We start from the raw sequence: 115,343 nt of genomic DNA, 5'->3' as shown, positions 1-115,343 counted from the left end.
ACTGTCCTATTTGCGTAAAGACGCCGACCAAAACGAGCATCATGGTTAGATACAAATCTGGCATGACGAATTGATCACCAATCAAAAGAATCGATGCAGGCAGCGCCACTAATGGGAAGTAAAAGATGATGACAGAGCTGTCTTCTGTCTGGCTCAGCTTACGAACGATTACGTACGCAATGGAGCTACCAAACGCACCTAAGATAGCGATCATAACACTGAACATGGGTAATGCATGCTCCGCGTCTGGACCGGTTTCTGGTCTCACCATGACGTATACCCCAAGTAAACACAGGGCGATACAGATAAACGTCGAAGACTGGATACGCTCTTTAAGGAAGAAAACCGCAAGTAAGGCAGTAAATACAGGGTGGATGTACTGAAAAATGGTCGCTTCCGCGAGAGGTAGCGTTGTAACGGAATAGTACACACACATCAAAGCCATGGTTCCAACAGCACCGCGAGCAAAGAGCAATGGCTTATTATTACCCCAAACAGAAATGCCTTTACGTTTTACATCGAGATAGCTGATCACAAGCGAAACCAGTGCCCTTGCTGCTACGATTTCAAATACAGGAATGCCGTGTAAGCTAACGTGCTTTACGGTGGCAGACATCAGTGCAAAACCAAAAGCGGACAGCACCATAAAGCGCACGCCAATCGGAATCATTGAGTTGAGAGAGTTAGGCATCTTACCTGCTCGTTTATTGCGGGGGATCGCACTTTAGCACACTAAACTGGTAAAAAGATCAGCGCTTTGTGATTAGGGCTCCGAATCTTCATGAACCAAGGTAGACTGTGCCGTTCAGATATAAAAACAATAAATACATAAGGAGAAAGGGATGATTCCTATTCAAGCAACGCATGTGTCTGGTGTGGTGATTTCCGAATTCGACGGCATAAAGAAAATGCTGTTGTTAGAGCGAGTCAAAGGTGGCTATTGGTGCCATGTCGCTGGAGGTGTGGAAGAGGGCGAAACTGGCTGGCAAACCATCGTACGAGAGCTTAAGGAAGAAACACAAATCGAAGATGTAGAGCTTCATAGCGCAGATTTTCTAGAGCAGTTTTATGAGGCACACAAGAATCGAATCATGGTCATTCCTTGTTTTGTTTTGTTCTGTAAGCCGAATCAAACGGTAACGCTAAATCATGAGCACACCGATTACCGCTGGTGCACGTTGGAAGAAGCAAAACAGCTCGCGCCATTTGCCAATCAACATCAACTTTACGAGCATATATGGAAGCACTATGTTGAGAGCGAACTCACGCCATTCACTTTGATTAAGCAAAGTTAACTGCGGAACCACTATGTACCAAGGTTATGAACAACATCAGGCACTGCAAATTTCAGAGCGAATTTCCATTGAGCCTCTGCTGACTAAGCATGCCGCTATCTTACTCTCGGCGGTTAATGAGAGTCGGGAGAGTTTATCTCAATACCTACCTTGGACAGATTGGGTTACGAACCGCAGGGAAGCCGTTGCGTATATTTCCCAACGAATCAATTCCAATGCTCTCGATGCTTATTGGTTTGCGATAAACCTAAATCAAGAGTTTGTGGGAGTGCTGGGCATCAAAGGTATCGAAACACAAAGCAAAGTGACTGAGATTGGATATTGGTTGGCAGAGAAAGGTCGTGGTCATCAAATTATCGACCTGGTCTTGATGACGTTAGTGCCACTGATTCAAGAGAGAGGCAATGCTAACGTTATCCAGTTCCATTGTATGGAAGACAATATACCAAGCATCAAAATTGCAGAACGTGCTGGTGCGATATTAAAGGAATACGTTGAACATGATTTTGAAACCCTAGATTCTTCTCAACGACTGGGTATTTATGAGCTGGATCTGGCTACAATAAGTAATTGAAAATATTAGCTTAAAATTCGTTGCGGCGATATAAAGGGATAAGTGAGCTGGAAAGGAAAAGAGCAATGGAAATAAGCATTAATACCATTACGTGGCAAGATGCGATGCCAATTCGCCATCAAGTACTATGGGCAAATAAACCCATCGAACATTGCCAAGTAGAAGGCGACGAGGAAGCGGAGCATTTTGGCGCATTCGTCGACAACGTATTGGTGGGGGTGGCGTCGATATACCGAGATGACAATCAAGCTCGATTGCGCAAGTTTGCTGTCTTGCCTGAGTATCAAGGGCAGGGCATTGGTTCGTCCATGATTCGATGTGTGTTAGAAAGCTTTAAGTTTTCACCTGTTGAGTATTTCTGGTGCGATGCGAGAGAATCAGCACTAGCGTTTTACGAAAGGTTTGGGATGCAAGTTGAAGGTGAGCGCTTCTACAAATCTGACGTTCCTTATTACAAAATGAAGCTTGCGCTTTAACCAGAGCAAATCTGAGTTTGAACTCTAACTTCCTTATTGCGTTAATAGTCAGAATGTTGCCCTTGTGTTAACTTTGAATCGTACATAAGTGCGACATTGCCCTTGATTGGGTGCACAAGGAGAACATCATGAATGCGATCGTCGACGTTGAAGTTGGTCAACTGCTGCAACAAAAATTGGATAAGCTCAAAGCCGCATACAATGCCGAACCTTATCCGATCTTAGAGGTAAGAAAACAGAAGCTTAACCTTCTTAAGCAGACTATCTTGAATAACCAGCAAGCGCTGGTGGAAGCCTTAAGTGCCGACTTTGGTTACCGCTCTGAATTTGATACGGCAATGACGGATGTATTGCCGACGGTTGCCCAGATCAATTACACCCTCAAACGCCTCAATAAATGGTGTAAGCCAAGTCGTCGTCATGCAGGTTTGTTGCTTGCTCCTTCAAAAGTCACCGTTCAATACCAACCGGTTGGCGTAGTCGGCATCATCTCTCCATGGAACTTCCCAGTCATTCTAAGTTTATCGCCATTAGTGACTGCGCTTGCTGCGGGTAACCGAGTGATGATGAAACTCAGCGAATTCACCCCGATGACCAACAAAGTGATTTCTGAGATTTGCCGAGCGTTACCTGAAGATGTTGAAGTCGTAGAAGGCGAAGCGGAAGTTGCACAAGCGTTCAGCAAGTTGCCATTTGATCATCTTCTGTTTACCGGCTCAACCAATGTTGGTCGCGCGGTTGCTCGTGCTGCAGCGGAAAATTTAACCCCAATTACGTTGGAGCTCGGTGGTAAATCTCCAGTCATCGTGGCGGATGACGCTAACTTGAGTAAAGCGGTTGATGCGATACTGTTTGGTAAGTGCATCAATGCCGGACAAATCTGTGTTGCGCCAGATTATGCCTTTGTACCCGAGGGAAGAATCAACGAGTTTGTCGCACTGTTTCTACAACGTTTTGAAGCGCTGTACCTCAAAGGCCAAAACGACCAAGGCTTTACTCATATCATCAATCAACGTCAGTACGACCGCTTAAAGGCAGTATTGGAAGATGCCAAAGTCAAGGGAGCAGAAATACACACCGTGTCCGAGACGAGCGCAGAAGGCCGACTATTATATCCGCACCTAGTGACCAATGTTTCGCAAGAGATGACCATTATGCAGGAAGAGATTTTTGGTCCTCTTATGCCAATCAAGCCTTACCGTGATATCCAAGAGGTCATAAGTTACATCAATCAGAATCAACGCCCACTTGCGCTGTACATCATGTCAGAAGATAAGAGTGTTATTGAGCGAATTACCCGTAATACCCACAGTGGTGGGGTTGGGGTGAATGACACCATCTTGCACGTCGGCGCGGAAGACGCGCCATTTGGTGGTATTGGTGAATCTGGTATCGGTCACTACCATGGCGAAGAAGGCTTTAGAACCTTTAGTCACGCCAAAACTATTCTAAGTACACCAACGTGGTTACCGCGTGTAGGAATGTTGATGGAGCGTCGTGGCATGGCAATAAAAGCATTACAAAAGTTCTTTATGCGTTAACGCTACTGACATTGGAACACCCAAGAATAAGAAAACCGCCCAGTGAGGCGGTTTTTGTTTGTTGTTAATTCGTATTATTGAAACAGTGTTAATGGCTACCTAAACATCCGGTAGCCATTGAATGTATTACTCTACACAGTTCCAGCCTGTGGTATCAATCGAGTTAATCCAATCCGCAATTAACTGAACACCTTCATCGTGAACAACGTGTCTGCCTAGTTCTGGCATCATATTTCCGTTGTCGACATTGATGCGGTAGTGCAGCACAGAGTTTTCTGGATCACCTGGTACAATCACGTACGGAGATGGACCTTTGTGGAAGGTGATACCACGAGCACAAATGCCCATTTCACTGATACCTTCACGCCAGTATTCAAACTTGAATGGATTACTCGCCGCTTTGCCTTCGGTGCGGTGGCAGTGCGCACAGTTCACATCAAGGTACGCTTTGGCGTAATCCAGTAGCTCAGTATCCGTTAGATTACTTGCTCCCGCTTCGGTATCAAATACAGGGGTTTTAGGTAAGTTCTCTGGCGTATCTGGTAAAGCTTCTGTAAATAGCCCCAGCGTTTCCCAATGTACAATTTGGTTGACTGGCGAGCCATCAGAGACATCCTGGACACTGTTTAGGTTACGTGCTTTAGGACCAATAGGAGAGAAACCTTTTGGTTGTGTGTTACCAGTAGGATCGGAGACATCAGATTCTACTTTGTGACACAAGGTACACTCATTTCGGCTTGGTACTTCATAAGTTAAATTAAGCGTTTCGCCGTTATGTTCTAAGCTGCGCTCAAAGGGTACTGATACCGCAGTCAGGTAAGCGTCGGTTTTGTCTTCGTTCCAGACGTAAGGCAGGGCAATCCAACCGCCGTCACGACGAATCAATAGGCGAGTCTCAATGAGCTCTTCGTTTTCACCACGGGCATTCTCAGTGCTCGAAGGCAGCGCAAAGGTTTTAATCAACACGGTACCGACTGGGAAGTCGAACACCTCTTGCTCACGATAGCTTGCTGAAGCCTCGTTCGGCATCACTACAAAGCGGTATTTGCGTGCGTAGTCAGTAAAGAGTTCAACGTTCATCTCATACAAAGTACCTTTCGCAGATGCCGCTAGGTTGAGGTTTTGTGTTGGATCTTTCGCATCTTCAAACAGATTGTATTGCGACAAGCTCACACAGTTTTCACCGTATGTCGCGCTTTCACGAGTAATCGCATCCCAGTTAATACCCGTTACGTTATCTAGGGTACAGCTTGCGTTGCCGACGATACCGTTTGGTGTATCTGGATTATCAGGATCCGTCGCTCCGTCTTCGGTTTGATTGTAGCCATACACCACGCCATTAATTGTGACGGTATTGATGTCTAATGGCGCTTTAGAATCGCAACCTGCGGTAAGTAGCGTAGTTTGCTCGTTCTCGTATAAGAAATCTGCATTGGCTGGGTTTTCCGCATAACGACCAATTGCGGTTGGGTCCATGTTATCAACCAACACACCAACACTTGCGCCATTATTGACTAAGCAGTTGCTGTCTGCATCGGTAAACTCAGTAAGGTAATTCCAGTTGGTTGTTCCTGTCATACCGTTGAGCGCATCACGCAATGGTGCAAACATTTGTGAACGAATCAGTGACTCACCTGCACCATCGTAAAACAGAGCAGGGAAGGCTTGATGATTTAACGTATACGCTAAAATCATATCTTCAATCAGGGAACCATTTGGATTGGCACCTGTGTTGGTAATGGTGTTGTCGTGGAAATACATGTTGGTCGGAACAGGGTTCCAGCCCTGCATAACGGCATTGCCTTCAGATGTCCCATTGAGTGGGCTGTAAGCGTTGGGATCGCCGTTCACCAACAAGTAACTCGTCATAGCAAGTGCCATTGAGTCGTGGTTAGTAATCGTGTTGTTGAAGAACTCGCTATTACGTCCGGACAGAATAACGACACCAGTACCAGGAGGGACGATGCCTACCACACCACAGCCGCCAAGCCCATTTTGACAGGTGGTATCGACGTAGTTCTCTAAGTTGTTGTCACGAATGACGTTATCAAAGATGCGTACATCATCAATTAAGCGACCAATAGTGGTCGCGCCCGGTAGGTCAAATAGCAGCACACCGCCCGTGTTTCCGAGCGCTAAGTTGTTGTAGACATCCACATTCGAACTGTTTTCTATCTCTATACCGGCGATGTTCTTTTCCGCTACGTTGTCACGGATAACCGCACCGATGGTTTGACCCACATAGATACCCGCGTCGGCACTGCCGTAACTCCATGTATCTTCAATCAAGACGTTTTGAGATTTTACGGGATAGATGCCGTAGGTACCGCGTAGGTTACCATCTTCGTCACGTGCACGAGGCACTTCGAGCCAAACCGCCCCGACATCACGAATAATGATACCTTCAACCCCGTCAGCTTTAAGACCGTTCTTAGAGGCTTCTGCAATTTGGAGATCGGATACGGTGATATTTGAACCACCACTGATGGCAATACCATCTTTGCCGTCCACACCACTGAAGTCGAGGTAGGTTTGGTTGATACCTGCACCACGTAACACGAGGTTATTCTTCGAATCGACCGTCAATTGATTGTTCATTTTGAAACAACCGGCGGGCAGTGTTACCACGCTGTTGTCTTCGGCAAGTTCGACCAGGTTTTCAATCGCGGTGACTTGTTCCGCGCTCGCCCATTCCTGACCGTTGCCACATAATTCTGGTGTACCGTATTCAGATAATTCATAACCGCTAGAGGTTTGCGGTTCGTCATAATCGTCACTGTTACAACCCATCAAAAGACTGGAACTGATGAGTGCAGCGACAACCGTTTTGTTTATTCCGTGCATGATTTGCTTCCCTGTAATTAGTGTTATTGACTCAGTCAGGAATAATTAGAAAGAGTGGTTGTATTGGATTCCGTATATGTAGGCATCACCTTCGGAGCGATAGGCGATATCCACGCCCGGTAGAGCGTGAGGCTCAAGCGGTTCAGTGAACGTGACTTCTTCGGCATCAATAAAGGTGAATCCAAAGTCGATTCGGCTGTTTTGATTGAAGGAGTAGGTGGCACCAAAGCTGTAATTGATTCGGTCGGAATCTGGCAAGCTGATGCTCTTGTCGTTCACGTTAGGCGTTTCGTCGTAAGCAATACCAGCACGCAGTGTGAAGGATGGGTTGAGTTGGTAAGTTGCCCCAAACGCATATTTGAAGGAATTCTCGAAGTTCTCATCCTTTTGCAGAACTTCTTGTCCATCTACGGTGGCGCGGATTTCCTCAAACACATCCCAACCCGTCATCATCACACTGTAGTGAATAGCCAGTGGATCGGTAATCTGATGGAAACCAGAGAACTCAGTAATGCTCGGCAGGTTTAGGGTTAGGTCCCCCGTCACGGTTTGACCCGGCATCGAAATCGCACTTGGGATGTCTGAGTAATAATCGCCTTCGAAATCCACATCCACTTTAGAGCGATAGCTTAATCCGAAACGGTGCTTCTCGTTGACCTCCCAAAGTGCGCCGAGGTTAAAACCGTAACCCCAGCCATCACCATCGAGTGATTTTGCCACGTCGGTGCGTGCAAAATTTGCGCCCGTATCAGCATTAATCGCATCGGCAAGAATGCCCAGTGTGCGCGTGAGCTTGGCTTTACCATAAACAATGCTAGCACCAGCACCGACACTGAACTCGTCATTGATTCGGTAGGCGATGGTAGGGTTAAAATTAATGGTTTCTAAACTGGTTTCCCCACCAATCGGTCCGGCTAAATAGTCATCAGGGTATTCGGTTGCCAACCCAAAGTCAGTGAAGATACCAAGCCCCCAGGACCACGAGTCATTGATTGGGGCAGCGATATAAAATGATGGCACAACCACATTGTCAACGACGTCATTGTTGGTTAGCTGATTATTGAAGGATTCTGAAGGTCCGTTACCGGTTACGCGAACCTCTGGCATGATGTAAGCAGCACCTACGGACAATTGGTAAGAATCGAACATTGCAATGGCAGCAGGGTTATGGGCAACCACCGATGCGCTGTCTGCTATGGCGGCTTCGCCTGCATTGGCACGCCCTAGACCTGCGGCAGAATGTTCGGATAATTGAAACCCAGCTGCGTATAATTTAGGGGAGCTGAGCGCTATAGCTATTGCAAGCGCGAGTTTTGCATTCCTTGTCTTCATATCACTCTGAAACTCCATGTGTTTTTAGGATGCGTTTTAAATAAAAGTGCTTAATAACCTATACAGGGGGTGAGTAGGTTATTCATTAAACACTCAGCTCAAGCATAAAAACAATTAACATAGTTGTAACATTGAATTTCAAGATTTGTTATTTCCATCTCATATAACCAATGGTTTGTATTTGTGTTTATAACTATCTGTAAATGTTATAGTTAGGCTCGGTTTTTATATTGTGTATGTTTTACTAAATATCCTTATGATGTTTGATGTCCACTCAAAAAATGTGGCTTAAGTGTTATAGAATAGCGAATGGTAATAAATGCGTTTTGGTACAAATGTTTTAAACAGGTGTTTAATTGGTATTTGAGGCTTAGTGCTCTAATCGGTGAGAATCATACAATTTATCACTGGATCGAATGCTAAACTTTATGAGTAATTAGAGCTTTTACTTAAGGAATGGGAAGTCATATGGAGCTGTATTTCTTAGGAACGTCTTCTGGGGTTCCGACTAAATCCCGTAACGTTTCTGCGACTGCTTTGCTGGAGAGCAAGGGGAAAGGGTGGTTTCTGATTGACTGTGGAGAGGCGACTCAACACCAGTTGCTCCACACTCCGTTATCACTTAATTATTTACAAGCCATCTGTATTACTCATATTCATGGCGACCATTGCTATGGCTTACCGGGCTTGCTCGCCAGTGCAGGCATGAATAACCGCAAAGATCCTCTGACGATCATTGCACCAGAGGGGATTAAACAGTGGTTTGAAGCGACTCAATCGTTCACCAAACTCTATCTACCATTTGAACTTCACTTCATTGAAGTCGAGCAGTTTGATTCGATTGAAATTGGTCAGTTTACGATTACTGCTACCGCACTTTCTCATCGCGTTCCTAGCTTTGCTTACTGTTTTGAAGAGTCAACCATTCGAATGTATCCAGACATTGACAAGCTTGAGCAATCAAACATTCCGAGGGGACCAATCTGGGGAGAACTTGTCCGTGGCAATGATGTGGAGTACCAAGGTCAAACCCTAATGAGTAAGGCGTTTACTAAGCTTGCACATCCACCGAGAAAAGTGATTATTTGTGGTGATAACGACAAACCAGAAACGCTCGATAGTCTAATTGAAGGCGCGCACCTGTTGGTACACGAATCAACGTATTCAGAAGCGATGAAAGAGCGAGCGGGAGAAGTTGGTCACGCCTATTCCTCACAAGTCGCCAGTTATGCGCAGGCAAAACAAGTCCCGAGCTTGATTCTCACTCACTTTAGTCCTCGCTATCAATTTAGCCCTGAAGCGGAAGTGTCGATCGAGCAGATTCGGAAAGAAGCTCAAACAGCTTACTCTGGTCATCTCTTTCTTGCTCACGATCTCGCGCATTATCGAATTGACAGGGCGGGTTTGGTTGAGGAGATTAAAGACGCTGAAGATAAGAACGAATAAAGGCTCTTGTCGCGAAAGCAATTTAAAATGAAATCGTCACAACAAGAGCCAACATGTTCTAGATACCGCATTCATTGCAGCTTAAGACTAATGAAATACCTGACTACTAAAGCGTAGAAAACGACTTTCTCCCATCAGTTCACGGAACGCTTCTTTATCCAACTTAATCAAGGTTTCGTGATCGCCTGCTTCCAAATACACATGCTCTAAATTGGCGAGCATTTCATCGCAAATGGTTGCCATGTGATAAGCGCTACCCACTGGAGGTATCGCACCGTTATCGCAATCGGTAAACAAACGATAGACTTCTCTTTCTTTGATTAAATGGAAAGAGGCGTTGAGCTCGTCATTCAATCGAGACAAGCTGATTTTATTATTCGCAGGCAAGACAGCCATCATATGACGACCTTGGTGATCTTCCAAAATCACGCCTTTTGCCAAGTTATTGAGAGGGATGCCCGCTGCAACACCGCTTTGCAGCGAACTATTACTATGACTGTGGTTCACGGTTTGAAAGTGAATATGGTGCTCAGTCAAATAGTGGTCGAGCCGGGTTGACATGGTCATGTTAGCCTCCAGAGTGTTGAGACCCACATAAAGTATAGGTAAATCTCTATTCCCCTGACGCTTTACTTGAGCTGTTCTACGCTTACTGAAAGCCAACCACAGAGTATGGCATTGAAAAAGGGAAACAAAATGAGCAAACCAGTAATAGCGGATAACAAACCCATCAAAGTTGAGCTTGTGCAAGGACAAGAATATTACTTTTGTCGATGCGGGCGATCTAAGAACCAACCTTATTGTGATGGCTCCCACGCCGGAACCGATTTTAAACCCATGAGCTTTGTCGCCGAGAAGGATGAGGATGCGTATCTGTGTCAGTGTAAGCACACCGCAAATGCGCCTTTCTGCGATGGTACGCATAAGCAGTTTACCTCTGAGCAAGTGGGACAAGAAGGTCCGGGTATCCAGGCAGGAAATAACGAGATCCCGATTGCAGTGGCGACGCAAGAAGAACCCACGGTTGAGTTTATTCACCAACTGGCAAGAGAAGGGCTATCAAAGTTAGGGCACCATGGACCGATGACGGCGATGGGTGTGCCGAGAGACCAATTGCCACATTGGGATGACCTGCAAATGATGGTCGCACAAATGGCAACCAAACCTTTGATGGAGGATGTGCCAGTCAAAACCGAATTGGTAATTGGTCCAAAAGCGAAGAAGCCGCTGGTGCTAAAAATTCCGTTGTTTGTCTCTGACATGAGCTTTGGCGCGTTATCAGAAGAAGCCAAAATCTCACTCGCGAAAGGTGCGGAGTTAGCCGGAACCGGAATTTGCTCCGGAGAAGGTGGTATGCTGCCAGAAGAACAAGCGGCAAACTCCCGCTATTTCTATGAACTGGCGAGTGCGCAATTTGGTTACGACGAATCTAAGTTGCTCAATGTTCAAGCTTTCCACTTTAAAGGTGGGCAGGGAGCAAAAACAGGGACTGGTGGTCATCTTCCTGCCAATAAAAATGTGGGCAAAATATCGCAAGTGCGTGGCATTCCCGAAGGGCAATCTGCGATTTCACCACCGACGTTTAAAGATCTGCATACCGCAGAAGATTTCAAAAAGTTTGCAGATCGGGTACGTGAAGTGACAGGTGGTATCCCGATAGGCTTCAAGCTCAGTGCAAACCATATCGAAGAAGATATTCAGTTCGCACTTGATGCCAGCGCGGACTACATCATTTTGGATGGTCGTGGAGGAGGTACGGGCGCAGCGCCTGCTATGTTCCGTGATCACATCAGCGTGCCAACCATTCCCGCTCTCGCTAGAGCAAGACGCTACCTGGATGCCCAAGGTGTGAGTGACCGCGTCACGTTAATCGTTACGGGTGGACTGCGTGTTCCAATGGACTTTGTAAAAGCGATGGCGCTCGGGGCAGATGGCGTTGCGATTTCTAACAGTGCGATGCAGTCGATAGGTTGTGTAGCCGCGAGAATGTGCAATACCAACAATTGTCCAGCAGGCATTGCAACACAAAAGGCCGACTTAAGACAGCGGTTGAATGTGGATAAAGCGTCGGTTCAATTGAAGAACTTCTTTGAAGCCTCGGTTGAGTTGATGCAAGTGATGGCAAGGGCGTGTGGGCACGATGATCTTAGCAAGTTTAATCACCACGACCTCGCCACTTGGAGTCGCGATATGGCGTTGCTTTCTGGGGTGAAATACGCAGGCGTAGACAAGCCTTAACGTTTCTCTTGCTCTGATTAGCGCCTGTTTTACTGTGGCTGCAATTTGTGCGATTGATAATTGAGCTCATATGGACCATAATATTAAGACCACTTGGTCTATAGGAGCTCAGTATGGCAACGGCAACATTAAAAAGCTTTAAACCGAAGCTGCCTCATAAGGCAAACTTCTGGTTTATGCTGGGCATTGAAGATGCCGAAACCGGTCGTACCGATGCGGTTCATAAAGGCTTTGAGCCAAAGGTATACCGTAATATCGTCGAGCGTGTGAAGCTTTCTCAAAGCGAATTCCAACACGTCACATTGATCCCGGTGAGCACCATCAAACGTCGACTCAAAAACGAAGAGCGCTTCAACACGCAAGAGAGTGATGCCATCTATCGTTTAGCGATGCTACTTAAACTAGCAACAGAACTGTTTGATGATGAAGAACGCGCACTAGGTTGGATGCGAGAGAATGTTTATGGTTTGGGTGGAAAGCGCCCACTAGACATGGTGTCAACCACGGTTGATTTTGAAATCGTCAAAGATTTGATTGGACGACTAGAGCACGGGGTATTCTCGTAATATGAAGCTCTATCGACTGACTCAAAAGAAGTTCTCTGAGTCTCCATTTAGCCCAATCGGTGCCAAGCTATACGGCGGGCGATGGAACTCTAAAGGAACCGAAGCACTGTACTTTTCTCAATCCGAATCTCTCTGCTCGTTAGAAGTTTTTGTGCATGTAAACAACGATCCGGCGATCACCAAGCTTTACGATTTGTATCGTATCGAGATGCCGGAATACTTAATTGCCGCACTGGATGAAGAAGACTTACCGGTCACTTGGCGCTCCATTCCTGCTAGTGAATCCACACAATACATTGGTGACCAGTTTCTCAACGATCCGCACCCTGAGTTTGCTGCACTGCAAGTGCCCTCGACAATTTCTCCTCGTGACAACAACTACGTCGTCAATCCAAATCATCCCAAGATGAAAGACATCCTGAAGAAAGCAGAGAAGCTTGATTTTGCTTTCGACCCAAGAATCTTCAAATAAAAAGCTCAGAGACTAGGGTCTGTTGATTTTTTGCGGTTAAATTTTGTTCGAGATAGAATCGTTTTAGGCGCGGCAAGAAGTATGTAGCTTAGTCATTCTAAGTAAATGCTTCTTAACAAAGCATAAAACGATTCTAGCCGAACTCTTCGGGCAGCCTTTGTGCTTCATTTCTACTGCGTTATCGGCTTTTCATGTAGGCTAGCTACACTTCAAAGCCTCTGTCTTGTAGAAATTTCCCACAAAGTGCTGCAAAAATCAGCTCAAAAGATCAACAGACCCTAGATTAGCGCTGAGCTTTTCTTTCTCTCTTTTCCATTGGGTTAATACTGAGCAGTTAACTGTTGATTGCTCATTACTTCTTTCTGGTAGCTGCCTAATACGATCTCTGCGCCTTTGTAGGATAGGTGGTTCGCATCGGTGTACATGGCGTTGTTATCGCCTACCTTCATTGCACATTTGCCTTGCTGACAGATGTAACTTGTAAGGTCGACAAACTCCACATGTTCAAATTGCTCAAAATAGTGACCCAACCTAGCCACGCGATGTGGGTGTGATTGCCTTGGCGTGAAGTCACATTCATTGCCAGTGTTGTCTCCAAACAGTCGCGCTTTCCATAAACATTCACCAATGGCATGCGGTGCGGAAGGTGTTGGACCAAAGACCAGAACTTCTCGGTCTTCTAACTCGTTCAAAAGGCGAGTGAGCGAAGCTTGGTAGTCTTGTTTGGATAGCTCTTTATTGAAGTTAGAAGAAATCACTACGCGACGGATAGAAGGGGTATTCAAAATGGTTTCTATTGCATCAGTGAAGAAATTGCTGCAAGACAATTGGTTTGCACCTGAAACTTTATCGACATAGCCAACCGCGCAAGAGTCTTGCGTAAGCTGAACAACCCCTGTTGGTGTATCATTCGCGAGTTGCTGAACAAAGACCATGCTATGGCTGTTACCCAATACAGCGACAGTAGGCTGGGAAGATGAGGAGCAGGTGTCATTGATGCCGGTATTACCGTTACATGCGATGCCGTAGCCGTTGTTCACGCGCATGGCTTCGAAAAACGCGCTACGGTCGGGAAAGCCTCCGTTTTTATGGCCGACGACACCAAAAGCAAGCAGTGGCAGGGTAACTAATACAAGTGAGGTAGTAAGTGTGCTCATGCCGATTTTCTTGCGGCTACGGAAAGGCTTTTCAACAAAGCGCCAAGTTAGGTAAGAAAAAGCAAATAGAGCGACAAGATAAAACGCGAGACTGAACTCTTGTCCGGCAGTGAGTACGTATCGATAAAAGACCAGTAACGGAATATGCCATAGATAGAGGCTGTAGCTAATTAAACCGACAAAAACGACCGATTTGAGGCTTAGAGCTTTACCAAGCGTGTTGTCTTTGGATGAGAACAAGATGATAAGCGCGGTACCAATCACAGGGATTAACAGCATGAGCCCGGCGCCATCTTTTGATTTATCAAACAACAAGGCGGAGGCGAGAACTAGGGTTAAACCAATCATAGCTAAGGTGTTGTTGGGCTTGATGACGGTTTTACGCATCACTAGAGCAATCAGAGAGCCTGCCGCCAACTCCCAAGCCCGGGAGAAAATCATGTAAAAGGCGAAATCAGGATCACCACTGGCGTGCCAAATAGTCATCAAACTTAGTGCAAATACTGCGATGAAGAAGGTGAGATAAGACATGAGCTTGCCACGTGCCAGCAACATAAGCAAAAGAGGGATCACAATGTAATATTGCTCTTCGACACCTAAGCTCCAAGTATGAAAGAGTGGGTTGGCTTGCTCTTCCAGCCCAAAATAATTGTGGCCTTTGAGGTACAGCAACACATTAGAAGCGGACAGAATAGAAGACACAGAAAACTCACCAACTTCTTTATGAGCGTGGGGAAGGAACAACCACCAAGAGAGTAAATAACACACTGCAATAACGAGCAGCAGCAAGGGCAGGATCCTACGAACACGGCGCTCGTAGAAATCGGAAAGGCTGAATTGGCTCTTATCTAAATCGTTTATCACAATAGTGGTAATTAAATAGCCGCTGATAACGAAAAACACGTCTACGCCAATAAAGCCACCAGCAAAGGCCTGTATGTCTGCATGGAAAAAAATCACCAATAGGACCGCAATCGCTCTTAATCCATCAATCTCTGCTCTGTATGTCATTGCCTTTCTCCCTAGTCAACGACATACCTAACGCAAAATGCGCACCAAAATTCGGTCGTTGAAAATCAGAGTCTTAGAGGCGGTTATAAGGATGAGAACAGTTTTGCAGGGTGGCTTCTTATATTGATTTTCATTTTGAAAACAGAATGCTCTCTGTTTCTAGCAAAATGATGTGCTACGGATGTAAATCAAAGATCAGTTGAACGGAAGTTTTTATACTCGGAGCTAAGTGAACAAACTCAGAAACGAGGCTATGAGCCAAAACGACATTCAAGCTAAGATTGCCAGCTTTACTTGTATCGAAGAAGCTTTGGATTACTTCGATATTGGTTTTGATAGCCGCTTTATTGATAAACACAGAGTGGAGTTAGTGAAGCGCTTTAATGGCTATTTGATTCTGACTAAGCCTGAAGATTGGTTTTCGGCTCGCCGTGCATTAAAGAACGCATACTGCAAGGTGCAACGTAGTTTACTGGATAAAACTACACGCTCAGCTTGTCGTGGTTGCACTTCTTGTCAGCGTCGTTAGTACGCATTTCAACAGCGAACAATAATGTCAGTCAGCTCTGAGCGCTAAAAAACAAACCCCGCAGATGTACTCAAGCGCATCTGCGGGGTTTTTGTCTATTCAACTTGCCTATTAAAATAAGTGGGCTGAACTAGGCAAGCTCAACGGTTTAGTTTGTTTGGTAAGTTGGGTAATCCAACAGACCTTTTTCGTTACCACCAAACAGCGTCGCAGGATCGTGAGCTGCTAGCGGGTAATCGTTCTTGATACGGTTCGGTAGGTCAGGGTTTGCGATGAACGGACGACCAAAGCCAACCATATCTGCCAAGCCACTTTCTAGGGCTTGAGCCGCTTTATCTGTGTTGTAGCGACCAGCGTAAATGATGGTGCCCTTGTATGCTTCACGCACGGCTGTTTTGAACTCAGCAGGCGTGTCTGGTGCGTCATCCCAGTCTACTTCCGCAATGTGCATGTAAACGACGTTTAGCTTATTAAGCAGTACCGCAGCAGCTGTGTAAGTTTCTACCGGTGTTTTATCTACAGTACCGTTTAGTGATGTAAACGGAGCCAGACGAACACCAACGCGATCAGCACCAATCGCTTGAGACATCGCTGCAACCACTTCACCTAAGAAACGCAGACGGTTTTCAACCGAACCACCGTATTCATCTGTGCGGTTGTTTGCTTCAGAATCAATGAACTGGTTTACAAGATAACCGTTTGCAGCGTGCAGCTCGATGCCATCAAAGCCCGCTTCGATCGCATTCAATGCCGCTTGACGGTACTCTTCGATAACCACTTTGATGTCTTCTATCGTCATCTCACGCGGTTCTACCACGTCCACAAAACCAGGTTCATCCGTGCCGTTATCAATAAACACTTTCACGTTTTCTGCTTTTAGTGCAGAAGAAGAAATTGGCTGCTCGCCACCGATGTTGTCAGGGTGAGTCACACGGCCTACGTGCCAAAGTTGGGCGAAGATCGCACCGCCTTTTGCGTGTACTGCGTCAGTGACTTTTTTCCAGCCTGCGATTTGCTCTTGGCTGTAAATACCCGGAGTCCAAGCGTAGCCTTGACCCATAGGTGAAATCTGTGTGCCTTCTGCAACAATCAAACCCGCAGATGCGCGCTGTGCATAGTATTCAGCCATCATGTCGTTTGCGACATTACCAGGTTGGCTTGCACGAGAGCGAGTCATTGGCGGCATAACGATACGGTTCTGAAGGGTTAGAGAACCAAGTTGTACAGGTTGAAACAATGTATCTTTCATGACTAACCTCGTTATTTGCTTGTTTGAATCAATTCGATTTGGTAACCGTCAGGGTCTTTAATGAATGCGATGTGAGTTTCACCGCCTTTCATTGGACCTGGTTCACGAGTGACGTTGCCACCAAGTGCTTTGATTTTGTCGCATGCAGCGTAAATATCTTCACAACCTAATGCCATGTGACCGAACGCGTTACCTAGGTCATAACTGTCTGTGTCCCAGTTGTAAGTCAGTTCAATCGTCGCGCTTCCTGGTTGGTCGGCGTTACCAATAAACACAAGCGTGTAGCGGTATTCTGTGTTTTCGAAGCGATCAAGTTCGCTCATACCAAGAACTTTGGTGTAAAACTCAATGGACTTATCTAAGTTAGCCACGCGGATCATAGTGTGAAGAAATTTCATAGTTAACCTTCTTATCTCGGCTTGTTAGCTATCGTTGGAGTGACAGAGTCATCTCAACTAGCAACCTTGTTGAAGCTAAAGATAAAGGTAAAGTATGAAAACATGAAATTATCATTGATTATTGTTTGAATAATATTTTGTTATCAATTTCTTTGAGCAATTGATTCACTTAACGGCTCGATAGACGCAGCGAAAGTGTAAGTCAATTTAACCTTTTATTTTTAATATAAATTACTTACAGTGATTGATTACTGGAACGGATGCATATTAATAAAACACAAGGACAATGGATGAATGAATCAGTGTATCGTGCAATGTCTTGGCTAAAAGCAATACTGGATGGTCAAGGGGTTCGCTACCAAATTGTTGGAGGTTTCGCCGCCCATCTTCATGGAGGTTCTCGGCCAATTGCTGACATCGACCTCTATATTGAAAAAGAGGATGTACATGCGCTTCTACCGTTCTTTCAACCTTTTGTAAGTAAACCGCTTAAACACTACTGTGAAGAAGGGTGGGACCTAGAATATCTCCAGTTGATTTATGAAAACCAGAAAATCGAGATTGGTTTGAGTCCGGGAACTCAGATCTTCAACACCTCAAGCCAACAATGGGTATCACTTGATGTTGATTTGGCGGAATCCGTACAGCGTGACTTTCATGGGCTTGCTTTACCTGTCATCAATACTAACTCTCTCATTGAGTACAAAAGAGTTCTTAATCGGGAAGTCGATCGAATCGACATTAAAGAGCTGGAAGAAATCCAACAAGCGGATGGGGCTCAATCAAAAAATCAATCAAATTAGACATGATTAAGGAAAGGATGCCATGAATGTCTCTCTGAGAGAGGTTACGAAACAAAACTATGAACTCGTCTGCGACTTGGACGTAACGAAACCACAAGAAGAATTTGTAGCATGCAACATGTGGTCGCTAGTGGAGTTTTTCTACAACGAAGGTCATGTAGTTCGTGCAATCTATCTAGGCGAGGAAGCCGTTGGTTTTTTCATGTGGGTTTATGAAACAAGTGATAAAGTTTCTATTTGGCGTTTTATGATTGATGCGAAACACCAAAACAAAGGAATAGGGCGAGTTGCATTAAAACTGGCAATAGAAGAAATCAAACAGTCGCCCAATCTCAAACAAATAGAGATCTGCTACAACCCAACAAATCTAGTTGCTAAGCCTTTCTACAGTCAGTTTGGTTTTGAAGAAGTTGGTATGGATGAGGATGGTGAAGATATGTTGGCTGTCATCCAACTTTAACTAGTGGTGAAGATGCCTCCTAACTACTCTTCTTATAACTAACAGCAGATAACAAAGCATCCAGCTCATCACTTGTAAGCACTTCGTTTATGTCAGGTGCGACCTCACCATTGTAAAATGAACTTCTGGTTTTAGTAATCAGGCACCTCTTCTGAGCAGGAGTCAGCTCGTTGACTAGCTCAAGTAAGTTCATAAAATCTTTGTTGTTCATAGCCAGAAAGCTCCCTTGGCATAAAACTAATGCTTCTATTCATCTGACAAACTCTTTGAGGTAGTTAGTAATTTGCGCGTTGATCATTAATAGCTCTTTACTGGTAAGAGATATATCCGCTGCGTTGGGAGCAACGTTGTCTCTGGTCGATTCTTCAAACATAGCCAACCGTGGCCTCACTAAAACTTGCCAAAACCCCTTTTAAGCTGTGTGAAAAAATGAAGAGCACTAGCCAATTTTCAGTATGATAGAGCATCAATAGCTTGTCCGAACCATCTCCATACTCCTCTTGATAGGCTTCAAAAATAGCTTGAACTATTTCATGGCTGCTCTCTATTGATGTTTCTAATTTATTGAAATTTATCATAAAATTACCCAATTGCGTCTATATGTAAGCTAAAGGGCTGAGGTAACTGGCTTGCGAAAGAACCAGCTACATAGTCTTGCAACCACCTAGACCAGTTAGGTGGGAGTTCTCTAGTAAGTAAATAATCTAAAGCTAAGATATGTGCCTGATCTTCAGTGTTCTCAGTTTTATTTGATAATGCTTGTAGCCTTAATTCAACCGAAAATGGGTACTGATTTAAGCTTGAATTGCAAATTTCCCTAAGATCTCTAGAAGCTGCTTTAGGTGTCTTAGATTTATGAAGAAGAACTAGCTCTAAAGCATGTTTCAACGAAAATTCACCGAAAAAGTCCAGTAGAGGTATGGAGCTTTTGATGAGAACAGAAGGCATTTTGATTGGGTTTTCAAAATAAAAGCTCATCGAGCGTAACAATTTCTTGTGCGCTAATTCCGGTTTAAAGTCTGCTAGTAAAAGTTTAGATTGCATTAATTGCTTAAAAGAGGCTAGTTCATCTTTTTGTTTTGTTGTAAGTTGTTTATCGATGGCAATAAACATCTGGTTTAGATTAAGTAATATCTCTTTTTTTCTGGCAACACTTTGTAAATCCTGAAACTGATCAGCGATAAGTTCGATGTAGTACACCATGGATGATAACCATTGATGGTCTGTTGGAGATACTTTTCTAGCATACATGTGTCCAATTTTCTGTAATGCTTTAAGATCTTTCAATTTCGCTGATACGCGCACTGCTGTTACCATTCGTTGACTGTTACTAGGTGTATGTTTAAAAGCTCGATTGGCTGTTGAGAGAGCTAACTTAAGATCACCCGTTATCTCGTAAAGCCCAGTTAAGTTATCTAATGCCCTTAAACACAAAGGGTTATGAATAACATAGTCAGACAGTAATCGGATCGATTGGCGTATATTGCCCTTATGGTGCTGAAGAAAAGCCTCTGCACATACGCGGCTAACATGCTCTTTTCCTCGACAAAGGGGAAGGAATTGCTCTAACTCACTTATTAGTCGATTATCTATAAGAGTATCTATCAAGAGCGACTCAACACATACGCTGTTAGGGTATTTTTCATGCAGATATTTTATGTCGCTGATGCTGAGGCCACCTGCATTTTGTAGATGAAGTTTGGCGTCTGAAAGTTCGCGTTGTTCTTGCAGCGAAAGCAATATTCGAGAGTTAAGCGCTTTAGTCTGTATGGGTTTCGTCAATAGGTGCCTAACCCTTCCTGATAGAGCAGTTAATACAGTTTGTTGTCTTGCATCTCCTGAGATCATGAGTATGGCTGTCGTATCAGATACTAAATTTGCACGGCTCATCACATTTATAAGTTCCAGACCAGTGAAACTTGCGGTCAAGTGATAGTCCACAATTATTACGGAATAGAAACGAGTTCTAGCAGCTGAAAGCGCATCTACTGCTTTGTTTACGCACGTAATGTTTTTCAGCAACAATCCTAACGATAAAAGTTGCTGCTTAATCAACATTGTTGAAGTAGTACAATCATCAACTACTAAAACAGTTATGTTTGCTACGTCAAATGACCTAGTATTCAATCTCGTTCCTACTTTATGGGAGCAATATACTCTAAAAGAGTAGTAACTGTATTGCATAGATACAAGGGGATTTTGCGTCTTTTTATAATGAGCTTTTTGTCATTAATGGTTGCAAGTTTTATTGTAGTAAATAGCATTGATAATCATGGGGATATCATCAATTTTTGTTATTTATAGAGAAAAAGCTTTCATTAAACTGAATAACGAAAAAATCACCCTCTCAAAAAGGAAACAGAGGTAGTTTTAGAGGCTAGTATCGACAAGGCTTGAAAGGGAAATATAGCGGGGGTTTCATTCTTCATTATTTGACTTTGAGTAAAAACCAGCAAAATGTAATTTTATAAAATAAAAGCTTTCCGGTCGGAGTCTTTTTTTGGAATAAACTACCAAAATTAGTAATAGTGTTCTACCATGTCTAATGCGAATGCGTCACTGTAAATTGCATAATAAATATATATACGTCGAGCTAGGGAAAAAGTTCATGAATGAAATGGAATACGATTATCCATCAAGTTACAACTTGATATCCATAACTGACCCATCTAGCCATATCAAATACGCTAGTGCAAACTTCAATGAAGTTGCAGGATTTGATGATGGTGAATTGATAGGTAAACCACACAATGTTGTAAGACATCCAGATATGCCCAAGCAGGCATTTAAAGATTTGTGGGGGCATCTACAGAGCGGTAAACATTGGATGGGGATGGTTAAGAACAAGAGGAAACATGGAGGGTATTATTGGGTTGATGCTTTCGCTTCTCCGATAAAATATAAAGGCCAGACCGTCGAATATCAGTCTGTTAGGTTCAAACCTGAAAGGATTCACGTCAAAAGAGCTGAAAAAGCTTACTCTAAATTAAACTCTGGTTCTAAGCCCTTTAGCATGTACCTACCAAGAACTCGTTTATGGATGAGGTCTGCATTTTTTATTCTCGTTTCAAGTCTTGTCGGTTTTATATTGACACAATTGAATCAACCTAATTCTGTGGCTTTTTCTTGCGTTGCTATTCTTTCAATCTTGGCTGTTTATATATTAACTAGACCTATCGAAAGGCTATCCAAGCAAGCTAGATCTGACTTTGATAACCCATTGATGGAATATATATATTGTGGCCGGGTTAATGATATAGCAGAAATAGAATTAGCGATGAAAATGAGAAAACAATTTGCTAATGCGCTACTTGGTAGAGTTAGCATTTCAGTGAAGGACTCTTGTGATGTAACTAAAGTAAATGCTGATAATGCGGCAGATAATAGCAATCGAGTAACGGACAACTTGAGTTCACAGAAGCTACAAATTGATTCAGTGTCAATTGCAGTTAATGAGATGCAAGCTTCATCTAATGAAATATCTTTTAATGCGCAAGCCACTGCAGATGCCACTTTGAAGGCTCAAAATACAATGACTGAGAGCCGAGGCGTCATAGACGGAGTGAATAATTCGGTTCTCGAATTGGTCGATGAACTAGGGAAAATATCAGAGGTTGTTACAAAGCTGAATAGCCAGACAGAACAGATCGGAACAGTCGTTGAGGTTATTAATGATATCGCTGAACAAACGAACTTGTTGGCATTGAACGCTGCAATTGAAGCGGCTCGTGCAGGCGATCAAGGTCGTGGATTTGCTGTTGTCGCTGATGAAGTCAGAACGCTAGCAAAAAGGACTCAAGACTCTACGACAGAAATAAAGTCGGCAATCGAAAGTATTCAGGATGGAAGTAAATCCGCAGTTCTTGCTTTAAAAGAAGGGAATAATAAGTCTACCGGTACAGTCACTCTATTGAACTCATCGTTGGAAAGTATTAGAGAGTTAGAACAGCTAGTTCAAGATGTCGTAGAGCGTAATCAACAAATAGCTGTTGCTATAGAAGAACAGGTATATGTAACGGACGAAATTAACGAAAATATTCAATCAATCAACCTAAAATATAACGAATCTTATGATTTGATGACAGAAACAAATAAAATGAATCAAGTGGTTAGAGATAGCACGAAAGATTTGTCTGATATGATTAAGAAGTTCGCATGATTTATAGGCGCAGGATTTGAACTGCGCCCATTAACTATAGAGGGTGATTTTATATGATTGAAGATAGTTCTAATTTAACAACATCGCCAATGGATGATAAATTTAATGATAAGGAATCTATAGAAGACTTTCTACGTATTCCTAGTAACCAATATAACCCATCCTTAGAGTTTCTCACTCTAGAAGAAATTAAAATGCTAGAGAGCATATTAAGGCATGGAATTAAAATCTGGATAAGATAATTAAACCATCTATACTCAAACGCTGCTTTTTCCTGTTATTTTTACTTCACTTTTAGATGTGAATTCTCTGGTGTGATTATATTTATTATTATCCTAGCGGTATGGCGAAAAAATACTATTAACATATTTTTAAACCCCTTGTGTTTATTGTTTGGGTTTGAAAGATAGGCCTTGTTAAAACACTAGCTGTAATATCGCTGGATAATAAGGAACCGGCAAACTTATTTTTATCTGTTTTAAAGAGTTATCCTCCACTTGTCTGCATCATGCGCTAGACACGAAAAGCTTCTAGTTGGCTGCTATTGCGATAGCGTGAATTTACACACAAACCACATGAAAAGCTTACGAACTCACGATATCCTAGGGGGATAATAAGATAGTGCTATGATGATGGGAGAAAGTTAATTCGAGTGAAGTTTATCCTACCTCAGGTTGGCACCTCGACCGACAGTTTCATAACGTCTCTTTGCTTGACGACCAGCAAGCGGTTCTTGACCAGTAAATCCAATGTATTAAAGTAACTCTGTTAGTGCCTACTCAAAGTCAGTAATGTGTAAAAATCACCAGTTTGCATAAAGGCAAGTGATTGTTAAGACGAAGAAGGGGCAATATGCCCCTTATCAACTTTTGTAGGCGTTAACTCTGTTCAGCTTCCGTTTCTACGCGTTTTAAAAGCTCATTCGCTTTCTTCATCGCTCTACGTGCACTCTTAGATTTTCGTTTGTTTAATAAGATATCCGAAAACTGAAGATACTTATCTGCAGTCTGAAATCGTAGATCGTTGATATCTTGAAAGCCAGGTGGGAAGTTTTCAGCGAACGCGTCAATATCTTTCACCAGCTTATCTAGGTTAACCGTCGTACGAGCTTGTTTTAATCGGTAGTGCAACCCTTCAAATTCTTCTTGGTAGAGAAGTCTTGCTGCATCAGACGGAAAAGTTAGAGGGTTAGTACTCTCTTTGGCTGTTTCGTACAGTTTCATTTCGAGCACGGCATCTTTCATGGCATTGCTGAAAGCCAAGTTTTCTTGGTGTTCTTCGGATTCAGCAAAGAATGTATTGCCCACCTTAATCAAGGTCACTAAAGCGGCGGCATCTCTTAACTGAAGGGCTTCATTTAGGTGTTGTCCAAAAACTTCACTGGCAAGAGAGCTTGGTGTGAACGGGTAGTCTTGGTGGATCTCATGCAGCTCATTCTTAAGATCATAAATCGACTTCTCGTCTTCAACTTGAGCATAAACGGATTTTTCTAAGTGGCTGTTTATCTGCCGTGCAATCGATAGAAGCGTTGAGTGCTTACTTGATTGAATATCCAGTGCCAACACTTCAATCTTATGTGAGTCCGGGTAGTAAACTTTTGCCTGTTGCAAGATGGATTCAATTTGATCGTAATTTGGGTAAGTGGTGACATCGGAATTAAGTACATCATCGATTTTCGATTCAAACTCGCCCAGGAGATGAGGCTTATAAAGACGTAAAAAACCTGCCTCAATCACAGGGTGTAGGCCTTGTTTGTTGTCTATTAACGCTTTTGTGTCTTCTGGTAATGTATTGAGTAACTGTTCGGCCAATTCGATGGTTTGGTCTTTCTCTGCCAGTGCTAGGTTTAGTTTGGAGATCGTATCCTGCTGCTGTTGATAGAACATGCCAAGTCCAGCCAATAAAGCGACACTTGCAGCAATACCAGAGTACAAAGGCCAACGGTTTCTATTGAGTCGTATTTTTATATCAACACAGTTCAAGCTTTGAGGTGCGGTTCCTGTTGCAAAAGCATTAGCGAATAGACGCCACTTTGAGAAAGGTAAATTGGTTGGCTTCCTCACTTTAATACCTTTTTTCAACGCTTCATCGGCAGGAGTTCGACCATAAGGATGCTTGCAGCTTAAAAGTTCAAAAGTAATGCAGAAGAAGGCAAAAAGGTCGTCACTGAATTTAGGCTCTTTACCCGACAAAATGTCTAGTGACGCATAATTTGGTGTATAGCCAAGTGTGTCTGTATCTTGGGACTTCCGCTTAGCTGCGTATTGGTCATGTTTTAATTGCTGAGTTTTCGATACACCAAAATCTAACAGCTTCACTTTTCCCTCAGACGTGAGGATGACGTTGGCAGGTTTTAAATCGGCATGAACGACGCCGAGTGAATGCGCATACGACAATGCGTCCAAGGTTTGATTAAGAATCGATAGGGCAGCGTTGTATCTAAGCCCGTCCGGTCGAGAACGTTGAATTAGGCTTTCCAATGTTTCACCATCAACGTACTCCATAACAAGGAAATAAATGTCACCATCAACACCGAAGTCGTAAACGCGGATAATATTCGGGTGGCTTAACTTCTGAGTTTGTTGTGCTTCGCGAATCAGCATGCGTGCAGTCTCTGGCTGCGAGGCATACTCTTTCTGGAGAACTTTAAGTGCGACATATGGAGTATCGGAACCGGATGATTCGAGGATCTTGTCTTTCGCTAAAAAAACGTCACACAAACCACCATGACCAATTAAAGACTCGATTTCATAACGGTTTTTGATTGTCTCACCGAGTAAAGAATCAGGACGCTTTTTGTGAGTGTTTTTCTCGAAGTCAGAGTGGGGATTACCCGCTGGCGGGATGGTGTTTTGATTATGAGACACTTTTGTATTTGTCTCATTATTATTTGGGGCGGAGCCTTCATTATTTATATTGCCCATCTTGTCGTTTGTATTTTCTCTTTTTTGAGTCTTTACAATTTTTGTTTTATCGCCATTCGAATCTTTATTTATAGAATTGTTTTTACTTTGGTCGTCCATCACGAGGCTCCATATAAAATGATGGTGTGAATATATAACTGATCAACTAATGAAAAATAGTGAAATGTTGATTTCTCGGTAAAGCTAACATCGGTTTTTTGACGAATGAAAAATTTAGCGTCAAAAATTTGAACCTCGTTGTATATTTTGTTCTGGGTAATAATCCTCGATTGCTTTGCTACAAATTTAATTCATTATTCCGTTCGTGAAATCTAATTATTATTTGATTAGGCATTATTAACTTAAGTGTTAATAAGATGTCGCCTAACTATTAAGAACTAAATTTATATATTAAGCAGTTCCTTTGGCGAGGTTTACATGACGTTGGTTTTAACCATTACGAGCTTTCATAAGTTCACACCAGAGATAGACAACGAATTCGTTTTTGACGCGACAGGCGAGCATGAGAAAGTCAGTTTTGGTCGCTCAGAGCAGTGCGATTGGACGTTGCCAGACCCTGAAAGAGTCATTTCAGGTAAGCATGGAGAGCTGATCAAGTTTGGTGACAAATACTTGATTAAAGACCTCTCCACTAATGGCACTTTTGTAAACAACGCAGTCAGTCCTGTTGGTCAAGGAAATGAATTAGCACTGAATCATGGTGATGTAGTGACCCTCGGCGATTATCAAATTCAAGTCAACCTTGAAGAGCGTCGCATTGACGATTCTTTAAGTGAGGCTAATAAAATCAATGAAGTAGGTGAGAGGGTTGCTATTGAAAACTTGGCTCACGACAACTTTGGTTTGAATGCCTCAGATCTATTAAAAGAGAGTGTTTCTTCCGAGTTTCAACTAGATATCGGTCTCATGGATGACTTTTTAGATGCACCTACTTCTCACTCTCAAGATGACCGAGAAGAAGAAAAGCTGCCTTCCCATACTCCAATCTCACATGAGTTCGATGAGAAAAACGTACAGGCTTTTATTAGAGGTTTGGGTATCAACCCAAATATGGTCCCGGATGAAGGCAGTGAGCAATGGTTTGAGCAGTTAGGTCAATCGTTTTCCCTGATGCTATTAGGCTTAATGGAAACATTACACAATCGTGCCGAGTTTAAACAAAATAATCGTTTGAATCATACGGCGTTTAGAAAATCTGAAAATAACCCATTAAAGTTCTCTGCTAATTTAGAAGACGCAATTCATAATTTATATAATCGCCAATCGGCAAGTTTTATGCGAGCTGATATTGCGATAAAAGAGGCATTCTTTGATATTGAAAATCATGAGCGTGCCTTAATGAAAGGTGTCGAGGGTACTGTATCAAGTGTTATGTCATTAGTAGAACCAGCAACGATTTATTCTGACGCGATGTCCAATGATAGTGTCTTAAATAAATTAATTCCGGCGAGGAAATATGCATGCAGTTGGAAAAAATTTGAAGGTATTCATCATCAATTGACAGATGAAGTTATAAATAAAGAATCGCCATTTTATTTAGAAGATTTTGCAAAGCATTATGAAAGCGCGCTAAAAGCTAAAATTTAAGGGATGATGATGAAAGCGACAATGAAAACTCTAGTTCTATTTTTAACTGCACTACTTGCGGGCTGCTCCGCTGCAAACCTTGTAGTTGCCCCTTACGCTGATTTAGAGCTAGCTGCAAAACACAACATCAACCCTGATTCAAATGGTAGACCTTCCCCAGTCGTGATTTATGTGTTTGAGCTCACTTCTTCGACGGTGTTTGAGAGCCAAGATTTCTTTTCAATATATGAAAACTACGACACGGTTTTGGGGCCAGATTTAGTTAACAAGTATGAGATATCGCTAACGCCAGGCCAAGAAGAGGTTTATCACGCAAGTATGTCTGCTAAAACGAAATATCTCGGCTTAGTTGCGGCTTTTCGAGATATAGAAAACTCAAATTGGCGACAGGTGATTAAGGTTGATCAAACCGGGTACAACACCTACCAAATTCAACTAGACGATTTGTCTTTGTTCGTTAACTAATCTTGATTGGCGATAAAACCATGACACATTACTCCCGCACAGCATGGTGTGAGGGGATGTTTTTACGTCCTCAACATTTTCAACAAAGCGAACGTGCGATAGAACAAGAATTCAAGGGGCTAAATCGCTTTCAACACCCTTATAATTGGGGCGTTTACAAAGTCCGTGTTAACTCAAACAGCCTTAAAGAAGGGCTGGTGGAAGTTGAGAGTATAGACGCAATTCTGCCTGATATGACGGTCGTCCAACTACAGAGTACGAACGGTGAGCTCAGCCCTTTGAGCATTGAAAAAGGTACGCAAGACACGCTCGTTAAGTTAACCGTGCCGGCGAAGAGCTTAAAAGAGAAAATGGTCGCTGATGTTAGCGAAGGCTTGGTGTCGCGATATTTGTTGAAAGATATTGATGTTATTGATGTTCAGACAGGTCAAGACGAAGAGTGTATTCAAGTCGCATCATTGAACATGGCGTTGAAAGCGAACAATGAAAAGCTTTCTGGTTTTGTTGAATTGCCCATTCTAAAAATTAAAGAGGTAACAAGTGAAGGTGTTGTTATCTTGGATGATGAATTCACGCCACCGAACCTAAATGCGCTTAATGATCAAGCTATGATGAGCTGTCTTAAAAACGTCTCTGCAATGACTAAGATTCGTGCTGATGTCGTCTCTCAACGTCTGCTTCAAGGAAAGATGGCTTCTGCATCAGCGGTGGATTTCATCATGCTACAAATGCTAAACCGATATGAGATGGTTCTTAAGCACCTAGGAAAATTAGATCAAATTCATCCGCTCGAGCTTATTACTTTATTGAAGGGCTACGTCGGCGAACTCTCAACATTTTCCAGCAAAACGAAGCGTCCCCCTGAGTTGTCTGATTATGATCATATAAACCTCACTCCTGTTGTTCAGGAACTTAACCAAGTGTTAAGCCAATACTTAAGCGTTGTACTCGACCAGACTGCTAATAAGTTACCGTTAGAAGCTCGCCAACTCGGTATACACGTCACACCATTGCCAGACAAGCGACTACTTGATTCCAGTCAGTTCGTGTTGGCTGTTAAAGCTGATACGAGCACCGAAGAGATTAGACGATTGGTACCAGCGCAACTTAAGTTTGGGCCAGCAGAGCAAATTCGTGACCTCATTAACAACCAGATCAATGGCATCAATGTTGCGCCACTCAATGTCGTTCCGAGGCAGATCCCTTATCAAACCGGGTACGTCTATTTTGAAGTTATCAAAAAAGGACCTTTCTGGAATAGGCTAAAAGAGAGTGGAGGCATCGCTCTACAGTTATCTGGCCAATTTCCAAATGCAGATATTGAGCTTTGGAGCATTAACCAATAACGGGTGACGTCACTATGGAACAGACAATTATTAAGCCAACGCCAGGCGGAAGGCCAGTAAGCGCCAAAGTATCTCAGCCACAATCGGCAGACAGTACCGTGGTGATTTCAAAAAGCACCGAGGTTGTGAACAATGACACGGTAGTCGCCTTTGGCACTAACCCAATACTGGCGGAAGCCAATGGCATCCTTTCTATCATTGGTCAGATAAGAGCAACGGCGACGCACTCTGATGTGTTCTTTTTAAAAGAAACGTTAGCGCAGAAATTAAGAGATTACGAGAATCGACTACGTCAGAAAAATATTAACTTAGAAACGATAGATACGGCACGCTACTGTTTGTGTTGTGCTATTGACGAAGCGGTATTGAATACAAATTGGGGTAGCCAATCGGCTTGGAGCCACGATTCATTATTAACGTCGTTTTATTCTAGCAGCCAAGGTGGTGAGGCATTTTATCAACACCTTGAGAAGTGTATGTCTTCTCCTGAGTCTCATTTAGATCTTCTTGAATTAATGTATGTCTGCTTGTCCTTGGGCTTTGTCGGTCAATATCGACTAGAGAAGAACGGACTCGAAGCGCATCGTCGTTTGAGAAAGCAGGTGATGGTGACGCTCAAGAATCATGGCAGAGGTCTGCAACAAGGCTTGAATGATAATGTTGAAGCCCGTCTTCTTAATGGTGCGCAAATCTCCGAACGAGCGCCTTTATGGGTTGTTTGCTCGGTCACACTTGCTTTGTTGGTGTGTATTTTTATGTACTTTAGTTATGACCTCAACAAAGCCTCCAACCAAACCTTTACCAACTTGATCAACTTGATCGCCCCGGCACAAGTTGAGTCAACGGTTCAAACTGATTCTCAAGTCACCGATATCGCTGAACGTATCTCCATGTATCTCGCAACAGAAATAAGTAAAGGTTTAGTCACGGTCGACGCGCTTCCCGACCGAGTTCGAATATCCATCAAAGCTCAAGATCTCTTTGAGTCTGGAAGTGCCGAGGTTGTTGAATACATTCAGCCCGTGATATCCAAATTGGCTCGAACCTTAGAGGCGACAGAAGGGAAAATCTTGGTCGCAGGACATACCGACGACAAACCAATTTTTACCAGCAAATATCCTTCTAACTGGCACCTCTCTCTGGCTAGAGCCACTTCGATGTCTGAGCAGTTAATCGCGAATAGTGCGTTAGAAGGACGTGTGTTGCCTGAGGGGTTAGGGGATGCGAGGCCTTTGGTCGATAACACTAGCGACGAGAACCGAGCGCTTAATCGCCGAATCGAAATTGATCTAATGGTTGCGAACTAAGGAAAGTGAGATAAATGAGTATCCGAGAAGTAGGCAAAATCTTTACTCAACGCCGGTTTATCGGCTTAGTTGGTGTCGCAGCTTGTTCAATCTTTATATGGGCTGTTGGGCCTCTAATTACTGTCGCAGGTTATGAACCGTTAAAGACGGATTTTCAACGTCTCGTCAGTATTTTAGTGTTGGTTTTCGTTTGGGGGATCTTCAATCTTACGAAACAACACAAGCAAAAAGTAAAAGAAGACGAGAGTATTCAGACTTTGTTAGAAGTTGACTCTCAATCGGATAAAGAAGCCGCCTCTGAAATCAATGTCTTGCAAGATAGGATTGAAAAGGCAATTAAAGTCGTGACTAAAACGCATAAAGGAAAACGCAGCCTTTATGAATTGCCTTGGTACGTTTTGATTGGTCCTCCTGGTACGGGTAAAACAACGGTTCTCAAGCAGTCTGGCTTGGAATTTCCTTTGGCTGAGTCAATGGGTACAGATTCGGTCGCTGGGGTTGGTGGCACTCGACATTGCGATTGGTGGTTCGCGAACAAAGCGGTGTTAATAGATACTGCAGGGCGCTACACCACGCAAGACAGTCAGGAAAAGGTCGACTCAAAGGCTTGGCATGGGTTCCTTGGACTACTTAAAAAATACCGAACTCAGAGACCAATCAATGGCGCTATCGTGACGGTGAGTTTGGCCAGCATGATGTCGCAAACTCGCACTGAGCGCAGCTTGCACGCAAGAGCAATTAAGGCTCGTCTACAAGAGTTGAAAAATCAATTAGGCATGCAATTTCCAATCTACGTACTGCTTACTAAGATGGATCTCGTCGCGGGCTTCAATGAGTTTTTTGCTGACTTGAGTAAAGAAGAGCGAGACGATCTCTTTGGTTTTATGTTCCCTCAAGATTGCGAGGATGAGAAAGGCGTTATTTCTCTTTTTAATAAAGAGTTTCATCACCTATTAGAACGTCTTGATGCTCGAATGTTGAGGATCCTTGAAACTGAAGATGATCTTGATAAGCGTGCGCTTATCTTCGAGTTTCCGAAACAGCTGCGTGTACTACAGGCAAACTTAGATGAGTTTCTAACCGATATTTTTGCTCAAAACAGCTTTGAAGAACCGACTCTCATCCGTGGAGTGTTTATGGTGAGTTCGGTTCAAGAAGGGATCCCTGTTAGCCGTTTAATGAATGAATCCACAAGTGGGTTGGGACTTGGCAAGCTTGGGCTATCAATGAACAGTCAAAGTTCTGATAGTTACTTTGTCAAAAACCTATTTGATCGAGTGATTTTCAAAGAGCAATTGCTTGGTACGGTGAATCGTCATTATCAAAAACAGTCTAGTTGGCTTCATCGAGGCGTTTATATCGGATGTGCAGTAGCACTCGCAGGTGCCACGGGCGTTTGGTTCACCAGTTACCAGTGGAACGTGAATCTTATTAATCAAACCAATAAGCAGACTGACCATATCAACGCAATGATAGGCGCGGATAGCTTGGACTTTGATTCAGATATTATCAGTGCAATAGAAACGCTTGATCGCATCATGATGTTACCGCTCGGTAAACAAAGCGACTATGAAGACGAAACGGCGATCAAAAAGTTTGGCCTATATCAAGGGGATAAGGTCTCTCAAGCGGCGAACAATGCTTATACCTCTGCGTTAAATAAGCACTTTGCCCCAATGGTGCTCCAGAGTCTTGTCTCTGAAATGGAAGGAAACCAAGAGCATCGTCAATATCTATACGAAACACTCAAAACTTATTTGATGCTGTTTAACCCAAATAAATATCAGCAAGAGGAAGTTCTGAGTTGGTTTGGTTTCTACTATGAACGTCATTACCCAGGTGTACTTAATGAGGTGCTAAGAGAACGTCTAATGACGCACACTCGAAACTTGCTGGACAGCAATGAGCGAGGGCTTTCTTACGACGAATCATCGGTAGCGGAGGCTCGAGAAGTCTTAACACAAATGTCTTTGCCGGAACGTGCTTACCAACGTATGAAGTTGCAGTTTGCGAAAAGCCATGTGCCTTCATTTAGGTTGACTGACGTTCTGGGACCGAAGGGTTTAGAGCAGTTCGAACGAAACAGTGGTAAGCCACTATCGCAAGGTATTTCCGGTTTTTACACTTACAACGGATTCCATAGCATTTTTCAAATTCAAATTAACCGCACGGTAAAAAGTTTGATGGAGGAAAACTGGGTCTATGGGGACGATTTAAAAGCGCATGAAATTGACCATGCAAGTGCTATTCGAGGTGTACAAGAGCGCTTTTACCAAGATTATATCAATGAGTGGAAAAACCTGATTGAAGACATCCAGCTTAAACAAGCGCCAAGTTTAGAGTTGGCTTCCGCTCAGGCGAGGGTGCTATCTGGTGTCGAAAGGCCAATTGAATCTCTACTGCGTGCGATTCAAAAAGAAGTGGGCTTAACGAAAGTGGTTTTGTCAGAAAACCAAAAAGCCGCCTCTGAGGTTGCGGGAAATGTAGCAAAGGTGAAGTTTTCAAATACGGCTGACAAGCTCGATCTGTATTTACCTGAGGAAAACGCATTTAACGTAGCCTTGCCCGGGAAAGAAGTGGAGCAACACTTTACTGAAATTCTACGTTTGGACGAGCAAGATTTTGACGACATTCAGCAAGCAATGGTTAATCTGCGCTCTTACTTGTCTGATCTATCAAGCTCAGGGAACAATCAAAAGATTGCTTACAAGAGTATTCTGGATGGAACGGTTACCCAAGATGTAGCAGCTTCTTTTGAACGGGCGCGAGAGTTGCTACCAAAGCCATTTAATCAATGGTTAGGTGAGTTGTCTCAAGAGTCAGTGAAATTTGCTGAGAGTGGTTCTAAAGATCATCTAAACCAACTTTGGCAAACGCAAGTAGTAAAACCGTATCGTCGTTCTATCGCGGGACGTTATCCTTTTGTTTCAAATGCGGCCAAGGAAGTGCGACTTAAAGATTTTAAACGTTTCTTCGGCTATGGCGGAACGATGGACTCTTTCTTTAAAGAGTATCTCGAACCATTTGTGGACACCTCCTCTAGACGCTGGAAACTTGAGAAAGAAATTGGTGTGAGACCGGAAACATTAGCGGTGTTTCAACAAGCAAAGCGCATTAGACAAACCTTCTTTGAATCTGATAACTCGCTGAGAGTCGAGTTTGGAATGAAGCCAGTCTATTTAGACCAACACATAACTCGCTTTGTATTGGAGTTAGGTGAACAAGACCTCGTTTATAAACATGGCCCAGCACGTGCTAAATCGTTGAGTTGGCCAGCAGGTCAAGATCAAACTCGAATCGTATTTACGCCGCCGGAATCAAAGCGAGAAATTGCTCATACATATGAAGGTGAATGGGGCATCTTTAGATTGCTAGACCAATCGCTTAAAGCGCGTCCGGAGTCACGAAAAGACAACATCGTGATGATTGATCTCAATGGTAATAAAGTTCAGCTGGAGCTGATCCCTTCGAGCACGGTCAACCCATTCTGGTCAAATGAAATGGAGAGGTTCCGATGTCCACAAACGCTTTAACTTCTTCTTGGGGATACATAGGGAAAATGCCGGCTAAAGGGGATTTCGTTAAAGACGGTTTGTCCCAAGAATTTACTGGTCGTTGGCACGACTGGCAGCAAGCAGTGATTGCCGTTAGCCGTGAGCAACTGGGGGAAAATTGGAGCGAGTATTTTTTGACAGCTCCTATCTGGCATTTTGCGCTTGATGTTTCTTATATGGAAGACGCCACTTATATCGGCAGTGTCATTCCGAGCGTGGATTCGTCAGGTCGTTATTTCTTTTTTACGGTGGCGCGCGCAGTACAGGGACCTGCGGTGAACTACTGGCAACAGAGTGACTGGACACAGCATAGCCAAAACCTTGCAGTTGCCGTATTGAGTGATGAATTTTTTTTCGATGCATGGGCACAAGGGCTGACAGACTCTGACAATCTACCAACCGAAGAAGCTGGCGTAAGCCAAGTTCCGACGATGGTTTATGAAAGTGAACTTTCCGTCATTTATCAGCGCTCGTCGCAGCTATCAGTGAACAGCCTTTTGAATCGAATGATTGGTAAGGACCACAAAACGCCTTGCTTTTGGTGGACAGACGGTTCGGACAACATCGAACCGTGCATGTTGGTGACATCTGGCTTGCCCTCGATAGGACAATATTCCGCAATGCTAGACGGCAACTGGCAAAAGTGGAACTGGTAGGAAGCGAAGAATGAATTGGAATTACTTTACTTTTGCTAAGACGCACCCAGGCAAAGTGCGACCTTATAACGAAGATGCCTTGCTTGAGATGTCTGAAGCTGGGCTTTGGGTTGTAGCGGATGGAATGGGTGGACACAGTGCGGGGGATATTGCGAGTCAGATGTTAGTGGATCGTATCGCTCGCCATATCAAAGACAGCAAAACGACGAATATCGATGAACTAAGAACGGTTGTCCAGCAAGCAAACAAAGAGATTTTTGATTACGCACAAGCCCACTTAGAGGGCAAAACCATGGGAACGACTCTCGTCTTATTGTTTATGCAAGATGGCTACTTCCATTGTTTATGGGTAGGAGACAGCCGCATCTATCAACTCAGAGAAGGTCGCTTCTCCCAAAAAACCAGAGATCACAGCCAAGTCATGGATTTGGTTGAGCAAGGTCTATTGGCTTTTGAGGATGCAGAGTCACATCCACTGGCTAATGTCATTACACGAGCGATTGGTGTGGACGAAATAGTCACGATAGACCAAGTATCAGGCCAGCTTGCAGACGGTGACCAATTTCTTTTGTGCAGTGATGGACTATCAAAAGAACTTACCAACGATGAGATGCACAAGACACTTCATGCAGACTCGGTGAATCAGGCGGGCTTAGCTTTGATGCATTCTGCATTAGTGAGAGGTGCGAGTGACAATGTCACGTGCGCTTTGATCAAAGCTTGCTGTGAGAGAAGCGAGCTAGACGGACGAACACAAGACGATGCCACGATCCCAGTATTCTTGAGGAGCAAGGCGAATGGTTGATCCAAAAAGTGTATCTGACTCTAGCAGGGTATTCGATTGGTTGGCTCCGGTTCTATTGCCAGTATCAGAAGAGCGCCCAACAGGTGTAGATCCGCGTGAAGACGTGTCACCTCAATCAGCATACTACCGTTTAAAAGACAGTCGAATGGCGGCACGCAATGCTGAGCGCAATGCGATTATCGAAGAAGAGAGCATATTAACGCACACTAACTTGTGGCGTGTCTTTATTGACGAGGTTCCGGATATTCTTTCTCGCCAATCAAAAGACTTAGAATTTGTTGCATGGTTAATTGAAGCCCTCACGCGTCTTTATGGATTTCGTGGCATGGGAGTTGGCTATGAAATTGCCTCAAACTTCATCGACAATTTTTGGGAACAACTGTATCCAATGCCTGATGAAGACGGTATGGAGACGCGTATCTCTTCCATTATTGGCCTAAATGGCATCGATAGTGAAGGTACGTTGATTTTTCCTTTAGCATCCATTCCCCTGACTGACATAGGTGTAGAGCAACCGTACGCATTTTGGGAATATCAACAAGCGATTGAGTTAGAGAGACTTGATGAAGACAAGCGCCGCTACAAGGTTGAGCAGGGTGCTGTTGAAATGTCCAAGATTAACGACACGGTGAAATCTACATCTGATGAGTTCTATCGTGAACTTATCTCTGACCTTGAGTTTGCGATGGCTGCGTTTAGCCAATTTAGTCAAAAGCTTGATGATGCGGTTGGGGACGTTACACCGAGCTCATACATCTCCAAGAAGCTAGATTCAATACATTCGGCATTAAAGCATCTGTTGGGCGTTCGTTTTCGAGCTCCATCAGAGGTGACTGAGGTTATTCAGCTCGATCCGACTGAGGATGAGGAAGCACGAACGTTACAGGGGCAAAACGGCGCTTTATTGATGACAAACATGCAATCGCGTGAACAAGCGATTGAGCAGTTACAAAAGGTGGCAGACTTCTTTAGAGAAAGTGAGCCTCATTCACCAGTTTCTTACTCCATCGAACAAATCATTCGTTGGTGTGGAATGCCTCTGCCGGAATTACTGGCGGAATTGATCTCCGACGGAGATGCAAAGAGAAGCTATTTCCGTTTAGTTGGCATAGCAGAACAAAATGAAAATTAAGAAAGGGAGAACGGTATGACGAGTATCCATTCGAAACTGTCACGAGTAAGGAAGCCTCGTGTTCACATTACCTATGATGTTGAAACTGAAGGAACAACGCTGAAAAAAGAGCTTCCTTTTGTTGTTGGTGTAATGGGCGATTTCGCAGGACAAAATACGGAAGCGCTGAAGCCACTCAAAGACCGTCGCTTTATTCAGATCGACAGGGATAACTTCGATGACGTTCTTAAGAAAATGAACCCGTCAGTGAAGTTTAAGGTAGCCAACAAACTCGCGAAAGATGACTCTCAGTTTGAAGTTGATCTGAGCTTCAAGTCGATGCAGGACTTCGAGCCAGCAGCGATCGTTAATCAAGTTGACCCACTACGCCAGTTAATGGAAACACGCAATAAGTTACGCGACCTAATGACCAAGGTGGATCGCTCAGAAGAGTTGGAAAATATCCTTGAAGATGTCTTAAACAACACGGATAACTTAACCAAGCTAGCAGGCGAGCTGAAACTAGGTGACGCTCACCCGACGGATAATCCAGAGGGAGTGAAGTGATGACAACGCAAATTGAAAAGCAGCTTGATCCTACCGTTGGTGAGCAGACTTCCTCTTTCCTAGAACAAGCGATTGGCGCAACAAAGCAAACAGAAGCTTCACGTGCTGAAGAGCTGATTAAGACGTTAACTGAAGAAGCAATGAAAGGCACGGTCTCATGGAATAAGAACCTAACCGTGACTTTCCGTGAAGCGATCAACTTACTCGATCGTCAGATTTCTGAACAGTTGTCTGAAGTCATGCACCATCCAGAACTGCAAAAACTTGAAGGATCTTGGCGTGGTTTGAACTACTTAGTCATGAACTCAGATACCAGCTCGACACTGAAAATTCGCATGATCAGCATGACGAAGAAAGAGCTTCATAAAGATTTGAGTAAAGCGGTTGAGTTTGACCAAAGCCAGATCTTCAAAAAAGTTTATGAGTCGGAATTCGGCAGTGCCGGTGGTGAGCCATATGGTGCACTGATTGGTGATTATGAATTTACTAACCATCCAGAAGACATTGAATCACTTCGCTTAATGTCTAATGTGGCCGCGTCTGGTTTCTCTCCATTCTTATCTGCGGCTTCACCTGCATTGTTTGGCTTTGATGAGTGGACAGAGCTTTCTAAACCTCGTGATTTGGACAAAGTTTTCGAATCACTGGAATATGCTCAATGGCGTTCTTTCCGTGAAAGCGCAGATTCTCGTTTTGTAAGCTTGACCATGCCTAAAGTACTGGCGCGTTTGCCTTATGGACAAGCAACTTCGCCGGTGGAAGAGTTTGGCTTTGAAGAGTTTGACGTTGACTCAGTGTCGGGCATTGCAACGAATGCTGAACATAATGATTACTGTTGGATGAACTCTTCTTATGTGCTGGGCGCTAAGCTCACCGATGCATTCTCGAAATATGGCTTCTGCACCGCTATTCGTGGCGCAGAAGGTGGTGGCCGAGTAGATAACCTACCGACGCACTTCTTCATGAGCGATGACGGCGACCCAGATATGAAATGCCCGACAGAAATTGGCATTACGGACCGACGCGAAGCGGAACTAGGTAAACTTGGTTTCCTTCCTTTGTGCCACTATAAGAATACCAACTACGCGGTTTTCTTTGGTGCACAAACCTGCCAAAAACCAGCCAATCACGATTCTCCTGATGCGACTGCGAATGCGGCCATTTCAGCACGCTTACCTTACATGATGGCAACGTCACGTTTTGCTCATTACTTGAAGGTCATGGCGCGCGATAAGATTGGTAGCTTTATGGAAGCTGAAGACGTGGAGTCGTGGCTAAACCGCTGGATCTTAAGCTACGTGAATGCCTCAGAAGGTGGTGGTCAAGAAATCCGTGCGAAATACCCACTTGCCGATGCTCGTGTTCAGGTGAAAGAAATTCCGGGTGCGCCAGGTTCCTACAATGCTGTGGCATGGTTGAAGCCTTGGCTGCAAATGGAAGAGCTGACCACGTCATTGCGCTTGGTCGCAAAGATCCCTCAATCGGGTGGCTAAGTAACAGGTGGTTGGCCTTTGGGTCAACCACTCCTTCCACGCTTGGGGATAGAGATTGAGTATTAAAAGTGACGATTTGGAATGGCTAACGATATGACATTGAATTTCTTAGACCCAAGTGAACTGAAACACGAGTTCAGTCCACTTGGGTGTGCGGAACTTGATAGTCACTGGGTTACCCAGTTTGTCGAGTCAGTAGATTCAATACATTCGGCAAAAGTTTGGCTAGAAGGAACAAAAAGTTCAACTGTTGATGATTTTCGATATAGCGTGTTGATGGCCATCGATCAGATTGACCAAATATTGGAAGAGCAATTGAATGAGATTATTCATCATCAAGTGTTTCAAGCATTGGAAAAATCATGGTTAGGTGTTCGCTATCTGTGTGAGCAAACTGCCAGCCAATCCAGTGAGCCTGTGAAGGTAAAAGTTCTTTCGGCAACATGGGATGAGGTCAGCAAAGATGCACTGAAAGCCATCGAGTTTGATCAATCTGCGCTGTTTAAATTGTTGTATCAGAATGAATATGGCATGCCGGGCGGTGAGCCTTTTGGGGTGGTAATCGGTGATTACGAACTAAGACATGCCCCGGCGAAAAATCACTTTGATCGAGATTTAACGGTGTTAAGTAAGGTTGCGCAAACTGCAGCAGCGGCATTTAGTCCATTCATTCTGTCTGCACAGCCAAGTGTGTTTGGTGTTAATCGATTTTCAGAGCTGTCATCGACCACAGATATCGCTGCTCAGTTTGAACAAGTTGAGTACATAAAATGGCAAAAGTTACGAGAATCGGAAGATGCGAAATTCATCGGTATTGCTGCACCAAACGTGTTGTTTCGCTTGCCTTACACCAGAGACGGTTCTCGTATAGAAGGGTTTGATTTCGAAGAGGCTATCAATGATTCTGAGCGCGAATTGCAGTGGGGAAGTGCCGCGTTTTGTTTCGCTGCGATTGCAATTCGAACGTATCAAGAACATGGCTGGTTTACTCACATGAGGGGCGTTAAGCAAGGCGATTACACACAAGGAACAATTTTAGCGCCCACGCGAAGTTCAGTGCATTTCACTAGCAAAAATACCCGCGATAGAAGTCCTTTGAACTTAAAAGTTTCAGAGCGCAAAGAAAAAGAAATATCGGATTGTGGATTTATCACCATGTCACCGGTTGCAGAAACCTACATGGTGGGGATGACTTCCAGTGTGTCCATTTATAAGCCAAGACAATTCGAAGAGCAGCATATCACTATGAACGCCAAGCTGACCTCGATGCTGCAATACACGCTTTGTGTTTCACGAATCGCCCATTACATAAAGGTCATGGGACGAGACAAAATCGGTGGTTATCAAGATGCAGATTCAATCCAACGAGACTTCCAAAAGTGGCTTCATCAATACACAACAGCCTCTGACGAAGCTTCGGATGAACTGAGGGCAAAGTACCCTTTAAATGAGGCAAACATCAGCGTTAAAGAAAAACGTGATTCCCCCGGACACTATTATTCGGTGGTTCATTTACGGCCTCATTTTCAACTCGACCAGATGGTATCGGCAGTCAAACTTATTACTGAATTATCACCAGAACAAGTGGTGTAAGGGAAGACAATGAAAACATGGAAAAATGCGCTTTCTGAGGGCAACTTACAACAGGCTATAACACTGATTATCGAAGACATTAAAGCTTCACCAAAAGATGCAGGGTTACGCAGTTCTTTTATTGAACTGTTGTGTATTGACGGTGATTTTGAACGTGCTGACGATCAGCTCATACAGTCGATAAAATTGTTCCCTGAATATTTATCTGGTGCGAGTCAGTTACGCCATATGGTGAAAGCGGCACAAGCGCGAAAAGACTTTACAGGTGGGGCTGCCACTGCACAGTTTATTGAATTTGATCAGCAGGCCAACGAGCTTGTTGTAGACCTTAATTTAGCCATCAAAAATGAAGAGTTTGACCATGGCTATGAACTCGCTCTGTCACTGGAAAATATGCGAGAGCAAAAGCGTTTCCTACAAGGAACGCGAGAGTTTGAGGATGTGAGAGATATTGACGATCGTTTATCCGGATACATCGAACTTTTCTCGACAGCAGGCAACTACTTTCTGGTGCCGATCAAAAACATTAAGCATCTAGACATAAAACAAGCGAGCTCGATGCTTGAACACATCTGGCGACCTGTTGAGTTTGACATTGAAGGCTTGGGTGAAGGTGAGGGGCATATGCCTCTGACTTACATTGATTCCATTACCGACGCGCAAAAACTTGGCCGAGAAACAGATTGGAGACAATTAGGTGAAAGTGAACTGTTTGTCGGCCTAGGTCAAAAATGTTGGCTTGTCGGTGATAAAGCACTACCTATCTTTGAGCTGAACACCTTGTCAGAAAGCAAGGCATTGGCATAGAGGTTTTTATGCCATTGGTCGCTTCTTTACTCGACAAGCTGATCGATAACGATCCACATCTTAGAGAAGACAAGGATTTTCCGTTGGGTCAGCAAGCATTGGTCGACAATCTTCTAAGAGACTTGGAGTCCATGCTGAACAGCCGTATCGGTTGGACGGAAATTTCGGATGATCTCAGAGAAGTAAAGTCCTCAATTTTAAATTATGGATTACCTGACTTTTCGTCTATGCCATACAGCAGCAAGCAGGGGCAAGATCAACTGTGTGAAATCGTTCGTGATGCGATTTTAGAGTTTGAGCCTCGCCTAGAAAGCCCGAACGTTAGCATTCTAGATGAAAAGAGCGCAGTAGACAGAACCTTGAGACTAAAGATCAGCGCGACTTGTCTGATTGGCAATAACACACACGAAGTGACATTTAACTCAGAAGTAGAACCCGTGAGTTTAGGCATGAAGTTGAGCAGAATGAAATGAGTGACGAGTTTCTTAAGTATTACAACCGAGAGTTAGCTTACTTACGCCATAAAGGGCAAGAGTTTGGCGAGCAGTACCCCAAAATTGCTTCTCGATTGGGGATCAGTGAAGAGCAAGTCGATGACCCTCATGTGGAGAGGCTTCTTGAAGGCTGCGCTTTCATGACAGCTCGCATACGTCAAAGTCTCGATAACAGTTATCCGCAGTTTACGGAATCTTTGATGGGGCAATTGCATCCGGATTTTCATGCGCCAATCCCTTCAATGTCGATCATTAAAATGAAATGTAATGAGTCGACCTCTGCTCCCTTTGATGTTTCTAAGGGGGAAAAGGTGATGGTTGGCGCGCCGGGTTACAAAGAATGTGAATTCAGAACGTGTTATGAGACAAGAATGTATCCCTTCGATATATCGGCTGGAACCTTTGAAAATGCCCCGATACAGCCGATTGGTTCTCCTTGGGAGCGTTCGTCTAAATCTGTACTTAAGGTAAAGATCAAGGCTAATGATGGTGAGTCTGCATTAAGTGAAATGGGCGTCGAGACGCTCAGATTCTACCTCAATGGCCAAGCACAGCTTACTCAGCGGTTATATCAGCTATTGTTCCAAAGCCTAATCGGGATCTCTGTCTCGGTGAATGGTAGTGAGCAGGCTTCGTACACTCCACGTCACTGCCAAGCTGTCGGTTTTATCGATAGTCAACAAGTCGTGCCCTACAGCAAGAGAAGCTTTTCTTCTTCTAGGATGTTGGTGGAATATTTACATTTCCCCGAGAAGTTTATGTTCTTTGATGTCATTAACTTAAATCTCGAAAAGTTAGGTATTAACGAGGAGTTGGAACTCAACTTCTACTTTGACTGCAATGATGACTGGCTCCCAAAGCAAGTTGACAAAGACAGTGTGTTATTAGGTTGTGTTCCCATCATCAATCTTTTCAAAACAACAATGGAGCCAAAGCGACTAGAGCCAGCCGAGTACGAATACCAACTGTCTCCACAATACCAAGAAGCAGAGAGCAACGAAGTGGTGTCTATTTCGAATGTCACGCTTAGGAATTGGAATAAAACATACGAGAACTTGCCCAGTTATTTTGCCGGTGAACACACCCATTACATGAACAAAAGCGAGATTTTTTGGGTCATGAGGCGAGAGGATAAGAATTGGGCAGGTGGGTTCGATGAACCGGGCCGAGAAAGCTACATTTCATTCGTGGATAAAAAGCACCGATTATTTGCTCCTGAAAGTCGTGAAAACTGGCTGATGTACGTACAGGCGGAATGTTGTAATCGAAACTTACCGCAGAAACTGCCTTTTGGTGGCGGCCTGCCAGAGGTCTCGCTACCGAGTGTCAATGACAATTTTGCTGAGCTTCGGTGTCTTGTTTCTTTGTCAGAAACGGTGAGGCCGGAAATGGATGAGAGCACGCGTTGGCAACTAACCAAACTGCTTACCCTGACTCATTTTACCGATGAGGACGGACTCTCTACGCTCAAGCAATTACTCAACTTGTATGCGTTTACAGGTACAGCGGAAACGAAATCGCTGATCGATGCTCTCGTAAATTTCGAGTATCAGCAAACAACGGGAAGGGTCAACGAAAAAGGTAAAGTTGGATTTGCTCATGGTGTAAAGCTCATATTGACCGTCTCTGATCAAATGATATCTAAAGAGCAAGTCTTCCTTTTGGGTTGCGTCTTGTCGGTGTACTTCTCTCAGTTTGCGGAAGTAAACATTTTTACGCAGTTAGAAGTAAAACTGAAATCGACAGGCCAGTTATTTCATCAGTGGCCAGCACTGATCGGAAACAAAGCTTTGTTATGAAACCAGAAGAGTTCTTAATTCAGCTGAAAAAGCGACCGTTGTTCGAAGCGATTCACTTAATCGAGCAAGCGTTACTTCGTTCACAAGCTCAACTAGGCTCGGATGAGTTACCCAAGAAAGAGAAACTTGAGTTAAAAGTAAACGCCTCATTGGGTTATGAGAATGCACAACTGGTCAAGGCGACACTTTCTGAACATAAAGTTTTCCTAGAAACGAACTTGCTTGGATTAACGGGTGAGCAAGGTGTTTTACCAAGCTACTACAGTGAATTGGCCATCGGTCGTGAAAAGGCTGGTGATGGTGCAATGGTCGATTTCTATAACATTTTCAATCATCGCTTGTTGTCACTGTACTACCGAAGTTGGCAGCTAAGTCAATTTGCGGTGCAAGCACGTGAGCACAATAAGGGCGAACGAGCACCTCTATTGAGCAGTCTTGAAGCGGTAACTGGGCACGAAAAGCACCTGAACAATTATTATGCAGGATTGTTTGCGCAGAAAGGTCGCGGTAAAGGTGCGCTAAAAGACTTAATTGAGCACCTCACCGACTGTGAAGCTAAATTACACGAGCTTCAGGGGCAGTGGATGAGTGTATCGCAAGATGAGCAAACTAAGCTAGCTGGAGGATCATCGCCTGAAGGGCAGTTTGCTCAATTAGGGCGAGGAGCTTCTATCGGTGCCAAGGCATGGAATATCAATGCAGGAATTACGATTGAGCTGTTTCCGACGAACACATTACAGGTTGAGCAATTACTGCCAAATAAATCGAGCTTAGCAAGCATAAAGTCAGTTGTGCAGGACTATGTTGGTAAGCATAAGCGCATTAATTGGAAGCTCACGACACGTCATAAACATTTACCTCAAGTTCGTCTTGTTAAAGGTTCTGGTCAATTAGGGATAGGAATCGTTTTGGCAAACATAAACGAACCAAAGATCGAAAAATAACAATTACCATTTAAGGGAATCAAAATGGCTTTACTCTCACTTTCAGCGTTGGTCGAAAGGTTATCACCTGTTGCACGAGAAACACTTGAGCAAGCTGCCGCTATGGCCAGTTCGCGTACTCACCATAGTATTGAAATGACGCATTGGTTACTCACCATCGTCCAAAATCCCAATCAAATCTATGCTGAAGTTTTCGATAAGTTTAATGTAGACGCGCAGGTAGTTGAATCACAACTACTATCTCAATTAGAAAAGTATAAAACAGGTTGTGAGTCAGTTCCGGGGCTTTCAGCACATACAGTTTCAGTGATGCAAAACGCCATGATGGTCTCGACGATTGAGTTTCAAGCAACGGATCTTGATTGTATCCATCTGCTAAGTGCTTATTTGTCCGATGACAGCTTGGCGAACGTGATGAACCAAGTCAGCACAGAGCTAGACAAAGTAGAGGCAAGTGCACTCCTTGGATTATCAGAGGCGAATTCGCCACATCAAGCTGGCCTTACTGGAGCAAAGGCGGCGAATGCGGCGTTGGAGCAGTTCACCGTGGATCTAACTGAACAAGCAAAGGCAGGGAAGATTGATCCAGTAGTTGGACGAGAGAATGAAATCCGTCTAATGATTGATATTTTGCTTAGAAGGCGTCAAAACAACCCAATACTGACGGGTGAAGCTGGGGTCGGTAAAACAGCGGTTGTCGAAGGACTGGCTCAAAAGATCGTCGACGGAGATGTCCCTCCAGCGCTAGAAGGCGTTTCAATTAAGTCTCTTGATATGGCTCTGCTTCAAGCAGGAGCGGGCATGAAAGGCGAATTCGAAAATCGGTTAAAAAACGTAATTAAAGAGGTTAACGAGTCTTCCACGCCAATCATCCTTTTCATTGATGAAGCGCATGGTTTGATTGGTGGTGGCGGGCAAGCCGGTCAAGGTGACGCTGCGAACATTCTCAAACCCGCTCTGGCAAGAGGTGAGCTGCGAACGATAGCAGCAACGACCTGGGCGGAATACAAAAAATACTTTGAGAAAGACGCAGCCCTGACAAGACGATTTCAAGTCGTCAAAGTGGAAGAGCCAACGCCAGCGGTTGCCGTAAACATGTTACGTGGACTATTGAGTGTTATGGCTGAACACCATGGTGTTTACATCACCAGCGATGCTTTAGAAGCCGCTGTACAGCTCTCCTCGCGTTACATAAATGGAAGGCAGTTGCCAGACAAAGCCGTGTCCGTTTTAGATACCGCATGTTCCCGCGTAGCCTTGAGCCAAAATGCCATTCCGGGGTTGCTCGATAGCAAAAGGAAATCTGTTCAACTTAGACAAGACGAGTTAAAGCAGCTTGAGAAAGAGTTTCAATTTGGCTCGGAGAATACTGAATCAGTCCAGCGCATAAGACGAGATATTGATGAGTTATCTACTCAGGTCTCTGACTTGGAGTTGCAATGGAACAAAGAACAAGCGTGGGTTGAACAAGCGATAGCGTTACGCGAAAAAATTGCTCTAGAACCATTAAGTGAAGATAAGAAAAAATTAATGGAAATCGAAAGCGACTTAAACGCGAGTGCGCAGCCTTTAGTGTTTTCCCATGTTAGCGAGGCTTTGATTGCTGAAGTGATATCAGACTGGACTGGGATTCCACTAGGCAAACTGCAAGATGATGAAATAAAAGCTGTTCTAAACCTAAAAGAGAGTTTAATCGAGAGGGTTGTTGGCCAAGACCACGCGCTAGAAATCATGTCTGAGGTGATCAAAACGGCGAGTGCGCAATTGACTGATGAATCCAAGCCAAACGGAGTGTTTTTATTAACTGGTCCAAGTGGTGTGGGTAAAACGGAATCTGCGTTAGCGATTGCGGAAAAAGTGTATGGTAGTGAGGACAACGTTACGACAATCAACATGTCGGAGTTCAAAGAAGAACATAAGGTCTCATTGTTGTTAGGTTCTCCTCCTGGTTACGTGGGTTATGGTGAAGGTGGTGTATTAACCGAAGCCGTCAGACGTAAGCCATATAGTGTAATACTGCTGGATGAAATGGAAAAAGCGCACCCAGGAGTTCAAGACATTTTCTACCAAGTCTTTGATAAAGGCATAATTAAGGACGGGGAAGGCAGAGATATCGATTTCAAAAATACGATTATCATCATGACAGCGAATACGGGGACGGATACCACCATGTCACTGTTCGATGACCCAGAACTTGCTCCTGATCCAAGTACACTAAAAGAAGCACTACACGATGACTTACTAAACGACTTTAAGCCCGCCTTTTTGGGAAGAGTGAATGTCCTTCCGTATGTGCCTTTGGATAAGGAAGTACTTACCCAAATTACACGCCTCAAGCTGAAAAAAGTGTCAGACAGGATCGAAAAACACTATTCGGCTGAACTTCATTTCAGTGACGACCTTGTAACCGACATTGTTGATAGCAGTAACGAGTCTGGGAGCGGGGCAAGAGTCGTGCAAACAACCATTGAAAATACGCTATTACCGAAGATTTCTCATGAAATATTGAACGCTATTCTTAATGATAAGACATTTGAAATAATTAATGTTGAAGGTTCTGTTAAATCATTGAGTGTCTCACTTATTTAACAGTTTTTCTAAAGTAAAAATTATTTGAGAGTCGCTTCATAATAAACATTTTTGATCAGAAATAGCGCTTAATTTAATTCTTAATTAAAGATATAAAAGAGCGTATTTAAAATGAAGTTTTTGATACATCAATCATTAATTATCAAAATAAAATAGATAATTAAAACATTAAGCAATATGTCATTAATAATGCTATAGGAGATTAGCATGCAGTCTAACACGTATCTTAAATATGCAGATATTAAAGGTGAAGCAACTGCTGAGCAGTACAAGGATCTAATTACACTACTATCTGTAGATTGGAGTGTTGGTCGTGAAATTTCATCATTCACTGGTACTGCTATGGACCGTGAAGCAAGTGCAACACGTCTATACGACCTGACAATTACTAAGCTTCAAGACCGCGCGTCACCGGATCTATTTAAAGAAGCGACCATTGGTAAAGGTAAACCAGCTGTATTCCACATCACCAAGCAAGGTGAGAAAGTCGAAGAAATCATGAAAATCGAGCTTACAGATGCAATGATTTCAAACTATTCAGTGTCAATTCAAGATGACCGCCCAATTGAAACTATCACTATTTCATACACTGAAATGATGATGACAGTGACACCAACTGACGATAAGAACAACACATCTGCACCATTAGTATATGGCTACAGCGGTGTGAAAGGTCAACAAATGTAATTGAATTGCGGGAAGTCAACGCTTCCCGCTATTTTATAAAGAAGTATCTAATGAAAAAAGCGACACAGAAAAATAATTTTATTCGTATTTCTACACCATTTGGTACAGATGCCATTATTCTAAATTCATTTGAATATAAGGAAAAAGTATCAGATCTTTTTTCATTACATGCGCAAGCTTATTTCAACGGGCAACACGAAGAGCTCAATAATATTATTGGCAAAGAGGTTGTTATCGCTATGGACAATGATCCAAGTGTTAGCTTTCAACCTCGTTACTTTCATGGTGTCGTTTCACGAGCTAAGTTAGCAGGATCGCGGGTGACCACTGCTCATCAAGGTGAAAACTATCGAAATATCGATTTACTTATTGAGCCTAAAGTTCGCTTTGCCGATTATCGAGTCCACTCCCGTATTTTTCAAAACAAAGACATTAAAGAAATTGTGTCGGAAGTATTATCTGAGCATGACGTAAGCTTTAGCCTAAAGCTTACCAAGTCGTACTCTAAATATACTTATAAAGTTCAATATGAAGAATCTGATCTGGCATTTGTTGAACGACTCCTGTCTGAAGAAGGGATTGCTTACTGCTTCTCACATACAAATTCAGCACACATACTGGAATTGTTTGATGATCTTAACTTTTACATACCTGGCTCAGAGTTTCTTGTCGAACATACGACGGGAACAGGCCAAGCAAGCCACATTTACTCTTGGAATGAAACGCAAATACTGACGACAAAAGCCGCACACAAGTCCGGCTTTAATATGCTCAAGCCTTTATCACCTCCACAGAATCTAACTAGTGGATCTGCACAACTGTTTTCGGTGCCAAATAGTGAGCACTACGAATACTTAGCTGAAGCAGAAACTGACGATGAGTTTGTGTTGCGAAATACACACGCGATCGAATCACTTCAGCAAGACGTTTATCAATGCAGTGGTGAATCGAGCTGCAGAACATTTGCTATCGGCAAACTTTTTAAATTTAAAAACATGAGGATAAGACTCGAGTAGGAAAAGAGTATGTCCTCTCTTCTGTTGCGCTTTCTGCTGCGGTATTTAACCAAACGGGGCAGGGTGGAACGTCATCACAAGGTGTAAGGGTTTCGTTTCATTGCGTTGACTCAAACACCATTCTGCGCCCAAAAATTCAGAGGTTTAAACCGCAGATTAGAGGTTTGCAAACCGCAATTGTGACAGGAAACAAAGATGGCGAAATCTACGTCGATAAATTTGGCCGAATCAAAGTACAGTTCCACTGGGATCGTGAAGGTCAATATGATGCGAACAGTTCATGTTGGATTCGAGTCGCTCAAGCGAGTGCCGGCAATGGCTGGGGGAGTGTATTCCATCCAAGAGTCGGACAAGAAGTTATCGTCGATTTTGTAAATGGAGACCCAGATCAGCCAATCGTAACCGGGGCTCTTTATAACGGTACCCAGCTAACACCTTATCAATTACCTGCTCAAGCTTCCCAAAGCGGCTATAAGTCCCGTTCATTACAAAAAGGCAGCGATAAGTTCAACGAGTTACGTTTTGAAGACAAACCCGGCGAAGAACATGTGTATTTACATGCTGAGAAACTCTTTCAAATGGTGGTAGAAGACAATGCCGATATTGCTGTAGAGAACAATAAAAGTGAAAGGATTACCAATGATTTCGTGCAAGAGGTTGGTAATAACGCAAGTCAGAAAGTAGGCAAAAACCAAGGGATTGATATCGGTGAAGCACTTGTCGTTAAAGCAGGTAAGAGCATTGAAATAAAGGTAGGAGGGGCGTCCATACAAATGTCGAGTTCTGGGGAGATCAACATTAAAGGTAACAAGATCTCTATTAATGGTTCAGCCATAGCACTTAAAGCTGGTCAAATTTCTCTTAACTAAAGGTGAGCAGATATGGGTAAACCAGCGGCAGTATTAGGGAGTCATCATGTGTGCCCTAAAAAGACAAATAAAGTCTCTCATGTGGGCGGGCCCGTCGTAGTTGGTTCTCCAAACGTCAAGATTTCTGGCATTCCAGCTGCGCGTCAGGGAGACAAGCTATCTTGTGTGGGGCCTCCAGACACTATTTCATCCGGGTCTTCGAGCGTCAAAATCAACGGAAAACCTGCAGCTAGGCTGGGAGACGCCACTGCGCATGGCGGTAAAATTGTTGCCGGTAACTCAGCAATATTAATTGGTGGGTAAATGGCGCTATTGTTTCAATCCCAACTTTGTATGCTGGGCGATCAAGCGTTTTCTGTAGAGCAATTGGCTAACAACACGCTAAGGCCATCAGAAAATAACGAACGGATTCCGCAAGCTAGGGAAAGCACGGTCTTACCTGTCTATGACAGATTAACTCACTATTCGAAAGCGCTGTCTGAATGCGGCATCGAAGGACAAGTTTATCTTCTGTTACCAAAGCTATCTGACAAGGTTGAGCTTCAACGTATTACAACGCTGCTTCTTTCGGTGTTTCAACGAGTAGAACCTCAACATTTGGCGTTATATCCGTATGGGAACGCGTCTTTTCTGATGGCGCTGAGTCGAATCCAACGAGCAGTAAAACAAACTAAACCATTATGGATTGTCGCTTTACATGTTGCCGATGCTAAAGGGGAGCACGACTCATTAGTTGTCGCGCGCTGCTCCGCGCAAAAACAGGGACTTATCTTCAATAAGATCGCAATTGATCTTGAACTCGATAGTAACAACACCGCGGTTTCAAATGTCGTTAAGCAACTCGGAAAGTCGTGTGTGCAGGAGTTGGATGAATTGATGTTGTCAGCCGAAGGCGATGAGCCTGTTTGGCTGGAATCAATTCAATTCCTTTCTCCTTGGGTTAATAGAGGCACCTCCTATCGGCTAATAGGTACCACGACTGGCCCTTTGGGGGCGAGTGGAGGGGTATTGAAGGCGATTTGTGCTTGCCTGCAACCGAAAGAAACACACGATAAAAATTATTCAGGTATTCAGCTTGATATTGAGCGCGGTAGGTATGCTGTCGGCGCTACTTACCGCTGGGGTAGTGAGTAACTTACAAAATGAATATACAAAGGATTGTCAAACTCACATCTTTAAACGGAATCACGTTTTACTTTTCCACGCAGCAACTCAGTACCGGATCGGAACAAAGCTTTGCAACCGCTCGAAGTGCAGAAGCGTTTATTGAGCAATTTCATTTTCCGATTTAGAGGAGCTCAGTGAAATTGCGTCATGGACAAGCATGAGTGCGACTTTTTCACATGAATACCAGACAAAGACTAAGTCTGAACTTCTTCAAATTATTGCTCAAGGATTACAAGAAAAAATCCTTTTTGCTATTGAGTTGCCTAAGACTGCGCCAAGCACATTTTATCCATCGGCCAACATACCTTCCCAAGTCATAAACCAAGTGGCGAAGATTGAGCGTAATAACTCGAAAGCCACTCATTCAGGTACCAACACTGTCGCAAGTAATAGTGCTCCTCAGGAAGAAAGTAGCAAAAGGCATGTAAAAGCAGGCGATCCTGTTTCCATGGTCACAGGGGAAGAAAATCTCTCATTGTCTGATGTCGGACTGCCTAATGGATTGGTTTGGTCACGAACGTATCGCTCATCGTTGTGCGATTCCGCTACAACTCTTGGCTTTGGTTGGAGACATATTTTTCAATATGAGCTAACAGACGTATTGGATGAAAAATCTAATGTGACGGGGTGGCTGTTCATCGACGAAATGGGGGACACAATCCTATTTCCTAATGTCGCCAAAGGCGGAATCAGTTACCAAACTTATGTAGGTGCAAGTTGTCAGTATCATCACAGCGGTTATCGATTAGTTACGTTAAGTAATGAAGCTCAAATCAAGTTTTTCTTAAAGAATGAGCAATGGGTTGCCACTGAAATCCGTCTAGGTCATATGAAAACGGTAAACCTCGAATACTCTCGAAACCACCGTATCACCCATATATGCGTCAACCGACAAAACCAGCTTGAGCTCCAATACAATCATCAAGGCCAACTAATAGAGATTAGAAACCCAAAGACTCAACATTTGCAAGCCAAGTATGAATTCGATGTTGATGGGCGATTGATCGCTGCTCAGAATGAAAATGGTTTAATCGAACAATACCAATACGATGACACAAACTTAATTGTTAAACGAACGAGAGCTAGCGGACTTTCTCACTACTTTACATGGTCTGGGCGAGGGCCTGATGCGCAATGCATAAAAAATTGGGCGGATGAAAGTGTTTATGATTACTCGTTTGAGTTTGATGGGAGCGAATCCAAATACCGAAATTCACTTGGACACTGTTGGCACTATAAACACAATGAACAAGGCAAGCTGCTTGAGAGTGTAAGCCCTGAATCGAGATGTAGGGCATTTGAGTACGACCCACTCGGTAGATTAGTTTGTACTATCAATGCAGATCAGACATACACCCATCATAGCTACAACCCATTTGGTTTGCTCGAGAAACAGACACACTCGTCTGGGGCTACAGAGGGTTTTGAGTACAATGAATTTGGTCAATGCATTAAGCATCAATTTCCTGACGGTGAAATCGAGTTTAAAGAGTTCAATGCACTTGGTCAGCTCGTAAGGCACCAACACAGTAACGGGCTTCAAGAACGCGCCGTATTTGATAAATATGGCAGACAAGTAGAAAAGAGTGCTGATACTGGATCTCGTACACAATGGTGGTGGAATGACTCGCATCAGCTGTTAGCAAAAAAAGTCGATCAAAGCTTGATTCGCTATAGCTATGACGAGCGCGATCGAGTGAACGGAGTCGCTTACCCACATGGCCTCATAAGCGGATTTGAGCGCAACGAAAGCAACTTACTCACACGACTATACTTCCAAAGCTCAGAAGATGGCACGTCTCGAGAGCATCGCTACCAATATGACGAAGTTGGGCGAGTTAAACAGGTTCATACACCAAGAGGGACAACCCAAATTGTTTGGGGGAACTTTGCTCAACCAACGGAAATTGTTAAACCAGATCATAGCTCTTTTTCCTTCTCGTACGATGCGGAAAGGAACCTGATATCTATCGAGCGTTCTGACGGTTGCCAATACAAGTTTGCATACACTCCAGATGGCCAGATCAGCCAGACAATTAGCTTCGATCAAGTGCAAACAAACTACACCTATGACCGGGCTGAAAGATTAAGTGAAATCTTGCATTGTAGTGGTCGCATCTCTTTTGAGTATGACGAAGTTGGTCGCATCGCTAGGGTGAAAGCCCATGGTAAAAATAGCGGTGTTGAGGACCATTACCAACACACCTTAGGCGGCAAGTTAATCCGCGCGCACAACCGTTTTTCAAATGTCTCCTATACGTATTTAGGTACAAAATTGGTAAGTGAAGAGCAGGGACGCTTTTCTTTCACCAATCAATACCAAGATAACGGCTTACTTCGCTCTCAACGTTATGACGACGGCACAGAGGTTATATATGAGCATGACCAATTTGGCACGGTATGCGGGTTAACGATTCATTCAAACGGCTCTGAAAGAGAAGATTCAATTAAGTTTGAATACGATGAATTACAACGTTTATCGATAATCACCTGTAGCGCGGGAAAAGAGCGGAGAGAGTTCGATGGAATAGGTCGCTTGAAGCGCCAAACATGGACTGGTTTTGAGCGTAAATACCATTTCAACGCACAGCATTTTCTGTCGCTTATCATCGACAGTGATAAGGGATCTCAACATTATCAATATGATGAACTCGGCCAATTAGAAAGAGTAAAGACGGAAACTTCTGAAGAGTCATACGTTTATGACAGTTTTGGCAACTTTAATGACGAAAGTACGCAGCGAAAACATGACCGTCTTATTGAACACCATGGTATCAGGTACGACTACGATGAACTAGGAAACAGAACCAGTAGTCAAGGCAATGGACGAGAGCAGTACTGCACTTACGATGCTAAAGGGCAACTGATTGTTGTCGAAAGCGAAGGGCATTTATGCCAATTTGAATACGATGCGCTAGGTCGAAGAACGAAGAAAATCAGCGAAAATGGGACCTCCGAATTTATTTGGCAAGGAAGTCATTTAGTCGGCGAGTATTCTCGTTCAGGTTATCGGTGGTATCTATATCAACCAAACAGTTTTGTTCCGCTTGCACTTATTGAAAACGGCGAGTGTTATTTCTTCCAATGCAATCAAATCGGAACTCCAGAGCGTTTGGTAGACTCGAATGGGCAGGTAGTTTGGCAAGCAACATACGATACATTTGGATTTGCTCACGTTGAAATCAAGACGGTTAAAAACAACCTTCGCTTACAGGGGCAGTACTTCGATATTGAGACTGGTCTGCACTACAACTTAGCACGTTACTACGATCCTCAAATAGGTCGATTTATCCAACCCGATCCCCTAGGGCTGCTTGGTGGAACCAACCACTATCAATTTGCGCCAAATCCAGTTTCTTGGGTTGACCCCTTAGGTTTATGTGCAAAAGAAGACACGCCGACAGTTCTTGCCGGACACAATGACAATTCGCCTGAGAAGTCGGTGTATTACGCAATGGGGTCGGGGAATTATGGAAAGTTATCTCAGCATAACAATTCTCAATATTTATTGATGAATGCTCCTTGCCCGAGCGTTTATGACTCTTCTAAACCGTTTGATATTAATGGCTTGTTTGAAGATTTTTCTGTTGATAACTATGTCGCAGTAACGAGCAGTTTTGGTTATGCATACCCCAGTGAGTATGCGATAAGGCCAGTAGGGGCTACAGTAAGTCCCGAGACTATTTCGCAAGTTAAGAGCTTGAGCATTGCTGGTCTATCAGCTGTGACGGCAAGAAGCCTTCCTTTATACACACAAAAGTTCCAAAGGATTAATCAAGCTAAAGGCCCAGAAAACCAATTAACAAGTAGGTCTTTTGAAACTAGTCAGATAGTAAGAGATGAAATTGCTGCTCTTGAAAGAATAAAGGGTAATGCGAAAAGTAGTACTCTTCTTAACCATAAGATCAATAAACGCGCAGCACCAGAATGGACCTTTAGAACTTTAGGTGTGGATGAAGATACGGCGAGGGAGTATTTGATTTCTAATGATGGTACCAAACTATTATCACTTCTTAAGTCCGCAGATCCGTCAGCTTCAGACTCTGTAATACTAAACAGGGCAATGGAATTAGTCACATCTGGTAGTGAACTACCGAAACTAGCATCAGTTACAGCTGGTAACTCGTTGATCAAAATAGTCCCTGAGGGGCAAGCTGTTTCACCATACTCTCCATTCTTTACTACTAAAGATGAGTTTATGAAAGTATCATCTTCAACTATTACGTTGGCTGACGCATTCGGGTTACCAAAAGTGAGTGAATCTCCGCGATACTCAATTTTCCAAATCGAAGCAAAAGCAAATACGAATCTTTTTGTAAGTCCTGTAGCTCCTACAGTAGAAAGTTATATTCAACGTCAGGGTGGTGCAATGCAGTCAATAGTTCCAAATCGCAAGCTATGGTCAACTCCTGAATTAATTGGAAACAGCTCTAATTAGGATAATGTTTATGGAACAGCTAAATGTAAAAGTAAAAGCTAAGAGGTTATGGCTCCTGCTCAAACGATATTCTGAGTCAGATACTACGGCAGCAAAAGCGCAAAGTAGCTTAAGGAAACTATTAGAGAGTGCTATGTCTGGTGAAATAACATCTCCGCTTCGATGGAGTGATGTTCCCTGTGGTTACTTATTTGTGGAAGGGGCTTTAGGAAAGTATAAAGATTTAGAAGAAGCTTATGCTGACTTCAAAGTTGAAGTTACCGGAGGTAACGATCCTTTACTGGAAAAGATCAAAAGACTCTAACTTTGGATGTTTTCATGTCTTGTTGGGTGTCAAGGCATGAAACAATGAAGAGTAATTGGCCAGACACGTCGATAGACAGAAAAATTGAATCGGTACAGTTGCTGGTTACACAAACCACATGAAAAGCTTACGAACTCACGATATCCTAGGGGGATAATAAGATAGCGCCATGTAGATGGCAGAAAGTGAATTCGAATGAAGTTTATCCATACCTCAGATTGGCACCTTGGCCGACAGTTTCATAACGTCTCTTTGCTTGACGATCAGCAAGCCGTTCTTGACCAGTTAATCCAATACATTGAAAACAACCCTGTTGATGCTGTGGTTGTTGCTGGTGATATTTATGACCGTTCTGTCCCACCAACCATTGCGATTGAACTACTTAACAAAGTGGTGAAGCGAATCTGTGGTGAGCTAAACACGCCGATGATTCTGATTTCTGGCAACCATGATGGTGCTGAGCGCCTAGGTTTTGGCTCAGAACAGATGAAAAATGCGGGTCTTCACATTATCAGTAACTTCGAAGACATGCTTACCCCTGTTGTTATCGAAACCGAAAGCGCAGGGCAAGTTGCTTTTTATGGCATGCCTTATAACGACCCTGAGCAAGTCCGTTTTGTCTATCAAGAACCCGTTTCGACCCACGATCAAGCGCACAAGCTCCTCGCAGAGAAAATCACTGAGCAGTTCCAACCAGAGCAACGCAACGTCTTAGTCAGCCACTGCTTTGTCGATGGTGCCATTGAGTCTGAATCTGAGCGTCCACTTTCGATTGGTGGCTCTGACCGCGTCAGTCACGAGCATTTCCTAAACTTTGATTATGTAGCGTTGGGGCATTTGCACCAGCCACAGAAAAAAGGCGAAGAGTACATTCGTTATTCTGGTTCACTTATGAAATACAGCTTTGGTGAACAAAACCAAAAGAAAGGTTTCACGCTGGTGGAAATTGACCAAAACGGTTTTGTCTCGGCAGAGCATATTGACCTTGCCGCACCTCATGAGATGCGAATCGTTGAAGGTGAACTTGAACAAGTAATAGAGCAGGGCAAAACCGATCCGAAAAACGAAGACTACTTGTTGGTGCGTTTGATGGATAAGCACGCAATCTTAAACCCAATGGAAAAGCTACGTACTGTTTACCCGAATGTTTTGCACCTAGAAAAACCGGGCATGTTAATTGGTGTCGAGCAGGAGATGGCGCAAGCGAAGTTGGCGAGAAGTGAGATAGACATGTTCCGAGATTTCTTCACGGAAGCGCAAGACAGCCAATTATCGCAAGAACAAGATCAAGCGATCAGTGACATCATCAAACAACTTTCTCAGCAAGCTCAGTAAGGACCAAACATGAAACCCATTAAACTGACAATGCAGGCTTTTGGTCCGTTTGCTCAAACAGAAACGATTGAATTCGACAAGCTGGGAACTAACCCTCTGTTTCTTATCAATGGTCCTACTGGTTCGGGTAAAACCTCGATTCTCGATGCGATTTGTTTTGCGCTTTATGGTGAAACAACGGGTAACGAGCGCCAAGGTATTCAAATGCGTTGCGATATGGCAGCACCAACGTTATTGACCGAAGTGACGCTAGAGTTCTCTTTACACGGCAAGTCTTATCGAGTGATTCGCTCACCAGAACAAGAAGCACCAAAGGCGCGTGGTGAGGGCATGACGGTGCGTAAGCATACCGCAGCTTTGTATGAGATTACGGACGAAGAAAAGCTCATCACTAGCAAAACAACGCAAGTAAAGACAGAAGTGACCAATATTATTGGCTTGAACGAAACTCAGTTCCGCCAAGTGATGGTGCTACCACAAGGTAAGTTTCGAGAGTTGTTACTTGCGACGTCCAAAGAGCGTGAAGAGATCTTTGGTCAGCTATTCCAAACGGATATCTACAAGAAGATTGAATACGCACTGAAAGACAAAGCGAGTGCCATTAGCAAAGCCAAAGACGAGTTTGATAACCAAATTCGAGGCGCACTGCAGGTAGCTGGTGTTTCTTCCGAAGTGGAGTTAACAGAGCAGCGTGAAGCATTATCTGTTCAATTTGAATCTGTACAAAAGCAAGAGCAAGAATCTCTGGCTCAATTAAATGCGGTAAAAACGGAACTGCAAAAAGCAGAAGCGCTGAGCAATGAGTTTAAAAAGCGCGAGCAAGCCGAAATTGCATTGAAGCAACATTTGGAACAGAGCGATGCTGTTTCATCACGTCAATTGCAGTTAGACAATGCGAAGAAGGCAAGCAAGGTTGAGTTGCCTTATGTCACGTTACAAAATGCCTCAAAGCAAACGCAAGAACTTGAGCAAAAGGTGGCTAAGCTATCTCAAGATCTTACTGTGGCAAATGACGCGGTAAAATCCAAAGAAAGCGCATTGCAAACCGCGAAAGAACAAGCTGCACAATTGCCAAAACTGACAGAGCAGCAATACCAACTTGAAGGCATGAAAGGAAAGTTGGTTGAAAAGTCAGAGCTAGAGAAAGTCATTAATGCAGGTTTGACGCAAAAATCCGAGTTTGAGGTAACGCTTAAGAAATATATCGCACTGAAAGAGAAGTTAACGCTAGAGGCGCAACAAGGTCAGAAGTCACTGGATCAAGCTCGAGTCGATGTTGCAAGTATTGGCAGTGTAGAGGCTGAGATAAAACAGCAACAACGTTTGATGCAAGACCTACAGAAGCTAACTGGCTTGAACCAAGAGCTAGCTAAATTGGATGCATTGACGCCAAGCAAACAAGCTTCGGTTGACCAAGCAAAAGCGCGATACGTAGAACTTCAACGCTCAGCAGATACATTTGAATTGAGCTGGCACAATGCTCAAGCCGCTGTATTGGCTCAGCGCTTACAAGCCGGTGAAATGTGTCCGGTGTGCGGTAGTGTAGAACACCCTCAGCCCGCTCAGTTTGTTGGCGAAGAGGTAACAAAAGAGCAGGTTCAGCGTGCTCGAAACACGGAGCGAGAAGGGCAAGTTGCACTTAACCAATTGAACAATCAGTTGGAGCAGCACAATATCGCAGTCGGACAATACAAGCAGCAGATTGAGCAACTATCCGTTGAGCTTGGCCAAAACGCATCAATGGATTTAAGCGCGTTACAAGCGTCTATGCAGCAGCTCAATGAACGTTTACAGCAATTGTCATCGATTAACTTGGTTCAGCTGGAACAAAGCGTCAATGAGTTAAACCAGCGTTGTGTTACTGGGGAAGGTAAGATCAATGATCTGCAAAACCAGATGGCGGCGAATGAATCGACGATAAAAGTGAACCAAGAGCAACTGGTTAAATTGTCTGCTTCGTTAGATACCAAGTACTCATCTCTTGAAGTTCTTGAGCAAGATATTGTTGCGATTCAAAAACAGATTACGGAGTTAAATACCGCATTCGAGTCTGCACAAAACCATTTACAACAAGCCGTGCTGGCGAAGACCAATATTGAAAGCCAACTGACAACCAATCAACAGTGGTTGAATGAGGCACTAGAGCGTTTGAACACAGCCAAAACCGATTGGGTGCAAGCGTTGCAGGCGAGCGCGTTCGAGGATGAAGCACAATTCCTAGCAAGTAAAGTTGATGAAGCCGAGATGCAGATTTGGCAGCAAGAAATTGATGCGTTCAAACAGAATCAAATCAAGCTAGAACAAACTTTGGCAGATTTAAGTTCAACGTTGAAAGACTTGGTGTTACCAGATTTAGAAGGGCTTAACGTTAAGCTAAACAGCAATCAGCAAAATTACGTTGAAGCGCGTAATCAGCTTGATAGCACGCGCTCATTGTTTGAACGTCTAGAGAAAGTCCGTAATGACATCGCGACGTTACATGACAAGAACACTAAGTTAGAAAACGAATACAAAGTGTTTGGCACTTTGTATGACGTTGCAAGCGGTAAAACGGGCAGCCGCATCAGTCTGCACCGATTTGTCCTTGGTGTGTTATTAGACGATGTATTGATTCAAGCGTCACAGCGTTTAAGTCTGATGAGTAAAGGTCGTTATATCTTGGCTCGTAAAACGGAAGGCTTTAAAGGTGCGGCAGGACGAGGCTTGGATCTGGTAGTAGAGGACAGCTACACAGGTAAAACGCGCGATGTTGCGACGTTATCAGGTGGTGAATCTTTCATGGCAGCGTTGGCATTAGCGCTCGGTCTATCTGATGTTGTGCAGTCTTACAGTGGTGGTATTCGCTTGGATACGCTGTTTATTGATGAAGGTTTTGGCAGCTTAGATCCGGAATCTTTGGATCTTGCGATTCACACCTTGGTCGACTTACAACAAACGGGTCGCATGATTGGCGTGATTTCTCACGTATCTGAACTGAAAGAGCAAATGGCACAGCGTATTGATGTTGAACCGTCGCGACTTGGTTCTACAGTTTCTGTGAAATCTCAGATGGTATTTGATTCTTAATCAATACCTGTAAACGTACATAAACAAAAGCCCCGCTAGATTACGGTGTAAAATAGCGGGGCTTTTTGTTTCTCTGTCTCGAAGCACTTACTGTTCGCAGAAGCGACCTTCCTTCGGCGATTGCGTAATCGCATATTCACCATCAAGGTTGCGGTAAACAACCGTGTTCCAAACTGAGCCATCATTCAATTCAAACTCTATCGCGTAGTTCACGCCACTGACAACCTGTGCATGAACGGACAAGATCTGTTTAAACGAAGCGAGAGTTTCCATTTTCTTTAGGACAAAGGCCATAGCCTTTTGAGCGTCTGGGGTGGCGTCAAATTCATTCCACCCACCTGGCATATTTCCTTGTGTATTACATACATCTGCCGAGGTTGTTGGTTGTGCCGCTTCATCTTGAGTATTTTGCTGACATCCAGCAAGAAGAATCAAGATAGCGCAAGCTGACACGGTTTTTAATTTCATAAAATTAACCTCTGTTTGCAAGCACGTATTATAAAGCTCGGTGTTAAAGCACAATGTCTACGTTGTGCAAACTTTTGATATGCAGAGGGTTAAATCCTGATGAAATCGTTGCGAGCGAGCTCCAAAAAAAGAAGATTGGTTAAGTTTTTGTGGGATTTTGATAGAACGTCACGCTTAATTGCGTGCGCAGCTTTACGGTTCATTTTGCGTCGTGAATTAAGATCACAATTATAAAATAGACATTAAAAACATAACTTTGTAAGTGTATCTGTTTTCTTAGCTCAGCCATATAATCCAAACGAAATTCATTAAGTGCCAATACAAAGTACTGAATGATTGTTGTGATGAAACAAAATGGATGAGAGGTAACACGATGAAGCAAAAAGCGCTATATCTAGCAGTAGCAATGGGTTTGAGTGGTCTTGCGAACGTCGCATCCGCTAATGAGATGGTAAATCCTGATGGTGGTGTCGTAGTGGGTTACTGGCATAACTGGTGCGATGGCGCTGGTTACAAGGGAGGTAATGCACCGTGTGTAACATTGGATGAAGTTGATCCTATGTACAATGTGGTTAACGTCTCCTTTATGAAGGTATTCAATACCAGTGAAGGTCGTATTCCAACCTTTAAGCTCGATCCAAATATCGGCCTTTCAGAACAACAATTTATTGACCAAATTGAAGCTCTAAACCAACAAGGACGTGCCGTTCTCATCGCTCTTGGTGGCGCAGATGCGCACGTTGAACTTAAAACTGGTGACGAACAAGCGTTCGCACAAGAGATTATTCGTTTAACGGATAAGTTCGGTTTTGATGGTCTAGATATCGATTTAGAGCAGTCTGCAGTAACGGCAGAGAACAACCAAACCGTAATTCCAGCTGCACTTCGCCTTGTAAAAGAGCATTATCAACAACAAGGTAAGAACTTCCTAATTACGATGGCGCCTGAATTCCCTTATCTAACAGAAGGTGGCAAGTATGTTCCTTACATTACTGGTTTAGAAGGGTACTACGATTGGATCAACCCTCAGTTTTACAACCAAGGTGGTGACGGTATTTGGGTTGATGGCGTGGGTTGGATCGCGCAAAACAATGATGAGTTAAAACAAGAGTTTATTTACTACATTTCGGACGCTCTATCGAACGGTACACGCGGTTTCCACAAAATCCCGCATGACAAACTGGTGTTTGGTATCCCATCTAACATTGATGCTGCTGCAACGGGCTTTGTACAAGACCCTCAAGATCTTTACGATGCGTTTGACCAACTTAAAGCGCAAGGGCAGGCACTTCGTGGCGTAATGACATGGTCGGTGAACTGGGATATGGGCACAGACAAGAATGGTCAGGCGTACGGTGAAAAGTTTGTGAAGGATTACGGTCCGTTCATCCATGGCCAGACTCCACCACCGCCAAGTGAAGGCGAACCGGTGTTCAGCGGCATCAGTGATGTTCGCGTGCATCACGGTAGTTCATTTGATCCGTATGCAGGTGTTACCGCGTCTGATAAAGAAGATGGAGACCTAACTAACAGCATTACTGTCGAAGGTTCAGTTGATGTGAACACCGTTGGCACATATGTTTTGGTTTACAGTGTAAAAGACAGCGACAACAATGAAACTAAGCAAAGCAGAACAGTTGTTGTTTACAGCCTTGTGCCTGAGTTTGAAGGTGTAACGGATACGACCATACAGCTTGGTGACGCATTTGACCCAATGGCAGGCGTAAAAGCGACGGATGCAGAAGACGGTGATTTGACTGATCAAGTTCGTGTTGAGGGCAGCGTAGATGTTAACGTGCTAGGTGTCTACGACTTGGTTTACCGAGTAACGGATAGTGCAAATCAGACTACGACAGCTCAACGCTCTGTGATTGTTTCTGATGGCAGCAGTTACCCTCCGTATGAATCTGGAAAAACCTATGAAGCAGGTGACATTGTCACAGGTTCAGATGGCAACTTGTATCAATGTAAACCATGGCCATACACGGGTTGGTGTTCAAACCCTTCTTATGCGCCTGGTGAAACCGTTTATTGGTCAGACGCTTGGGATAAGTTGTAATTAGCCCATTAGTTGTTGCAAGCCTCCTTAATTGGAGCTTTTTTATGCGCGTAACTTCACATCTAATTGAATCTACACTAGAACTTTAAAGCGTAATCATTAGTATCTCGCCTCCGCATTTTCCCGGCTAACCTATAGTTGGAGTGCGTCGCTCTTTGTCAATTTGGTACGGTCACCTAGGAGGATTTAATGAGAAGGATCAATGTAGTAGGCAGCAGTGGAAGCGGTAAATCAACGTTTTCAAAGCAGCTCGCAATGAAATTAGGTGTCACGTACATAGAAATGGACAGGTTGTTTTGGCTTCCCGATTGGAAAGAACTCGATGATGAGACGTTCTTCGATAAAGTCGTGGACGTAACTCAACAAGAGGCTTGGGTACTCGACGGGAACTACAGCAGAACACAACCGTACAAATGGCAAAGGGTCGATACCATCATCTGGCTCGATTATTCAAGTTCTATCACCACTTATCGCTCCGCAACTCGTGCTATCAAAAGGGCATGGACTCAAGAAGAGTTCTGGGAAGGAACTGGAAATAGAGAAAGTTTTAGAAAAGCGTTTTTGAGTAAGGATTCGATTATTTGGTGGTCGGTTAAGAATTACCGAAAGAATCGGAAGCGCTATTTAAAACTGAAGGAGGACTTAAAAGGTTCGACTATCGAGTTCATCCACATCACTTCGCCCAAAATGGCAGAAGATTTTTTGCTTTCTCAAGATTTTATAAATAAATAGCTAACTTATTTAAGTGACTTTTCTGTCACAGATCGCAGCTGTGCGAATTCTGACATTCCGACTCCTTAAGATGATGAATACTAACGAAGTTCCCGTCGTATTCATTGTGGAGGTATTATGATCGGTTACGAGGAAATGGCGATCTCCGGCTATCTAGGTTGGTTACTCGCTGTTTTGTTGGTTTATCCCTTTGCCTATGTTGGTATTCATATCGGTGTATTCGATATAAAAGTCCGTACCAAGGTCAGCCGTTGTTTCAATCGTATAGTATTAGCTTTGATTGCATTTCTACTGATTATGCATATGCAAACCGAAGTGGTTTACGGCAAGTACTTTCTTGGTCTTTGGGAAGCACAACAATAACTTTGATCGCATTAATTCCCGTCGCCTTGTGCTAAGTTGTCGAAATTGAACTAAAAATCGACAACTTAGCATGAAGCCATACGACCTATATTTCCTGCATACTTCACCCGTACACATTCCACCTTTCTCCGAACTGATGACAGAGCTCGCACCTGATTTAAAAGTCGCACACTTTGCCGATGCTGACTTGTTGGAACGTTTGGTTGCTGGAGCGGACGAGTCTAAGGTGAAGCAATCAGTACAAGACAAAGTACGCGAGCTTTCTGAGCAAGCAAACTTGGTGGTTTGCACCTGTTCTTCAATTGGTCGCTTTGCTGAATCGCTTACAGAGCAGGGAATCAATGTTCAGCGTATCGACCGCGCAATGGGTGATCAAGCCGTAACTCATGAGCGAGTATTGTTACTTGCGGCATTATCGACAACCATTGAACCTAGCTTAGCGTTACTTGAGACAAGTGAGGGCAATTGTATTCTTCAGTTAGATACGTTTGTGGTTGAAGGTGCTTGGGAGCGTTTTCTCGACCAAGATGACCAAGGTTATTACGACAAGATCAAAGCGGTAATAGAGCAAAAGGCTCGTGATTATGACGTAATCGTATTGGCACAAGCTTCGATGTCAGGTGCGGCATCATTAGTTGATGTCGATATACCAGTATTAAGCAGCCCACGTTTAGGCGTAAAAAGGGCGATTGAAACCTTAAGGACATTCCATGCAAATATCTAGTTGGATTCAGCTTTGCTTACGTGAGCTTGAAGGTGCGCCCGTAAAAGAACATTCAGATATCGAAGCGTCTTTTGCGGAGTCCGAACGTTTCTCAAAATGGAAGGCAAGCAAAAGAGAAGTACGCTTGGAAGAAGTCAGTGATCGTTGCTGGATCAAGAGCTGCACAGGTGGCTACATCACAGAGGTGCACTTACATGCGGATGGTTCACTCGATGAATACACCTTGTTTGGACGCCTTCATACCAAAGGGCACTGGGAGCTAGAGGCTGGCGTACTTCATATCACGATCTACAAAGGTGAAAACACTTATGAACTTTCTGTTGTAGGAAACCGTGAACCTTCCATCCACTCTGCGATTGAATACAAAAATGGAGAAGTGCACTCCTATCTAAAACTGACTCCAATTTCTCAATAGCAATTTAACAAGGACGAGTACCACAATATGGATATTGTATTTGTAAGGCATGGCGTGCCAGATTTTACGTTAGCGGATGAGCGGCAGATGACTCAACTTGAGAAGGATTATGCGCCGCTTTGCCGAGAACATTTGCCTGCGTTGCAGGAGAAACTCAACCATGCAGTATTTGACGATGCCGATATTATCATCAGCTCACCTTATACGCGTACTCTTCAAACTGCAGAAATTCTCAATCGTCATCGCGCTTTGCCTTTGTTTGTTGAGCATGACTTGAGAGAGTGGCGTGCTGACAAAGAAGGTGGCTACATTACCTTGAATGAGAGAGACCGACGTTGGCACGAATATCGAGAGCTTTTAAAAGTAGGTATTTCAATGACTGACCCCCGCTATGAACATGTTGACGAGCTAAAAACACGAGCGGAGTTAGTACTGGAGCGTTACCGTCAATATCGAAAGGTTGTTGTCGTGAGCCACTTTAATGTGTTTGAAGCACTACAAGGTTTCCAAGAGGTAGGACTGTCCTGTGGAGAATTTAGGTACATTCGTTTTTGATCGATTTCTTATCTTCTATAGTAAAATCAGACACTAAATTAATTTCAGGTTGCTGTATGAAATCTCTTAAAACACTTTTACTTTTGTCCCTTGCAACGTTGTTTGGCTGTACGTCTAAACCGGACGGCGTGGAGCCGGTCAACAACTTTGAACTTCAACCATATCTAGGCAAGTGGTATGAAATTGCGCGTCTTGATCATTCCTTTGAGCGTGGTTTATCGAATGTGACGGCTGAATACGAGTTACGTGAGGATGGTGGCGTAACGGTTATCAACCGAGGATATTCAGAAGAAGACAAAGAATGGACGCAAGCTGACGGCAAAGCGTATTTCGTCGATGGTGAAAACACAGGGCATTTGAAAGTGTCTTTCTTCGGTCCGTTTTATTCGTCTTACATCGTATTTGAGCTAGGTGAGAACTACGACTACGCGTTTATCTCTGGTTTCAATCACGACTACCTATGGCTACTGTCACGCACACCAACTGTCGATAAAGCAACGGTCGAGCGTTTCAAACAAGTAGCAAAAGAGAAAGGCTTTGCGTTGGACGAGCTAATTCTCGTAGACCAAACCAAATAACACGCGAAATGATCGCCTTATAACAACGATCTGTGCTTCATAAAACTCAGTGGTGTCTGTCCGGTTTGTTTCTTAAAGAACGCAATAAATGCGCTGTCTGATGAGAACTCCAAACAATGGGCAACATCACTGACTTGTCTTTCCTCACATAAGAGTTCAATAGCTTTAAGTAGCCGCCATTGTTGACGCCAATCTTGATAAGACATGCCAGTCTCAGCCTTAAATAGGCGAGTGATAGTTTTGCTGCTCGCGCCAACGGTTTGTGACAGTTGGTTTAACTCAGGTGCTATAAAGTCACACTTGGTCATTGCCTTACGAAACCCTGTTAAACGTCGATCAGAAGGCAAGGGCAACGAGAATTCAAACTGCTTTGCTTGGTAAAACTCTTCCCAAAACAATGCGCTCGTTGCTTGGGTTTTCGTTTCTTCAATATCCCATTCCCATAATGCCATTTTGTCGATCAGTACTTTTAAAAGATCGTTCACCTCAATCATCACTATTTCATCAGGGCAGGTGTGTTTACTGCAATCGAAATAGAGTGAACGGTAAGCCACAACGTTGGTCATGACGGCTCTGTGAGAAGTATGTGGCGGAATCCACACCGCTTTGGTTGGTGGTAAGGTACAAATAGAGTGATTGAGTGCGAACGTCATGCAGCCTTGTGGCGCATAAAGCAATTGTCCTTTCTTGTGTTCGTGCATACCGGAATCATGTTTGCCGACATCCGCTGCGATGCCAACCACACTCGCGGTAATTGCGTCCGCATCAAATCGAGTATTATCTTCAATAATTGCCATTTGTCCGAATCTTGATGTTTTTGGTTTTAATGCTGTTAATGGGTAAAGCATAACGCCTTCTATACTGCACGCCAAGTTAAGTTCGTTACCCACTTAAGCCACGAAATATCGGCACGGGTGGGACAGAGAGGTAAAAATGAAAACGAAACCTTCTATTGGATTGATGGTGGTGATGCTGATGTTTCCGCAAATTGTGGAGACGATTTACAGCCCAGCACTTGGCAATATTGCTCAGTCATTTGCTGTAACGTATTCACAAGCGGCGCAAACCCTATCTATCTATTTTTCTGCGTTTGCTATAGGCGTGGTGGTTTGGGGAATCTTGGCAGATAAGTGGGGCAGACGCCCGACCATGCTGGCAGGGTTGTTGGTTTACGGCGTATCTGCTTTGGTCGCTATGCAAACAGAAAGCTTTGACGTGATGATGATAGCTCGCGCGTTCAGTGCTTTTGGTATTGCGGTTGGGTCGGTCGTGACACAAACCATGCTAAGAGACAGCTTTTCAGGCGATGAGCTAAGCAAAGTATTTAGCGTTATGGGTATGGGTATTTCCATTAGCCCAGTGATTGGCATGTTGCTCGGTGGTCAGTTAACAGCACTCGGTGGCTATGAACTTGTCTTCTTTGCTTTGTTTATCATGTCGGTTGTACTGCTGTGCTACAACGCGGTAAAGCTGCCTGAAACACAAACTCAGAAGCAGCCATTAGAGATCGGTTCTTTGCTAGGACGAATGTTGAAAGACGCTCAAATCTGGCAATCTGCACTGTTGGTTGCGCTTTACAATATTGCTTTGTTCGCGTACTACCAATTGGGGGCATTCACTTTTGAGCAGCTCGGACTGAGTTCTGAACAGTTCGGATACAGTGGTGTGATATTGGGCGTTGGTACCTTAATTGGCAGTTTGATGAACAAATCATTGTTAGCAAAAGGTCGCTCACAAACGCATCTGCTTTGGATCGCATCAGCATTCTTGATCATCGGAGGCTTCGGTGTGTTTATGCTGCAAACATCGATTTGGTTCTTGGCCCCAATGTTGTTCATTGTGATGGCATTTGGTATCGCGATTCCAAATGTTCTGAGCACCGCTTTAGTTGATTACAAGCAACAAGCGGGCAGTGCAGGGGCATTGCTAGGATTAATGTACTACTTGATGATTGGTTCAGGTCTAGGCTTAGCTGGAATGATTCAAAACCTTGGATTTGTTCTTATGTCGTGTGCTGCTTTGGTTTTATTGGTGACATTGTCACGCAAAGCCTAACTGAAGAAATGTTGAAAGACTAACAAAGAAAAGCCCTGCAAGTTATGCAGGGCTTTGTGTTATTGGTTTGATTCTAACAGTTTGAAATTACTAACTATTAAATTTAAAGGTATTACTTAATCAGTCGAACAACCAAAGAACCTGGCGCTCGGATCGATTCAATGTTGTGGCTCAGCACCGTGCCTTCTGTTGGCGCAGTGTAACGCTGAATCTCATCACCAAAGCTGTCGTATTGAATCGCAACTAATTGACCTTGCTCTACCTTATCCATCATCTTCACTTGTGGTAGTACAAAGCCACCCAATTCAGCGCGAATGCTGATGATGTCTTTGCCTTCTAGGCAAGGCGTGATATTTGCAACTTCACCAGTCACTACGTCATGACGAGTAAGGATATTGAAGATGCCAGTCACGGTACGGTCGATCAGCTCTTGTTCTGTGTAACGGCCCATGCCCACCTCGATGGTAATGCTTGGAATGCCGCTGTTGTTCCAGACGGTCTCAAGTACACCGGCGTCGCCCGGATCGTTAAGAATCACGTCAGGGTTAATGAGGCGAGCCATTTCCAGAGATTGCTCGATACGGAAATCGGCAAACACGTACAGCGGGTAAGCAGCACCAGTGGTTTGAGTGTGCAAATCAATCGCAAGTTCTGCGTTCGGCTTAAGAAGGTTATTCCACAAAGCAAATAGGAAGCGGTTTGCTTCGTTGCCATTTGCATCGCCAGGGAAGAAACGGTTTAAGTTTGCAGGAGATGCATCTGGATCCGCAGAGAAGAAGTCACGGCTGTGGTTCAGCATACCAGTTAGGTTGATGGTCGGAACGACTGTTACAGAACCTGCGATGTCTTTACCAATCAGTTCACGAGCGGTCTTTTGCGCCGCTAAAACACCATTGTATTCGTCACCATGAACACCTGCTGTGATCATGATTTTCTTACCCGGTTTTTCGCCTTTGAAAACCAACACAGGCAAATGTTGCCATTGAGAGAGGGCGTTGGTTGCAATACGGAACCAAAACTTATGCTCGCCTGCAGGCAAGTCTGTTACGTCAAGAGATTGAATGACTTGATGACCTTGAATTACGTCATCCAGAAATTGTGTTGCCATTAAAGTTGTCACTCCAAAACATCTTACTTCGATGCTTGTTTGCCATACGGCTTGAATTAAAAAAGGCGAGAACCTTGTCTCGCCTTATTCTTTATACCCAAACTCCGCTTTCGCGTTTAAGTTGCTTGGGGATATTGGTAATCAGTTTACGCAAAACCCATCACGTGAGCTGCGACGACGACAATGCTCGATAGGGTAAAGAGTAATAGCATAAAGCGCCAGCAGAATTTCGCCCAGTCACCCCAGTCGATACGACACACACCCAGTGTTGCCATTAGCGACGCTGAAGTTGGAACGATAACGTTAGTGAAACCGTCACCAAGTTGGAATGCTAGAACCGCAACCTGACGTGTAACGCCAGCGATGTCTGCAAGAGGAGACAATAGAGGCATTGTCAGCGCTGCTTGACCTGAACCTGAAGTCACGAAGAAGTTGAAGATAGATTGGAAAACATACATCAACCAAGCCGCAGCAACGTCAGGAAGACCGCTGATTACGCCACCAGCGCTGTTCAGGATCGAGTTCAGTACGCTCGCTTCATCGGTAGTACCTCCACCTAGGATAAGCAATACGCCTTTCGCACAACCAACCAATAGAGCAGGAGCAAGCATGATCGCTGCACCTTCTTTAAATGCGTCAGCCGCACAGTTTAGCGTCATGCCGTTCAGACGGAAGATCGTACCGATAATCGCAACGACAAAGCCCATTGTGAAGAATTGAGATGCGATTTCTGGGATGTACCATGCGTTAGCCACTACGCCCCAAACAACCCATACTGTAGTTGCGATAACCGTAAGGATAACTAGGGTATCACCTAGGTTCCAACGAGAGTCGTGATCACCAAGCTCTTGCTGGCGGAAGTATTTGTCAGTACGGCGGCTGTAAGAAAGCTCAGGGTTTGCTTTGATACGCGATGCGTAAATCATAGTGAAAGCAATACCAATCGCGGTAAACGCAGCCCAAAGGCCCATACGCACAGTCATACCAGACAGAACCGGAATACCAGCGATACCTTGCGCGATCGCTACCGAGAATGGGTTCATCCAAGACGTTGCAAAACCAATCTGAGTCGCAACATAGGTTACCATTACTGTAGTGATGCCATCGTAGCCAAGGCGAACCATTAGTGGCGCGATAATAATCGCAAATGCAACGGCTTCTTCACCCATACCAAATACTGCGCCGCCCAAAGAGAACAGCAAGAACAGAACGGGAATGAATAGTGCTTCGTTACCTTTGGTCTTATCGATAAGGCGAAGGATACCGTTGTCGATTGTGCCTGTGCGCATTACCACGCCAAATGCACCACCGATAACCAGCATGAACATGATAACGCCAATCGCGCTGCCCCATTTAGAGCCTGAAACCAGACCTTCGAATGGGAAGTTCATTAGACCAATGCCACCGCCTGACGCAAACAGTCCAACCTTGTTGTAAACCAATTCACCGTTTTCGTCGGTTGCATAAGAGAAAGAAGATGGATCGATAACAGTGCGAGTTTTTTCTGCACCGTCGACCATGTACGTCACCTGTTGGCTATCGAAATGACCAGCAGGAATTAAGTAGGTAAGAATCGCAGCAAGAATACCAACAATGAAGATCAAAATGAGGGTATCAGGCATCTGCCATGATTTAGGGGTTGCCGCCGATTCCGATGGCTGAGCGTGTGTGTGAGACATAACCTATTTCACGTCTAATAATAGAAAGCATGAAATATCGATAAAATAGAATAAAAAGTCAATATTAACTGAGTTGGTGAACTATAAATTCATCAATAATTTGATCTGAAGAGGGTTGAGTTGATTATCAATGATTTATTGGTTAATTATTTTGGCTGGATGTTGTATGAATGAAAACAGAGTTAGGACTTGTGGCGATTCACAAGTTACATAATTATTCACTTTTCTGCATGAGATAGTTGTTCTGAATAAAACGCGGCAACATCGCGTAAATCTTCATCATTCAACATGCGTAATTGGGCTGCCATCATCTCAGCCAAAGGGCCTAATCGAAGCCCATTTTGATAGGCTTTCATAGAATCATACAGGTACTGAGCATTCTGGCCAGCTAGGTTGGGGTAAGCGTCGTTAGTCGTTATGCCATTCGAACCATGACAATAGACACAGCTTGGCGATTTAAGTTTGCCTTTTTCTGCGTCACCGAATGGTTTCGCCACAACAGAGGAAGAGAGAATAAGAGACGCTAGAAGCACGTATCTAAACATGGATAGTTCTCGAATTTAAAATATTGGTTTCGAGATAGAATAAAGCTTCCCCTTAGGGGAAGCTCAATGATCAAAATCAAGTTAAAGCATAGATTTAAGGCTAGATAGGAAAGTATCGATGTCTTGTGCCGAAATATCTTTATGCGTCACGAAGCGGATTGGGTTTCCTGGCGTAATCGTGATGCCTCGCTCCTTCATCTTTTCTGCAATACCAGCGATATCCACTTGCGGGTCAAGCTTAGCAAAGACGATGTTGGTTTGAACAAATTCTGGATTAACAGAGAAACCAGGCAATTCAGCTAAACCTTCCGCTAATGTCTTTGCATTGATGTGGTCTTGTTTTAGTTGTTCCACTTGCTCGGTAAGGGCTAGTTTACCAGCTGCAGCAAGAATACCCGCTTGGCGCATACCACCGCCGACCATTTTTCTTAGGCGGCGTGCTTTTGCGATGTACTCTTTACTACCAAGCAGCAGTGAACCAACAGGGGCAGCCAGACCTTTCGACAGACAGATGGTCATTGAATCAAAGTACTGACCAATCTCTTTCACTGGAACATCAAGCGCAACGGCTGCGTTGAATACGCGAGCGCCATCTAGGTGCATCTGCAAGTTATGTTTGTTCACAAACTCACGAGCCTCTGCAAGGTAGGAAAGAGGAATCACTTTACCGTTGATGGTGTTCTCTAAGCTAAGTAGGCGAGTACGTGCAAAGTGCGCGTCATCTGGCTTGATTGCAGCTTCTAGCTTATCGAATGGCAAAGTACCGTCTGGGTTGTTTTCAATCGGTTGAGGTTGGATAGAGCCCAGTACCGCCGCACCGCCAGCTTCGTACTTGTAGTTATGCGCTTGCTGACCACATAGGTATTCGTCACCGCGCTCACAATGCGCCATTAAGCCAAGTAAGTTTGCTTGTGTGCCAGAGGTTGTGAACATTGCCGCTTCAAAGCCCGCAAGCTCAGCAGCAAATTGTTCTAACTCGTTAACGGTTGGGTCATCACCGTACACATCATCGCCGACAGGAGCGGTAAACATTGCTTCACGCATTGCTTGGGTAGGTTGCGTAACGGTATCTGATCGAAAGTCCATAATTCTCTCCTCGGTCGAAAAGACCTAAATATAACCGCAAAGACGAGCTTTGCTTAGGCAAGCGATAGTTTTGGCATCAGTAATCATGCCTTGAATAATCTGTTGTTCGAGTTCTTCTCGTGACAATGTCACCACTTCAATGACTTCATCGTCGTCACACTCGTACCGATTGGTCCTGTTCAGTTGCTCAGCAACAAACAAGTACTGGATTTCATCACAGAAACCAGCAAGAGGGGTAACTTGACCAAGCGATGTGAACTTTTCGGCGCTGTATCCTGTTTCTTCTTCTAACTCTCTTTGAGCGCAGTGCAAAGGGTCTTCATCTCCTTCACGTGTGCCAGCAGGCAATTCAAGCAGCCATTTGTTAAGAGAGGGGCGGAATTGATTAACAAGAACGATGTTGCCATCTGAAGTAATGGGTAAGATAACGGCAGCACCGGGGTGTTGGATAGTGGTATGTTTAATCATCCGACCAGTTGGTAGCTTGATTTCCTCTTCGACCAGAGAAATCTGCTTCCATGTATGAATTGTTTTGCTCATGCAGTTGTGGATCCTAGCTGTAACCGCGTGTTGACGTGTTTTGCACATTAACCACAAACCGCGTGAAACAAAAGTAGAAAATGGTTTCATACTCTTATGAAACCTGCACTTTCAGTGAGTTATGTCCCATAAATGAAAACTATGGTTACCCGCGCACGCGCGCGAGGAGCATCTGGTATAACCGAGGTTCACTAAAAAATACACTTGTAACAAAGTGATAACAAATGTATAAAATTAAATATACAGCCTCAGTTCAACAGCCGGAGCTTTTATGATTCAACCATCTTTCGCATCAAATGCAGAAAAGGCGCTTCTTTCAGAGCGTATCAACAAGCTGGCTAAAGCACTGACCGACGGCGTTTACGAACGCGAACACACCATCAAACTTTGTCTTCTTGCCGCTCTAGCGGGTGAGAGCGTCTTTCTTTTAGGTCCTCCGGGCATTGCAAAAAGCTTAATCGCCAAACGTCTTATCCAAGCATTTGATAACAGTAGTTACTTTGAGTACTTAATGACTCGCTTCTCAACACCAGAAGAAGTGTTTGGTCCGTTGAGCATTCAAGAGCTGAAAGATAATGGTCGTTACGTTCGTCTTACCCAAGGTTACCTGCCAACGGCGCAGGTGGTTTTCCTTGATGAGATCTGGAAAGCAGGCCCTGCCATTCTGAACACGTTGTTGACCGTTGTGAATGAAAAGACGTTTAAAAACGGCAGCGATATTGAACGTGTACCGATGCGACTTTTGGTTTCTGCATCGAACGAACTACCAGATGAAGACAGCGGCTTAGACGCACTTTACGACCGTATGTTGGTGCGCGTATTTGTAAACCGCATTCAGGACAAACAGAATTTCAAATCTATGCTGACAGTGGGTACGTCTCAAGAAGCGCAAGTTCCAGAGGGCTTGGCGATCACAGACGAAGAATACCACCGCTGGCAGCAACAGCTCGACAAACTCACTCTGACCGACAACGCATTCGAAAAGCTTTTCCAACTAAAAACCATGTTGGAAACCAAAGTCGAGTCTGAGTTTGGCGACGCATCATTAACAGACATGTACGTGTCTGACCGCCGTTGGAAGAAAGCGGTCAAACTGCTTAAAGCAAGTGCGTTCTTTAATGGGCGTGACGAGATCAATCCGCTTGATCTTCTGCTACTTCAAGATTGTTTATGGAACAGCCCTGAGTCACGCGATGTCGTTCGCGGTGTGATTCAAGAGTTCGCACTTAAACATGCCTTTGACCAGCAAGAAGCAGAGCAAGAGATCGAATACTGTCGTGAATCTTTGGTTGATGTACAGCATGAACTTGAAGACAAATATCGCATGACGCTAAACGCAGAAGCCGCAACGGGTCTGCTTCGCAAAGAAACCATGAGCTTCGATACATCCAAAGCGAAAACTTACAAAGTAGGCGCGGCGGTGAATCTGGTTAAGCTGGTTATTCTGCAAAGCAACATGTCGGTTTCTGAATCAGAGAAGGGCGACAGTCGTTGGGTATACGTGCCAAAAGACGAACTTGACCGAGTGATCAAAGAGGGGCATGGCGATGTGTATGGCTACGTAAACCAAAACGCCAATATGTGTCGTTTGCGTTTTGATGTCGATGCAGCCAACAACCTAGTGATCCGTGACATTGCTAACCGAGGCGTGTTGGTGAGCTTGGTTACTAAACAAGGTTTAGATGTTGAGCTTTACCAAAAATGGTTGGCAGAAAGCGAAAAAGCAGTCAGCCAATTGAGTGAAGCTGAACATCATATGCGTAAGGTTAAAGCCAATTTCCATGGCGCATTGCCGCACAGCTTCGTGGATCCAGAGTTACCACGTCTAATGGAGTCGAGTCTACAACAGGTGAGCCAGAGACTTGAGTCTATCCAAGGTGAAAGCGAGAAGATCATTCAACGCTTCAAAAACTTACATCAGTTTTTCTCTTAAGGAGACGACATGTTAGGTGCAGACGGACTCAACTTAGCGCTCATGGTGGCAGATTCAGGCATCATTGATAGTGCGGTTAACGATTTAATGGCGCGTTCACAAGTCATGATGGTGGCGGAAAACCGAGGCATGAAATCCTCAGTAAAAAACCATCTACTTAAATGGCGTGGCAACGTGAAAAAGCGCATGACGAAAGTCTGTGAGACAGAACGTTTCCAACAAGAACTCGCGCTCTACCAAGAAGTCATTTATTGGGATGAGAACGAGTTCTTTGAACGCATTGATGACGTGATCAAGAAGCTTGAATGGCACTCAGCGTTTTACATGCAAGCGCGTCGTATGATGGAGAAGAACAAAGGGGTGAACAATCCAATGTTCCCTCATTACTTCTGTGACCAGTGGTATCAAAGCCTTGCTGAAGCAATCAAACAAGCACAAGTTTCTGAGCTTGAAGAGAACAAAGAAAAAGTCCTTAACGACCTTTATCAACGTATGGAAACCATGCGCAACATGGACAAAGTGACGGAAGCTGGTGACGAAGAAAGCGTAGGGCGCTTGTGGGATATGGCGTCCGCTAAGTTGAGTAAAACCGACTTAACCGTGATGAAGCGCCACGCAGAGTTCCTTAAAAAGCACAAAGGCTTACAAGAAATCGCAGAACAGCTTGGTCGCATGGCGGGGCAAGTAAACGATCCTGACCTCAATCGCGCACCAGCAGAAGAGCTGCAAATGGTTGAGGAAAAGAGTGACGAAGCGACAGACGACATCGTCGGTATTCATGAAAGTGATGATCTCAACAAACTGCTACCGAACGAAACCATGTTTTTGGCGTACCCAGAGCTGGAAGTCGTGTTCTACAAGCATTTGGTTGATAAACGCTTGATGAACTACCGCACGCAAGGTAAGTCTCGCACACTACGTAAGGTAAAAGCGCACAAACCCGATCATAAAGCGGTGGACGTCGAAAAAGGACCGTTTATCGTTTGTGTTGATGCGTCAGGCTCGATGAGTGGCTTTCCAGAGCAATGTGCCAAAGCTATGGCTTATGCACTGATGCAAATCGCTCTGGCTGAACAACGAGATTGCTACGTGATCATCTTCTCCACTGAGCACATTACTTACGAGTTAACGCGTCAGGATGGCTTACGTGAAGCTGCCGACTTTTTAACTTACAGCTTCCATGGTGGTACGGATTTGGAGCCAACGTTGATTAAATCCATCGATTTGATGAACAGCGACAAATACAAAAACGCCGACATGGTTGTTATTTCAGACTTCATTGCGCCAAAACAGCAAGATGAATTGCTTGCAAAAGTCGATGCGCTAAAAGCGAAGAAGAACCGATTCCATGCCATTAGCTTGTCGAAGTACGGCAACCCAGCCTTAATGTCGATGTTTGACCACACTTGGTCTTACCATCCAAATGTAGTGGGGCGCTTGTTTAAACGCGTTGCCAACGGTTAATCGCGTGAATAGAGATACAAAAGCGGCACCGATTGCCGCTTTTCTTTTGTCTATCTGTTTTGATTTGCCTTAACCAAAGTGAGTAAATCTGGGCGGTGTAGGTCGAATTAACATCGGATTGGTTTAAAACAAAGCAAACAAACAGAAATTTTGGATTTTTGTTTGACTATATTTCCTGAATCCGTAAAGTAGCAACCAACGCAACGGGGCAGAGCCTTTAAGCGTAAACAATTTGGCGCCTTGGCAGAGTGGCTATGCAGCGGATTGCAAATCCGTGGACCTCGGTTCGACTCCGGGAGGCGCCTCCATATTTTTGGGTATGGCAATGGCGATATCCAGATGCGAAAGCATCAACAATAGACCAGCGAAAGCTGGTTTTTTTGTGCCCGAAATTTGGTGTGTGAATACACCATATTCAGTATCTTAGATAGCCCTCAAGAACGTCTTACAAAAGTTTACTTCACCATACAAACTAATACGCTGTTGCTAGTTTATCTTTAACCCGATGATACAAAGAAGTTTTTGGCTTCGCCCTGCTGTTGTTTAGTGAGGCGATATCTTTTCTTGAGTGTGTATAGTATTTTGTATGTTAATCTTTGTTGTTATCATTTCTATCAATAAAAGCTGTCGCTGATTAACATCTGTGTAGCTTTGTAGCCTCTCCCATGTGCCACGGGGAGAACGCTCCTTACAATCGATACGACAACAGGAAAACAATACGTGACCTCTAGAATACATGCTGCTCATGCATATTCCCTTTTGATGTTTACCACCCTATTTGCTTTAGCAGGCTGTGGAGGTGACTCCGGCGGTACAACTGTTACACCGCTTGGTGAACCTCAAACTCCATACACCCCTAAATTTGCTTCTGAAAGTTTAGTTCTAAACTTAAAAGATAATAGGGACATTAATGTCGAACGTGTTGAAAATACAAGTCGACTCGTTTCTGCTTTTTATGATGAAGAAATGGAGAGACTCTTTTCCGCTGTTGGTTTACCTGACAATTCGACAATAGACGACTTAAGAAACAAGCTTTCAGCCCTAGTTGGCGAAACGGAACGTGGGTATGACAGAATGTATTCTATTTACGATTCTGGTGTGAGTTTCCATATTGATTCAAATTCTTACCTCGCCTTTGGCCTAAAAGATATTTTTGAGGACCAATCTGAATTGCGAGGGGATCATTACACTCATATAGGGCTTGTTTCGATACCTAACCAGATAGATTGCTCTTTGATAATAAGTGTTTTTGATAAACCATCCCTCACGTGCGAGAGTAGTGATGACGGCAATCAACTTGCCATGTCATACAGAGAAACAAATCAGTGGGCTGAATACAGTTTTAAGTTGTCGTCAGATGATTTCAATTTTGATGAAACATCTGTGACCTTTCAGCCTAATACAAGGAAAATTGAGCTGAAGCAAAACGGTAACTCTGCAAAAGAAGGATGGTTAAACAATGACACATCAGTATCATGGATTAACTAGAACGACCGATTAATTCTGACAACAAGGGCGAGCCATACCAGCTCGCCTTTCTCGTTGGGAAAGCCTTTAAAAGCCAAGTGTGAACTTTCTTGCGGCAATCTACGGGAAATCTCTTTAGAATGTCTTCTTCGACAAGGAAGCAGTGAAGACACATGAGAAATACCGACGACTACATTATTTTCTATCATTTGGTTGAACAGGGTTCATTCAGCGCCGCTGCAAGACAAATGGAACTCACTAAGTCGGTCGTCAGTAAGCGCATTGCCAAATTAGAGCAGGAGATAGGTGTTCAACTGCTTTATCGAACCACACGCACGCTTAAGCTGACAGAAGCAGGACAGTCCTTCTTCGAACATGCTCGAAGTGTCTATCAAGCGGTCTCAACCGCTGAGGAATCCATTGTTGGTTTGGGTAAGAGCCTATCCGGCAACATCAAGATTACCGTTCCGACCATCTCTGGTGAACTTATCCTTCCTACCGTTATTTCTGAATTCAACCAAGCTTATCCAGATATCAACATTGATATGGAACTGGACAATCGATTCGCCGACATCGTCAACGAAGGTTTTGACCTTGCCATTCGTACTGGGGTTTTACCAGACTCAAGCCTAATCGCACGTAAGCTTGTTGATGCAAACTGGATTGTGTGTGCATCGCCTAAGTACGTCGCCAAACATGGCAAACCAAAAACGCCGGACGATCTCACCAAGCACAACTGCTTGGTTTATGCCTATCAAGAGACAGGTGCACGTGAGTGGGCTTTCAAGCGTCATGATGAGGTGTATCAGGTTAAGGTAGATGGGAATCTATGTACCAATAACTCATCTGCGCTACGTAACGTCGCTTTGCTAGGGCAAGGTATCATTTATGTGCCTCGGGTACTGGTTTATGAAGACTTGCAGCAAGGTAAGCTGATTCAGTTGTTTAAAGACGAAACGGCTAAGTGTTTGGGCATTTATGCTGTGTACCCATACACCCGCCAGCAACCTGAAAAAATTAAGATCTTTATCGAGCACTTGTATCAGTGCTTTCAACGTCGTAGCCATCAATTCTAGTGGCTCAACTTTTCTCAAAGGAGTGATTCTCCTCTGAACGAAGGGAGCCGCCCTAAATTTAAACTCTCCAATCTATCTATTTTCTTCATTGATCGACAATGTCACAGCCATATAACGCTGCTATAACGTCAAGATGTTCACATGTTGTGGTTTTGTTTTGACTGAATATTCTGTCAAGGTCAGGTATATAAAGCCTTGTTGACTCTTTCGACTTTCTTTTTCTTCGATATTGTGCACATTTGTTAACAATGCACTTTGCTATTGTTTCTTTTTGGAAACGATAAGTTTCTTTGTTGATTTTATAGTTCTGAGAATTTTAAGTAATTGAATCTGTGGGTAATTAATGTAGTTAACTTTATCTGGGCGTTGTTATCGGACTTTGGTGGCATGGACGTTCAGATTCGGACTACTTATATTGGCTGGGCATAATAACTAGAGATACGGATATGAAACAGAAGCAGCTCATCGACGCGTTGGTCACTATTGTCGGGGAAGAAAATGTCCTTACCGATCAAATCAAAACCAAGTATTACCGCAGCGGTTTTCGCTCAGGAAGCGGTACGGCATTGGCAGTGGTTTTTCCTAAGACTCTGCTAGAACAGTGGAAGGTCATCCAACAATGTGTGGACAATAATTGCATCATCATCATGCAAGCAGCCAAGACGGGTCTAACCGAAGGCTCTGCGCCAAGTGGTAGTGATTACGACCGCGATGTGGTGGTGATCAATATCACCAAGATGAAGCAAATCTATCTGTTAGACGGCGGTAAGCAAGCGGTTTGTCTTCCGGGAGCAAGTCTGCATTCATTAGAAAAAGAGTTGCGAGCGGTTAATCGCGCGCCGCATTCAGTGATTGGTTCTTCTTCTCTTGGCGCAACCGTTGTAGGTGGTATTGCAAACAACTCTGGTGGCGCCTTGGTTAAACGTGGTCCGGCTTACACAGAGTTAGCCATATACGCTCAGGTGGACAACGACGGTAAGCTCAATCTTGTTAACCACCTTGGTATTGAAGGATTAGGCTCGACGCCTGAAGAGATCTTACAGAACATCCAAGATGGTAACTTCGACCCAGATAAAGTGATTCATGATGAACGTATGGCGTCAGATAAAGAATACGACGAACGTGTCCGTGATGTGACTTCTGATATTCCATCGCGCTTTAATGCCGACGAACGTCGTCTGTACGAGGCGAGCGGTTGCGCTGGTAAGCTTGGCGTGTTCGCTGTTCGAGTTGATAGTTATCCTATTCCTGAGAAAGAGCAGGTGTTCTACCTAGGTACTAACGATCCAGATAAACTGACCAAGCTGAGAAAAGACTTCCTTACCCAATTCGAGAACTTACCAGAAATGGGTGAGTACCTTCACCGTGATATCTTCAACATGGCAGAGAAATACGGAAAAGACGTCTTCCTTTCTATCGATTTATTAGGCACGGATAATCTGCCTAAGATGTTCTCGCTTAAAGCTAAGGTTGAAAACTTCTTAGAGCGTGTGCCGTTGGTCAGTAAATACCTGCCAGATACTATTCTCTACTACGCAAGCAAGCTATTCCCACAGCATCTACCAAAACGCATGTTGGAATACCGTGATAAGTACGAGCACCATCTTGTACTTAAAATGAGCGATGGCGGTATTGCCGAAGCGCAGAAATACCTTAAAGAAGTTTGGGCAGCTGAGCACGATAGTGACTTCTTCGAATGTACGCCAGAAGAGGGTAAGAAAGCGTATCTACACCGTTTTGCAGCAGCAGGCGCAGCCATTCGTTACGAAACCATTCATCGCAAGGAAGTAGAAGACATCGTTGCTCTTGATATTGCGTTACGACGTAACGATGAAGAGTGGTTAGAAACATTACCAGGAGAAGTAAGTAAGAACCTCGTTAAGTCTCTCTATTACGGGCACTTTATGTGTTATGTATTCCACCAAGACTATGTCTTCAAAAAGGGCACCGACACCAAGTTGATGAAGAAGTTAATGCTGGAGCACCTCAACAGTCGCGGTGCAAAATACCCAGCGGAACACAACGTAGGGCATCTGTACGAAGCGGAAAACTCGCTGCAAAAGTTCTACCATCAACTTGATCCAACCAACACCTTCAACCCTGGCATAGGTAAAATGGACCGCTACAAGCGCAACTGTAACTGTTGTGCTTAGAAGGTAAGAGTATTGATTCTAGGAGCCGCTGACATACGCGGCTCTTTTTTGATTTTACCTTGTAACCCTACAGAGGATGACTGTTTAGAGGTAGATCACATGGAATCCAGCCTTTCGAATTAATAATTCAGTATTGTGTGGCTTTCTATCATTATGATTTAAAAATGCATTTTAAAAACTATCAGTTTGAGTTATGAATTGTTTGGTTTTTAATCGTTCTGTTTGGTAATATTTCCTTCGCTAAATATTTAAAGGAAGTAATAATTATGAAATTGAATTAATAATTATAAGGGTTTTATATCCGCATCGTTGCATTAGTTACTTACAGCGTCCTCCAAAATTAAAGTTCAGGTTAAATATAACTCAACATAACCTTGGGTCACTTGCGCTTTAAATTTAATACCAAATACGGTCCTATTTCTTTATATGTGCTTAGATACGCCATGTGAAGTTATAGTAATGTGAGCCACTCTACCTAGATTTTCATTTTATTAAATAGGTGAGGTTTTTATTGCTCATTGATTTTAGCAATGTCGTACTTGGTTGGATAACATGCTGTTGTGGGAGTGCAAGTAAATTAGTAACCCGTTTTGACTTGAATCATAAGTCACAAGACGTTGTTGTTTTCTATCCATAATAAGATATAAATCTAAAATATAATTATGTTTAATTTTAATAATTACTTACCAGTTAATGGTGTTAATTTAAATAAAAGATTCGTTCTAAAACTTGCTGTTATATCCCTTGTTATATTTTCGTCAAATGCCTTGGCTGCATATATAAATGATGTAACGGACCCAAATACTCATCAGCATCACCACCACATACATTCTGATGTACATGAATCAAAAGAGAAATTGTCTACTGATAATAAAAATATAAAACGAAATATACAGCAGAATAACTCAGATCTATTGGTCGCGATTGAGAATTACCAAAATAGTGATGGCGAAGCTAAATTACGTTATTTTTCAGAAGCATTAATGTTACTTAAGTCGAGACAAGAAACCATTGCACAATTGGCTGATATTGACCCGCTCCTTGCAACAAAGGTCGCTTTTAACAACAAGCAGCGCAAGCTTATTCCATCAGAGCTTCAAGGCTTTGTTGAGCAAGAGCAGCAATTAGAAGGCGCTTTGGAAGTGTTTTATGAAGATGATGATAAAACGCACTCCAGTCGTCTTCGTTACATCTTGAATTCTGGAAACACGCGAATCGAAGTCAAATTTCCTAGCCACGCAGTCGCTAAGGGCTTGCGTGATGGCGACAAGGTACGTGTTGACGGGATCAACATCAAGCAAATGGGTAAGAAGTTAGATGTGTTGGCGGTGAATCAGGACCCATCTAATTTATTGGTTTTGGCCGATGGTAGTAACACAACTTCTACGGACGGGGCTGACTCGACACAAGTGACCGCGAGTTCATTTGGTGAACAGCGTACTTTGGTGATGTTATTAAACTTTCTAGACAACACTCAGACACCATGGGCAGTCGAAGAAGTGCGAGAGTTAGTATTTGGGCAGGTTAATGACTTCTATAAAGAAAACTCTGATAACCAAGTATGGCTAACGGGAGACGTGGTTGGTTATTACACGCTACCAATGAACACAACGTGTGACACTTGGGCAATTCATACAACCGCTGAAGACGTGGCTTTAGACAATGGCGTTAGCTTTGGTGATTATGCGCGTATTCTATATGTGTTCCCTGAAAACTCATCGTGCGGGTGGACCGGCAAAGGAACGGTGGGGGGGAGTCCTTCTAAAGCGTACGCAAATGGCTCCCTTACTTTGCGCACCGTCGGACATGAGCTAGGACATAATTTTGGTCTGCATCACGCTAAAGATCTCGATTGTGGCTCAGACATTATTGGTGAACGATGCGCGTCGGCAGAATATGGTGATGCGCTCGATATCATGGGTATGTCCGGTATTACTGGCCACTTCAATGCGTTTAGCAAAGAGCTTTTAGGCTGGATTACCACAGGTTCAGGAAACGTCCTTTCCGTCGAGGCTGAAGGCAGCTATTTACTCGAGCCTGTTGAAACGCCACGTAATGGTGGTGCCAAAGGATTGAAAATTAGACGTGGTACTGATGACGTGACTGGGAAACCTTTGTGGTACTACCTCGAATATCGTCAAGCGATTGGATTTGATAGTTTTGTGGAAGGTAAGTCAGGTATTACGGGCGGTGTTATTTTCCACTTAGCGACGGAGGATGATCCACAAAGTAACTTGATGCTGGATATGATTCCAAATAGTGGCCTAAGAGATCTTGATGATTCAGCGTTGCTTGTTGGCCAAACGTATTCCGATGTTCAAGCGGGCATTACCATCACAACAGAATGGGCAGATGGAAATGCTGCCAGCGTACGTGTGACCTTTGATAATGATCTGTGTGTGCAAGCAAGCCCTTCAATTGCTCTTACATCCAGTCAAGTGGTGAGCGGCGTTGCTGGTTCCTCTGCCTCTTATGAGTTGAATGTGACGAACAACGATACGAATGCCTGTTCGTCATCTTCATTCAATGTCGGTGCTAATGTGCCTTCTGGTTGGTCTTCAACCCATGAATCTTTGACATTGGTTCCGGGTGAATCGAAAGCGGTAGAAATTAGCGTAGCGTCGAGCGATTCAGTACAAGAAGGCAGTTACGACATACTGCTGAAGGCGGGAAATAGCACTGATTTAGCATTGGCAACCAGTATTCCAGCGGTTTATCAAATTGAACCAAGCGTTCAGACGTGTGAGATGGCTAATCCAACGTTAACGCTCGTTGCAAACTCAGCGGGAGAGTTCGAACCGGGAGCAGTAGCTAACTACACCGCAACCATTACCAACAATGATAGCCAAGCGTGTGAGTCAACGAATTTTCAAATCAATGCCAATGTGCCTGAAGGGTGGATCACGACTAGCAGCGTTGCTTCACTTGCTTCGGGTGAAACGACATCTATTAGTTTGAGTGTTACTTCTGACGCTTCGGCCGAAGCAGGAAGTTACAGCATTGACGTGATAGCAACCAACACGCTAGACGCAAGTTATAATGCGCGAGCGAGCAGTGTGTACAAAGTGGCTGAAGTGACGCCTACTTGTGAGCTAAGCCCTCCATTGTTGACGTTTTCTTCTTTGATTCAAGAGGGTAATGCCGGTGACACCTTGGTGTATTCTGCGACGTTGACGAGCCAAAATGGTCCTGAATGCGACTCTGTGTCGTATACTGTATCTGCAAATGTACCAAGCGGATGGAGTAGCTCAACTCACCAGTTTTCGCTTGAGTCTGGACAGAAGGCTAGTGTTGACTTGATGGTTACTTCTTCAGACAATGCTCCTGAGGGTGAGTATCCCATTCAGGTGAGCACGGTATTAACTAAAACCAGCGAAGCCGTGGTGAACGGCGTTGTCGAATATCGCATCCTAGCGATCGCCAATTTATCTCCCATCGCTAACGACGACTCAGTCGTGTTGACGGCAAAAGAGGTGACCGAGATTGATGTGCTTGCGAATGATAGCGATCCAGAAGGAGACATACTGCAAGTCGTTGGTTTTACTCAAGGCTCTAAGGGATCAGTCAGTTTAAACAGTTCTGGGCGCTTAGTTTATTCACCAGCGAAGAATTTTAAAGGAAGTGATAGCTTTAGCTACACCATATCTGATGGTCAAAATACAGCGACTGCAATGGTTTCCATTCAGCTAAGTAGCACGAGTGGGGGCGGTGGTAATAAGGGCAAAGGAAACAGTAAATAGATTCTGTTGATCTGCGCGATAGAGGAGGCAATAGTGAGAGTTATTGCCTCTTTTGGTTTATATTAGCGCTAAGTTAAACGGCTACTTAGGTGTTTTAAGAAGATCGTCAAATAGTGCGGAGAACACGCGATAATCTTGCGCACCGACAACCAGTTGTGCGCCCACTAATTGGCCATTTTCAATACGTCCGACAACAAAACTTGGCGTACCACGAATACCAAGAGTGGATGCAAGGGCAATGTCGTTTTCAACATTCTCTGCCATTTGAGGATCTTCAAGACACGCAGAGAACTTGTCGATATCCAGCTTTAAGTCACTTGCGGTTTTTTGGTACAAAGCGGTATTTAAGTTGCGCATATTTGAAAACAAAGCGTGTCGCATTGGCCAATACTCGCCTTGCTTAAAGCTACAATTGGCAGCAATTGCGGCACCTTTAGCTTGTGGATGAAACCCAAGTGGAAAGTCTCTTGTTAAGTACTTAACCTTTCCTGAGTCGACATAGTTTTCTTTGATCTTTGCGAATGTGTTGTCGGTGAAGCGTTTGCAGTAAGGGCATTGGTAGTCAGAAAACTCGATGATCGCGATTGTCGCGTTGTCATCACCCATAGACGGAATAGTTCCATTGCCATCAAAGTCTTTTTGATCGGGTAAAGTCCTGAATTTTGATTTGGCTGCTTTGGCTGCATTTTCTTTAGCTAACTCAATGTCTGAGTTAATGCTTTCAACCTGCGCTTTTAAGTCTTTTACTTCTTGTCTTAATGCGGCTAATTCGGATTCAACTTTCTCATCATTGGCTGGTTGACAACCAACAACCAGCGGAACCGACAGCAGCATAGCGTAAATGCTTTTTCCATACTTCAACATAGTGATATCCCCCTGTATGGATTGAGAAAAGGGGCAATGGCATTGCCCCTTTAGTTTGGAGAGTTTCTATTTGGTATTAATCGCCTTCTACAGTGTTTACTTGAATGGACACAAAGTTGACTAATGAATCACCCTCGTCATCCGTTACTGTTGCAACGACACCTTCAAGTGCGCCCTGAGCTAGGAACTCAATAGGCGTGCTGCCTTCAAGGCCAGGTATTAGCTCAACTGTGAATGCACAGTTGTAAATGTTATTACCTGAACCACTGTACTCAATAACTTGACCGATATTACACGCTGGGTAGTAAACATCGTTGTATGTACCACCTTGCGTATTCAAGATTCTAAAGTTAGGGCCTGTTTCACCATCTGCGACAGTCACACCAAGTAGAGTCAACGCACTTAACGTCACATTATCCACTTCTGATGCATTGGTTAGTTCAATGACGATTAGACCGCTGACCGCAAATGCTAGGTCAGTATCAGGCTCTAACGGATCGAAGGTGACAGTTGCATCATCCATTGCCATTACGTTTAGGCCATCTTCATCGGTACCGCTAATGGTCGCTACGTTAACGTGGCTGTCACCAGCATTACCTTGAACTTGTAGTGTGATCGTACAGCTCGCAGATTCGCCTGGTTCCAGTGAGAATCCAAGCAATGGGGTAGGAGTGATGCCACCACCATTTTTCGTATTAACCATACAGTCATCGGTGAGAACACCAAATGGAACGTCAGTCAGGCTGGAGAAGACCACTGTGTCGGATGTAGAAACACCATCAATTTCATCTTTTACAGTGAATAAGAATGTGTAGTCGACATCACGGTAGAGGTTCGGATTATCACCAGTCTCAAACACTGAAGTTGGATTGGCTGTTTTTTCTAGAGTGATCATAGAAGGTACGTCCAATACCAAAATAGTATGAGAATCCATGTCTGTCGCGGTGTCATTCTCATTGTCTTTCGCTGTTGCTGTCACTGTATTTGTGAAACTATCACCAGCATTACCTTCAACATAGACACTTAGGGTACAGCTGTATGTTGCCCCAAATGCTATCGTTACAGGATTATCAAGACAGTCACTATCAGCCCCAATCGCACTTAGATCACCGTAGATGGTGTCAACTAAGCTCACGAGTTCAATAGGAGAATCAAATGTACCAGAGTCATTAGTCACTTCGAACGTAAACGTGACATCTTCTCCTGGCTCAAGTACTTCGTCTTTATCCGCTGATTTAACTACCGTAATCGCAGGTGGAATGTTAGTGATTTGTACCTGTCTCTCTACGCTACAATGTTCGCCTAGTGCTACTTGGCCTACACCAGCAGGGCAGGTCTCACCATTAACAACAGGATCACCGTTCTTATCTTGTAGCGTTACCTTAACCACATCTTTATAAAGCTCTGGTGTTGGTATATCTGGGAGGTCGGTATCAACCACATACACGCTGAATTGACAGCTGTAGGTTGCACTCGGAGCCACTTCATACAGAGGCGAACCGACTGGACAGTTAGTTGATGTTAGATAAACACCATCAGACGCTCCGGGACCAGTAGTGCCGCCCCAAAGGTCAAAGCTCACATCATAAGTGCCATCACCATTAATATCGATTTCATCGCTGATTGCACTAATGAATAGAGATGTTTGTGCATTAGGGTTAGTAAAGCTCACATCGAAGGTAAATTCACCACTTGGCTCTGGGTGTGAACTTGGTGTACCTTCAGACTTGATGATATCTGGTGGTGACGGTTTGATGAACACGTCAATATTAAAGGTGTCACAGTTACACTTCGACTTGGTATTAGGGATCTGACCAGCATATGGGTCTTCTTCCGTTGTACAGTTATCACGCTCTATGTTGTCCCACGCCGCACAATAGGTGAAGTCGGCTCGGTTATCGCCATCGTCATCGGTACAAAGCATGGTGATTGTTTCGTTTAAAAGCGTGTACTGGTCTGGCCCAAGCGCTTTTGTAATATCCCCACAAGCGTCTCCATCGATTTGTGCATCAGCGGTTTCTCCACTGCCTCCAGGGACGGGTAGGATCATACTACAGTTTCTAAAATTACCTTGAACGACCTGAGGGCTGGCCTCAGTTAAAGGAAGATAAAATGTGGTGTCGTATCGTTCATTTGCATTAGTCCGTACAGTTACATCAGCTTGGAATGAAAAGGTTTCCCCAAGGTTACATTCTGCGTTTGGATCGGTTGGGATCACTCGGGTGATTTCAACGTCATTTGCTGTACAGTTCAAAGCATCTTGAGGTAACGAGTTCCCCGGCTCTAACAAATACGCATCCGCCATACAGAGTTTTTCCGTTGGCGAGAGGTTGTATGCCTCTGCTTGAGCTGGTGAATGATTCGCTACGCCATACAATGCTGCCGAGCCAACAAGGATGACACTCATTACCTTGTTGAGCCTGCTATGTATTAATCGTTCCATCATTGACCTTCTTTTTCTTCGAAAGTTTGAACAAGAGGGCTATATGAACGCTGAGCAAATTTTCGTGTCCCCTTTAAAAAATGACACTTATCAGCGAGTTAAAAAACGAGCCCTCATTCCTTGACCAAACAGCCTCTTGGGTGAATCTTGTTGGATTCGCCGATGAGACAATGTGTTGGTTGCCCTCTGAAGAGCAAGAAATGAACCAATCTCTATGTTATTGAATTGACTTAATAATATTTATTAAGTGCTCAGAATAACTGTTAAGGCGTGTACAGGTTGTTCACTTGTGTTGAGTATCACTAAGTGGAAATTGTTAAAAGGCGTTATTTATCAGTCAGGTAGGTCTTTTAGGATAATTGTGTTTTTGGTGGACACAAGTTAACAGATCGATCACTATTGCTGTTGCAGAGAAAGGGCGTTCAGAGAAGCACAGTATTTGCGCATGCCGATTATGATTTGCTCAAAAAGAATGATTAATGTTCATTCGGTTGATAATTATAATAATTTTTGTTGACCTGAAATCTCAATCCGTTAAAGTACGCCTCGTTCTCACGGCGAAGGTCGTTAGAGCTGATGGTGTTACCATCGCATTGATTGCGTTGCCCTGGTGGTGGAATTGGTAGACACAAGGGATTTAAAATCCCTCGACGTTCGCGTTGTGCCGGTTCAAGTCCGGCCCGGGGCACCATCCAAAAATTGAGTGGGTGAATTTAATATCCCGCCGTCGAGTTGAACGGCCGAGTGTCGGACCATCAATTCCGGCTCGGGACTCCATCTCAAATTATGCGACACTAGCTCAGTTGGTAGAGCGCAACCTTGCCAAGGTTGAGGTCACGAGTTCGAACCTCGTGTGTCGCTCCAGTTGAGGCGCCTTGGCAGAGTGGCTATGCAGCGGATTGCAAATCCGTGGACCTCGGTTCGACTCCGGGAGGCGCCTCCATTCTTTTCGAAAGCTCGTCATTATGACGGGCTTTCTTCGTTTTAGCGCAATGGAATCGACGCGCGTTAATCCTTCTTTCTGCTGTTTACTTATTATCTCCTCCCTGATTATTTGATCGGGATTCAATAATTGCATTCAATTAGTTATTGGTTTTATAAATGTTATACATCTCAATAATTGCAGAGGGTGATTGGTGATAATTTCTCTACGATTGTAGTCCGAACTTTTTGTTGTACAACAGACGGTTAGTTGGATCTTTTCTTCCTGTCATGTTGGCTCTCTAAGCTCGAACTTCGTTCTAAAACGTGAGAGAAAAATAATGAAAACATTTAACCTTAAACCCACACTTTTACCTTTAACTTTGCTGCTCAGCTCGCCGGTAATGGCGGCTCAAAATGGAACCATGATGCAGTATTTCCATTGGTATGTGCCAAATGACGGTGCACTCTGGACACAAGTTGAAAGCAACGCGCCAGCACTATCTGACAACGGCTTTACCGCGTTATGGCTACCGCCTGCCTATAAAGGGGCTGGTGGCAACAACGACGTAGGTTATGGCGTTTACGATATGTATGACTTGGGGGAGTTTGATCAAAAAGGATCGGTGCGAACCAAATACGGTACTAAAGACCAATACCTCGATGCTATCAAAGTGGCGCACGCAAACAACATTCAAATTTATGGTGATGTGGTGTTTAACCACCGTGGCGGTGCGGATGGTAAATCGTGGGTCGACACCAAGCGAGTCGATTGGAACAACCGGAACATTGAGCTCGGCGACAAATGGATTGAAGCATGGGTCGAATTTAGCTTCCCGGGGCGTAACGACAAATACTCAGATTTCCATTGGACGTGGTATCACTTTGATGGCGTTGACTGGGACGACGCAGGTAAAGAAAAAGCGATCTTCAAATTTAAAGGCGATGGCAAAGCATGGGATTGGGAAGTCAGTTCTGAAAAAGGCAACTATGACTACCTCATGTACGCAGATTTAGACATGGACCACCCTGAAGTGAAGCAAGAGCTGAAAGACTGGGGCGAGTGGTACCTAAGCATGACGGGTGTGGATGGTTTCCGAATGGACGCGGTTAAACACATCAAATACCAATACCTGCAAGAGTGGATCGATTACTTGCGACAGAAAACGGGCAAAGAGTTGTTTACTGTCGGTGAGTACTGGAACTACGACGTGAACAATCTGCATAACTTTATCACCAAGACTTCTGGCAGCATGTCATTATTTGATGCACCGTTACACATGAACTTCTATAACGCTTCGCGCTCAGGTGGTAACTTCGACATGCGTCGTATCATGGATGGTACCTTGATGAAGGACAACCCAGTGAAAGCTGTGACTCTGGTTGAGAACCACGATACGCAGCCTCTTCAAGCGCTAGAATCTCCAGTCGATTGGTGGTTCAAGCCTCTCGCGTACGCGTTTATCTTGTTACGTGAAGAGGGCTATCCGTCAGTCTTTTATGCTGATTACTACGGCGCGCAATACAGTGATAAAGGGCACGACATCAATATGGTGAAAGTGCCGTACATTGAGCTATTGGTGAAAGCTCGTAAAGATTATGCGTATGGTAAACAGCATTCTTACCTCGACCATTGGGACGTGATTGGCTGGACAAGAGAGGGGGATGCGGAACATCCTAACTCAATGGCGGTTATCATGAGCGATGGCCCTGGTGGAGCAAAATGGATGTACACAGGTTCGCCGAGCACTCGTTACGTCGACAAGCTAGGTATTCGGACTGAAGAAGTTTGGACGGATGCTAATGGATGGGCACAGTTCCCAGTGAACGGCGGTTCGGTTTCTGTTTGGGTTGGCGTTAAATAATCCAACTTTCAGACTTGCAGATGTGACGAATTTCGAAAATTGTTCGCATTTAATCAATATCTTGTTTGATATTCATGAAACATATGCGTAACTTTATACCAAAGCATTATCACTAGGCAGACTAAGGAAAGGAATCTATGGCTGACGTTTTGATTGTTGCGATTGTATTCGGTGCAATATTTGGTGGCGGTATCGTTAAGCTGATTCTTAATCATCGTAAGGAAGTAAGAGCGTTAGAGATTTCTGAACGCAACCAGATGAGTCAAGAAGAGCGAGATGGTCTTAACAAGCAAGTAGAAGACCTAAAACAACGTGTTGAAGTATTAGAGCGCATCGTTACTGACAACAGATACCAACTTGATAAAGAAATTGCGTCTTTGTAATTCTGAACCAACAAGAAAGAGCCAGTTTAATACTGGCTCTTTTTGTATCTGCTTCTTTTTCCAAACTAAATGAAGCAATTGACTACCGCTCATCAAAGAAGTCTTTGTTACGAATGTATTTGCTCATTAGATGGTAGGAGAAAGGGCGGATCAGCCAACTCACCAAAGAGCGTCCAAGACGCATCAATGTTGGCGTATTCTCATAAATTCTTCCGTTATAAAGCCAAAGCATTTTACCCACATGCCAGTAGAGAAAAGGTACTGGAGGCATAAAGGTGACAATGTCGATATCACAACAAATACGATAGGTTTTATGGCCTAACCCATACCGTTTTCTAAATGTCCAATCGCCAATTGCTGGCTGCCCAAATGTGACTACTCGTTTAATGCTTTTCGGGTACTTACGTTCGATATAGTCGGCAAAAACGCTGCCAATTGCGCCGCCCGATGAATGCCCAGTAATGGTGATGCGCTTACCCTGTAGAATCAGAGGTACAATGGTGGCTTCTAATCTCTCAATCACACTCAAACCGAGACGATCTTCATTTCTCGATGGTTGGCTTTCTTGGAATAACAAATGGTAGAAACCGGCATGGATGCGATAGTTGAGCCCAAGGCGCTTGCAGCTACGAGTCCACATGGCAAAGTTCAAAAGCCAATCGCTAATGCTGTGCGACCCCTTAATCACAACAACGACTTCTGTGCGCTTTTTACTCCACAGAACACGGATCATGGTTTTGCCAAACTCGTTTTTAATGATGCGCTGTCCATTAGGATCAAAACCATAGCGAGTCTGCCTAAAGACCCTAGGATAAGCGAGATTACAGAGCACAGCGTAGCGTTCGTATTGGTATCGTTTTAATGGCTTCACGTTTTTCTACTTAGTTTTAGTCAATGTAAAACTCTAGACGTGAAATATGAAAAGAACATGAATGGCTGTCATTAGGTAGGAAAATGAATTGACTTTTACTAGGAGTAGAGAGCGAGTACGTTGGCTGTTTCAATTCTTTTTCTAAATGCGGCCAAGTCTAGGAAGATCGTTTGCTTTGAGTTGTAGTGGTGGTCTTTTACGGTCTTGAGTAAGGCTTTGATAGCTTTCCTTTGAGGCTTTTCAACATAAGATTGCGACTTTTGAAAACGGAAAAACGCTATTTGGCTTGAAGTGTCATTGAATATACCGAGACAATCTTGTAAGTGTTTGAGCTGTTTGATATTCGCCTTATGCAGAGCGCTATCATACAAAGGGGAAAAGTAATCTAGTAAATAGCGCAGCTTTTTGCATTCAATTCTTAACGCGTGAATTTTGCTATCTTTGCTTTCTGTCGTTAAACCATGGCTTACCTTAATTACCTTTTGAAAGTGCTGAGTAATTTTAAGATTGGCCAAATCCATCGCCTTTCCAACTTCGTGTTTGGGTTCGTACACGCGCGAGCGTTGAAGGCTGTTTTCGATGAGAATGCAGGTCTTATGGTAGCAATCAGACTTTAACCACTCAGACACCCGTTGTTGCTCCTTGGTTTGAAGGTTGGATATGTGAGCAAATACAGACTTTAAGGCCTCCTTTTGCTCTGGATGTTTGTTTAGATAGTAGGGAGCGTCAGAGACAAAAACGTCAAGATCGCGAAGCTGGTTCGTTTGCTTCATTAGGGTTCTGATATGGCGTTTCAATAGTCGATGTTCAAAGGGTGGCAAAACGTCTTTTAATAGCAAGCTTAGGGAGTGGATACGACGTAAAGTGACTCGATATTGATGGTTGAACTCAGGGTCGCTTCCTCTTGCAACTCCCAATTCAAGCTGTCGTACATGGCAGAACTCATGAGCGAAAAACCGAGGTAAAGTGAAGCTCAAATCTGACTCCGTATGTAAGTCCCATGCAAAAGGTGGTTTCCGAAAAATTCCCATGATCCGTTTTCCTATTCTGATGTGGTTAAGTTTAGAATATTGCTTTCATACTCTCCCACTAAAGTGCATAACGTTTAGTAAGAAAGGCTAACGTTATGTTTTTATGGGATTGTCTTAATGCATTATTAAATCAGTAACATAATAATGTTGTTTTTATTATTCCTAATTCATAATGAAGTTCTTAAATATAAAATATTTAATAAGCATCAGTATGATTTGCAAAGCCTTATTTAAAAACTCTTAATTTTGATAACTTGGTTGGTTGAAATTTAAGCTGTTTGTTTGTTAGTATCGCACTCACAATGAAATACAGTCATTATAATAAATGGATATAAAGCAGTGGATTAAGTCAGTTTTTCTAGGCTCTTCGTTCTAGAAACCTACCTTGATGAATTAAAGCGCGTCTATTGAGTTCTATTAGGCTCAATGTGTATCAGTTTGCTCCTTTTGATAGAGCTGAACTGAGAGTCCGTGTGCTTTGAATGCCCCTTGTTTTCTGCCTTTACAGGCTGTAATTAACTAATGGAACCTCGCTTATATTTAGTGAGTAGTTTCGTGCACTTAAATAAATCTGACGCTTTGACATTGAAGTAAGTGAACGCAACAACATAGGAAATTACCACTTTATTAATCTTATTCTTTTAGTAACCGATTTAGTTTAATAGATTATCTCGTCTCTTTTTAATTCGATCCTATATTAATCGTCGAAATAATTAAGACGAGGGTCTGTTTTATTCTGTAGTAAAAGCAAGGCGATGTTTTTACTAGTTAATATGTTTTGGCTTTGAGTGATTAAAGGCTAAATTTGAGGTCCATAAATTGAATTTATTCAACTCTACTAATATCTTGAGTTATATTTCTAACTTAAGGATGAAAGCAAAAGGAAAAGTTGCAATTTCTATTGCTGTTCTATTCACCATTTCTACATTTTCTGCAATTGCAGGTGAAGTTTTACCTACGAAAGGTGAACAAAAGACGCTAGTTTTACTGGTCAATTTTCAAGAGAATCCCAATGAACAGCCTTTAAGTGTTGAGCAAGTGGAGAGCCTTATATTCGGCGAAATAAACGACTTCTATCGTCAAGCATCCTTTGATCAAACGTGGTTATCTGGTGAGGTGGCGGGTTGGTTTACATTGCCGCTTTCCAACCAAGCTTGCGACTTTACTGCTGTTCAAAATGCTGCTGACGAAAAAGCAGTGGCAGCAGGCGTTCCTTTGGCAGATTACGACCGCATCATTTATTTAATGACACAAACAGCGTGTGGTGTCGCGGGTTCAGCCACACTAGAAGGTATTCCATCGAGAGCGCATATCAACGGAAACTTCTCTGCGACAAACATTACCCATGAACTTGGGCATAATTTTGGGCTACATCACTCTCGAGCGCTAGACTGCGGCGACCAAACATTAGGCGGGCAATGCGAGGTTCGTGAGTATGGCGATACCTATGACGTAATGGGTGGCCCTGATATTGGTTACTTTAATACGTTTCAGCGTGAACAATTGGGTTGGTTAGATGGTGAATATGCCGCTAAAACCATCGAAGCAACGCAAGATGGTAATTACTCCATTGCTTACTATGAGTCCCAAGGTGAACAACCAATAACATTAAAAGTGCCTCGCGGAATAGATTCGGCTACTGGAAACATGCGTTGGTTCTATATCGAATACCGTCAGTCTGTTGGTTTTGATGACTTTCTTGATGGTCGTTCGTACTCTTTCTATCGTGGGGACGTAACGGATGGAATCATTATCCGTAGTGCCACTGAAGGAGATGCTCGAAGCAGCAATCTTCTGCATTTCAAGACGGATTCAGAATACAAAGCAGTATTTGGTCGTAACGATTGGTTTGACCCAGCAATGCCAGTCGGAGGCAGTTATACAGACCCAGAGTCGGGTGTTACTTTGAGCCTGACTAGCGCTGCGAACGGGACGGCTGAAATCAATGTTCATTTTGGCGACGACAACTCCGGTGGGGGCAGTACGTGTACGACTAATACCCCAAGCCTTGAAGTGATTCCATTGTCAGACAGTGCGGTTTTTGCTGGTGCAAAAGTAGAGTATAAAGCACATATCACAAACCAAGATGGCGTTGATTGTGCGAGCACTACTTTTAATGTCAGTGCAGCTGTACCTCATGGCTGGCAAGCGACAAATGGAGACATCACGTTGGCACCGGGCGAATCTGGTGACGTGTTATTTACTGTCACTTCATCAATCGATGCAACTGCAAAAGATTACTCAATTGCGGTATCGGTGAACCATAGTCAAGACGCGGAAGCGAATGTTGAAACCTCGGTTCTTTACACTGTGCTTGATGAAGGCGGTACAGCCCCAGAGCTTACTGCGGAAGATGACAACGTGCTATTGACTGAGAAGCAACCCGTCACCATTGACGTACTATCAAACGATAATATTGATGAACAAGTGCAAGTCACCATTGTTTCTTACTCGAATCCTAGCAAAGGTCGATTGGAGTTATTGTCGGATGGCACGTTCCGTTATAGTCCGGAAAATCGCTTAAAACACACAGATAGCTTCACTTACACCATTAGTGATGGTCACAATACTGCGACGGCAATGGTGAATATCACCTTACAAGAATCGTCGGGTGGTGGTGATGGCGGTGGAAACGGCAACGGTTCAAAGCCTGACAAAGGAAATAACAAGTAATCTGATGAAAATGCCCGGTAAACTCGCTACCGGGCATTTTTGTTGTGAGTTAACGATCATGTTGATGTTAATAATTCAACTTTGATTGTTACTCAGGACATTGAACGGGCTCTGGACAAGTAGGGCACAGAGTACATTCGGCGTATGCGGTCATCGCTTCGACGGTAGCGCCAAAGACGGTTTGACCCGCTGCATCGACAGTATCTGTAAACGCTGCCACTTGTTCACCAGGTAAAGGTAAGCCATCACTTTCCCCTGGTACAGGCTCGTAATCCCCGTAGAAATCTTGACATTCACCTGGGGTCAACGTACCCACGAGTATCGGATCAGAGTCTTTATTGTCGATAACGACAACATCTTCGATGGTGACATTTGAAGTATTACAAACGCTACCACCATAGTTCACTTGTAGACCATATTCATGGATACCAGTGGACGCAAAGCGGTTTACAACCACGACATTACACTCTTTTTGTAGTGATAATGACCCCGGGATATTTTGGCTTGGACATTCCCAATCTGCTTCATCAGAAACCGCGACGCTACCGCCACCAACCAGTGCTGCAGTCGCCTCTGCATAGTTGGTAATACCGTTTTGAGCTACTCTAAATGTGCCATTGAACAACTGATGTTCACCAACGGCTAATGTGGCTAACTCATACATGTGAACACCGCCGTCTAGGTCTTCGTCGACCGCTGTTATGTCGGTCGCTTTAATATCATAAAGAGGAAGCTGACCAACATTTTCTACTTTTAACTCGTAGGTGTATTGAAGGGAATCACCATTAACAATGTTATTGAATGTACAAGTTTTAGTAATTTTGATTTCTGGTTTACCAGGGGTGTAGCAAAAAGAGATATGACTTAAACCATAAAATCGACCGTTCTTACCGACAGGTGCGTGCAAGCCACTGTCTTCGTTAACCAGTAATCCATTGGTGTAGTATTCGTATAAGTTACCGTTTGGGCCACCTTTAACGAAGATACCATGCATGATCACTGCACTGGTTCCTTGATCCCAAGAAAATGTTTTAGCCCCTTCCTGAACTGCAATAGTTATATCTAATTCACCATCACTGTACGCTCCATCTGCAACAGGCTCTATTTTGAATTCTCGCAGGTCAGGAATTCCGATTAGATCAGAACACGTAGGATTCCCCTCTATTTCAACAGGCTGCACTCCTTTCTCTGAGGGATCTCCTGAAGCACTTTGTACGCTTTGAGCTCCAAACATGAGGCTGGCGATAATCAACCAGAAAAATGCTTTGAAAGAACTGGGTTTGATGAGGCAAGCGCAGTTTGTTTCTATCGTGCGCCACCATGTGTTGTGTTTAGCGTTCATAAAACCTCCAGCGAGTACGGACGCGCTGATGATATGCCCATACGATCGCATCATTATTTTTCCTAAAATAAGTTCGATACTGCACGGGACATATAGCATAGAGTGTTCCATATTTAACTTATTGAATATTAATGATATTTATCTTTTGGGGAATAGAGAGTGAACAGTTAAAGAGGTAAAGGTGTCATTGGGATCTTTCTAAACTACTGAATAACATGCGTTTGTAAGGAAGGAGTATAAGTGTTCACCAAGTGTACAGGTTGTAACTGGGTAGACACTTTGAAGAGAAAGCATAAATAGCATGGCGGTTAAACCGTTAAATGAAGGATGCGTCAGTCACTGAAAATCGACAAAATTAGCGGAATTGTCTTCCAACTTCTGTGTGTATTTAGAAGTAATTGCTCATGCGTTGTACGAATTGTTCGAGGAATGATCTTGAGAGTGTGCTTTTTAACCGTATGAATAAAAAAGATAAAATTTATTGTTGACCTAGAATCTTAATCCGTTAAAGTACGCCTCGTTCTCACGGCGAAGGTCGTTAGAGCAGGTGGTGTTACCATCGCATTGATTGCGTTGCCCTGGTGGTGGAATTGGTAGACACAAGGGATTTAAAATCCCTCGACGTTCGCGTTGTGCCGGTTCAAGTCCGGCCCGGGGCACCATCCGCTAATTGAGTGCGTGGATTTAATATCCCGTCGTCGAGTTGACCGTCCGAGTGTCGGACCATCAATTCCGGTCGGGGCACCATCTACTTATAGAAGTAAGAGCAAGTTACTTCATCGAGAACAAAAAATCGGTAAGGCGCCTTGGCAGAGTGGCTATGCAGCGGATTGCAAATCCGTGGACCTCGGTTCGACTCCGGGAGGCGCCTCCATTCAACATCGACACTTAAAGGGTACCATCGCTCTAAGTGTTGAATGATAAACCGACAAGTTGCTGCTTTTTATATCGAACGACTCAGGCTTAGGTGTTTTCCTTTGACACTCACTGATAATTCCGTAAAGTAGCGGCCATCGAAAGGGGCAACCCAGACGATACATTTCAGAGTTTCTTTATTGAAACGCTATGGCGCCTTGGCAGAGTGGCTATGCAGCGGATTGCAAATCCGTGGACCTCGGTTCGATTCCGGGAGGCGCCTCCATTATCTTTCTTTTCCCCCGTAAATTGAATCCAAAGCTTTAGTTCAGACCTCTGACCATTGGAAATTCCCAACAAAACTAACTTCTTAGAACCCACAAAATCGTTACACTTGATCGTTATTTTTGTAAGTAATTTCGACAGAACCCTCATTTTACACTTTTCGCCACTCTCTTTAGTTCCCAAAACACCGATTCAACTGTATTAACAGAACGTTGTTAATTATAAACTGAGTGCATTACCAAAGGCTAATTGATAACATCATATATAACTTATTGTTAATATATGACATTGTTAGTTTTTGGCTCAGGATGAGCCCATTTTGTTTTAGGGAGAAGTACACGTGTTATCTCATTTAAGCAGGCCATTCGTAGCCTTAACGTTAAGTGCTGCGTCACTCACTGCTTTCGCAGCCTCAATGGCGAGTTACCCAGAAGGGTGGCAAGATTGGCCAGTGGTTAAAGAGTCACAAAACCTACCTGCAGACACTGTTCTGCCGCCTGACACCTCATTGTTTATTCAAGAATCCGTTCGAGCGTATAGCTGGATCAATAATGGTCAAGGATCACCACTCACGATCCGCGTAAACCCTCAGAAAATCGAACAATACAAAACTCACGGTCCATATACTGACGGTCCAACGGCTGTGGCTATTTCAGAAGTTGATGGGATCGTTTGGGTGACTGAGCATATCGGTGGCATGGCCATCTATGGTAGTTATGATCGTCAAGGCAAAGATATTAGTCATACTCATCCTTCTTTAGAGCCCTCATTTTGTCAGAGCTGCCACACGACATATCAGGACATTTGTATCAATGGTACATGTGCTGAGCCCGTTCTAGGTGTTTATAAAGACAAACAGTAGTTGATTGTGAGTAATCGAGTTTTCGGCTGGTTGACGATTAACCAGATGCTGTTTGTTTCGCATCTGGTGTTGGTACTTTCCATTATCTTAGGTTTATCATTTACGCGTTTCCAAAGTGAATGGAACATGCGTATTGAACATGCCGCGACCATGGCGAAAACCCATTTGTCTTCTCAAGTAACGTTTTTGTCTGGCTCGATAGCTGGTCGCAACTACGCCAACCTGATGATGCCATCGACGAAAGAAAACCTCAGAGCGATCGATGATCTTCTGTTTATTGAGATATCGGGTGTTTCAGATTACAAAACTCAAAATGTGGCAGTGCGTTACCTGTCTGAATCGAACCAAGTGTGGCGAATTGATGTCAGTGATCAAGAAGTTAAGGTCTTAAAAAACCAGAAGGCCAATCTGGTGAAAATGTTGTCGGTAACGCCAGATACGGAGGAGATCAAACGCAATAAACTTCAATACCTGATAAATAAAACCAATGTGGATTTAGCGTCGCTCTCGGCCAGTCAAACGTTAAACCGGGAGACAGAACTTCCTTGGAATAAAAGTGCTTTGCAGCAATCAGATTTTTATTACGATTCAACTCTTTCTGTATTGCATGTCTGCATACCTTTAAGAAATATCAATGGTGGGTACATCTGGGCTGTGTTAGATGCGAGCGCATTGAACAACATTAAAGGCCACTTGATAAAAGAGCTGCTTAGTGAGGCGTTAACGGCGACACTGATTTCTATGGTGTTGATTTATATGGTCACAATATGGATTGTGAGTCCGCTTAAGCGTCTTTCTCAATCAATGAAGAAAGACATCGAAAAGATTGACCAATCACATATCCCAGAAATCACACGTTCAGATGAAATTGGTGAACTCGCACGTTCCTATTCAAGTTTGATCACCAAAATCAAAAACCAATTGAGGGTACTTCGCCAACAAACGGATACGGATACCTTAACAGGGATTGGCTCACGTTATTTATACAAGCGCAGTGCCCCGGTATTCGTGAATGAAACCCTAAGCCACATGAATTATGCCTGCTTTGTGTTGTGCGATATCGATAACTTCAAAAAGTTTAACGATACCTATGGACACACTGAAGGGGACAACGCCTTGTGTGATGTCGCTGAAGTCTTTCGTTCTCAGCTAGGTAAAGATCAACCTTCATTTCGCTTAGGCGGAGAGGAGTTTGCTTTGCTTGTCTACGGTAACACTTTAGACGTGTTGAACTCCAAAGTTGAGCACTTAAGACGAGCAGTCGAAACACTTGCCATCCCACATATCAAAAACCTGCCATCTGAAGTTGTGACGATTTCAGTGGGTGCGGTTCCACTTACAAAAGTAACGCCACACCTTGATTTAGAAGCCTGTGAAAAAGCGTTAGAGCAAGCCTTTGAAGTTGCAGATAAGAACTTGTACACAGCAAAAGATAAAGGCCGAAACGTTGTCATTATGGCAGAGCCTATCAGCCTGTAGATTTTAGTTTCATTCCATTTAATTCGGCCGTTCGGCCATTTAAGACCAAAGAAGAGAAAGGAGTCTCGATGCATAACATCGGAGAGGATAAGCATAACTGTCACCCGCAAACACGAGTCTGGGTCGACACAGATATCACGATCGGACATCACGATGGCTTTAAACTTTGTGATGTCGATGATGGATACGCGTTAGGTTTACTACTAAGAAGCCAAGAAGTCGATATCGTGGGAGTAAGCTCGACACTCGGCAATTGTGATGACATTGAAGTGACCACAAGTATTGCGAGAACTTTCATTAAGAAGTTTGGACCGACTTACCTTGAAGTGTCGCAAGGGAGTGCCACTTACTTAGACTCTACGAAAGATATTCCCCCGGCCGTCAACGATCTCGCCACTCAACTAGAACAAGAGCCATTAACCATTCTTGCAATTGGCGCACTGACCAACATTGCTTTGCTCATTCGTCACTTCCCGGAACAAGCTAAGAATATTGAAAAAGTAGTGTGTGTCGCGGGTAGACGCAGTGCAGAGCAGCACTTTGTTGCCAGCAAACGCCAACCGAGACCATTTCGAGATTTAAACTTTGAAGTCGATCAAGCGGCTTTTCAAGTACTGCTCGATAGCGATATCCCAGTAACACTTGTCCCATTTGAAGCTTGCGCGCAAGTTTGGATTAACTTTAAAGAGCTTCATAAAATGAGCCACGGGAGCAGTCTTAGCCATTTCTTAGAATCCCATTCCATTGCATGGTGCGCTGAGTGGGAGGTGATCTTTGGTGCGAAAGATGGCTTTATTCCTTTTGATATGGTGGCTGCCGCTTACGTTGTGAATCCTGAATGGTTTATTTCCCGCCATTGGAAATCAAAGGTAGAGCTCGCTGCGAGTGATACAGAGAAACACAAAGAGAAAGCGTATCTGATCTGTAACGAGTCGATAGAGCAGGGGCGAGAGCTCGAATATGTGGTCGAAGTGTCACCGGATGCGGAGCCGGAAATGCTCAAGCGTCTTGCAGAACGCGACATTGGTGCTTTCGTGCTTGGCTTATCTCACATCAATGTCATTGTTGATGATGTTGATTTGGCAGCGGATTACTACCAGCGCGTGCTTGGATTTGAACGCGCACTTGATGCTCAGGGGCAAAAAATGGATTACCGTGGCGTGAGTATGGCGGAATTTAATCAAGATGCAGGGTTAGGTGGGCAAGAGGTCGTTGTTGATGTGTTATTTGTAAAGCATCCTTACGCATCAGTCTATCTTGAATTGATGAAATATCACACGCCAGTTGGGACAACCGAAATACCACCTCAACCAAAAACCTACGATATAGGTGGTCCACGTCATATTGCCCTCGAAGTCTCAAACTGTAGTGAGGTGTTCCGATACTTGAAAGAGCAAGAGGGCGTAACCATGATTGATGACTCAGATAACTATCACCCAGAAAAATTGGACGGATTCCCGATCTCGTTTTTCTACTGGATAGACAAATATGGCATTCAATGGGAAATGGAAGAAGGTCGTAGAGTAGGGACATCCCGCGGAATTATTTAACACAAACCTATGAAACCCACTTGAATTTGATTAAAAAGCAAGCGTTTAGTCGTTTGCTTTTTCTTTGTTATGAAGAAATATGACATTTATATTGGGTTGATATTAGTTGGATTACAGAAATTTTGTTTGAATTACGAAAGCAAAGGTTTAAATGCTGGTTAAAAACTGCTCCTACCCCTTTAGGGTAGTTTGATTCTGTAATTGATTTACATCATGTATTAATTTTCTTTCACATTTAACAATGAGCTCAGTGATAAGAACCTAACCCTTAGGAAGTACAATGAGCAAGTTGAAGCTAGTAGTCATCGGTAACGGCATGGTAGGCCACCGTTACATTGAAGACTTAGTCGAGAAAGCTGATATGTCTAATATGGACATTACGGTTTTCTGTGAAGAACCTCGTGTCGCATACGACCGTGTGCACCTTTCCTCTTACTTTTCTCACCATACTGCAGATGAACTTTCTTTAGTGAAAGAAGGCTTCTACGAGAAACACGGTATTAACATGCTGATCGGTGAACGCGCGATTAACATCAACCGTGAAAACCGCATTGTTTACTCAAGCACTGGTCGCGAAGTTCAATACGACAAGCTGATTCTTGCTACTGGCTCATTCCCATTTGTTCCACCTATCAAAGGTCACGAAAGCAAAGACTGTTTTGTTTACCGTACTATCGAAGATCTTAAAGCGATCGAAGCGTGTGCGAAGAAGAGCAAATCAGGCGTTGTTGTCGGTGGTGGTCTGCTCGGTCTTGAAGCAGCAGGCGCATTGAAAGCACTGGGTGTAGAAACGCACGTTGTTGAGTTCGCACCAAAGCTAATGGCTGAGCAACTTGACCTTGCTGGTGGTAACCAACTTCGTCAAAAAATCGAGCGTATGGGCGTGAACGTTCACACCAGCAAAAACACGCTTGAGATTGCGGCAGAAGGCACAAACGCACGCAACGTTATGCGTTTTGCTGACGGTTCAGAGTTAGAAACAGACTTCATCGTATTCTCTGCAGGTATTCGTCCACAAGACAAACTGGCACGCCAAATGGAGCTAGAAGTGGCACCTGGTGGCGGTGTTGCTATCAACGACCATTGTCAGACTTCTGATGAGAACATCTACGCTATCGGTGAGTGTGCGTCTTGGAACGAAATGTTCTACGGCCTTGTTGCTCCAGGCTACAAGATGGCGACAGTTGCTGTTGATCACCTACTAGGTAACACAGAAAGTAAATTCGAAGGCGCTGACATGTCTGCGAAGCTAAAACTGTTGGGCGTGAAAGTAGGTTCAATTGGTGACGCGAACGGTCGTACTGAAGGCTGTAAGAGTTACGTTTACCAAAACGAAGAGCAAGAAGTTTACAAACGTCTTATCGTTTCTGAAGACAACAAGAAACTGCTTGGCGCGGTTATGGTTGGCGATACGTCTGACTACGGCGACCTGCTTCAACTTATGTTGAACGAAATTGACCTACCAGAACACCCAGATGCGTTGATCCTTCCTGCCCACGCAGGCGCTGAGAAACCAGCACTAGGTGCAGACGCTCTACCAGAAAGCGCAGTGATCTGTTCATGTTTCGACGTGACAAAAGGCAAGATCGCACAAGCGGTTGCTGATGGTCACCACACATTGGGCGACATCAAAGCAGTGACCGGCGCAGGTACAGGCTGTGGTGGTTGTATTCCTCTAGTGACGTCTGTTCTAAATGCTGAGCTTGCTAAATCTGGCATCGAAGTGAAGAACGACGTGTGTGAGCACTTTGCATACTCACGCCAAGAGTTGTTCCACTTAATCCGCATTGAAGAGATCAAAACGTTTGATGAGCTTCTAGAGAAATACGGTAAAGGTTACGGCTGTGAAGTTTGTAAACCACTGGCTGGTTCAATCTTGGCTTCTTGCTGGGGCGAGCACATTCTTAAGCCACAACTGGTTAAGCTGCACGACACGAACGACAACTTCCTAGGTAACATCCAAAAAGACGGTACTTACTCTGTGATCCCACGTATGGCGGGTGGTGAAGTAACACCTCAAGCACTAGGCGCGCTAGCGAACGTTGCTGCAGAATACAACCTATATACCAAAGTCACTGGTGCTCAACGTATTGGTCTGTTTGGTGCTCAAAAAGACGATCTTCCAGAGATCTGGCGCAAGCTTATCGACGCTGGTTTCGAAACAGGTCAAGCATACGCAAAAGCACTTCGTATGGCGAAGACATGTGTGGGCTCAACTTGGTGTCGTTACGGTGTTCAAGATTCTGTTGGTCTAGGTTCTTACATCGAGAACCGTTACAAAGGCATTCGTACACCTCATAAGATGAAGTTCGGTGTTTCTGGCTGTACTCGTGAGTGTGCGGAAGCACAAGGTAAAGACCTTGGCATCATCGCGACTGACGCGGGTTGGAACATGTACGTATGTGGTAACGGCGGTATGAAGCCTCGTCACGCAGACCTACTTGCAAGCGATCTAGATAAAGAAACGCTAATCAAGTACATCGACCGCTTTATGATGTTCTACATCCGTACTGCTGCGCCACTACAACGCACATCAGTTTGGATGGAAAACATGGAAGGTGGCGTTGACTACCTACGCGAAGTGATTGTTAACGACAAGCTTGGCATCAACGCTCAACTAGAAGCTGACGTAGCGAAGCTTGTAGACGAGTACGAGTGTGAGTGGACTGCGACCATCAACGACGAATCACAACTGACTCGTTTCGCGCACTTCATCAACTCTGACAAGCGCGATGACAATGTTGTGTTTGTACAAGAGCGTGAACAGCACCGCCCAGCAACCTTCACGGAAAAACACCCTGAAGCGAAAGGCGACATCCTACACGTAGCGATCACTGAAGCATAAGGGAAGGTTGATTATGTCATTTGAAAAGATTTGCCAAATCAGCGACATCGTACCGGGCACAGGTGTTTGTGCACTGGTTGATGGTCAGCAAGTTGCGGTATTCCGCCCAACACAAGCAGAAGAAGTGCTGGCGATCAGCAACACAGACCCGTTCTTCCAATCAAACGTGCTTTCTCGCGGTTTGATCTGTGAGCACCAAGGCGAGCTTTGGGTGGCAAGTCCACTTAAGAAGCAACGCTTTAACCTGACAACAGGTGCGTGCATGGAAGACGAGCGTTTTAGCGTGAAAGCATACAAAACGCGCGTAACCAACGGCGAAGTAGAAATTTCTGCATAAGCTTGGTTTCCATTCCCTCCTCTAAGGGGGAGGGAATGAACCCAAATCTAGATTTAATAGGTAAAGGCTTTCCGTAGTTCATCTGCGGGGACAGGGAAGCTAGGTGTTACACAGCGGCAAGCCTTTCTCTATTCAATCTTTAATTTTTAACTTTCACTTTTGAATAAGGACACATTCATGTCTACTGATTATAAGCCTGCAGAATTCGTTCAAACCATGATCAACGTGGGTGAAGCGAAAACCAACACTAGCACTCGCGATTTGCTACTTCGCGGTACTATGGCGGGTATCATCCTATCGTTAGCGGTTGTTGTTGCGATTACCACTATGGTTCAAACTGGTATTGGCATCGTAGGTGCGCTTGTCTTCCCAGTTGGTTTCGTGATTCTAAGTGTGATGGGTTACGACCTAGTAACCGGTGTTTTTGGTCTAGCGCCTCTGGCAAAGTTTGCAAACCGTCCTGGTATCACTTGGGGTCGTATCTTCCGTTGTTGGGGTCTTGTGGGCTTGGGTAACCTTATCGGTTCTCTAATTGTTGCTTACCTAGTGGCTATCTCTCTAACAGGTAACTTCTCTCTAGAACTGAACGCAGTAGCGAAGAAATTCATCGCTGTTTCTACCGCACGTAGCCTTGGTTTTGAAAACATGGGTATGGACGGATGGATCACGTGTTTCGTACGCGGCATCTTCTGTAACCTAATGGTGTGTCTAGGCGTTATCGGCAACATGACTGCACGTTCAGTGTCTGGTCGCGTAGCAATGATGTGGTTCCCAATTTTCATCTTCTTCGCACTAGTATTTGAGCACACGGTAGTAAACATGTTCCTATTCCCACTAGGTATGATTCTAGGTGCGGATTTTGGTATCGCGACTTGGTTGAACTTCAACCTTATCCCAACAATCCTAGGTAACATTGTTGGTGGTCTAGTAATGACTTGTATTCCACTGTACCTAACTCACGCAAAAACTGCGCCTTCTATCAATGCTGAAGAAGAAGTAAAAGCAGAGCCTGTAATGGCTAAGTAATCGAGGTTTATTGCCAATATTAGGTAATGAACGAGTCGGGAGTCTCTTTAGACTTGAGCTGAGAGATTCCCGACTGCGCTCCTTCGTCACTCTCAGGAATGACTTAAAAGGAGCAATTCAACAAAGACTGCTCATCTAATGCGATGACAAGCAAAGCGATAAGCCTGTCATTCCCTATATGGAGGAACGACAGAGTAGGGAATCTCGTTCCCATCTACGAATAAGCTATTTGGCTATAAAAAGCGCTTCTTTGCCAAGAGTCCCTCTTTATATCTAAATTTTTCGATAGGCGTTGATATGACTACTGCTCACTCATCTTTAAACAGCGGCTTTGTTTCTCTTGTTGGTGCAGGTCCTGGTGATCCTGACTTGCTCACAGTAAAAGGCTTAAAAGCCATTCAAGCGGCTGAAGTTGTTGTGTACGACCGTTTGGTGTCGAAAGACATTCTTGAATTGGCTCATGCATCAGCAGAGATGATCTACGTAGGCAAAAAATTAGACTTTCACTGTGTACCTCAAGATCAAATCAACCAAATCTTGGTGCAGAAAGCACAAGAAGGTAAGCGTGTTGTACGTCTGAAGGGCGGCGATTCATTTATCTTTGGCCGTGGTGGTGAAGAGCTAGAAGAATTAGCGGAATTTGGCATCAAATATGAAGTAGTTCCAGGTATCACAGCGGCAGCGGGTGCAACGGCTTATGCCGGTATTCCATTAACGCACCGCGACCATGCGCAAAGCGTTCAATTTATCACTGGTCATGTACAAAAAGATGGTCGTGAGATTGAATGGCACTCGCTAGCGCAGTCAAACAACACGCTTGTTTTTTATATGGGTTTGAAGCAAAGCGGTCATATTATGGACAAGCTGATCACACATGGATTAGACCCAGAAATGTCATGCGCAATCATTGAGAATGGCACGCGCCCAGAACAACGAGTGTTCCAAGGTAAGTTGAATGAACTTTCTAGCATGGCAGAGCAAGCAGTGAGTCCTGCACTGATTGTGGTAGGAAGTGTGACGCAGCTGCACAACAAACTGGATTGGTTTGGACGATAACAACGGCCTTTTCGTTTAATACTAAATCGCGCAAGGATTGCGTTTCTGTTGCATCTCTCTTTTCCGCATTGGCATTTCATCGATAAGGTTGTTGATGAATTGCCAATCGGTCTTCGCTCCCCAGCGGTGTTTCTCTTCGCCATCTTTACCCAAAAGAATCGCAGTGTGTTGACCTGCTTTGACTTCGTAGAGAGCAGCCAGCATTTTTAAGTCGAACTCCTCTTTTAGCCATGAAGGTTCAGTAAAACCGTCCTCAGCAATCACTAAAGTGATCACGTCGCGATCTTCCAATTCACATTCATTCATGAGGGCCTCAAGCAAAAACTGTTTAACGTGGTCGTCATTAGCAGGCGCAAAATACAACACGCTACGATGCGGCCAGTATTGGGCATGCGCTGGATAGCCAAATACCGGGCTCGATATGAGGCATGAAAGCAACAGGGCAATGATTGTCTTACTCATGGCTTCACTCCTAGTAACGCGAATACCAAGTTATACGGTAAGTTTAGTGGAATTAGCTCATTGTGCTTTGGTGCAAAGTGGCATAGGGTATGCGACAAACAAATAAAGCGTATTAAATAGATGAATTCTGAAAGCAAACAAAAGATCGCAATCTTGGTCGATGTACAAAACGTGTACTACACCTGTCGTGAAGCGTACCGCAGCAATTTTGATTACAACCAGTTTTGGTATGTCGCGACACAAGGGAAGGAAGTGGTGAGTGCACGAGCTTATGCAATTGCGAGTAACGATCCTAAGCAGCGCCAGTTCCACCATATTTTGCGTGGTGTTGGCTTTGAGGTGATGCTCAAGCCTTACATTCAACGCCGTGACGGCAGTGCGAAAGGTGACTGGGATGTGGGTATCACGCTAGATGCGATTGAAATTGCCCCTGAAGTGGATGAAGTAATACTGGTATCAGGCGACGGTGATTTCAGTCTGTTGGTGGAACGCATTCAGCAACGCTTCAACAAGAAAGTCACTGTGTATGGGGTACCAAGGCTAACTTCCCAAACCTTGATTGATTGCGCGGACCATTTTGTTGCTGTCGATGAGGACTTTCTTCTTTAATCTCTCCTCACGGTATAGCTTCGAGAAAAAAGAAAAGGGCGAGTCACTTCAGGCTGTACGCAAACGTACAATGACTCGCCCCATATTCTGTCTAATGAATAGGTTATGACGGAATGATCATTTGCCCTAGCAAGTAACCCAAACAACACGCACCAATCACGCCGATTAAACCCACAGACATGAATGAGTGGTTGAAGTACCACTTGCCAATCTTAGTCGTACCTGAGGTATCGAAGTTCACAGTCGCGATATCTGAAGGGTAGTTTGGAATAAAGAAGTAACCGTAAACCGCTGGCATCAAACCGATAAGCAGTGCTGGCTCTAAACCTAGACCTAAACCGACCGGTAACATCATGCGAGCTGTCGCTGCTTGAGAGTTCACCACTACAGATACGATGAATAGCGCAAGCGCGAACGTCCAAGGGTAGTTGGTAACCATCTCTACGATGCCGGATTTAAATTGAGGCATTGCGTATTGGAAGTAAGTATCTGACATCCATGCAATACCGAAGATAGCAATCGCCGCCACCATACCTGACTTGAACACTACGCCATTTGGTACATCGCGAGGATCGGTCTTAGTCGCTAGCAAAATGATACCGCCGAAGCAGAGCATCATCATTTGAATCACAACTGCCATACTGATTGGCTTGGAGCCTTCAGCGATGGTACGGACTTCTGGCCACATCGCGATAACGACAATCACAAGAATCGATAGGATGAACAGCAGAACAGAGTTACGAGCACTAGACGGCAGTAATTCATCCAAAGAGGTTGCTGTTGTGTTTAAGATCTTGTCGCGCCAAACCGGATCTTTTAGGCGCTCTTGATACTCTTCATCGTCTTCAAGCTCTTTGCCGCGTTTCAAGCTGTAAAGAGACATCAGCAATGTACCGAACAAGGTCGCAGGCACTGTGACAAGAAGAATCGATAGCAAGGTAATTTCGTGTTGAATGTCAGAAAGCTGCGCTAGGTAGTATACCACTGCCGCCGAAATCGGTGATGCTGTAATGGCGATTTGAGAGGCAACCGATGCCGCAGCCATCGGGCGCTCAGGGCGAATGCCGTTTTTCAGCGCAACGTCGCCAATGATTGGCATGATGGAGTAAACCGCGTGACCAGTGCCAAGTAGGAAGGTCATAAAGTAAGTTACGAACGGTGCAATAAGAGTGACGCGCTTGGGGTTCTTACGTAGTACGCGTTCTGCCACCTGCAACATGTATTTTAAGCCACCTGCGGCTTCAAGAATGGAGGCACAAGTGACCACCGCGAGGATGATCAGCATTACGGTCACTGGCGGAGACGTTGGAGGCATCTTGAAGATGAAAACCTCAATCACCAGACCAATACCAGAAACGACACCAAGACCAATGCCGCCATACCGTGAGCCGATATACAGCATCACGAGCAAAAATAGAAACTCAAGATACAACATGTTTAATTTCCTTATTAGAAACAGGGACTTCTATTGTTTCGGTATTGAAGGAAAAAATACTTAGCCTTGTTCACATTCCATTTTATAAGAAACAGCAATGTCCAATAATTGGGAATAACTCACGCTACGGAGCACAAGTGTTACGCGGCGTTTGTCGCAGTGTTGAACGAATGTTTGTATCCGCGGGTGGTTAAGTTAATTGCGTCCAAAATGGTGCAATAATCGACGTTAACAGGTTGTAATTTAAGCAATGAGTAACATGTGCATAAAAACGTAATAAGTGATGGGTTTGGCTATATTGGCTGCTTTCATAATAACCGCAACGCATAATAATGTGAGCGCGTAAGCAGGTAAGATACTTCGCGATAACAAATATTAAAAAAATTGATATGCATCAGGATAAGTATCTGGTTGTTTTATAGATTTTGCTTTCCAGTTGGAAAACACAATAAAAATGGCTTAATTATGAAACTTAGTAACCTATCCGTTAGAAACAAGCTGCTTGCGCTTGTTATTTTCTCTGCATTCCTTCTGATTGCGGCTTGCTTATACAACTTAAACGAACAACGTAAAAACTCGTTAAGCGAACGAGAGAGCAAACTTAGTGCACAAGTTGAAGTTGCCATTAGCTTGATTGACCATTACTACCAGCAGCGGAATGAGTTGGGGGTTGAGGATGCAAAACAACAAGCGCTGAATGCGATCCAAACATTGCGCTATGACAGCAACAACTACTTCTGGGTACTGACGCCTGAACTCAAAGTCTTGCTTCACCCGACTAAACCTGATCTCAACGGTGCGGATGCGAGTAATTTTAAAGATGGAGCAGGCAAGTTCCACTGGCGTGAAATGGCTCAGATAGCCAAAACTACGCGCTCAGGGTTTTTGGATTACCACTGGAAAAGCCCAGAAGGGAAATTGAAAGATAAGATCTCCTACGTACAAATCTACCCTGAGTGGCAATGGATCGTTGGCTCAGGCATCCTTGTTGCCGATATTCAAGAAGCCTTTTACAAAGAAGCGATCAAAGAGGCAATCATCGCTACGGTATTAATTGGTGCGTTAGCGGTTCTCGGTTATATCATTTCAAGTAATATCATTGACCCTCTTCAAAGACTGATCAGCAACACCCACAAAATTGCCGATGGTGATCTCACTGTGCGCCTAAATGCATCTCGTAAAGATGAGCTGGGTGAGATGAGTAACGAGATTGACCGTATGCTAGAAAAGCTACAAGGGACTTTACTCGCGGCCCATGAATCTGCGCAGCAGTCTGCCAATATGGCACAAAGCATTGCACAAGCAAGTGAAGAGGCTGCAACCAGTGTAAACAGTCAGCATGCACAGTTAGAGCAACTTTCAACAGCAATGACGGAAATGAGTACCACCATTTCAGATGTCGCCAACAATGCAGAGAATACAGCGCACAGCACGGCACTTGTAACCAATCATGCCGAGCAAAGCGGGAAAGATATGCAGCAAACTTCTCAAACCATTGCTGAAGTCTCTCAAGACATCGCCGCTGCGGACCAGATGGTCGCAGAGCTTCAAGCGGGTGTGAATGAAATCCGAGCGGTTGTGAGTGTGATTCGAGAAGTTTCTGAGCAAACAAACTTGCTTGCTTTAAATGCAGCGATTGAAGCAGCACGAGCTGGTGAGCAGGGCCGTGGATTTGCCGTTGTTGCCGATGAAGTACGAAACCTTGCGAGTCGCACACAGCAATCGACCGACGAGGTTCAACAGACTATAGACTCACTGATTGAGCGTACAGAGCGTACCGTCAAAGCGATGGAGCGAAGCAATGCAAAAGTGGAGCTGAGTGTCGGCATTTCAGAATCTACGCAAACGCAATTAGAAACCATGGTTGAGGAGTTGATACGTTCGAATGACATGGTGGCTCAGATTGCTGCAGCGTCAGAGCAGCAAGGCTTAGTGGCGAACGAGATGACGCAAAATGTCACGACCATTCACCTAGCGGCAAATGAAGTGAAAGAAGCGTCACAAATGCTTGCAGAGGAAAGCCAGCACTTAGCGGCAACCTCAGAGATTCTCCATGATCAACTGAGATACTTTAAAGTCTAATTTTTAAGTACAAATCCAAGTAAAAGAAAAGCCGCGTTATGCGGCTTTTCTTTTATGCTTCATCTGTTGCTTGAGTCTCTTCAGCTACTTGTGAAGTTTGCTCATTTGCTTGCTCTTCGGCTTCCATCTTCGCGCGTTCTGCTTTTGAGATGTAGCGAGGCTTGTTGCTCTTATGAAGCTTTGCATTTTGTTTTTTCAACTTCGCTTTTAAGATCGAGTTGATTTTCTTCTTGCGGTTCATGGTGTTGGTCCTTTAATTTAGCGGAGCAGGATAGTGATTTTTCCGTCAAGTTACAACCCTAATGGATTCCCTATGAAAACACTTATTACTGAGCGCCTCACACTGCGTCTTGTTAGTGTAGAAGATGCGCCGTTTATTTTAGAACTCTATAATCAACCGGATTTTTATCGCTTCGTTGGTGACAAACAAATTCGAACCCTAGAAGAAGCTGAGCGTTATATCGAAGACAACATGCTACGCATGCAAGAGCTGAAAGGAGTCAGCTTGCTGGTGGTAGAAACCAAGCACGAACAACAACCCATCGGTATTTGTGGTTTGGTAAAGCGTGACACATTAACCGCATTTGATATTGGCTACGGTTACTTACCGAGCGCTTATGGTAAAGGTTACGCTGCAGAAGCCGCTCGTGTCGTTGTGGATTTTGCTCGTGACGAAATGAAAATAGAAAACTTGGTCGCCATCACCAATAATGACAATATTCGTAGTATAAGTTTGCTAGAAAAATTGGGGTTTCAGTTTGAACGTGTCGAGCAGACTTACGATAATGGTCGGACTCTACAACTGTACACCATGAAGTTGTAACCAGATAAGCTTCGATTAAGATACACCAATCAACGGCGTGTTAGCTTGAGGAAAAGAATGAGCAACATTTTATTAGGCAAACTCGCCACAGAATTTAAAACCGTTAAAGCGATGGTGGAGGTTTACTGTAAAGACCACCACGGCACCAAAGGTGAGTTGTGCGCGGAATGTCGTGAGTTATTAGAATACGCGGAAGTGCGGCTTGATCGTTGCCCTTACGGAGAAGACAAGCCGACTTGCAACCAATGCCCAATTCATTGCTACAAGCCCGAGCCTAAAGAGCAAATGCGTTTAGTAATGCGTTACTCGGGGCCGAGAATGCTGCTAAAGCATCCAATCTTAGCGATTCGACACCTGTTACATGAGAAGCGGAAGGTTCCTGACAAGCCTGCTGCCAACGCATCTAATCGCCATAAACGCATGAGTACGGAGCGCGAAGCGAAGAAATCCTAGCCAACAGTAGACTTAAGACGTTGTCACCACCGTTAAGTTCTTAATCCAATATTTTTTGGTGTATCGGTGATAGCACAACGCCAGTTTAACGACTTCTTCCACAATCATTAACCCATAGACGTATTTGAACTCCCAACCCAGTACAAATGCTGCAGTGGCACAAAGTGGCAGCCCAGTCATCCACATTGCAATAAAGTCCATTCGTAGGCAAAACACGTTGTCGCCACCGGCGCGGATAATGCCGTTAATGATGATCATGTTGAGCATTCGCAGCCAAATTGCACTGCAAAGGATAGCAACTGCTGGCGCTGCTAGTGGGTAAAGCTCAGGGTTGTCCAAGTTTAAAGCCGCAATGATCAATTCACGATTGAGCAGCAACAAAGTGCCAATCGAAATGCCAAATACGAACACTGCTTTAATAAAAAAGCGCGCCATGTACTCGGCCTGTTCAAAAGCATCACGGCCCAGAGATTGGCCAATCATTACAGAGCACGCGACTGAGATGCCAAAGAAGATCGAGTAACACAAAGATTCAAACGGTCCCAACATATTGAATACCGCAAGCTCCGTTGTACCCATGTGTCCAAAAATCATCTGATACACCAAAGTGCCAATCGCCCACAACAATGCGCCTAGCGTCATTGGTAGTGCTAATCGACGGTACGAAAGCCACAGCGAAGGGCGCTCAGAGCCTTCTTGAGCTTCCAGTAACCAATGTTTGCGCCAGCGCATGTAACCGAGCATGGCAAAGACTTGAAACAAACGAGAAATCGTCGTCGCTAATGCCGCACCTGCCACCCCCATAGCCGGAATGCCGAAGCCACCTTTGATAAGCCAAAAGTTAAGCGCAATATTCAATATGATGGTGACGCCTCCCATTAATAAAGGAGTGACGGTGTCACCTGAAGAGCGCATGCTCGCTTCTAATACAATAATGATATGAGTCAGCAACAAAACAGGGAACGCATACCAAAGGTAAATCGAGCCAAGTTCAATCACCTGAGTGTCGTTAGTTTGCAAACGCATGATCAATTCACTTCCAAGCGTGATAATCAGCGTGACAGGAATCAAAACTTTTAAGCCAAAACGAATGGCAATGCCATTGACTGTTTTTGCACTGACCGCATCTTCACGTCCCCAATATTGCGCGACAAGCGTGCCATTTGCTGATGCTAAACCCGCCATGATCATAATGGCGACAAAATGCCATTTTGATGCAATTCCCACAGCTGCCGTTGCTTCTTTACCAAAGTCACTAACCATGAGAACATCGGCTAATGCAAGTATCGCTACCAATGCACTCTGGATCGCGACAGGGAAGCCTAATTGGATAATCTGCTTTAATAGCCCGCTAGATATGGGTTTATCTCTATTTTTGATTCCAATATCGTTCATCATAGTTACTCCTCAATTCGGGAAGAAATATAAAGCCAATAGGAAAATAAAAACATGTTCGAAAAATCACAAAACCTGTGCAAATCCGTCATTGAGCAATTTTCCTCCAAAACAGAATGGCATGATGACACGTACCTTGCTCCTGCTTGTAAAGAGCGATTTCTCACGTTAACCGAAATTCCGGAATGGCGTCGGGCGGATATTCTTATGGGCGGGTTAGCTGAACTGCATGATGGTTATCGCGTTGAGCGGAACAAAGTTGGCGTGCACACCTTGCTGTTTACGGTTGAAGGTGGCGGTGTACTTATTACGCCTGATTTCGTCAAAGAAATTGAACCTTATACGTTGACTATTTTGCCAGTGGATACCTGTTTTCGTTTTGAGATGAATCCAAACAAAGGTCATTGGAAGATGATTTGGCTCCTGCCACAAGATACTGAGCTTTGGCAGCACCTTTATAACCTTGGACAAACTATTATCCCTTTTCGCGGAGCAGAACAGATCTGGTCACTGATGAGCTTACTCTATGGAGAAATCGGCGGGAGGATGGGTTTTCGTCAGTTATTGATTAGTGAGGTTCAACGATTGGTGAAGAGTGTAGAAACACCGATCAGCAGTTCGCTCTCGCGTGTTCAAACGCTGTTTAATGAGGTTGAGGGGCAACTGCATTTACCTTGGACCATTGCTGAGATGGCCAAGCGTTGTTTTATCAGCGAAGAACAATTTAATCGGCTTTCCAAGCAACTATTCAACATGAGTCCAAGGAGTAAGTTAATTGAGCTTCGCATGCACAAAGCGGCGGACTTGTTACAGTACCCAGCTTGGTCAGTCGCCATGATAGCAAACCGATTGGGCTATAGAGACCCTTACAACTTCACGCATCGATTTAAAAAGTTTTATGGGACGTCGCCAACACGTTATCGTAAAAAGCTATTAGAAAACCAGCGCTAAAGAGCGATGCGCGTTTCTTTTGAAGTGAATAGGTGACATGAAATAATGAATCGAAGAGATAGATCAAAAAACGAGGGCATGAACCCTCGTTTTTGTCTTGTTGGGAGAGGTTATAAATTACAAACCTGCCGCCATTTGATGTTTTGACTTAGTTGCTGCGATGAGCATGTAGATACAAGTCGCAAGCAGTGCGGCGAACAAGTAACCCAACAGTCCGTGCATTTGACCCATG

Annotated in this window: 91 protein-coding genes, 7 tRNA genes and 3 pseudogenes (2 of these 101 running past the window's edge); 73 read left to right on the top strand and 28 right to left on the bottom strand. The window is 44.0% G+C overall.

Features of this window, described 5'->3' with window-relative positions:
- A protein-coding gene (locus KHO06_RS22500) for a DMT family transporter (protein WP_212582563.1) crosses the window boundary here: on the bottom strand, window positions 1-691 show its 5' portion. It extends 209 nt beyond the left edge of the window; 691 of the gene's 900 nt are visible here — the first part of the coding sequence; it begins with the start codon at window positions 689-691; the stop codon falls past the left edge of the window.
- A 151-nt stretch (window positions 692-842) separates the two neighbouring features.
- On the opposite strand from KHO06_RS22500, the gene KHO06_RS22495 reads away from it, so the two are divergent.
- The 4 genes from KHO06_RS22495 (at window position 843) to KHO06_RS22480 (ending at window position 3,886) form a co-directional block, all read left to right on the top strand.
- Window positions 843-1,295, top strand: a complete 453-nt coding sequence (locus KHO06_RS22495; RefSeq protein WP_212582562.1) for an NUDIX domain-containing protein — start codon at window positions 843-845, stop codon at window positions 1,293-1,295.
- Between the two features lie 13 nt (window positions 1,296-1,308).
- Complete coding sequence (locus tag KHO06_RS22490; RefSeq protein ID WP_050918722.1) at window positions 1,309-1,869, top strand: GNAT family protein; 561 nt, start codon at window positions 1,309-1,311, stop codon at window positions 1,867-1,869.
- Window positions 1,870-1,934: 65 nt separating this feature from the next.
- The gene (locus tag KHO06_RS22485) at window positions 1,935-2,345 is read left to right on the top strand and encodes a GNAT family N-acetyltransferase (protein WP_005426918.1); all 411 of its coding nucleotides are present in this window, start codon (window positions 1,935-1,937) and stop codon (window positions 2,343-2,345) included.
- Between the two features lie 128 nt (window positions 2,346-2,473).
- A complete protein-coding gene (locus tag KHO06_RS22480) occupies window positions 2,474-3,886 on the top strand; it encodes a coniferyl aldehyde dehydrogenase (RefSeq protein WP_212582561.1) in 1,413 nt (470 codons plus the stop codon).
- 126 nt (window positions 3,887-4,012) lie between these two features.
- Here the strand turns inward: KHO06_RS22480 and KHO06_RS22475 are convergent, their stop codons facing one another.
- Both KHO06_RS22475 and KHO06_RS22470 read right to left on the bottom strand, forming a co-directional pair.
- Complete coding sequence (locus tag KHO06_RS22475; protein ID WP_212582560.1) at window positions 4,013-6,730, bottom strand: SO2930 family diheme c-type cytochrome; 2,718 nt, start codon at window positions 6,728-6,730, stop codon at window positions 4,013-4,015.
- A 45-nt stretch (window positions 6,731-6,775) separates the two neighbouring features.
- Window positions 6,776-8,062: an outer membrane protein transport protein gene (locus tag KHO06_RS22470; RefSeq protein ID WP_212582559.1), complete on the bottom strand. Its 1,287-nt coding sequence runs from the start codon at window positions 8,060-8,062 to the stop codon at window positions 6,776-6,778.
- A gap of 468 nt (window positions 8,063-8,530) precedes the next feature.
- Here KHO06_RS22470 and KHO06_RS22465 point away from each other — a divergent pair, with 468 nt between their 5' ends.
- A complete protein-coding gene (locus KHO06_RS22465) occupies window positions 8,531-9,508 on the top strand; it encodes a ribonuclease Z (RefSeq protein ID WP_212582558.1) in 978 nt (325 codons plus the stop codon).
- Between the two features lie 87 nt (window positions 9,509-9,595).
- On the opposite strand, the gene KHO06_RS22460 is transcribed toward KHO06_RS22465, so the two are convergent.
- Window positions 9,596-10,075 (bottom strand): YbaK/EbsC family protein, encoded by a 480-nt coding sequence (locus KHO06_RS22460; RefSeq protein ID WP_009699021.1) that lies wholly within the window; start codon window positions 10,073-10,075, stop codon window positions 9,596-9,598.
- A 129-nt stretch (window positions 10,076-10,204) separates the two neighbouring features.
- Between KHO06_RS22460 and KHO06_RS22455 the strand changes: the two genes are divergently transcribed.
- From KHO06_RS22455 to KHO06_RS22445, 3 genes are all read left to right on the top strand, one after another.
- The gene (locus tag KHO06_RS22455; protein WP_212582557.1) at window positions 10,205-11,746 is read left to right on the top strand and encodes a glutamate synthase-related protein; all 1,542 of its coding nucleotides are present in this window, start codon (window positions 10,205-10,207) and stop codon (window positions 11,744-11,746) included.
- A 113-nt stretch (window positions 11,747-11,859) separates the two neighbouring features.
- A complete protein-coding gene (locus KHO06_RS22450) occupies window positions 11,860-12,312 on the top strand; it encodes an antitoxin Xre/MbcA/ParS toxin-binding domain-containing protein (protein WP_005426938.1) in 453 nt (150 codons plus the stop codon).
- A gap of 1 nt (window position 12,313) precedes the next feature.
- Complete coding sequence (locus KHO06_RS22445) at window positions 12,314-12,784, top strand: RES family NAD+ phosphorylase (protein WP_005447071.1); 471 nt, start codon at window positions 12,314-12,316, stop codon at window positions 12,782-12,784.
- 320 nt (window positions 12,785-13,104) lie between these two features.
- On the opposite strand, the gene KHO06_RS22440 is transcribed toward KHO06_RS22445, so the two are convergent.
- Window positions 13,105-14,952 carry an acyltransferase family protein gene (locus tag KHO06_RS22440; protein ID WP_212582556.1) on the bottom strand — a complete coding sequence of 616 codons (1,848 nt, stop codon included), beginning with the start codon at window positions 14,950-14,952 and terminating at the stop codon, window positions 13,105-13,107.
- A 253-nt stretch (window positions 14,953-15,205) separates the two neighbouring features.
- Here KHO06_RS22440 and KHO06_RS22435 point away from each other — a divergent pair, with 253 nt between their 5' ends.
- The gene (locus KHO06_RS22435) at window positions 15,206-15,481 is read left to right on the top strand and encodes a nitrogenase-stabilizing/protective protein NifW (RefSeq protein ID WP_005426751.1); all 276 of its coding nucleotides are present in this window, start codon (window positions 15,206-15,208) and stop codon (window positions 15,479-15,481) included.
- A 148-nt stretch (window positions 15,482-15,629) separates the two neighbouring features.
- On the opposite strand, the gene KHO06_RS22430 is transcribed toward KHO06_RS22435, so the two are convergent.
- Window positions 15,630-16,730, bottom strand: coding sequence for an alkene reductase (locus tag KHO06_RS22430; RefSeq protein ID WP_212582555.1), 1,101 nt, complete (start codon window positions 16,728-16,730; stop codon window positions 15,630-15,632).
- An 11-nt stretch (window positions 16,731-16,741) separates the two neighbouring features.
- Window positions 16,742-17,128 carry a lactoylglutathione lyase gene (gene gloA / locus KHO06_RS22425; protein ID WP_212582554.1) on the bottom strand — a complete coding sequence of 129 codons (387 nt, stop codon included), beginning with the start codon at window positions 17,126-17,128 and terminating at the stop codon, window positions 16,742-16,744.
- Window positions 17,129-17,418: 290 nt separating this feature from the next.
- Between gloA and KHO06_RS22420 the strand changes: the two genes are divergently transcribed.
- Both KHO06_RS22420 and KHO06_RS22415 read left to right on the top strand, forming a co-directional pair.
- Entirely contained in the window at window positions 17,419-17,931 is a 513-nt protein-coding gene (locus KHO06_RS22420; protein WP_212582553.1) for a MazG-related protein, read from the top strand.
- A 22-nt stretch (window positions 17,932-17,953) separates the two neighbouring features.
- Window positions 17,954-18,391, top strand: coding sequence for a GNAT family N-acetyltransferase (locus KHO06_RS22415; RefSeq protein ID WP_212582552.1), 438 nt, complete (start codon window positions 17,954-17,956; stop codon window positions 18,389-18,391).
- A gap of 19 nt (window positions 18,392-18,410) precedes the next feature.
- Here the strand turns inward: KHO06_RS22415 and KHO06_RS22410 are convergent, their stop codons facing one another.
- From KHO06_RS22410 to KHO06_RS22400, 3 genes are all read right to left on the bottom strand, one after another.
- Window positions 18,411-18,602 carry a hypothetical protein gene (locus KHO06_RS22410; RefSeq protein ID WP_212582551.1) on the bottom strand — a complete coding sequence of 64 codons (192 nt, stop codon included), beginning with the start codon at window positions 18,600-18,602 and terminating at the stop codon, window positions 18,411-18,413.
- A gap of 154 nt (window positions 18,603-18,756) precedes the next feature.
- Window positions 18,757-18,969: a hypothetical protein gene (locus tag KHO06_RS22405; protein WP_212582550.1), complete on the bottom strand. Its 213-nt coding sequence runs from the start codon at window positions 18,967-18,969 to the stop codon at window positions 18,757-18,759.
- Window positions 18,970-18,973: 4 nt separating this feature from the next.
- Window positions 18,974-20,518, bottom strand: coding sequence for a response regulator (locus KHO06_RS22400; protein WP_244858413.1), 1,545 nt, complete (start codon window positions 20,516-20,518; stop codon window positions 18,974-18,976).
- A 481-nt stretch (window positions 20,519-20,999) separates the two neighbouring features.
- Between KHO06_RS22400 and KHO06_RS22395 the strand changes: the two genes are divergently transcribed.
- Window positions 21,000-22,550 carry a PAS domain-containing methyl-accepting chemotaxis protein gene (locus KHO06_RS22395; protein ID WP_212582548.1) on the top strand — a complete coding sequence of 517 codons (1,551 nt, stop codon included), beginning with the start codon at window positions 21,000-21,002 and terminating at the stop codon, window positions 22,548-22,550.
- A 53-nt stretch (window positions 22,551-22,603) separates the two neighbouring features.
- Window positions 22,604-22,792: a hypothetical protein gene (locus KHO06_RS22390; RefSeq protein WP_212582547.1), complete on the top strand. Its 189-nt coding sequence runs from the start codon at window positions 22,604-22,606 to the stop codon at window positions 22,790-22,792.
- 636 nt (window positions 22,793-23,428) lie between these two features.
- On the opposite strand, the gene KHO06_RS22385 is transcribed toward KHO06_RS22390, so the two are convergent.
- Window positions 23,429-25,573: a serine/threonine-protein kinase gene (locus tag KHO06_RS22385; RefSeq protein WP_212582546.1), complete on the bottom strand. Its 2,145-nt coding sequence runs from the start codon at window positions 25,571-25,573 to the stop codon at window positions 23,429-23,431.
- A 318-nt stretch (window positions 25,574-25,891) separates the two neighbouring features.
- Here KHO06_RS22385 and tagH point away from each other — a divergent pair, with 318 nt between their 5' ends.
- From tagH to KHO06_RS22265, 24 genes and pseudogenes are all read left to right on the top strand, one after another.
- Window positions 25,892-27,061, top strand: coding sequence for a type VI secretion system-associated FHA domain protein TagH (gene tagH, locus KHO06_RS22380; RefSeq protein ID WP_212582545.1), 1,170 nt, complete (start codon window positions 25,892-25,894; stop codon window positions 27,059-27,061).
- 9 nt (window positions 27,062-27,070) lie between these two features.
- Complete coding sequence (tssJ, locus tag KHO06_RS22375; protein ID WP_038891227.1) at window positions 27,071-27,526, top strand: type VI secretion system lipoprotein TssJ; 456 nt, start codon at window positions 27,071-27,073, stop codon at window positions 27,524-27,526.
- 20 nt (window positions 27,527-27,546) lie between these two features.
- Complete coding sequence (gene tssK / locus KHO06_RS22370) at window positions 27,547-28,872, top strand: type VI secretion system baseplate subunit TssK (protein ID WP_080731332.1); 1,326 nt, start codon at window positions 27,547-27,549, stop codon at window positions 28,870-28,872.
- A 14-nt stretch (window positions 28,873-28,886) separates the two neighbouring features.
- Window positions 28,887-30,179 (top strand): type VI secretion system protein TssL, long form, encoded by a 1,293-nt coding sequence (gene tssL / locus KHO06_RS22365; protein ID WP_045376923.1) that lies wholly within the window; start codon window positions 28,887-28,889, stop codon window positions 30,177-30,179.
- 14 nt (window positions 30,180-30,193) lie between these two features.
- The gene (gene tssM, locus KHO06_RS22360) at window positions 30,194-33,712 is read left to right on the top strand and encodes a type VI secretion system membrane subunit TssM (RefSeq protein ID WP_212582544.1); all 3,519 of its coding nucleotides are present in this window, start codon (window positions 30,194-30,196) and stop codon (window positions 33,710-33,712) included.
- On the top strand, window positions 33,694-34,389 hold the full coding sequence (gene tagF / locus KHO06_RS22355) for a type VI secretion system-associated protein TagF (protein WP_212582543.1): 696 nt from the start codon (window positions 33,694-33,696) through the stop codon (window positions 34,387-34,389). The genes tssM and tagF overlap by 19 nt, the downstream gene beginning before the upstream one ends.
- 10 nt (window positions 34,390-34,399) lie before the next feature.
- On the top strand, window positions 34,400-35,194 hold the full coding sequence (locus KHO06_RS22350; protein WP_047481974.1) for a protein phosphatase 2C domain-containing protein: 795 nt from the start codon (window positions 34,400-34,402) through the stop codon (window positions 35,192-35,194).
- Entirely contained in the window at window positions 35,187-36,326 is a 1,140-nt protein-coding gene (gene tssA / locus KHO06_RS22345) for a type VI secretion system protein TssA (RefSeq protein WP_212582542.1), read from the top strand. Before KHO06_RS22350 ends, tssA begins: the two co-directional genes overlap by 8 nt.
- A gap of 15 nt (window positions 36,327-36,341) precedes the next feature.
- A complete protein-coding gene (gene tssB / locus KHO06_RS22340; RefSeq protein WP_005426987.1) occupies window positions 36,342-36,872 on the top strand; it encodes a type VI secretion system contractile sheath small subunit in 531 nt (176 codons plus the stop codon).
- Entirely contained in the window at window positions 36,872-38,365 is a 1,494-nt protein-coding gene (tssC, locus tag KHO06_RS22335; protein ID WP_005426776.1) for a type VI secretion system contractile sheath large subunit, read from the top strand. Before tssB ends, tssC (KHO06_RS22335) begins: the two co-directional genes overlap by 1 nt.
- A gap of 81 nt (window positions 38,366-38,446) precedes the next feature.
- Entirely contained in the window at window positions 38,447-39,958 is a 1,512-nt protein-coding gene (gene tssC, locus KHO06_RS22330) for a type VI secretion system contractile sheath large subunit (RefSeq protein ID WP_212582541.1), read from the top strand.
- A gap of 9 nt (window positions 39,959-39,967) precedes the next feature.
- Window positions 39,968-40,765 carry a type VI secretion system accessory protein TagJ gene (locus KHO06_RS22325; RefSeq protein WP_212582540.1) on the top strand — a complete coding sequence of 266 codons (798 nt, stop codon included), beginning with the start codon at window positions 39,968-39,970 and terminating at the stop codon, window positions 40,763-40,765.
- Between the two features lie 8 nt (window positions 40,766-40,773).
- Entirely contained in the window at window positions 40,774-41,238 is a 465-nt protein-coding gene (gene tssE / locus KHO06_RS22320) for a type VI secretion system baseplate subunit TssE (protein ID WP_005426975.1), read from the top strand.
- A complete protein-coding gene (tssF, locus tag KHO06_RS22315; protein WP_212582539.1) occupies window positions 41,235-43,058 on the top strand; it encodes a type VI secretion system baseplate subunit TssF in 1,824 nt (607 codons plus the stop codon). Before tssE ends, tssF begins: the two co-directional genes overlap by 4 nt.
- A pseudogene (gene tssG, locus KHO06_RS22310) lies at window positions 43,055-44,016 on the top strand (type VI secretion system baseplate subunit TssG). The gene tssF and the pseudogene tssG overlap by 4 nt, the downstream one beginning before the upstream one ends.
- 10 nt (window positions 44,017-44,026) lie before the next feature.
- Window positions 44,027-46,591 (top strand): type VI secretion system ATPase TssH, encoded by a 2,565-nt coding sequence (gene tssH, locus KHO06_RS22305; protein ID WP_212582538.1) that lies wholly within the window; start codon window positions 44,027-44,029, stop codon window positions 46,589-46,591.
- A 207-nt stretch (window positions 46,592-46,798) separates the two neighbouring features.
- Entirely contained in the window at window positions 46,799-47,278 is a 480-nt protein-coding gene (locus KHO06_RS22300; protein ID WP_005426862.1) for a type VI secretion system tube protein Hcp, read from the top strand.
- A gap of 50 nt (window positions 47,279-47,328) precedes the next feature.
- A pseudogene (gene tssI, locus KHO06_RS22295) lies at window positions 47,329-49,163 on the top strand (type VI secretion system tip protein TssI/VgrG).
- Between the two features lie 12 nt (window positions 49,164-49,175).
- The gene (locus KHO06_RS22290; protein ID WP_212582537.1) at window positions 49,176-49,466 is read left to right on the top strand and encodes a PAAR domain-containing protein; all 291 of its coding nucleotides are present in this window, start codon (window positions 49,176-49,178) and stop codon (window positions 49,464-49,466) included.
- A complete protein-coding gene (locus tag KHO06_RS22285; protein WP_212582536.1) occupies window positions 49,467-50,297 on the top strand; it encodes an NAD/NADP transhydrogenase beta subunit in 831 nt (276 codons plus the stop codon).
- Window positions 50,298-50,305: 8 nt separating this feature from the next.
- A pseudogene (locus KHO06_RS22280) lies at window positions 50,306-53,802 on the top strand (RHS repeat-associated core domain-containing protein); the annotation flags it as partial.
- A gap of 976 nt (window positions 53,803-54,778) precedes the next feature.
- Window positions 54,779-55,072, top strand: a complete 294-nt coding sequence (locus tag KHO06_RS22275; RefSeq protein ID WP_212582535.1) for a hypothetical protein — start codon at window positions 54,779-54,781, stop codon at window positions 55,070-55,072.
- 195 nt (window positions 55,073-55,267) lie between these two features.
- Complete coding sequence (locus tag KHO06_RS22270; protein ID WP_212582534.1) at window positions 55,268-56,407, top strand: exonuclease SbcCD subunit D; 1,140 nt, start codon at window positions 55,268-55,270, stop codon at window positions 56,405-56,407.
- A 9-nt stretch (window positions 56,408-56,416) separates the two neighbouring features.
- Window positions 56,417-59,473, top strand: coding sequence for an SMC family ATPase (locus KHO06_RS22265; protein ID WP_212582533.1), 3,057 nt, complete (start codon window positions 56,417-56,419; stop codon window positions 59,471-59,473).
- A gap of 87 nt (window positions 59,474-59,560) precedes the next feature.
- On the opposite strand, the gene KHO06_RS22260 is transcribed toward KHO06_RS22265, so the two are convergent.
- Window positions 59,561-59,941, bottom strand: coding sequence for a cystatin domain-containing protein (locus tag KHO06_RS22260; RefSeq protein WP_038891246.1), 381 nt, complete (start codon window positions 59,939-59,941; stop codon window positions 59,561-59,563).
- Window positions 59,942-60,314: 373 nt separating this feature from the next.
- Here KHO06_RS22260 and KHO06_RS22255 point away from each other — a divergent pair, with 373 nt between their 5' ends.
- The 7 genes from KHO06_RS22255 (at window position 60,315) to KHO06_RS22225 (ending at window position 65,367) form a co-directional block, all read left to right on the top strand.
- On the top strand, window positions 60,315-62,000 hold the full coding sequence (locus KHO06_RS22255; protein ID WP_212582532.1) for an immunoglobulin-like domain-containing protein: 1,686 nt from the start codon (window positions 60,315-60,317) through the stop codon (window positions 61,998-62,000).
- Between the two features lie 189 nt (window positions 62,001-62,189).
- On the top strand, window positions 62,190-62,732 hold the full coding sequence (locus KHO06_RS22250) for a (d)CMP kinase (RefSeq protein WP_212582531.1): 543 nt from the start codon (window positions 62,190-62,192) through the stop codon (window positions 62,730-62,732).
- 117 nt (window positions 62,733-62,849) lie between these two features.
- Window positions 62,850-63,095, top strand: a complete 246-nt coding sequence (locus KHO06_RS22245; RefSeq protein ID WP_045401237.1) for a hypothetical protein — start codon at window positions 62,850-62,852, stop codon at window positions 63,093-63,095.
- Between the two features lie 70 nt (window positions 63,096-63,165).
- Window positions 63,166-63,819 (top strand): aspartate/glutamate racemase family protein, encoded by a 654-nt coding sequence (locus KHO06_RS22240; protein WP_212582530.1) that lies wholly within the window; start codon window positions 63,166-63,168, stop codon window positions 63,817-63,819.
- Window positions 63,806-64,234 carry a hypothetical protein gene (locus KHO06_RS22235; protein WP_212582529.1) on the top strand — a complete coding sequence of 143 codons (429 nt, stop codon included), beginning with the start codon at window positions 63,806-63,808 and terminating at the stop codon, window positions 64,232-64,234. Before KHO06_RS22240 ends, KHO06_RS22235 begins: the two co-directional genes overlap by 14 nt.
- A 27-nt stretch (window positions 64,235-64,261) precedes the next feature.
- Entirely contained in the window at window positions 64,262-64,789 is a 528-nt protein-coding gene (locus tag KHO06_RS22230; RefSeq protein WP_038886206.1) for a histidine phosphatase family protein, read from the top strand.
- A 56-nt stretch (window positions 64,790-64,845) separates the two neighbouring features.
- Window positions 64,846-65,367, top strand: a complete 522-nt coding sequence (locus KHO06_RS22225) for a lipocalin family protein (RefSeq protein WP_005444070.1) — start codon at window positions 64,846-64,848, stop codon at window positions 65,365-65,367.
- Between the two features lie 17 nt (window positions 65,368-65,384).
- Here KHO06_RS22225 and KHO06_RS22220 read toward each other — a convergent pair whose 3' ends face one another.
- A complete protein-coding gene (locus KHO06_RS22220) occupies window positions 65,385-66,164 on the bottom strand; it encodes a helix-turn-helix transcriptional regulator (protein WP_212582528.1) in 780 nt (259 codons plus the stop codon).
- Between the two features lie 136 nt (window positions 66,165-66,300).
- Between KHO06_RS22220 and KHO06_RS22215 the strand changes: the two genes are divergently transcribed.
- Window positions 66,301-67,422, top strand: a complete 1,122-nt coding sequence (locus KHO06_RS22215) for a multidrug effflux MFS transporter (protein WP_212582527.1) — start codon at window positions 66,301-66,303, stop codon at window positions 67,420-67,422.
- Window positions 67,423-67,534: 112 nt separating this feature from the next.
- Here KHO06_RS22215 and KHO06_RS22210 read toward each other — a convergent pair whose 3' ends face one another.
- The 5 genes from KHO06_RS22210 to KHO06_RS22190 form a co-directional block, all read right to left on the bottom strand.
- Window positions 67,535-68,530, bottom strand: a complete 996-nt coding sequence (locus tag KHO06_RS22210) for a succinylglutamate desuccinylase/aspartoacylase family protein (RefSeq protein WP_212582526.1) — start codon at window positions 68,528-68,530, stop codon at window positions 67,535-67,537.
- A 146-nt stretch (window positions 68,531-68,676) separates the two neighbouring features.
- Window positions 68,677-70,209, bottom strand: coding sequence for a putative basic amino acid antiporter YfcC (gene yfcC, locus KHO06_RS22205; protein WP_080992052.1), 1,533 nt, complete (start codon window positions 70,207-70,209; stop codon window positions 68,677-68,679).
- Between the two features lie 218 nt (window positions 70,210-70,427).
- Complete coding sequence (locus KHO06_RS22200) at window positions 70,428-70,754, bottom strand: cytochrome c (RefSeq protein ID WP_212582525.1); 327 nt, start codon at window positions 70,752-70,754, stop codon at window positions 70,428-70,430.
- 81 nt (window positions 70,755-70,835) lie between these two features.
- A complete protein-coding gene (ltaE, locus tag KHO06_RS22195; protein ID WP_088880112.1) occupies window positions 70,836-71,840 on the bottom strand; it encodes a low-specificity L-threonine aldolase in 1,005 nt (334 codons plus the stop codon).
- A 24-nt stretch (window positions 71,841-71,864) separates the two neighbouring features.
- Window positions 71,865-72,380 (bottom strand): NUDIX hydrolase, encoded by a 516-nt coding sequence (locus tag KHO06_RS22190; RefSeq protein WP_005426847.1) that lies wholly within the window; start codon window positions 72,378-72,380, stop codon window positions 71,865-71,867.
- Window positions 72,381-72,651: 271 nt separating this feature from the next.
- Here KHO06_RS22190 and KHO06_RS22185 point away from each other — a divergent pair, with 271 nt between their 5' ends.
- The 7 genes from KHO06_RS22185 to KHO06_RS22155 all read left to right on the top strand — a co-directional run bounded on the left by KHO06_RS22185 (window position 72,652) and on the right by KHO06_RS22155 (window position 84,213).
- Window positions 72,652-74,313, top strand: a complete 1,662-nt coding sequence (locus tag KHO06_RS22185; RefSeq protein WP_212582524.1) for an ATPase RavA domain-containing protein — start codon at window positions 72,652-72,654, stop codon at window positions 74,311-74,313.
- Between the two features lie 9 nt (window positions 74,314-74,322).
- Window positions 74,323-75,777 carry an ATPase RavA stimulator ViaA gene (gene viaA, locus KHO06_RS22180; RefSeq protein ID WP_038891257.1) on the top strand — a complete coding sequence of 485 codons (1,455 nt, stop codon included), beginning with the start codon at window positions 74,323-74,325 and terminating at the stop codon, window positions 75,775-75,777.
- Between the two features lie 234 nt (window positions 75,778-76,011).
- A tRNA-Cys gene (locus KHO06_RS22175) sits at window positions 76,012-76,085 on the top strand.
- Window positions 76,086-76,497: 412 nt separating this feature from the next.
- The gene (locus KHO06_RS22170; RefSeq protein WP_212582523.1) at window positions 76,498-77,265 is read left to right on the top strand and encodes a hypothetical protein; all 768 of its coding nucleotides are present in this window, start codon (window positions 76,498-76,500) and stop codon (window positions 77,263-77,265) included.
- Between the two features lie 152 nt (window positions 77,266-77,417).
- Entirely contained in the window at window positions 77,418-78,320 is a 903-nt protein-coding gene (locus tag KHO06_RS22165) for a LysR family transcriptional regulator (protein ID WP_045367908.1), read from the top strand.
- Window positions 78,321-78,766: 446 nt separating this feature from the next.
- On the top strand, window positions 78,767-80,473 hold the full coding sequence (gene dld, locus KHO06_RS22160) for a D-lactate dehydrogenase (RefSeq protein WP_212582522.1): 1,707 nt from the start codon (window positions 78,767-78,769) through the stop codon (window positions 80,471-80,473).
- A gap of 983 nt (window positions 80,474-81,456) precedes the next feature.
- A complete protein-coding gene (locus tag KHO06_RS22155) occupies window positions 81,457-84,213 on the top strand; it encodes an Ig-like domain-containing protein (protein ID WP_244858411.1) in 2,757 nt (918 codons plus the stop codon).
- An 81-nt stretch (window positions 84,214-84,294) separates the two neighbouring features.
- Here KHO06_RS22155 and KHO06_RS22150 read toward each other — a convergent pair whose 3' ends face one another.
- Together KHO06_RS22150 and KHO06_RS22145 are read right to left on the bottom strand one after the other, a co-directional pair.
- Complete coding sequence (locus tag KHO06_RS22150; protein ID WP_212582521.1) at window positions 84,295-85,077, bottom strand: thioredoxin domain-containing protein; 783 nt, start codon at window positions 85,075-85,077, stop codon at window positions 84,295-84,297.
- A gap of 76 nt (window positions 85,078-85,153) precedes the next feature.
- The gene (locus tag KHO06_RS22145) at window positions 85,154-87,523 is read right to left on the bottom strand and encodes a hypothetical protein (protein ID WP_212582520.1); all 2,370 of its coding nucleotides are present in this window, start codon (window positions 87,521-87,523) and stop codon (window positions 85,154-85,156) included.
- Window positions 87,524-88,124: 601 nt separating this feature from the next.
- Between KHO06_RS22145 and KHO06_RS22140 the strand changes: the two genes are divergently transcribed.
- From KHO06_RS22140 to KHO06_RS22120, 5 genes are all read left to right on the top strand, one after another.
- Window positions 88,125-88,211 (top strand) — tRNA-Leu (locus KHO06_RS22140).
- A 97-nt stretch (window positions 88,212-88,308) separates the two neighbouring features.
- A tRNA-Gly gene (locus KHO06_RS22135) sits at window positions 88,309-88,384 on the top strand.
- 5 nt (window positions 88,385-88,389) lie between these two features.
- Window positions 88,390-88,463 (top strand) — tRNA-Cys (locus tag KHO06_RS22130).
- A gap of 319 nt (window positions 88,464-88,782) precedes the next feature.
- Entirely contained in the window at window positions 88,783-90,306 is a 1,524-nt protein-coding gene (amyS, locus tag KHO06_RS22125; protein ID WP_212582519.1) for an alpha-amylase, read from the top strand.
- Between the two features lie 137 nt (window positions 90,307-90,443).
- A complete protein-coding gene (locus tag KHO06_RS22120) occupies window positions 90,444-90,689 on the top strand; it encodes a hypothetical protein (RefSeq protein ID WP_005427091.1) in 246 nt (81 codons plus the stop codon).
- Window positions 90,690-90,771: 82 nt separating this feature from the next.
- On the opposite strand, the gene KHO06_RS22115 is transcribed toward KHO06_RS22120, so the two are convergent.
- Entirely contained in the window at window positions 90,772-91,560 is a 789-nt protein-coding gene (locus KHO06_RS22115) for a lipase (RefSeq protein WP_038891268.1), read from the bottom strand.
- Between the two features lie 98 nt (window positions 91,561-91,658).
- Window positions 91,659-92,537: a CHAD domain-containing protein gene (locus KHO06_RS22110; protein WP_244858410.1), complete on the bottom strand. Its 879-nt coding sequence runs from the start codon at window positions 92,535-92,537 to the stop codon at window positions 91,659-91,661.
- Window positions 92,538-93,461: 924 nt separating this feature from the next.
- Here KHO06_RS22110 and KHO06_RS22105 point away from each other — a divergent pair.
- Window positions 93,462-95,264, top strand: coding sequence for an Ig-like domain-containing protein (locus tag KHO06_RS22105; RefSeq protein ID WP_212582518.1), 1,803 nt, complete (start codon window positions 93,462-93,464; stop codon window positions 95,262-95,264).
- Window positions 95,265-95,352: 88 nt separating this feature from the next.
- On the opposite strand, the gene KHO06_RS22100 is transcribed toward KHO06_RS22105, so the two are convergent.
- A complete protein-coding gene (locus KHO06_RS22100) occupies window positions 95,353-96,606 on the bottom strand; it encodes a hypothetical protein (protein WP_244858409.1) in 1,254 nt (417 codons plus the stop codon).
- 575 nt (window positions 96,607-97,181) lie between these two features.
- On the opposite strand from KHO06_RS22100, the gene KHO06_RS22095 reads away from it, so the two are divergent.
- The 10 genes from KHO06_RS22095 (at window position 97,182) to cobA (ending at window position 106,901) form a co-directional block, all read left to right on the top strand.
- Window positions 97,182-97,268, top strand: a tRNA-Leu gene (locus KHO06_RS22095).
- A 138-nt stretch (window positions 97,269-97,406) separates the two neighbouring features.
- Window positions 97,407-97,480, top strand: a tRNA-Cys gene (locus KHO06_RS22090).
- A 193-nt stretch (window positions 97,481-97,673) separates the two neighbouring features.
- Window positions 97,674-97,747, top strand: a tRNA-Cys gene (locus tag KHO06_RS22085).
- Between the two features lie 414 nt (window positions 97,748-98,161).
- A complete protein-coding gene (locus KHO06_RS22080; protein WP_217706805.1) occupies window positions 98,162-98,608 on the top strand; it encodes a hypothetical protein in 447 nt (148 codons plus the stop codon).
- A 126-nt stretch (window positions 98,609-98,734) separates the two neighbouring features.
- Window positions 98,735-100,087, top strand: a complete 1,353-nt coding sequence (locus tag KHO06_RS22075) for a diguanylate cyclase (RefSeq protein WP_212583421.1) — start codon at window positions 98,735-98,737, stop codon at window positions 100,085-100,087.
- A 68-nt stretch (window positions 100,088-100,155) separates the two neighbouring features.
- Window positions 100,156-101,637, top strand: a complete 1,482-nt coding sequence (locus KHO06_RS22070) for a nucleoside hydrolase (protein WP_212582517.1) — start codon at window positions 100,156-100,158, stop codon at window positions 101,635-101,637.
- A gap of 280 nt (window positions 101,638-101,917) precedes the next feature.
- Window positions 101,918-104,482 carry a nitrite reductase large subunit NirB gene (gene nirB / locus KHO06_RS22065; protein ID WP_212582516.1) on the top strand — a complete coding sequence of 855 codons (2,565 nt, stop codon included), beginning with the start codon at window positions 101,918-101,920 and terminating at the stop codon, window positions 104,480-104,482.
- 13 nt (window positions 104,483-104,495) lie between these two features.
- Window positions 104,496-104,819: a nitrite reductase small subunit NirD gene (gene nirD / locus KHO06_RS22060; protein WP_005387969.1), complete on the top strand. Its 324-nt coding sequence runs from the start codon at window positions 104,496-104,498 to the stop codon at window positions 104,817-104,819.
- A 177-nt stretch (window positions 104,820-104,996) separates the two neighbouring features.
- Window positions 104,997-105,845: a formate/nitrite transporter family protein gene (locus tag KHO06_RS22055; protein ID WP_045376802.1), complete on the top strand. Its 849-nt coding sequence runs from the start codon at window positions 104,997-104,999 to the stop codon at window positions 105,843-105,845.
- 297 nt (window positions 105,846-106,142) lie between these two features.
- Entirely contained in the window at window positions 106,143-106,901 is a 759-nt protein-coding gene (cobA, locus tag KHO06_RS22050; protein ID WP_038891277.1) for a uroporphyrinogen-III C-methyltransferase, read from the top strand.
- A gap of 21 nt (window positions 106,902-106,922) precedes the next feature.
- On the opposite strand, the gene KHO06_RS22045 is transcribed toward cobA, so the two are convergent.
- Window positions 106,923-107,363 carry a DUF4174 domain-containing protein gene (locus KHO06_RS22045; protein WP_005427007.1) on the bottom strand — a complete coding sequence of 147 codons (441 nt, stop codon included), beginning with the start codon at window positions 107,361-107,363 and terminating at the stop codon, window positions 106,923-106,925.
- 120 nt (window positions 107,364-107,483) lie between these two features.
- On the opposite strand from KHO06_RS22045, the gene KHO06_RS22040 reads away from it, so the two are divergent.
- Window positions 107,484-107,972 (top strand): NYN domain-containing protein, encoded by a 489-nt coding sequence (locus KHO06_RS22040; protein ID WP_045456944.1) that lies wholly within the window; start codon window positions 107,484-107,486, stop codon window positions 107,970-107,972.
- Window positions 107,973-108,075: 103 nt separating this feature from the next.
- On the opposite strand, the gene KHO06_RS22035 is transcribed toward KHO06_RS22040, so the two are convergent.
- Window positions 108,076-109,407, bottom strand: a complete 1,332-nt coding sequence (locus tag KHO06_RS22035; protein ID WP_212582515.1) for an anaerobic C4-dicarboxylate transporter — start codon at window positions 109,405-109,407, stop codon at window positions 108,076-108,078.
- Between the two features lie 465 nt (window positions 109,408-109,872).
- Here KHO06_RS22035 and KHO06_RS22030 point away from each other — a divergent pair, with 465 nt between their 5' ends.
- Window positions 109,873-111,489: a methyl-accepting chemotaxis protein gene (locus tag KHO06_RS22030; RefSeq protein WP_212582514.1), complete on the top strand. Its 1,617-nt coding sequence runs from the start codon at window positions 109,873-109,875 to the stop codon at window positions 111,487-111,489.
- Window positions 111,490-111,541: 52 nt separating this feature from the next.
- Here KHO06_RS22030 and KHO06_RS22025 read toward each other — a convergent pair whose 3' ends face one another.
- A complete protein-coding gene (locus KHO06_RS22025) occupies window positions 111,542-111,730 on the bottom strand; it encodes a DUF2986 domain-containing protein (protein ID WP_005427046.1) in 189 nt (62 codons plus the stop codon).
- A gap of 72 nt (window positions 111,731-111,802) precedes the next feature.
- Between KHO06_RS22025 and KHO06_RS22020 the strand changes: the two genes are divergently transcribed.
- Entirely contained in the window at window positions 111,803-112,312 is a 510-nt protein-coding gene (locus KHO06_RS22020) for a GNAT family N-acetyltransferase (protein WP_038891281.1), read from the top strand.
- Window positions 112,313-112,369: 57 nt separating this feature from the next.
- Window positions 112,370-112,765: a nitrous oxide-stimulated promoter family protein gene (locus KHO06_RS22015; protein ID WP_212582513.1), complete on the top strand. Its 396-nt coding sequence runs from the start codon at window positions 112,370-112,372 to the stop codon at window positions 112,763-112,765.
- Window positions 112,766-112,777: 12 nt separating this feature from the next.
- Here the strand turns inward: KHO06_RS22015 and KHO06_RS22010 are convergent, their stop codons facing one another.
- A complete protein-coding gene (locus KHO06_RS22010; protein WP_212582512.1) occupies window positions 112,778-114,163 on the bottom strand; it encodes an MATE family efflux transporter in 1,386 nt (461 codons plus the stop codon).
- 51 nt (window positions 114,164-114,214) lie between these two features.
- Here KHO06_RS22010 and KHO06_RS22005 point away from each other — a divergent pair, with 51 nt between their 5' ends.
- Complete coding sequence (locus KHO06_RS22005; RefSeq protein WP_212582511.1) at window positions 114,215-115,111, top strand: AraC family transcriptional regulator; 897 nt, start codon at window positions 114,215-114,217, stop codon at window positions 115,109-115,111.
- Between the two features lie 117 nt (window positions 115,112-115,228).
- On the opposite strand, the gene KHO06_RS22000 is transcribed toward KHO06_RS22005, so the two are convergent.
- Window positions 115,229-115,343: the 3' end of an MFS transporter gene (locus KHO06_RS22000; RefSeq protein ID WP_005427080.1), read on the bottom strand. Its footprint extends 1,046 nt past the window's final position; 115 of the gene's 1,161 nt are visible here — the last part of the coding sequence; the start codon falls outside the window, past its right edge; its stop codon occupies window positions 115,229-115,231.

The sequence above is a fragment of the Vibrio sp. B1FIG11 genome, from assembly GCF_905175335.1.
In the GTDB taxonomy this organism is placed as follows: domain Bacteria; phylum Pseudomonadota; class Gammaproteobacteria; order Enterobacterales; family Vibrionaceae; genus Vibrio; species Vibrio campbellii.
The sequence above is the reverse complement of the archived record's forward strand: the minus strand, read 5'-3'. Positions and strand labels throughout refer to the sequence as shown.

What these genes read in the sequence shown, in the direction of transcription:
- KHO06_RS22495 (WP_212582562.1), top strand. Translation starts at nt 843, where the DNA reads ATGATTCCTATTCAAGCAACGCATGTGTCTGGTGTGGTGATTTCCGAA.
- KHO06_RS22490 (WP_050918722.1), top strand. Translation starts at nt 1,309, where the DNA reads ATGTACCAAGGTTATGAACAACATCAGGCACTGCAAATTTCAGAGCGA.
- KHO06_RS22485 (WP_005426918.1), top strand. Translation starts at nt 1,935, where the DNA reads ATGGAAATAAGCATTAATACCATTACGTGGCAAGATGCGATGCCAATT.
- KHO06_RS22480 (WP_212582561.1), top strand. Translation starts at nt 2,474, where the DNA reads ATGAATGCGATCGTCGACGTTGAAGTTGGTCAACTGCTGCAACAAAAA.
- KHO06_RS22475 (WP_212582560.1), bottom strand. Translation starts at nt 6,730, where the DNA reads ATGCACGGAATAAACAAAACGGTTGTCGCTGCACTCATCAGTTCCAGT.
- KHO06_RS22470 (WP_212582559.1), bottom strand. Translation starts at nt 8,062, where the DNA reads ATGAAGACAAGGAATGCAAAACTCGCGCTTGCAATAGCTATAGCGCTC.
- KHO06_RS22465 (WP_212582558.1), top strand. Translation starts at nt 8,531, where the DNA reads ATGGAGCTGTATTTCTTAGGAACGTCTTCTGGGGTTCCGACTAAATCC.
- KHO06_RS22460 (WP_009699021.1), bottom strand. Translation starts at nt 10,075, where the DNA reads ATGACCATGTCAACCCGGCTCGACCACTATTTGACTGAGCACCATATT.
- KHO06_RS22455 (WP_212582557.1), top strand. Translation starts at nt 10,205, where the DNA reads ATGAGCAAACCAGTAATAGCGGATAACAAACCCATCAAAGTTGAGCTT.
- KHO06_RS22450 (WP_005426938.1), top strand. Translation starts at nt 11,860, where the DNA reads ATGGCAACGGCAACATTAAAAAGCTTTAAACCGAAGCTGCCTCATAAG.
- KHO06_RS22445 (WP_005447071.1), top strand. Translation starts at nt 12,314, where the DNA reads ATGAAGCTCTATCGACTGACTCAAAAGAAGTTCTCTGAGTCTCCATTT.
- KHO06_RS22440 (WP_212582556.1), bottom strand. Translation starts at nt 14,952, where the DNA reads ATGACATACAGAGCAGAGATTGATGGATTAAGAGCGATTGCGGTCCTA.
- KHO06_RS22435 (WP_005426751.1), top strand. Translation starts at nt 15,206, where the DNA reads ATGAGCCAAAACGACATTCAAGCTAAGATTGCCAGCTTTACTTGTATC.
- KHO06_RS22430 (WP_212582555.1), bottom strand. Translation starts at nt 16,730, where the DNA reads ATGAAAGATACATTGTTTCAACCTGTACAACTTGGTTCTCTAACCCTT.
- gloA (WP_212582554.1), bottom strand. Translation starts at nt 17,128, where the DNA reads ATGAAATTTCTTCACACTATGATCCGCGTGGCTAACTTAGATAAGTCC.
- KHO06_RS22420 (WP_212582553.1), top strand. Translation starts at nt 17,419, where the DNA reads ATGAATGAATCAGTGTATCGTGCAATGTCTTGGCTAAAAGCAATACTG.
- KHO06_RS22415 (WP_212582552.1), top strand. Translation starts at nt 17,954, where the DNA reads ATGAATGTCTCTCTGAGAGAGGTTACGAAACAAAACTATGAACTCGTC.
- KHO06_RS22410 (WP_212582551.1), bottom strand. Translation starts at nt 18,602, where the DNA reads ATGAACAACAAAGATTTTATGAACTTACTTGAGCTAGTCAACGAGCTG.
- KHO06_RS22405 (WP_212582550.1), bottom strand. Translation starts at nt 18,969, where the DNA reads ATGATAAATTTCAATAAATTAGAAACATCAATAGAGAGCAGCCATGAA.
- KHO06_RS22395 (WP_212582548.1), top strand. Translation starts at nt 21,000, where the DNA reads ATGAATGAAATGGAATACGATTATCCATCAAGTTACAACTTGATATCC.
- KHO06_RS22390 (WP_212582547.1), top strand. Translation starts at nt 22,604, where the DNA reads ATGATTGAAGATAGTTCTAATTTAACAACATCGCCAATGGATGATAAA.
- KHO06_RS22385 (WP_212582546.1), bottom strand. Translation starts at nt 25,573, where the DNA reads ATGGACGACCAAAGTAAAAACAATTCTATAAATAAAGATTCGAATGGC.
- tagH (WP_212582545.1), top strand. Translation starts at nt 25,892, where the DNA reads ATGACGTTGGTTTTAACCATTACGAGCTTTCATAAGTTCACACCAGAG.
- tssJ (WP_038891227.1), top strand. Translation starts at nt 27,071, where the DNA reads ATGAAAGCGACAATGAAAACTCTAGTTCTATTTTTAACTGCACTACTT.
- tssK (WP_080731332.1), top strand. Translation starts at nt 27,547, where the DNA reads ATGACACATTACTCCCGCACAGCATGGTGTGAGGGGATGTTTTTACGT.
- tssL (WP_045376923.1), top strand. Translation starts at nt 28,887, where the DNA reads ATGGAACAGACAATTATTAAGCCAACGCCAGGCGGAAGGCCAGTAAGC.
- tssM (WP_212582544.1), top strand. Translation starts at nt 30,194, where the DNA reads ATGAGTATCCGAGAAGTAGGCAAAATCTTTACTCAACGCCGGTTTATC.
- tagF (WP_212582543.1), top strand. Translation starts at nt 33,694, where the DNA reads ATGTCCACAAACGCTTTAACTTCTTCTTGGGGATACATAGGGAAAATG.
- KHO06_RS22350 (WP_047481974.1), top strand. Translation starts at nt 34,400, where the DNA reads ATGAATTGGAATTACTTTACTTTTGCTAAGACGCACCCAGGCAAAGTG.
- tssA (WP_212582542.1), top strand. Translation starts at nt 35,187, where the DNA reads ATGGTTGATCCAAAAAGTGTATCTGACTCTAGCAGGGTATTCGATTGG.
- tssB (WP_005426987.1), top strand. Translation starts at nt 36,342, where the DNA reads ATGACGAGTATCCATTCGAAACTGTCACGAGTAAGGAAGCCTCGTGTT.
- tssC (WP_005426776.1), top strand. Translation starts at nt 36,872, where the DNA reads ATGACAACGCAAATTGAAAAGCAGCTTGATCCTACCGTTGGTGAGCAG.
- tssC (WP_212582541.1), top strand. Translation starts at nt 38,447, where the DNA reads ATGGCTAACGATATGACATTGAATTTCTTAGACCCAAGTGAACTGAAA.
- KHO06_RS22325 (WP_212582540.1), top strand. Translation starts at nt 39,968, where the DNA reads ATGAAAACATGGAAAAATGCGCTTTCTGAGGGCAACTTACAACAGGCT.
- tssE (WP_005426975.1), top strand. Translation starts at nt 40,774, where the DNA reads ATGCCATTGGTCGCTTCTTTACTCGACAAGCTGATCGATAACGATCCA.
- tssF (WP_212582539.1), top strand. Translation starts at nt 41,235, where the DNA reads ATGAGTGACGAGTTTCTTAAGTATTACAACCGAGAGTTAGCTTACTTA.
- tssH (WP_212582538.1), top strand. Translation starts at nt 44,027, where the DNA reads ATGGCTTTACTCTCACTTTCAGCGTTGGTCGAAAGGTTATCACCTGTT.
- KHO06_RS22300 (WP_005426862.1), top strand. Translation starts at nt 46,799, where the DNA reads ATGCAGTCTAACACGTATCTTAAATATGCAGATATTAAAGGTGAAGCA.
- KHO06_RS22290 (WP_212582537.1), top strand. Translation starts at nt 49,176, where the DNA reads ATGGGTAAACCAGCGGCAGTATTAGGGAGTCATCATGTGTGCCCTAAA.
- KHO06_RS22285 (WP_212582536.1), top strand. Translation starts at nt 49,467, where the DNA reads ATGGCGCTATTGTTTCAATCCCAACTTTGTATGCTGGGCGATCAAGCG.
- KHO06_RS22275 (WP_212582535.1), top strand. Translation starts at nt 54,779, where the DNA reads ATGGAACAGCTAAATGTAAAAGTAAAAGCTAAGAGGTTATGGCTCCTG.
- KHO06_RS22270 (WP_212582534.1), top strand. Translation starts at nt 55,268, where the DNA reads ATGAAGTTTATCCATACCTCAGATTGGCACCTTGGCCGACAGTTTCAT.
- KHO06_RS22265 (WP_212582533.1), top strand. Translation starts at nt 56,417, where the DNA reads ATGAAACCCATTAAACTGACAATGCAGGCTTTTGGTCCGTTTGCTCAA.
- KHO06_RS22260 (WP_038891246.1), bottom strand. Translation starts at nt 59,941, where the DNA reads ATGAAATTAAAAACCGTGTCAGCTTGCGCTATCTTGATTCTTCTTGCT.
- KHO06_RS22255 (WP_212582532.1), top strand. Translation starts at nt 60,315, where the DNA reads ATGAAGCAAAAAGCGCTATATCTAGCAGTAGCAATGGGTTTGAGTGGT.
- KHO06_RS22250 (WP_212582531.1), top strand. Translation starts at nt 62,190, where the DNA reads ATGAGAAGGATCAATGTAGTAGGCAGCAGTGGAAGCGGTAAATCAACG.
- KHO06_RS22245 (WP_045401237.1), top strand. Translation starts at nt 62,850, where the DNA reads ATGATCGGTTACGAGGAAATGGCGATCTCCGGCTATCTAGGTTGGTTA.
- KHO06_RS22240 (WP_212582530.1), top strand. Translation starts at nt 63,166, where the DNA reads ATGAAGCCATACGACCTATATTTCCTGCATACTTCACCCGTACACATT.
- KHO06_RS22235 (WP_212582529.1), top strand. Translation starts at nt 63,806, where the DNA reads ATGCAAATATCTAGTTGGATTCAGCTTTGCTTACGTGAGCTTGAAGGT.
- KHO06_RS22230 (WP_038886206.1), top strand. Translation starts at nt 64,262, where the DNA reads ATGGATATTGTATTTGTAAGGCATGGCGTGCCAGATTTTACGTTAGCG.
- KHO06_RS22225 (WP_005444070.1), top strand. Translation starts at nt 64,846, where the DNA reads ATGAAATCTCTTAAAACACTTTTACTTTTGTCCCTTGCAACGTTGTTT.
- KHO06_RS22220 (WP_212582528.1), bottom strand. Translation starts at nt 66,164, where the DNA reads ATGGCAATTATTGAAGATAATACTCGATTTGATGCGGACGCAATTACC.
- KHO06_RS22215 (WP_212582527.1), top strand. Translation starts at nt 66,301, where the DNA reads ATGAAAACGAAACCTTCTATTGGATTGATGGTGGTGATGCTGATGTTT.
- KHO06_RS22210 (WP_212582526.1), bottom strand. Translation starts at nt 68,530, where the DNA reads ATGGCAACACAATTTCTGGATGACGTAATTCAAGGTCATCAAGTCATT.
- yfcC (WP_080992052.1), bottom strand. Translation starts at nt 70,209, where the DNA reads ATGTCTCACACACACGCTCAGCCATCGGAATCGGCGGCAACCCCTAAA.
- KHO06_RS22200 (WP_212582525.1), bottom strand. Translation starts at nt 70,754, where the DNA reads ATGTTTAGATACGTGCTTCTAGCGTCTCTTATTCTCTCTTCCTCTGTT.
- ltaE (WP_088880112.1), bottom strand. Translation starts at nt 71,840, where the DNA reads ATGGACTTTCGATCAGATACCGTTACGCAACCTACCCAAGCAATGCGT.
- KHO06_RS22190 (WP_005426847.1), bottom strand. Translation starts at nt 72,380, where the DNA reads ATGAGCAAAACAATTCATACATGGAAGCAGATTTCTCTGGTCGAAGAG.
- KHO06_RS22185 (WP_212582524.1), top strand. Translation starts at nt 72,652, where the DNA reads ATGATTCAACCATCTTTCGCATCAAATGCAGAAAAGGCGCTTCTTTCA.
- viaA (WP_038891257.1), top strand. Translation starts at nt 74,323, where the DNA reads ATGTTAGGTGCAGACGGACTCAACTTAGCGCTCATGGTGGCAGATTCA.
- KHO06_RS22165 (WP_045367908.1), top strand. Translation starts at nt 77,418, where the DNA reads ATGAGAAATACCGACGACTACATTATTTTCTATCATTTGGTTGAACAG.
- dld (WP_212582522.1), top strand. Translation starts at nt 78,767, where the DNA reads ATGAAACAGAAGCAGCTCATCGACGCGTTGGTCACTATTGTCGGGGAA.
- KHO06_RS22155 (WP_244858411.1), top strand. Translation starts at nt 81,457, where the DNA reads ATGTTACTTAAGTCGAGACAAGAAACCATTGCACAATTGGCTGATATT.
- KHO06_RS22150 (WP_212582521.1), bottom strand. Translation starts at nt 85,077, where the DNA reads ATGTTGAAGTATGGAAAAAGCATTTACGCTATGCTGCTGTCGGTTCCG.
- KHO06_RS22145 (WP_212582520.1), bottom strand. Translation starts at nt 87,523, where the DNA reads ATGATGGAACGATTAATACATAGCAGGCTCAACAAGGTAATGAGTGTC.
- amyS (WP_212582519.1), top strand. Translation starts at nt 88,783, where the DNA reads ATGAAAACATTTAACCTTAAACCCACACTTTTACCTTTAACTTTGCTG.
- KHO06_RS22120 (WP_005427091.1), top strand. Translation starts at nt 90,444, where the DNA reads ATGGCTGACGTTTTGATTGTTGCGATTGTATTCGGTGCAATATTTGGT.
- KHO06_RS22105 (WP_212582518.1), top strand. Translation starts at nt 93,462, where the DNA reads ATGAAAGCAAAAGGAAAAGTTGCAATTTCTATTGCTGTTCTATTCACC.
- KHO06_RS22100 (WP_244858409.1), bottom strand. Translation starts at nt 96,606, where the DNA reads ATGAACGCTAAACACAACACATGGTGGCGCACGATAGAAACAAACTGC.
- KHO06_RS22080 (WP_217706805.1), top strand. Translation starts at nt 98,162, where the DNA reads ATGGCGAGTTACCCAGAAGGGTGGCAAGATTGGCCAGTGGTTAAAGAG.
- KHO06_RS22075 (WP_212583421.1), top strand. Translation starts at nt 98,735, where the DNA reads ATGCGTATTGAACATGCCGCGACCATGGCGAAAACCCATTTGTCTTCT.
- KHO06_RS22070 (WP_212582517.1), top strand. Translation starts at nt 100,156, where the DNA reads ATGCATAACATCGGAGAGGATAAGCATAACTGTCACCCGCAAACACGA.
- nirB (WP_212582516.1), top strand. Translation starts at nt 101,918, where the DNA reads ATGAGCAAGTTGAAGCTAGTAGTCATCGGTAACGGCATGGTAGGCCAC.
- nirD (WP_005387969.1), top strand. Translation starts at nt 104,496, where the DNA reads ATGTCATTTGAAAAGATTTGCCAAATCAGCGACATCGTACCGGGCACA.
- KHO06_RS22055 (WP_045376802.1), top strand. Translation starts at nt 104,997, where the DNA reads ATGTCTACTGATTATAAGCCTGCAGAATTCGTTCAAACCATGATCAAC.
- cobA (WP_038891277.1), top strand. Translation starts at nt 106,143, where the DNA reads ATGACTACTGCTCACTCATCTTTAAACAGCGGCTTTGTTTCTCTTGTT.
- KHO06_RS22045 (WP_005427007.1), bottom strand. Translation starts at nt 107,363, where the DNA reads ATGAGTAAGACAATCATTGCCCTGTTGCTTTCATGCCTCATATCGAGC.
- KHO06_RS22040 (WP_045456944.1), top strand. Translation starts at nt 107,484, where the DNA reads ATGAATTCTGAAAGCAAACAAAAGATCGCAATCTTGGTCGATGTACAA.
- KHO06_RS22035 (WP_212582515.1), bottom strand. Translation starts at nt 109,407, where the DNA reads ATGTTGTATCTTGAGTTTCTATTTTTGCTCGTGATGCTGTATATCGGC.
- KHO06_RS22030 (WP_212582514.1), top strand. Translation starts at nt 109,873, where the DNA reads ATGAAACTTAGTAACCTATCCGTTAGAAACAAGCTGCTTGCGCTTGTT.
- KHO06_RS22025 (WP_005427046.1), bottom strand. Translation starts at nt 111,730, where the DNA reads ATGAACCGCAAGAAGAAAATCAACTCGATCTTAAAAGCGAAGTTGAAA.
- KHO06_RS22020 (WP_038891281.1), top strand. Translation starts at nt 111,803, where the DNA reads ATGAAAACACTTATTACTGAGCGCCTCACACTGCGTCTTGTTAGTGTA.
- KHO06_RS22015 (WP_212582513.1), top strand. Translation starts at nt 112,370, where the DNA reads ATGAGCAACATTTTATTAGGCAAACTCGCCACAGAATTTAAAACCGTT.
- KHO06_RS22010 (WP_212582512.1), bottom strand. Translation starts at nt 114,163, where the DNA reads ATGATGAACGATATTGGAATCAAAAATAGAGATAAACCCATATCTAGC.
- KHO06_RS22005 (WP_212582511.1), top strand. Translation starts at nt 114,215, where the DNA reads ATGTTCGAAAAATCACAAAACCTGTGCAAATCCGTCATTGAGCAATTT.